The sequence below is a fragment of the Paenibacillus sp. NPDC058174 genome, assembly GCF_042883865.1.
Taxonomy (GTDB): domain Bacteria; phylum Bacillota; class Bacilli; order Paenibacillales; family Paenibacillaceae; genus Pristimantibacillus.
Genome location: NZ_JBHVUY010000001.1, coordinates 2,320,381 through 2,435,723, shown reverse-complemented (window position 1 = coordinate 2,435,723; position 115,343 = coordinate 2,320,381). Strand labels below are relative to the sequence as shown.

Genomic DNA, 115,343 nt, shown 5'->3' with positions numbered 1-115,343 from the left:
GACGCTCCAACGGAGCATAGGATTTTTGTAAAAGTTACAGCCCCTGCGGAAAAAAAGCAACCTAAACAACCAGGACGAACAGGTTTGCCTGTTATTAAGCAAAAGCCGCAAGCGGAGAAGGTTATACGTGAAAAAGTAATTGTAGAGCGTGAGCGTATCATATTCCGGGATCTGTCGCGCATTATTCAGGAATCTCGAATGATACGGGAAACAGCTGTTACCCAACAGGTGGAAGCTAACAGGACAACTAGCCAACAGATGAAAGACACTGTGGTAGTTTCTAAGGGGAAAGCGGAACTAGATGAGATACAGCAATCGTCAGCTCCGTCACAAGGCTTTCGTGTAAAAAGATCAACGACGATTCAGGAACCGGTTACGCTAGCAAGACCAATGATTGTGAAAATAAATCATCCTATGCAGAAAACAGATGAGCAGTCTGGTTTTTCTTCTAGCAATAGGGATTTCTATAGATGGAAGACGAATGAGGAGCTTCAAGCTTTAGTAGAAAAAGTGAAACGGCTGAGTCACCCCAACAAGGAAAATAGCAGAGCTAAGCTGGAGCATCTCGTTAAGCAAGAACAGATGTTAGGCTTGCAGGAAGCTGCGAGTGGACAGAAAGCCGATGCATCAAGCCTTCGATCTGAGCATGGTGTACGGAAGGCAGCCGTGACTGGGGATGGTCAAAGAAAGGCTCCTGAGCTTTCTATTGTAGGGCAAGCTAGGCCAGGCGAGAACGAACGATTGGAAGGAATGCAATCGAAGCCGGTTGAACGCTCGAATAAATTAGAGCGTGGGAATAAGGCAGAGAATGGAGATGCAGTTGAACCATTTAGTGCCAAGAAAAGTATGCGGGCTAGAGCTGTAATAACTCAAGCTATGCAGCCGCAAAAGGCAGCGGAGCAAGTGCATACCAAGCCGGGTAGAGCAGAGCAAGCGGGAAAAGAAAAAGAAAGAGAAAGAGAAAGAGAAAGAGAAAGAGAAAGAGATACTAACGGTTCAAGCAAACAGGCATCAGTGGTACAAGCGAGAGCTGAACAAATAATTGCCGGTGAGCGGGGAAGAGGAAGCTCTCAGTCAAGCTCAGTACAACCAGCAGAAACAGCCGATGGGATAAATGGCAAGGAACCGAAAAAGGCCAGGGCAGTTATGAGGGCTAATGTTACGGGGCCTAATGCTGCGGAGCAAGTACATATAAAGCCAAGCACATTAGGGCAAACGGAATCCGCAGGAAGCGGGCAGGGAATTGCGGATTCAAAAAGCTCGGGTGAGCGTGAGCAAGGAAAAGCAAAGCAACTGGGTGTGATTAAGCAAGTTAATCCAACAACTCTATCAACCCTACCGAAAAATGCTCAATTATCTCAAAGTTCTGTTCAGCCTGGTGCGGCAGGAAAAGTGAGGAACGGCGCAACGGTGCGAATGGATGCAGCACAGCCGCAGAAGACGGTGGAGCAGGTCCATGTAAAGCCGAGTGAAGCGTGGCAAGCAGAGGCTTTTGAGAGCAAGCAGGCGAAAGCCGGGCAAGCGGAGCCGGGCTTGAATGAAGGGATCAAACCGGGATCAGCGAGCAGGGAAGAGCGAACCCGTTCAGAGCTCCAAGCAGGTGCATCGAAAATAACAGGAGTACCGGAACAGCCGGGTACTGAAGCTAAGCGGAGTATGCAGGTTAGAGCGATAGTGCGGGCAAATGCAGCGCAGCCTCAACAGGCGGTGGAGCAGGTGCATGCGAAATCCGGTGAGGTTGAGTTAGCGCCGACGGTTGGGGGCGGACAGACGAATGCAATACCAGCGAATACAGCGCAATTGAAATCGGCTGAGCAATCGGAAGAGAGTATTCGAGGAAATGCAGTCCAGTCACCTAGTGTAAAAGAGGAGCAGACGAATACAAGGGAAAGCATGCAAGTTAGAGCAACGGTGCAGTCGAATGAGGCCGTCGGTCAACGGGCGGCAGAGCAGGTGTATGCGAAGCCGAGCGGAGTGAGGCAAGCGGAAGCTCTTGAAAGCGAACGAGCGAAATCCGGGCAAGCGAAGGTAGTAGATGGCGAGCAGGTGCCGGTCATGCAAGCGAGGGCAGTTGAAGGCAAGCAGGCGCAAGCCATGCAAGCGAAGGTGGTTGATAGCGAGCGGGCGCAAGCAACGCAAGCGGGCACGAGTGAGCGAGCAGGTGCGTTAGCGCGAGCGAATTCAGCGGAGCCGCAGAAGGCGGCGGAGCAGGTACATGCGATGCCGAGCGGAGTGAGGCAAGCGGAGTCAGTTGAGAGTGAGCGGGCGAAAGCTGGTCAAGCGAAGGCAGTTGAAGGCGAGCAGGTGCGGGTCATGCAAGCGAAGGTTGTTGAAGGCGAGCGGGCGCAAGCAACGCAAGCGGGCACGAATGAGCGAGCCGGCGCGACAGCGCGAGCGAATGTAGCGGAGCCGCAGAAGGCGGCGGAGCAGGTACATGCGATGCCGAGCGGAGTGAGGCAAGCGGAGTCAGTTGAGAGTGAGCGGGCGAAAGCAACGCAAGCGAAGGAAGTTGAAGGCAAGCAGGCGCAAGTCATGCGAGCCAAGGTGGCTGAAAGCGAGCGGACGCAAGCAACGCAAGCGGGTACGAATGAGCGAGCCGGCGCGACAGCGCGAGCGAATACAGCAACGGAGCCGCAGAAGGCGGCGGAGCAAGTACATGCGAAGCCGAACGGAGTGAGGCAAGCAGAGTCAGTTGAGAGTGAGCGGGGGATAGCTGGTCAAGCGAGCGCGGGTGAGCGAGCCGGCGCGATAGCGCGAGCGAATACAGCAGCGGAGCCGCGGAAGGCGGCGGAGCAGGTACATGCGCAGCCGAGCGGAGTGAGGCAAGCGAAGGCAGTAGAAGGCAAGCAGGCGCAAGCCATGCAAGCGAAGGCGGTTGAAAGCGAGCGGGCGAACGCCTCGCAAGCGGGTGCGAGTGAGCGAGCCGGCGCGATAGCGCGAGCGAATACAGCAGCGGAGCCGCAGAAGGCGGCGGAGCAGGTTCATGCGCAGCCGAGCGGAGTGAGGCAAGCGAAGGCAGTAGAAGGCGAGCGGGCGAACTCCTCGCAAGCGAGCACAGGTGAGCGAGCAGGCGCGACAGCGCGAGCGAATACAGCAGCGGAGCCGCAGAAGGCAGCGGAGCAGGTACATGCGCAGCCGAGCGGAGTGAGGCAAGCGAAGGCACTAAAGGGCGAGCGGGCGAAAGCCGCGCAGCCGCTGCATACCTTCGTGCTTAAACGTCACAAAGTGAGTGGTAACTCAACGGAGACTCCGACGAGTGGACCAGCAGGGCAAGACAACAACCAGCAAGCCAATCCCATGCTGAGCTACGCTGGTGCCGGTTCGTCCGCAGCGCAAGCGGGAGCGCCGATGCCAGCGCTGGCTCACCCGAAAGCGAAGACGACGCCGAGGGAGCCGGAGCGAATCGTACAAGTCGATGCGCCGAAGGAGCTGGATCCGGAAAAGCTGCAAAAGATCATCATGCAGATGCCGCAGCTTAATCCGGAGGCCATTGCAGACAAGGTGTATCAGGCACTGGAACGTAAAATGAAGCTGGAGCAACGAAGACGCGGCATCTGATGAACCGGACGCAGCAGGGAGGCGTAGACAATGGCATTAAGCAAAGCGAAAATCATTATTTATCGGAGCAAGGGGCAAGAGACGATAGAGGTGATGTTCAACCCGACGGAATACGAGCTGGAGATGAGCAATCAGTTTGCCGATTCGGAAATCCCGGGCTTGCAGACGCCTCTCGCCCATTATACGGGCGGCAGCGAATCCAAGCTTACGATGGATCTGTTCTTCGATACATATGAGAGCGGCGAAGACGTTCGCAAGCACACGCTGAAAATTTTGACCGCTATGGAAATCGATTCGGATCTTCATGCTCCGCCGGAAGTCCGCTTTATATGGGGATCGCTTGATTTCAAAGGCAATCTGGAATCGGCATCCCAACGGTATACGATGTTTCTGGAATCGGGTGTACCCGTAAGGGCGACGCTTGGCGTAACGTTTACAAGCACGCAGACGATGATGGAGCAATTTCAGGAAATCCCGCGGCAATCTGCCGACCGGACGAAACAAAAAACGGTAAAGCAAGGCGATCAATTATGGATGCTTGCGGCTGACGAGTATGAGGATCCTTCCGCATGGAGGCATATTGCCGAAGCAAATGGCATCGATAATCCGCGGGATTTAACGCCTGGACGAAAATTGACGATACCGAGATTGGAGTAAACGCTAATGGCACCATCCCAAACGAGCGGCTTCGCATCATTGGAAACAAAATACAAGCATTTTGTCGCTCCAGAGATGGAGCTGCTTATTGACGGGGAGTCGGATAAGCTCGCTCAGATGGCGGTGGAATGGGTGGAGGTGGATCTGTCGACAGAAACTCACGCCGATATAGCGAAGTTCTCCATCGTGAACGGCTTCAGTATCAGCGAAACGAAGTTCAATTGGGTTGGCGGCACGATCCAGGTCGGCAAGACTCTCCAGGTTAAGATGGGCTATGCCGATAAAAAAGGGCTGCTGTTTGACGGGCTTATTACCGGCTATACACTGGATTACTCAACGAACAGCGCGCCGAAAATTATCGTAACGGGAATGGACCGGTCTTTTCTGCTGATGCGCTCCTCCCATTCCAAGGGCTGGTCGAAAATGAAGGACAGCGATGTCGTCAGGCAGATTGCCGGCGACTATGGGCTGACGGCTGAAATCGACGATACGGCGAATACCCGCGAACGGATCGAACAAGCAGGCGTTAGCGACTATCATTTTATCCGCTCGCTTGCAGTCGACAATGACCGGCAGTTTTATGTAGAGGGCTCTAAGCTCTACTTTGTTAAGCCAAAGCTTGGGCAGCCTGTCGTACAGTTGAAATATGGACAAAGTCTGCTGGGCTTTGCGCTTCAGGTTGATGCATCGGGCCAGATGGCGGAAGTCAAGGTCCGGGGTTATGACGTGGACAAAAAAACGCATGTAGAAGCGACGGCCAAGTCGGTGACGGCCATGCCTTCGAAATCAACGACCGGCCCAAGTCTTGCCAACAAGCTTTCCTCGAAAAAGGTGGAGATCGTCTACTCGCAGGCTGCCTCTCAAGCGGAAGCGCAGCTTCTAGCCACCTCGATGCTGGAGCGGAAGGCAAGGGAGCTTGTGACGGGATACGGGTCAAGCATCGGACTGCCGGAGATCAAGCCGGGCAAAATGATTCAGATCGACGGTCTCGGCACTGGGTTAGATCAAACGCTCCGGATCACGAGGGCGACGCATCGTCTGGATGCGGACAGCGGTTATACGACATCATTTGAAGCGGAGGGGAATGCGATATGAGCATGATGTTCTCGGGCTTGTTCGATCAGCATGGGCAGCATGCCCGCTCGATGGTTCCCGATCAGCTGTCCGGCGTCTGGAACGCGATTGTTACGGCAAACAACGATCCTGATAAACTTGGCAGAGTTAAGGTTAAATTTCCGTTGCGTGAAGGGGAGCTGCAGACCGACTGGATACGGGTCGCTACGATGATGGGCGGATCGTCGCGGGGCACGCTTTTTATCCCCGAGGTCAATGATGAGGTGCTTGTCGCTTTCCTGATGGGCAGAATTGATTCACCAATCGTCATCGGGTCGCTATGGAATAAGGTGGATAAGCCTCCAGCCCCGCATGAGAAGAACGACATCCGGCAAATCAAAACCCGAAGCGGGCATGAAATTACGTTTCAAGATACGGACAATGATGGGAAAATTACGATCAAAACGAATAAAGGTCACAAAATCGAGCTGGAGGAGCAGTCAAATTCCATCACAGTGGAGACGAAGGATAAGGCACAGTCAATTGTGATGACGGGCGGCTCCTCAGGAACTGTCACTGTGAAGGCGGGCGGCACAGCCAAAATCGTCATGAGCAATCAGGGTGACGTAACCATCGAAGGCACAAAATCCGCAACGATAAAAGGGCCAAAAATCGAGGTCGACGCACAAGCGTCGCTGACGCTACAATCCGGCGGCATGCTGGAAATGAAAGCGAACGGGATGGTATCGATCAAAGGCTCGATCGTGAAAATCAACTAATGAGGGAAGAAGGCGGTCGGGCATGTCGGCTTCGTTTTTAGGAAAAGGATGGAAATTCCCCGTGCAGGTCGATGCGACGACTGGCCGTATTCGAATGGCGGAGGGCGAAGAGGATATCGCAGAGTCGATTCGCATTATTTTACGCACCTCCAAGGGGGAGAGGCTGATGCGGCCTAATTTTGGCAGCGGGCTAAAGGAGTTCGTTTTTGGCACGACAGACGATACGTCGATGAGATTGCTGGCTACGGATGTGGAGGCATCAATCCGCGGCTGGGAGCCTCGCGTGAAGGATGTTGAGGTGGAGGCAAGCCTGGACCCCTCGCATTCCGGCAGAGTACTGCTGAAGGTCTCGTATGTGGTGCGGTCAACGAACAATTTATTTAATCAGGTGTATCCTTTTTATTTAGAGGAAGGCAGTAACTGACGGGAGCGAATGTGGCGATGAAGCATGGGGGAAAATCGGGTGATTACAATCGTCCGCCCAAAATAAATCCAAATAGCAGTTCCACCTTCATTTCTCGGCTGAAGGAGATGGTTCCGCATTATACGCCGGAATGGCGGTTTTCCGAGGATGATCCGGATCCCGGAACGGGTCTGGCCTTTTTGGCCGGCGAAATGCTTCAGGACACGGTGCAGCGGCTTAATCAGGCGCCGATCAATCATTTTCTGTCCTTTCTGGACTTCATTCAAGTCAAGCTGCAGCCGCCCCGTCCTGCTCGTGCGAATGTCGTGTTTGCGCTGAGCGAAGGAGCGGTTGACCCGGTTCATTTGCCGGCTGGCATTTCGCTGACAGCTGCCCATCCGGATGGCGGCGAGCCGCTCATCTTCGAGACGGAGCGTGCACTGGCGGCAACCCCGGCCAAAATCATGGAATGGATCAACGTTCATCCGGAACGGGACCGGATTGCTGTTGCTGCTTCTCATTATGCAGAGCTGTTATCTTCCGGAAATGGGGATCCGGTCAGGCTGTTTGATACGGACTACTACCGGAATGAGCAGGAGCATGTCCTCTACATTCGCCATGATGAGCTGCTGCTGGCCGACCGGCCAAGCCGCATTTATTTGCATGTTGAGCACAGCGCCAAACGCTATACGGAGCCGGAGCTGGCAGCCTCGTTAGCCTCAAATGCCGTAGAGTGGACCTACCCGGTAAATGGCGGATGGAAAGCGTTCGATTCGGTCACTGCTGCCGGAAATATGATCATTTTACATAAAGCGCAGCCGGGTATGATCGAGCTGACCGAGCATCAGCACATCATCGGCCGGTGGATTCGCTGTACGCTCAAGCCGCTGCCGAACACCGCTTCGCCCCTTTTAAGCGACAATCTGGAGCTGGATCGCGTGCGGATGCGCGCAGCTCATGATGCGCAGGGCGATTCGCAAGGCATTTTGCCAACTTCGCTGTACTACAACGATATGGAATTGCTTCCGGACGGCTTCTTTCCGTTTGGCGAGCATTTCATTCCTTATTCTGTTTTTTATATGGCCAGTGAGGAGACGTTTACGAAAAAAGCAGGACGAATGCGGCTAAGCTTCCATGCCAAAGCGATTCCTAGCGTGCTTAGGACGGCTCCCGATCCGGAAGTGAAATGGAAGATGGTCATGCGGACCTCCGAGTTTGAGGAAAAGGATCCGCCCCGTGTTCATATCCGCAAGGTGCAGTGGGAGTACTGGGATGGCGGCAATTGGGCGATGCTGCCTGGAAGCGAACGCTACAGCCAGTTGTTCGAAGAGCTTCCCGAAGAGCAGGCTCGCGTTTTTACGCTGGAATTTATTTGTCCGGAAAATATGACGCAAACGTTCGTCAACGGTAAATTCGACTACTGGGTGCGTGCCCGTGTTCTGCAGGTCGATCCGATAATCGCCGCGGTTGTGGAGTATATGCCGCCATGGCTGTCCGGACCGTCACTCTCCTATGCGCAGGGCTCGCAGACACTGCTGCTGCCTGATCAGGCTTATACGAGAAGCAATGCCGACGACCGGGACCGCACTGCGTCCGTACGGCAAGGCGGCGCGCCGTTTCGGCTGTTCGAGCCGATTCCATGCCCGCAGCCGGCTGTTTATGTATCCTTTGACCTTGCTCCGGTGAAAGGCCCGCTGGGCATGTACGTCGGATTGGAGCGGCGTTTTGCGGCAGGCGGCGAGCCTCCTTGGATTGAATGGGAAGCGCTGTGCTATGAACACGGCAGGCAAATATGGGTGCCGTTAAAGCTTAGCGACGGAACGAATGCTTTTACGATCAGCGGTCATCTGAATTGGGCGGGTCCATCGAATATGGCGAAGGCTCGCCTGTTCGGCAAAGAGCGTTATTGGCTGCGGGCTGTAAACAGGGATCGTCAAATCGGAAATGCAACCGATGGACATCCAATCGCAGGCAGCATTCATCTCAACGCAGTTGCGGTTCGCCAGCAGGTAAGTCAGGAGCGGGAGCTGACCATTGCAGCAAACGGCTTTGCGCAGCTGACACCGGGTGCTTTTATCGAAGAGGAAGTATGGGTGGACGAACAGGAACGGTTTACCGAATACGAACGGGAAGCATTACTGCAGCAGCCGGAACTGTATACCGCCAAGCGTGACGGCGAAGGCAAGCTGCAGCGGTTTTGGGCAAAATGGTCGCAGGTGGCCTCGTTGGCGGAATCGGGACCGGATGACCGGCACTATACGGTTGATTATGCGGGCGGCTCGATTCAATTCGGAGACGGCGTTCACGGCATGCTGCCTTCGCTCGACAATACCGATCTGGTGCGCATCCGTTTTAAAACGACAGAGGGTGTCCGGGGGAATGTTCCTGCCGGACATATAACGGGAATGCAGCTTCCGTTTGCTTTCATTAGCGCGGTATCGAATCCTGAGCCTTCCATGGGTGGCGGAGATACGGAGCGGGTTGAGCAGGCAATGGCTAGAGGACCGCAGCGTCTCAAGCATCGCGGCAGAGCGGTCACCTCTAAGGATGTGGAATGGCTGGCCAGGGAAGCTTTCCCGCAAATCGCTAAAGTCAAATGCTTGTCTAACCGGAATGGCCTGTTGGAACGTTCTCCAGGTTCCTTGGCAGTCGTTGCCTTTCCGGCGGGCGGCTTGAAAGACGCAGCTCAGTTCCCTGAGCTTAGACAGACGGTGGAGCAGGAATTAAGGCGTCAGGCGTCAAGCCTCGTCTCGCTAGGCGGTGCGATTCGCGTTGTCGAACCTGCTTATATGGAGATTTCCGTCCATGCAACGATTGCTGTGCAGACGATTGACGAGATTTTGCCTGCGGAGGCGGAATGTGTAGCGAAGCTAAACGCCTTTTTAGATCCGATTAACGGCAATGCCGGCGGCAACGGGTGGAATATCGGGGAGCTGCTTCATGCATCGGTCCTCCATTCCCTGCTTCATTCTGTTCGCTCTTTACTGTATATCGAGCGGCTTTACATTCATGTGATGAGAATTGAAAACGGCAGCCGGATCGAATGGGACCCGGGAAAAATGAGCGAGGTTGCGCACGGTATCGTAGTGAACGGCGTTCATTCCATAACAGCAGTTCCAGCGCCGAACTAATGACCGGAAGGAGGAAATCGCATGCTGCCTAAGCTGCCCTTGGACGATCGTACCTATGCGGATATCGTAGACCAGTCGCGTCGGATGATTCCGAAACGCGTACCGGAATGGACGGATGAGAACGCTCATGATCCGGGCATTACGTTTCTGGAGCTGTTCGCATGGCTTACCGAAATGCAGCGCTACTATATTAGCAGAGTGCCGGACAAAAGCCGCATTAAGTTTTTGGATTTGCTTGGCGTTTCTCCCCGTGATGCAGCCGCTGCTGCAGCTGAGATTTGTTTTGACGGCATTTCGCGTAAAACGGTTATTCCGCGCGGCACCAAGCTGCTGGCTGAGGATCAAATATTTGAGACCGCCGCGACTTTAAGACTCGTACCGCTCAAGCTGGATCGGATCATTAGCCGTACGGAGCTTGAAGCCAATGACGTGACTGCCTCCAACGAACAGCGGAATGTAGCGTTTTATCCGTTCGGCAAGGAGGCCGTCGAAGGCTCAAGAATGTATGTTTCGTTTGACCGGGATTTGGAGCCGTCTGAGCTCGTTACATTCAGCGTCAAGCTAAGCGGAAGCAAGACCGCCCGTATTGAGGACGAAGAGTCTTTGGCCTCTCACATGAAGATGGAACCGCTGGACTTAGCAGGAATAACGCCGTCGGCGAGGCTCTCCTGGAAAGCTTACGTGCTTGATGAACAAAGCGGTACAGCTAGCTGGCTGCCGCTGGAGGTTGTCGAGGATGGAACGCTGCATTTGACGGTAAGCGGTCAAATTACGTTCCGCAATAAAGCGAGAATGCTGCCGATTACCGTCCATCCGGCCAATGACCGGTTCCGGTACTGGATCTGCTGCACGATCGAAGAAGGCGGCTATGAGCTGCCGCCGCGAATTGCCGGCTTAAGGCTGCATACCGTAAATGCGGTGCAAAAGGATACGCTCTGCGAAAGCATGGTGTACCGGATTTCGGCGGCATCCGAAGCGGAAATCCGGGTGTCCAGCTATTTAGCGCTGCATGGTCATATTCATCTGCAAGTGCAGCAGACGAGCGGCGGTTGGATTGATGTTGATCCCGTCCATGTATCTCCTAATGATCCGCTCACCTATAATGTCATCAAAGATTTGGAGGCTGGTGAAACGGTCATACGTCTCTTCTCTGGTGAGAGCGTGCAGCATTTGGAATCGGAAGCGTCCTTCCGTGTAATTGCAAGCGCACCGGACTTCGAAGCGCAACGGTATATCGGACGGAGCAACGGCTTGCCCAGCCAGCAGTTTGAACTGTATGAGCTTCCGTGCGTTCGGAAGGATGCGATTGCCCTCCAGGTTGCTGTGGTAGACGAGAACGGCATGACGGTCTGGCAGGATTGGACAAGAGTGGACGATTTCGACCGCTCTAAGCCGGAAGACCGCCATTTTCTGTACGATCCGGTGAAGAGGCTCATCACCTTCGGCAACAATGAGCAAGGTGCGATTCCTCCGCTCAGTTTGGAAGACAATATTGCGCTGATCGGCTGTGAGCTTGGCGGAGGAGAGCGCGGCAATGTGAAGCCTGGGCTTATCTCAGAATGGGTTCATGAGGAGCACAGGCCGGCTGGCGTATTCGTCTCGAATCCCGATTATGCGTCTGGCGGCCGCGAGGCAGAGCTGCTTCCAGAGACGCTTCAGCGGGCGCAGTCCGAGCTGAAGAAGACGTTTCGCGCCGTTACAGACGAAGACTACGAGACGATTGTAAAGGCTGCGCCGGGCGTTGACGTGGCGAGGGTGCATGCCATTCCGCTGTTCAAGCCCGGTCTGGCCGATTATCCGCGCGAGAAGGCACCGGGGCAGGTGTCGGTAGTAGTAGTTCCGAATAGCTTCAGCCGGACGCCACAGCCCAGCAGCGGTTTTTTGCAAACGGTGAAGCGGCATCTGGACAGCCGGAGGCTTGTTACGGCGGAGGTGCATGTGATTCCGCCAGTATATATCAAAGTGACGGTGCATGCCGTTGTTGTCGTTGAGCCGCAATTTATAGACGAGGGCAGGGCAATCACTGCAGCGCTTCGAGAGCTGCTGCGGCCGCTGGATGGAACCGGCGAGGGAGCCGGGAAGGGCTGGGCGTTTGGCAGGCCGGTCTACAAAGGGGATATTTACAATGCCCTGAGCGGACGGAATGGCGTCGTCTTTATTCAGGATTTATGGCTGGATGCTGACGGGGCGCATGTGAAGAAAAGCAAAGGCGGGGACATCATTTTACCGCCGCATGGCTTGATTTATTCCGGCGAGCATGAGATTGAGCTCGTAAGCCGGCTGCATTTATAGACAAGGGCTGGAGAATAAGGCATAAGCCGGCCAGGTAAGGGAGGGGAATAGCCTGAACGGAGAACGATTTTTCTCGCTCAATCGCGAAGAGGACTGGCAGCGCGCCACCGCCTTCAATCTAGAGTGGAACCGGTCCGGATTCGGTATATGCCGCGACAATAAGTATGGGATTCACGCTGTGCTGCAGTTGGAGGAATTGAACGGTACCGCACGCGTGAAGGAGCTGGCTCTCGGTCAGCATGACCGCTTATATATGCTGGATGAGCGGGCTGATCTATGGATTTACGATCGCCGCAATCTGGAGCATAAGCGATTGTTCTCGCAAGGCCACGGCCTGTTCACGGCGAATGCCCGAATTGCCGCGGCCGGCGAGCTGCTCTTCATAGCGGATTCAGACAGTGAACGAACATTGTCATGCTACAACGTCGGGAACGGCCAGACACTATGGTCCCGGACAGGCACGGTTGACGGCATGCCGTTAATACCGCTCGCTGTCATTGCGGATGACAGCAGCCTCTATGTGCTGACCCCGCTAGAAGTGGATGAGGGTAGTGATGAGCCTGCTGTTCCGGAAGGCGGCAAGCTGGGCATTATGCAGTTCTCGCTGTCCGGCGCGCTGATGGCTGCATGGAGCGACCCTGCGTTTAATCAGCGAATTCGCGCGAAGCTGCGGCATTTGCATCGTACTTATTTTTTATCCGTATCACCGTATCAGGGCTTATACATATTCGATACGCTTTTTGCCAAGCTGTTTTCATTCCGGCATGACGGGAAGCTTGATGTTAGGTTGGAGTTTCCGCGAATGCCCTATGCGGGGCTTTGCTTGGATACGAGAGACGTACTCTATATCGGCGATTCTCGTGAAATCGACCGCGAGAGCGAGGATGACCGCTTTATTATTCAAGCGAAGTCTGACGGCGATCTCATCGGGCGGATTACGGGCTTTCGCGGCAAGGCGGATCAATTGCTGACTGACAGCAAAGACCGGATGTATATTTTGAACAGCGAGGATTCTACCGTCACGATTCTGAATTTACAGCCGCAGACGCTCGTTATGGAACAGACCGGGGTGCCTGAAGGCGTGTGGTTCTCTCGTGCTTTCGACAGTACGGAGGTCGATACGGTCTGGCATAAAATGACGCTTGATGCATTCATTCCCGAAGGCACGCAGCTTCGCGTCTCCTACTTCAGCTTGAACGAGGATAGCTGTATTCTAAACGGGACTTACTGTAACGTTGATGACTGGATCTCGGATTCCAGCCGATCTTACCGGGAAAGGCTGAACGGTCTGGCGCACCTATGGTCGCGGCCCGTCATTAATCCGAAGGATGCGTTGTTCTTTGGTGCAAAGGGCCGTTATCTCTGGCTCAAAATCGAGTGGCTGGGCACGGAGCGGCATACGCCGTCGCTTCAGCGGCTGCGGGTTCATTTTCCCCGCGAAACGTATTTATCCTATTTGCCTGCCGTCTACCAGGAGGATGAGGCGAGCAAAGATTTTCTGGAACGTTTTTTATCGCTGTTCGGCACGTTGTTCACGGAGATCGAGGATGATATCGCAGGACTTCCGCAATATTTCGATGCGGAGCTGTCCAGCGGAGAGCATTTGCGCTGGCTTGCCTCCTGGATCGGACTGGAGACGGACGATTACTGGACCGACGAGCAAGTGCTCGGCTTTTTGAAAGAAGCTCCTGAGCTGTATAAGTATAGAGGCACGAGGCTTGGCATCGAGAAATCAATCGAGACCTATACGGGGCAAAAGCCGCTGCTGATCGAGCATTTTCAGACGAGGCCAATGCGGGACAACGCAGAGCTGAGGGAGCTGACGGACCGGCTGTACAGCAATGATCCGTATACGTTTACGGTGCTGCTGCGTCCTGAGCAAGCGCCTACGGAGAAGCAGCGGGTCGTGATCGAGCAACTGCTCGAAGAACAAAAGCCGGCGTATACGGAAGCGAAGCTTGTGCTGCTGCAGCCGTGGATGTATCTGGATTTGCACACGTATCTGGGCATCAATACCGTGTTGACCGAGCCGTCCTTGCTCACGCTTGGACCGGATCGGGCCATGCCGAACGATACGCTTATCGTCGATGTGGGCATGGAACGGAGAATGGACGTATATACCCGTCTGGAAATGGATTCGGAGCTGGAATAAACGGGGTTGGCTAGTCAATAGGCAAAAAAGAGGAGAGTGGCGGTAGTGAAGAAATCGAGGTTATATCCGTTTGAGCGAAACCGGTACTTCTACGGCAAGCTGCTGACAGTGCGCGATTTTGAGTCGGAGCAGAAATATGTCAATGACAAAAGAAGGCTGCTTAATCGCCTGCTGTATGGGAGCGGTGTTGTATCCGGGATGCAGGTTGTACCGGTAGACGACAAAACCATTTCCGTTGAAATGGGCGTAGCGATCGATTATATCGGCCGCGAGATCGTTATTCCAGCTCCGGTTACGCTGAAGCTTTCGATGATTGAAGGATTTACGAACAATGAATACAAGAAGAACGTCTACCTCTGCGTCAACTACGATGAGAAGGGGAAAGAGCCGGTTCATTCCGTCGGCAACTCGGCTGTCCGTTCGGATGAAGTGAGCGAATACAACCGGGTGCTGGAATCGTACCGACTGTCGATCGTAGAGGAGGCGCCGGCGCCTTCATCCTTCGAATTTGTCCGTTTGATGGAAAATGTAGCGACGGTCTACCAGGACGACAACGTCCGCATTACGCAGCGGATGCCGAAGTATGTCAATGCGGGTGAAGTGGCAGAAGTGCGGCTCGTTGTGGAGAAAACGCTGCAAACACCGAGAATCGCCTTTGACTTCGAATATGAAGCTAAAGGGTTCATTCCGCTTGGACCGGAAGGAAATAAGGTATCTTTTACAGAAGCCGGAGATGCCAATGAGACGGAATTTGTGCTTGTGTACAATGTAAAAGCGCCGGAGGAAACCGGTGTTGCCGCGCTGCTGCGTATTCCGAGCCAAAAGGCGAAGCTGACGATCGGCGATGAAATCATACCAATTGATGCGAATGCTTCGCATTCCATTGACGTGGTGAAGGAGCCGGTGGCGGAGCGGATTTTGAAGGACTGGCATGAACGGAGTCTGGAGCAGGCGGTAGAAGGCTCGGCGGATCAAAGCATTTGCTTGGCGAAAATCAGTCTCCTCCAAATGGGACCGACCTACATGATTGAGAAGGTCGACCGTGTACCATTCGGAGAGTATATCGAGAACGGTTCGCTGCTGCAGCGGTTGGGCCAGTCCTCGCGCGGCACTGCCTTGCATAAGTTTTTCGCAAGCGCCGAGGCTCATGATTTGGAGTATGATGCGAAGCCGGCGCTGGATGTTACTTATCATCCGGACCGCAATGCATTTGACTTTAAGCTCGGAATTCCCCGTCCGCAGCCGCTTTATGACGAGATCGCAACCGGCACGATGGAAGTGGCGCTGGAGTCGATCGGCAAAACCGGAGGCTTCTTTTTCTCCCGCGGGAAGAAAAACTTTATCTCCGATGAGATGGGCCACGGCTTGGGCGAAGGCCAGGTGACAGTTGTTGTCGGTCTGGAGGAAAATGAATCCTCCCTTGCCGCTGAACGCAGCGGATCGGGCAAACGCGTCTATTACGGGCAAAGCGATGTGTTTAAAGGGACGGAGTTCGAGCCGGATATTCCGAACGTATCGCTGGGTACGATCGTCTACCCGGAAAAGGGAACCTTCCGCATCGGCATGAAGCTGCAAGGCGAAACGGAGTCGACCGCTTCTGTCATTGCGGTTCGCTGGTGGGCGTTCAAAAGCCTGTCCGGTGCTGCGCCAGCTATTGACAGCAGACTGGCCGAAGCAATCGCGCAAGCAGCTGCTGGCCGGGAGTAGTTTTAGGCGAGAACTCTTGGTGGTGAAAGATTGTACCCGTGTTTTGAATTTTCTAAAGCAGCTAAAGGTAGTAGAGTATCATTAATTTCATCTCTTAATCTTTTACAGAAGTATGATGGTAGTCTATTATTAGCTTATACCTTTAGCTTCTACAAAAGTAAGGTGACAGGATTTTATTGGATTCCATCTATTGGATAGTTGGATGTCATTAGCTCCCACCTCATTAGTTGAGAGTGAGTGCCGCTTGAGAATTCCCATGTTTTTGATATGCATCGTACCGTACCAGTTTGTTTATATAGTGAAGTTGAAATGTGTAGACGAAGAACGTCTTCTTGCCAGATGGCAGGGAGGCGTTTTTTGTTTTTGAATGTTGAAAGGTTATAAGCTGTTCGGGTCTTTGACGCAAGTTCCGTTGGAAGGCTCTTTCTCGAATCTTCCCGTTTTAAGAGGCGTCGCACTGTCAACGTTTGATTGAGCACCGGATGCCGAGATGGCACCCTGCGAGGGGAGACACGCGCTTGATAGAAATCGACGACAAATTAATAGAATGTCAAGGAAAGAGAGGTTTTTATGGATGAAGGCTGGAAATCGGAGTTTAAAGTGGGAAACAGCAAAGGTATCCTTATTACCATCGTTTGAACAGGCACATGAGGCATTTGTGAAGGAGCATACGAATCGCAGGCAGGGAGAACGGAAGGGGAGGCTCGTGAGAGGCCATCAATATGCGGAGAAGCTGCTGCTGCAAAATGTATGGTGGCCGGTATTTGGAAGTTTTGACAACCTTCATCCGGAGTATGAGGTGCTGGACTGGAACCGGAAATCGCAGTTTCTTGATTTCGCGTACATAACGCCGTTTGGCCAATTTGGACTGGAGTGCGACGGTTATCAAAGTCACATTAAAGATATGGATCGAGAACGATTCAGCTATTCGTTGAACAGAGATACTTTTCTTACCGGACTGGGCTGGAGGATGCTTCATTTCTCATTCGATGATGTGCAGAAACGTCCTGAAGTTTGCCGGATGCTGCTGCAGCATGCTATTGGACCTGCTTTCTTCTATAAAGAAAATGCTGCGAGCATATCGGCAACATCGATTTCATCGCTGCGTATCGAAAGAGAACTGTTGCAGGCCGCTTGGAGACTCGGAGGGGCGATCCGTCCGAAGGAAGCACGGGAGTACCTGGATGTTGATTTTCGCACAGTCCGTAAACATTTACAGACAATGGTGGAGAAAGGCTTGCTTCAACCGGTATCAGAAGGCAAGCAAATTCGGAGCTATGAGGTAATTCCAGGAGCACTAGAACAATTGTTGTTGCAGAGATAGTCGATCGTCGTAAGTGGGGGCTCTACGTTGGACAACGTAGAAGAGAGAAATGGAGCGGAAGTGGACTCTACGTTGGAAAAATCCAATGTAGGAGAGAGAAATAGAGCGGAAATGGACTCTACGTTGGAAAAATCCAACGTAGGAGAGAGAAATGGACCGGAATGAGACTCTACGTTGAAAATATCCAACGTAGGAGAGAGAAATGGAGCGGATTGGGGTTCTACGTTGGAAAAATCCAACGTAGAAGAGAGAAATGGAGTGGAAATGGACTCTACGTTGGAAATATCCAATGTAGGTGAGGGAAATGATGCGGAAATGGACTCTACGTTGGAAAAATCCAACGTAGAAGAGAGAAATGGAGAGGAAATGGGCTCTACGTTGGAAAAATCCAACGTAGGAGAGAGAAATAGAGCGGAAATGGACTCTACGTTGGAAAAATCCAATGTAGGTGAGGGAAATGATGCGAAAATGGACTCTACGTTGGAAAAATCCAACGTGGTGAACAGTGTGGCCTTGTTTAAGAAAACGACATATTACTTTTACAGCAAAAAGATGGGGGTTGATGAATGGTAACTATATTAATAGGTAAATTAGTGATGGCTGCGGTGGAGCTTATAGTGGCTGGTAACAGTAAATGTGAAGATGAGGTGGGGCTGAAGATATATGATGATAAGTGAAGGTGATGGTGGACGGAGATGTAAATAGTAGATGTTTAAAAGCAATGATGATGAGTAGTAGGTATAGCAATAGAAGATAGTAGATAGTAGATAGTAGATAGTAGATAGTAGATAGTAGATAGTAGATAGTTAGGTTAGTTTAATAACTGGTGATGTCAGGTGAACGTTTAGAGTTGGGGCGTGATGGGGGCGTAGGGGATGAGTTAAGTAACTAAATAAAAGCAAACGAACTCCTGCAAGTGCATGATGGCGGGAGTTCGTTTGCTCTATTGCTATTTCGGTGTGATATAGCTGATATTGAGCCGAACTGGTTTTTTGTTGCTGTAGGTGAAAGTTAGGAGAGCATTGCCCGATTTGTAAATGATATTTGACTTGCCGTTATCCAACTTCTCGGTAATGGAAGCTGCTTTGGCTGTTTGCAGCCGTTGAAGCGTCTGTTGGATAATGGTACTGTTCCATGTATTTAATTCACTCACATAGTATGCTTCCGGATTATCCGGATCTGCTTCAAGCAGGAACGATAACTGACTGCTCGCGTAAGTTAGATTTAATGGCTTGGGTGGAAGGCCTTCAAGTTCAAGCTCCTCGCCAGAAACTCCACTTCCGGAGTTTCCGCCATTGCCGCTGGCTTTTGGGCTATTGCTACCGTTAGTGCCATTGCCGCTGATATTCGAGCTGCTGCTTCCGCCAGCGCCATTACCGCTGGTATTTGTGCTATTGTTGCCGCCAGCGCCATTACCGCTGGTATTTGTGCTACTGCTGCTACCAGCGCCATTACCGCTGGTATTTGTGCTATTGTTGCCGCCAGCGCCATTACCGCTGGTATTCGAGCTATTGCTTCCGCCCGTGCCATTAGCGCTGATATTCGAGCTATTGCTTCCGCCAGCGCCATTGCCGTTGGTATTCGAGCTATTGCTGCTGCCAGCGCCGTTGCCGCTAGCATTTGCGCTACTGCTGCCGTTAGCTCCGTTACCACTTGCATTAACACTGCTACTGCTACTAGCCCCGTTGCCGCTGGCACTGGTGCTATTCCCACCAGCACTGCTGCCATTAGCGGCCGCTGTACCTTCGGCTGCTGATGCGCCACTGCCGTCACCACCGCCGCCTGCAGCGCTGCCCTCGCCACTGCCCGCGGCACCGTCCTCGCCGCTCGTGCTGGCGCCGCCATCGGCGCTGCCGCTGCCTGCGCCAGCATCCTCGCCTCCCCCGGCAGCCGCGCCCCCGTCTGGGGCTGGCGCTTCAGGAACAACAGGCGCATCCGGCGCGCCTAGCATTTCTTGCAGCTTCGCGAGAGGCAAGTTGACGAAGCCTTCTATGAAGGAGAAGCCGCCCTTGAAAAAGCCTTTATATAGAGTGACGCCATCCGCGTCAAACAAAACTCCGATGCCTTCGTACTTGCCGTTAACAAATTTGCCGGCATAGACGGGTGCGCCGTTTGCGCCAAAAGCTTGTCCATCGCCGTTCATTTGCCCGGCCGCGAATGCGCCGGTGTAGACAAGGCTGCCGCTTTCGTTAAACAAGCTGCCGGCCCCATGGTACTGACCTTGCAAAAACGCGCCTTCGTACTGGACAACGCCGGAAGCGAAATATTGCTTGCCCGCCCCGCCCAGCTTGCCGTCTTGAAAAACGCCCTCGTACAGCAGCTTGCCGCTATCGCCGTAGAGCTTACCTGCCCCCGCATAACGGCCTTCGCTGAACGTGCCTTCGTAAACTAGGCCGCCGCTGCCGTTGTAGAGCTTCCCCTCGCCAGTCCGCTGTCCTTTCACGAACGCTCCGGCGTAAACGATACTGCCATCCTGCCGGTATTCTGTCCCGGCCCCTTCGTATAGACCGTAGGCAAACTGGCCTACATATTTCGGCTTACCGTCCGGATCGAACAGCGTCCCTGCACCTGCGTATTGATCAGCGGCAAATTCGCCGCGGTACAGCAGCTTGCCGTTCTCGTCATAATGCTCGCCGGAGCCGGCTCTCAATCCCTTCGCGAAATCCCCTTGATACAGCAGCTTCCCGTCCGGATAAAAGAGCTTGCCTGCGCCTTCGTACAGGCCGTTCACCAACTGTCCGTCATATATGACGTTGCCATCGGCATCCTTAACGGCGGCTGTGCCGGTGAAGCCTTTTGCTGCCGCAGCAGATGCCGACAACTCTGGCGTGCGGCCAAACCATTTGTTAATGAATGCAGGCGGGTTAATAAATCCGAAGTAGGTTATGATGAGCGCGATAACGATGATAAGCGCCACCATTTTTTTGGCAATGTAATAGCTGCCGAGCTTTAAATAATTATCCAAAGAGCGAAGTGGTCCGAATAAGGCGGTAACAAGGAATCTCCGCAGCCACCCCAGCAGTCTCTTGGGCAATGTTTTTGCGCGCTTGAGAGGGGTGATGATCATCCGTTTAATTGGTTTGAATATTGGCTTTAGCAGTTGTTCGACCATTTAGGGCACCTGTATCGTAACTTGGCCAGGATTAACGATCTGTATGACGCCGCCCCAGTTGCACATGCATTTGGAGCTGTTGTTAAGAGCGGGCATATTGGCGACAAGAACCGTCGGCGTGCCCGGCACCCAAGGTGCGGCTGTCACAGGCACGCAGGGCTGAGGAGTCAGTGCGCCCAAAGCGGCAGCTGTTGCGGCAGCCACCATAGGGTTGGCCATGGAAGTACACATTCCGAATGGGAGAATGTTGACCATCGGTTTGTTGTCCATAATGTTGGCAATCGGCGTAGTCGTTATGACGCCATTGGCCGGTAGAACGTTCAAAGTGCCGGGGGCAGCGCCAAACGAACATTGCAAAGAGGCTCCGCCGCATACTAGTTGACCCATAGTTAACCCTTTCCGTGCGAAGCGGCAACGAGCCTGCTTCTACCATTTTCTTCTACTATTCATACTACTATATGGGAGGAAGCGCTTCAACAAAAACCTACGTAATTCGACCCTATTCTATGGAAAAGAAACAAGGAAATTGATGCCAAATCACGGCACTTGTAGTACTATGGAATTAATTGATAGTCCGGTAAAAGCAAATAGGGAAAAATGAAAGTGATGGTGTCCATGAGAAGGTCAACGTGGAGTATAGCATTGCTGCTTGTTGCTGCCATAGGTTTGGGATTATGGCTTTATCCGAATGCGAATCGGCTGATGTCGCTGCCCACGGATAATAAGAAGGCGCTTACGTATTTATCCCGGCTGGCTCCCGGTCCGGAAGGCGGACTAGTGACCATTGGCGACTCCCGCCAGGAAATCATTCGGATGGATGAGAACGGCATGCTGGAGGAACGGATCCGGCAGCATCCCAATGACGGCGGCAGGCATGATTTCACGGATGTTGCCGCAGCGCCGGACGGGACCATCTTTGCGCTGGATACCGTCTTGGACAAGTACGGGCTGTACGTTCAAGAGGAAAGAATTGTCCGCTATGCTCCGGATAATCAGGAGGGTCAGATTCTGTACACCTTGAAGGGTGACGGCACGAATAAAAGGGTCGGTCAAATTCAAGGATTTCAGCTTCAGGATCAATCGCTCTATTTCTATTTTGACAAAGAGCAAGAAATTGTACTCAATCGCTTGAACCTGCAGGAGAGCGGCGGCCAGCCTGTAGAAGCATTCCGGTTTAAAGTGCCTGATGACCGGTACCTTTCAGAGATTGTAGGCTATGAACCCGGCAGAATCTTCTATGCGACGAAACGCGGTGCGATTTTCCGGGTGGGAGCAGACGGCGCCAGCACGATGGCCTATCCGCTGGAAGGGATGAACCGCACGCGAACCAACTTTCCCGAAGCACTGCAATTGCACTCTGACGGCAGATTGTACTTCATCGACAGGCTTGTTAACTCCGTTACCAGTATGAAAGCCGATGATTCGAGCGGTCTGCGTGTCGATCTTAGCGAAAAGCTGCTACAAAGCCAGGCGGCCGGAGCTGAGAGTATCGAAATTATGGATTTTTCGGTTGGCTCAGGCGGAAAGCTCCATATTGCCCTGGACGACCGCGTGCTGAATTTGAATATGAAGGAAGCGGGCAATTCCGCCATTATCAGTGTCTCATACGACCGGGAGACGGTGCTGCTGGGCTGGCTGGCCTGGCTTGCTGCAGCGGCTTTGCTGGCCGTTGTCATTACGATGCTGCGGCTCGTCTATGTTCATTTGCTGAACCGCAGAATATCGCTTTTCGTCAAGCAGGTCGTGATGCTGGTTCCGATCGTGACAATCTCGATGGTGCTGTTGTGCAACTTCGTCTATAACAGCTTTTCCAGCCGGATGGAGGATGAAATGCAGCGTCAGCTGTCCCTTCTTGCACGCAACGGACAAAACATCATCAATGGAGATCAGTTGAACAAGCTGACTTCCCCTAGAGATTACAGAAGCCCGAACTACACTGACATTTATAATAAAATGACCTTTCTGTTTGAGAGCGAGGACGATGCCAACCGGAAAGGGCTGTACAGCACCCTCTATAAATATGAGAACGGCGGGCTCTTCATCATGATGGACGACGACGACGGCGTCAATATGTACAAGCCTTTCCCGCTCAGCGAGGACAATAAGCGGGTGATTGACAAGGGCGAGGTACTGACCGGGAAATGGGAGGACGCTACCGGCAAGTGGCTGTATGCGATTGGTCCCATCTATGATTCATCGGGAAAAGTAGTGGGCATCTACGAGACCGGCCGTGATCTGAATGTGCTCTATCAGTCCAATCAAACCATTTATTCAAGCATCGTTATCAATATCGGTATTATCAGCCTTGTGCTTATTGCATTTGTTACAGGCACTACCTATTTTATGCTCTCGTCGCTGCGCAAGCTGCGCAGAAGCGTTATGGATATGGCTAATGGCAATTGGAATGTTGAGGTTCATATCCGGTCCAAAGACGAGGTAGGCGACCTTGGCGAACAATTCAATCTGATGGCCAAGCATATCCGCAATTATATTAAAGATGTAACTTCGTTCAGCGAAGCGTCGCACCGGTTCGTACCGCAGCAGTTTTTCAAATATTTGGGCAAAAAAGGGATACTCGACATTCACCTTGGCGACCAGGTTCAGCAGAATATGACCGTCATGGTTGCGAATATCCGTTCGTTCCACGAGTTGTCCAAACAGCTGTCGCCGAAGCAAAACTTTGACTTCATGAATACGTTCCTGAAACGGTTCAGTCCGTTCGTCCGCAAGGAGGAAGGGCTGATCAGCAAATATTTGGGAGCGGGCTTTATGGCGCTGTTTCCAGCGCATTCGGATGATGCCCTTCGTGCAGCTGTTGCAATCCGCAGGGATCTCGCCGCATATAACGAGCAGCTGCGCCAATCCGGCTACAAGGCTGTTGATCTGGGCATGGCGCTGCATAAGGGGCCGCTCATGCTCGGCATCGTCGGAGAAGAGCAGCGGATGGAAGGCAATATTATCTCTGATGACGTCAATATGACCGCAACGCTTGAAAAAATCTCGGATACGATGGGCTCGCCGATCCTAGCGACTAGAACGTTTTTCGGGCAGCTGCGTTCGCCGGAGCGGTTCCGGCATCGTTCGCTGGGCCGTATCCGGATTGACGGCAAGGACGAGCCGATCGAATTGATAGACGTTTATGAAGGCGATTCCGATGCGATCAGGCTGTTGAAAGACCGTACGAAGCCGCTATTCGAGAAAGGCATCCTGCTTTGTCAGGAAGGGCGGTTTTTGGACGCACGGGAGACGTTTATTGAAGTGATCAAGCAGAACCGGTCCGATAAGGCGGCCAAGCTGTATTTCTATCTTTGCGACGAATATTACCAGAAAGGCTCGACAGAGGGCTGGAATGGCACGCTTGCCGTATAAGACGAATGTATTCGTATGTTCTGGAAAGCTGTGAAGGAGTGGGGATTATGCTGGTAGGGCAATTTCGGATTGAGAAGCTGGCAAGGGCAGAGGATGCAGAGCGGCTTATTCATTTTCTGCTTTCGGATCAGTCGTTCGACGACACACGCTATACGCCGGGGGAATTAACCCATTTCCAGCAGCTCCCTTCCCGCGCTTTAGCCGAGGAAATTGTGCTCTGGTACGCCGTCGATGAAGCAGGGCAAATTATTGCGATCAACAGTATTGCGGAAAATGAGCAGCAAACAGGCGGCTACAGCTGGGACTATATTGTTGTTCACCGTGAGTACCGCAAAACGGGCGTAGCTTCAGCGCTGATTGCCGAAATGTTCGCTTATCTGCAGCTCATTCACTCTCGTTATATCATCACTTATACTTGCGATTTGCCGGAATACCTGCCGATAAGAAGATTGTTCGAACGAAACGGCTTCAGCCTGGTAGGCCGCTGCCCGGATTATTATTTTGACGGCGAGGACCGGTTAATCTACTATCGGAAACTACTATACAGCGCTTAGCCGTTCAGCCGCAGATACGGGCTTAATGAGTGTGCGAAACGGATGGATAGCCTATGAATATGGAACGAATGTTAGGCGCAATAGGCGCCCGTGCCGAGGATCAGCGCAAGCTGATCTTGATGGCACCTGTTTTTTTTATATGCGGCATTGCCGAAATGCTCAATTACAACGGCTTCATGACGCTGTTCAATCAACGGCTTGGCAGCGAGTATTTGCCTTACGTTTATGCAGCGGAAGCGGTTATTTTACCGCTTGAGGCCTGGCTGTTGTCCTGGCTTGCGGGAAGGCTGCCAAAGCCGCAGCTGATGCGGGTCATGTATGGAATAATGCTGGGCATCGTGGCGTTCAATGCGCTCGTGCTGCTGACGCTGAAGCTTGCCGGTGTAGAGCTGTTATGGTACTACCCTGTGCTGTTCATCTTCTCTAACTTTGTCGTCAGGCAGCAGACGATTTTATTGTGGAGCCTCGCTGTTGATACTTGCCAGACGCAGCAGGCCAAACGGCTGATGCCGATATTTGTCGGGGCTGCAACGTTAGGCGGCGTGGCGGCCGGCTTGCTAGCCCAAGCGATCAGCATCGGCTTTGGTCCGGAGACGATCTATGCGGTCGGTGCTGTTCTTCTTCTGCTCGCTTGGCGTAATTATAATCAGGTGGTTGGAAAATATCTGGTGCCGCTGTCGTTAAAAGCGGAAGCTTTCCGTGAGGAGGCTCCGGCGCTTACGACAGGAGCTGTGTTCCGTCATGCGCTCCGGTCGCCGTTTTTGCTTACGGTCATTTTGCTGATGACGTTCATGCCGGCGCTTTATTTTTTAATGGAATATCAGTTCCTGAACGTAACGAGAATTTCTTATCCTAGCGAACAAGAGTTTAGCCGTTATTTCGGGATGATTACAATGGTGCTGTTCATACTTGCTTTCCTGTTGCAGACTGTATCGGGCAAACTGATGGCGAAGCTTGGCGCAAGCCAAATGCTGACAGCAATTTCCGCAATTTATGTACTGTCATTTGCTGGTGCGGTTATGCTTATTGGCTCATCTGCTGCACTGCCTATCATTTCTGCGGGCTATATGCTGCTCTATCTGTTGCTCTATTATTCGGCGGAGCCGTCCTATCAGATTTTCTTCAAAACCTTCCCGCTGGCTCAGCGGGACAGCTACCGCTACGCGGCTCAGGGCATCGCCGCATCAGCCGGTATTATGGCGGGCGCTGCTCTGCAATTTCTTCATTCCGGGCTGGGAATGTCATGGACGCTGCTCTCGCTTGTCGGCTTATGCGGCTCGGTACTGCTGCTTGCCTTGGCCTGGATCGGACGCAAATATTATATGCGCGAGCTGGTAAGCAGCGTACAGTCGGCTGGTGAGCTTGATCTGACGGAGCAGTTCGAGGAACTTGTTCGCAATCCGGCTGCAATGGCGAGAATAGGCGGCATGCTGAAGGAAGAGAATGATCCGGCCAAGGAAATTGCCCTTCAAATTATAGGCCGTCTGCAAAATCCGAAAGATCTGCCCGAACTGCTGAAGCTGATTGAAGATCCGAGTCCCCGGATTCGGGTGGCGGCGGTGCGTGCGATGAATTTGGAGCAGGCTGATTTAACAGCTATGGTGAAGATCGCGGCTTTTCTGGAGGACCCTGACGATGAATTGCGTGCGGAGGGCGTCCGGCAGATCGGCCGGATGAAGCATATGGAGCATCAGGCTTTATACTTTTTGCGGCAGAAGCTGCTTGACCGTCATCCCGCCGTTGTGGCGGAAGCGGTGAAGGCGATGTATTCCTTCAATAACGCGCCAAGCTTTGAGGCATGCGCTGAAGTGATTCACCGTATTTTGCAGGAAGGCGGACAAGCTTCTGTCTATATTTGCCGGGTTGTCGCGGAGCTGAAGCTCAAGTCTTTCATCCCTGAGGTTGAAAAGCTCGTACATGATCAGCATCCCGCCGCCCGCGTTGCGGCCATTGCTTGCCTCGGCGAGCTGGGCGAGGACGGTTTGCTGCCGGAACTGCTTCAGGGCTTGCCAACAATGGACCAGGAAATGACCCGGACGGTATTCCATTACTTCGTTCAGATTGGAGAGAGGGCAGCTGCTCCGCTGCTTGACAGCCTGGATGGCGCACATCCGAAGCGCTGGACGATTGCGATTCAGGCACTGGCAAAGCTGCTTCCTGAGGACGAAATTCGCTCCCGGCTTATTGAATCCGCATTATTGCGGCTCGCTCACTTGGAAGATGCCGCTGGATATGGCGCTGCATTTGCTGCCATGGGACGGGAGGATATGGCTGAGTTGGCGGGCCTGAGGCTGCAAGAAGTTCGTCATTTTTACATCGACGGGGTATGGTCGGTGCTTGGCGCCTTGGCAGATGATCAGGTGGTGGATGCTGTCCGCAAAGCGGCTGGCGACCCCGATGAGGAAATTCGCAGCAACGGCTGGGAAGTGCTTGCCGAAGGTGTCGGCGATCGCAGATTGTCACAGCGGCTGCTCCTTGTACTGGAGCGGGAGGATTCTCCCGGACTGAAAGATCGTCTGCCTGAGGCTGGTGCCGAGAGTGTAATGGAGCAGGCGCTCGCGGAATCGGATGACTGGTGGCGGGAGATGGCTATTGTAGCCCAACAAGGGAAGGGTGAGGACATGTCGCAGGAACAGGCAATGGGACGACTAAATAAAGTGGTGTTTTTGCGGCAGGTCCGTTATTTTGCCGATTTATCGCTGGAGGAGCTCGGGTTAATCGCAACCATTGCGAAAGAGAGCGTCTGGGCGGATGATGCCAAGCTGCTGGAGCGGGGAACGCCAAATACGGCAATGTATGTCATCGTCGAAGGCAATGTTGAATTGACCAGCATTTCCGCTGCCGGCTGGGAAGGCACGATTGGCGTGCTTGGCTCCGGCGATGTATGCGGGGAAACATCGGCTCTCGATGGTACGCCGTCGTCGGTATCCGCGCAGTCTCTGCTTGGCGAAGTGCGTGTATTGGAGCTTGATGGCGACGATATGGCGCGTCTGATCCGCCTGTATCCGGAGATTGGAATGGGGCTGCTGCGGGCGTCCTTTGCCAGAATTCGCCTGTTGGAAGAGATGATGATGCGAATTGATTCCTAGCAGCCTTTCGAAGTTGCAACCGTTGCAGAAATTGCATATAATAGAGACTAATGTTTGATAACTGATCCATAAGCTTGAAAGCCGAGATGGAGACAAGTAAGCAGCGCTGCCGCACAGGGAGAAGACGCCGTAGATTGAGAGCGTCTTTACGAGATCAGACTGACGAAATTCACTCCGGAGCAGACGCCTGAACCGCATGCATCATACACATGCGCGAGTAGGGAATGTCCGGTTCCCGCCGTTATGGGAATGAGGGATTGCAGCAAGGCGGCCGTATTGCGCCGGCAGCAGTCCAAATTAGGGTGGTACCACGGTTCTTTCGTCCCTTGCGGGGAGAAAGGGCCTTTTTTTGTTTGTCCCAAACGAGAGATGGTAAAAACGGAGGCGAATGTTGATGAAAGAGAAATTGGAAGCTTTGCGCGTCGAGGCGCTGCAGGAGCTGCAGCAGGTTGACAGCCCGCAGCTGCTGAATGATTTGCGAGTGAAATATTTGGGCAAAAAGGGCGCTTTAACGGAAATTCTCCGCGGCATGGGCGGTTTGAGCGCCGAAGAACGTCCGGTCATCGGCCAAGTCGGCAATGAAGTCCGGGCAGCGATTGAAGCTGTTATCGAAGAGAAACAAACGGCATTCCTCCAGGCGGAGACGGAAAATCGTCTGCGTGCAGAGACGATCGATGTGACGCTGCCGGGTAAGGCGCTGCCAACTGGCTCGGTTCACCCTTTGAACAAAGTGGCACAGGAGATCGAGGATATTTTCGTAGGCCTCGGTTATACGATTGCGGAAGGTCCTGAGGTAGAAACTGATTATTTCAACTTCGAGGCGCTTAACCTGCCGAAAAACCATCCGGCCCGCGATATGCAGGATTCGTTCTACATTACAGACGATATCCTGATGCGTACGCATACGTCTCCGGTACAAGTGAGAACGATGCAGCAAATGAACGGCAAACCGGTTAAAGTTATTTGCCCTGGCAAAGTGTATCGCAGAGATGACGACGACGCGACGCATTCCTTCCAGTTCAATCAAATTGAAGGGCTCGTAATCGGCGAAAACATCCGGATGAGCGATTTGAAAGGCACGCTGCTGCAATTCGTACAGCAAATGTACGGCTCGCAGGCGGAAATCCGTCTTCGTCCGAGCTTCTTCCCGTTCACAGAGCCTAGCGCTGAGGTTGACGTGACTTGCGTACAATGCGGCGGACATGGCTGCCGGATGTGCAAGCACACGGGCTGGCTGGAAATCTTGGGCAGCGGCATGGTGCATCCGCGCGTGCTGGAAATGGGCGGCTATGATCCGGCCAAATACAGCGGCTTTGCATTCGGTATGGGCGTAGAACGGATTGCATTGCTCAAATACGGCATTGACGATATCCGTCATTTCTACACGAACGATATGCGCTTCTTAAGTCAATTTGCGAAAATGTAACGGAAGGAAGGGGAGATCAAGCGATGAAAGTATCCTATAAATGGTTGAATGAATATGTCGATCTGTCCGGCTTCACGGCTGAGGAGCTGGCTGAGAAAATGACGCGCGGAGGCATCGAAATTGATAGCGTGGAGTCCCGTGACAAAGGAGTAACCGGTGTCGTAGTCGGTTATGTGACATCCCGCGAGAAGCATCCGGATGCAGATAAGCTGAACGTTTGTAAAGTGGACGTAGGCACCGGCGAAGAGCTGCAAATCGTCTGCGGAGCGAAAAATGTTGAGGCTGGCCAGCGCGTTCCGGTAGCGACAATCGGCGCTGTGCTTCCTGGCGATTTCCGCATCAAACGTGCGAAGCTGCGCGGCGTGGAGTCGCAGGGCATGATCTGCTCCGCGAAGGAGCTCGGCCTGAATGACAAGCTGCTGCCGAAGGAGCAGCAGGAGGGCATTCTCGTGCTGCCTGAATCGACGCCGATCGGAACGCCGATCGCCGACGTGCTTGGCATTCATGATGAAGTGCTTGAGCTTGACCTGACGCCAAACCGCTCGGATTGCTTGAGCATGCTGGGCGTTGCTTACGAAATCGGCGCACTGACAGGACGTCCTGTCAAGCTGCCTGAAAATACGATTAACCATACGCCGGAGCGTACGGACAGCCATGTTTCCGTAGCGGTCAGCGCGCCTGACTACTGCTCACATTACAGCGCCCGTTATATTAAGGGAGTGAAGATCGGTCCTTCGCCGCTTTGGCTGCAAAACCGCCTGATCGCAGCCGGCATTCGCCCGATCAGCAACGTCGTTGACGTGACGAACTTCGTTATGCTGGAATATGGACAACCGCTTCATGCCTTTGATGCGGATGCCGTGCAAAGCGGGAAAATCGAAGTGCGTTTTGCCAAAGAAGGCGAAACGCTTGTAACGCTTGACGATCAGGAGCGCAAGCTGGAGCCGCATATGCTGGTCATTACTGATGGAGTGAAGCCGATCGGCCTTGCAGGCGTAATGGGCGGAGCGAATTCGGAAGTGAACGAGAGCACCGTTAATATTTTGCTGGAGTCGGCTAAATTCGACGGCGGCACAATTCGCAAAACGTCGCGCCAATTAGGGCTGCGTTCGGAGTCGAGCATCCGCTTTGAGAAGGAAGTGGATCCTGCCCGCGTCATTCCTGCATTGGACCGCGCAGCGGCGCTGATCGCTGAGCTTGCTGACGGCCTTGTAACAGAGGGCATTGTCGAGGTTGCAGCGGCTAAAGCTGAACCGGCACAAATCGGCATTTCGCTGGGCAAAATTAACGGCTATCTGGGAACGGAGCTTTCGAAGCTGGAGGTTCAGACGATTTTCGAGCGTTTGAATTTCGGTTACAGCCTGGGCGATGAAGGCAAGTTTAACGTTCAGGTGCCTACGCGCCGCGGCGACATTACGCGCGACGTTGATTTGATTGAAGAAGTTGCCCGTCTGTACGGCTATGAAAATATCCCGACGACGCCGATTCATGGCGATGTAACGCCGGGAGCCTTGACGAAGCCGCAGGCAATCCGCCGTGATTTGCGCCGGAGATTAACTGACGCTGGCCTCCATGAAGTGATCAGCTATTCATTCACTTCTCCAGAGCGCACAGCGCTGTTCCCTGCTTTGTCGGGCGAAGGACAGAAGCCGGTGAAGCTGGCGATGCCGATGAGCGAGGACCTCAGCGTGCTGCGCACGACGCTGGTTGCCCAGCTTCTTGAGACGGCCGTCTACAACCGCAACCGGAAAAACGAATCGGTATCGGTATTCGAAATCGGCAGCGTGTTCCACACCGATGAAGAAGTATTGACGCGCTTGCCGCAAGAGAAGCACCGTTTCGCTGCCCTGCTGACGGGCAGCCGGACAGAGGCGCAGTGGAACCGCAAAGCGGAGCCGGTTGATTTCTATGATGCCAAGGGCGTCCTCGAGACGTTGTTCCAAGTGCTCGGACTGACCTCGAAAGTGCGTTACGAGGCTGCACAGCCGGAGCACTTCCATCCGGGCCGCACAGCAGCAGTCGTGCTGGAAACAGCAAGAGGCGCACAAACGATCGGCTACGTTGGTCAACTGCACCCTGCACTTCAGCATGATAGCGACCTGGCTGACACCTATGTGCTGGAAATCGGGCTTGATGAGCTTTATGAGCAGGCTGAGTTCGATATCGAATACAAAGCGCTGCCGCGTTATCCGGCTATGCAGCGGGACATTGCGGTCGTGCTGGACCGTTCCGTTCCGGCGGCTGATCTGACCGCTTCGGCATGGGCGACGGCAGGCGAGCTGCTGGAGTCGGTTCGCGTGTTCGACGTATTTACCGGCGAGAAGCTGGGCACGGATAAGAAGAGCGTTGCGCTGTCGCTTGTCTACCGTCACGCTGACCGCACATTGACCGATGAAGAGGTTACGGAGCTTCACGGGAAGGTAGTTGCGGAGCTTGAACAATCTTTTGCCGCAGAATTGAGAAAGTAGGCAGGAAACCTCCAAAGTCGCATCGAAATAGTTCCTTGTGAGCTTTCGATGCGGCTTTTTTCTATAAGTTCGGGCAGGTTTATTACGGGCTGTCCGGCTTTCATCTATGACAAGCGATCAAGAGATAGACTATAGGAGGATTCCTTTATGATGGATGCTGATCAAACCGTCGTAACCGTTGATATATACGGAAACCAATATAAGCTTAAGGGCCATTCCAATATTGAATATATGAGAAGAGTTGCCAGCACCATTGACGATACGATGAAAAAGCTGGCAATAGGCTATCCTCGTCTGGATATGCCGAAGCTGGCCGTGCTGACGGCTGTGCAAATGACTGAGGAGGTGTTCCGGCTTCGCCGCGAGAACGATACGCTTCATGATTCCGAAGCGAAACGTCTTGTTCTGGCTGAGCAGCTGGAGCTTGCGAATCAGCGGACGTCGGGCTTGCAGGAGGAGCTTGCCGCCTTGCGTGAACAAGCGAAGGCAGACCTTGAGGCGCATGAAGCCGAGCATGAAGCGAAGCTGGCTGCCGCTGTTGCAGAAGCGGCGGAAGAGCTCGCGGCAAAGCTGGAGGAAGCTGCGCGCAAGCTGTCTGAACAGCAGGCAGAAGCTGAGGAGCTGCTTGCCGTTCAGGAGGCGCAAGCTGCCGAGACGCTGAAGCGTGAGCAGGCCAAAGCGGCTGAGCTGCTGGCGGCGCAGGAGGCGAAGTCTGCCGCGGCGCTGGAGCAGGAACGGGCAAGAGCAGCGGCTGCATTGGCGAAGGAGCAGTCGGCTGCGGCTGAGCTGCTGGCAGAGCAGGAAGCGAAGTTGGCAGGGAAGCTGGAGCAAGAGCTGGCGAAAGCGGCAGCTGCACTGGCGGAAGAGCAGCTGGCTGCAGCGGAGCTGCTTGCCGAGCAGGAAGCGAAGTCGGCAGAGAAGCTGGAGCAAGAGCTGGCGAAAGCGGCAGCTGCTTTGGCGGAGGAGCAGACGGCTGCAGCTGAGCTGCTTGCCGAGCAGGAAGCGAAGTCGGCAGAGACGCTTGCAGCGCTGGAAGCAAAGTCGGCAGAGAAGCTGGAGCAAGAGCTGGCGAAAGCAGCGGCGGCACTGGAGGAAGAGAAGTCGGCCGCAGCCGCACTGCTTGCCGAGCAGGAAGCGAGGTTAGCAGAGAAGCTGGAGCAAGAGCTGGCGAAAGCTGCCGCGGCATTGGCGGAGGAGCAGACGGCTGCAGCTGAGCTGCTTGCCGAGCAGGAAGCGAAGTCGGCAGAGACGCTTGCAGCGCAGGAAGCAAAGCTGGCAGAGATGGTGAAGCAAGAGCAGACGAAATCGGCGGCGGTACTGGCAGAAGCGAAGTTGGCCGCAGCCGCACTGCTCGCAGAGCAGGAAGCGAAGTCAGCAGAGAAGCTGGAGCAAGAGCTGGCGAAGGCCGCCGCGGCACTGGCGGAGGAGCAGGCTGCTGCTGCGGAGCTGCTTGAGACGCAGGAGGCGGAAGCAAAGGCAGCGCTGGAGCAGGAAAGGTCGGCCGCAGCGGAACTGCTTGCGGAGAAGACTGCGGCAGCAGCGAAGCAGCTTGAGGATGAGCGGGCTAGCGCAGCTGCACGGCTGAAGGCGAGTGCGGAGGAAGCCGAGCAGCAATTGGCTGAGCAGCGGGCTGACGCAGAAGCGCGTTTGGCCGAGCAGCAGACTGCGGCAGAAGAGCTGCTGAATATTCAGCAGAAGGAAGCGGAAGATCGTCTGGCGCAATTGCAATCGGAGCTGGCGTCCTTGCAATCCAATTCGGACGGACGATTAGTTGAAGCAGAACGGCGTCTGGCCGAGCAGCGCAACGAAGCAGAGGAGCAGCTGCTTACTCTGCAATTGCAACTGGAAGAAGAATTGAGTTCGCAACGGGCATCTGCAGAAGAGCAGCTGGCAGCTTTGCGCACCGAGATGGAACAACGTCTTACAGCTCAGCAGGAAGAGTCGCAAGCGCTTCTAGCGGCACGTCAAGCGGAGGCGGAAGCTCAATTGGCCCGCGAGAAAGACGAGCTGTCGGAGCTGCTTGCACTGCAAGAAGCGGAAATGGCTGATCTTCGCGCTAAAGCGAGCGAAGCGGAACAGGCAGCCGCTGCGAAGCTGATTGAGCTGGAGCAAGACTGGAAAAACGATGCCGCTCGTATTGAGGAGCGATACATAGCCGAAGCTGAAGCCAAAGCTGCGGAGCATGCGCAGCTGCTGGAAGAAAGCCGGCTGCAGCTGCAAAGTGAATTTGAACAAAGCAAAGCCAGCTGGCTGGAAGAGAAGTCGCGCTTGCAAGCCTTGGCGGATGAGCTCCAGCAGAGCTGGAGCGCGGAGAAGGCATCATTCGAGCAGCGCATTCAGGCTGCGGACGATCATTTGATGCAGGCGATGGAACAGGAAGAAGCGCTGCGTTCATCCCTGCAGTCACAAGAGCAGCTCGGCTCCGAGCAGGAAAGCATGCTGACAGAGGCGCTTGGCGAAGTGGAAACGCTGACGGAACAGGCAGCTCTTGCGGCAGAACGAGTCCGTCAGCTGGAGCAGCAATTGCAGGAGAAGCAGGAGCTGGAGCTGTCTGCTGCTCAGCAGCAAGAGCAGCTGCAATCGGAGCTTCATGCGCTCAAAGAGCAGTTGGCTGAAGCGGAGATTCAAGCGGAGGAAAGCTTGCGTCAATTCGAGGCGGAACGGAGCGAGCTTGGACGCAGCAATGAAGTGAAGCTTGAAGAGCTCCAAGAACGGTTCGAGGCTGAGGTCAGGAAGCAGTCGGAACGCCGCGAGGAGCTGGAGCTTGAGCAAGCGGAGCAGCTGGTCCAATTGGAGCAGCTGAAGGAACGGCAGCAAGCCGAGCGCCAGCGGTTCGAAGAGCAGACTGGGGAGCTGTCCGCAAGCCATCAGGCCGAGGTTGCAGAACTGGAGCGGCAATTTGCAGAGCTGGGCAAGAAAAGGGAGCTGGAGTTCCAAGAATCGCTTGAGGAACATCTGCTTCAGCATCTGGAGCAATATGATTCGCTTGAACAGCGCCATAAAGAGCTGGAGCGCGAGCTTCAAGCGGAGCTGGACGCCAGCGAGCTGTATGCCGCGCGGCAGCAGCAGCTTGAGAAACAGCTTGTAACGCGTACTCGTGAGACTGAGAGCGTTCTGGAGGAGCAGCAGCTGAGACATACGGAGCAATTGCAAGCACTGCAAGCCGAATTGAAGGAGCTGAAGGCTTCGATCGAGCATGCAGAATCTCGTGAGCTCGAACAGCTGGATGAGCTGGAAGCTTACAAAACCCGTGAGCGTGAGCTGACGGAGCAATTCGAGTTTATCGCAGCCCGGGAGCGGATTGCTGCCCAGCAAATAGAGGCGGCCATTGCGAGGGAGAAGGAATTGGATGACCGGCTTCAGGCCGGAAGACAAGAGCTGGAGCAAGTGAAGCAGACGGCGGAGAAGCTGCAGGCTGCCGAGCAGCAGCGGCTGGAATCTGAGGAGACGCTTCGCAGACAGCTGGAGCAGGCGCTTGCTGAAGCATCCGCTGCATCGCAGCAGCGGGGCACGCAGGACGAGCGTATGGAACTGCTTGAGATCGAGCGTAACGAGGCGCAGGCTGCAGTAGAGCGGCTGCAAGAGGAGCATGACCGGATAGCAGTGCAATTCGACAAGCTGTCGAATGAATATCGAAAGCTTCAAACGGAATACAATGAATGGATTGAACTAATCGAGCAGAGCTGATTGGCATTCATTATTCATTGGGGAAGAGAAGGGGCTGACCGCCGGATCGATACGACCCGGGGCCAGCCCCTTTATCCTTATTAATGCGATCTATCCGTAACTGACGATCGTACCTGTCGGGCCGCCGAGCGGAAGGCTGGCTAATCGAATGAGATCAGGCGTGACGACAGCAGGATCTTTGCCCGTGGCGTGCATTTCGGTACGCAGCGTCCCGGGATTGTACAAGTTGACCAGAATGCCGTATTCATATTCTTCGTCGGCAAGCGTCCGAGTGAGCGATTCCAGCCCGGCTTGGGCAGCGCTGTAAGCGGCAAAGCCGCCGGAGCCGTTCCGCGAATGCGCAGAAGTAATATTGATAATACGTCCGTATTTCGCCGACCGCATCGCCGGGAGAACAGCTTTCGTCAACAGGAAGGGTCCAGTTAAATTGGTAGCGACCTGTGATTGCCATTCTTCTGTCGTTAATTCCAGTACAGTGCCTTGTTCCATGACCGCCGCATTGTTTAGCAGGACATGAACAGCACCCCACTGCCCGATTGTTTGTTGAACGGCCGAATCGATCTGTCTTTCATCGGTGATGTCGGTAGGAATAATTAATGTTTCTTGTCCGGTTTGCTGGAGAATAAGGCCGGCGGTTTCTTCCAGCTTGCTGCGCCTGCGTCCAAGCAAAGCGACGCGTGCTCCTTCTCTTGCAAATGCGAGCGAGGCTGCTCTTCCAAGTCCGCTGCCCGCACCGCTAACGATCGCAACCCGTTTATCGAGTAAGCTCATTAGCCATCCCTCCTGATCTGCTCCAATCGGCAACAATCATACAACTATATCCAGTATATGAAATGATAGCAGAGCGATGAATGCAGGGGAAGAGGAAGGGCCATCAGTCTTTTTTTGGGAAAAGCAAACTTTCGATTATAATTAGCGCATCCTATCCCCTATCCAGTTCATAAAAAAACCTTCTGATATCCGAATACAGAATCGGTTATCAGAAGGCTGTTAGGCACTGGCCTTATTATTCAACGATCAGCTTGGCTGTCATTCTCGCATGCCCGTTGCCGCATGGCACGTTGCAGACGATATTGTATTCACCGGCTTCAAGCGTTACCGCTTTCGTCTTTTTGTTGGCGATCTTTATATTGGTTTTGGCAATATCGATGCCGTGAACGCCGCCATTGGATTCAAGCGTCAAATTAACAGGCTCGCCTGCTTTAATTTTGTATTCCGCTTTATCGAATTCCCAGTTTTTTGCTTTGATAACGACTTCAGGCGCTGCCGTGTTTGGCTCTGATACGCCGCTTGTTGTTGGTTCACTGTTTCCTTTATTGCTTCCGCAAGCTGCAATTACGGCAACCAAGCAAAGCACTGCCGCGAATAAAATCCATTTTTTCAAAACGAGCTCCTCCTTGAAACGGAAATAATTGTTTTTCAAGCTCTATTGTAACCGATTATAAGCTGCTTTGCAGTGACAGCCCGGTGACAATCTTGCCCGGAAAAGAAAAGCCCTCAATCTCCAACAAACGAGATCAAGGGCTGATCTTCTGTGGTACGTGATTCGTTGCAGGTCTAATCGTGATCGCGGCTGCTTCGGCCAGCTTCATACGGCGTACTGACCGGAATGAACAAGTCGATGATCCCGATGACGAGCGCGGCGAGTATGGCGCCAAGCCACGTAACGGTAACGCCGCCGACGATGAATTGTGCGACCCAGATCACGACGGCACTGGCAATAAAGCCAACGATACCGCGGCCAAAAGGGGTAACCTTTTTACCGAAAATTCCTTCGATGATCCAGCCCAGGGCTGCAATAACCAAAGCAAGGAAAAAAGCGCTCCAGAAGCCGCCGACGCTAAACTGGGGAACAATCCACCCGACAACCATCAGTACAAGCGCTGAAACGATAAATCTGACAACATGGCCTAAAAAATTCATGTCCACAACCTCCCAATAATTTGCGCTTGAGGCTTCCGGTCATCTTCCGTCCGGGGCCAGCCCGCGCACTGGTGAAATGGCATTTCGAATTCTTTTGTAGTATGACCATAAATCATTTATCCATGTATGATTCGTGCATCCGCGCCTAGGTTCGGATATAATAAAGTGGCGAGAGGAGTGTTACTTTGGACAGCAAAATTTTATCCACACTTGAATTTCATAAAATTACACATAAATTGGAGCAGCATGCTGCAACTTCGCTTGGCAAAGGTGTCGTCGAACGTCTGCAGCCAAGCTCTGATCTGGAGCTCGTGAAGCTGTCGCTTCAAGCGACGGATGAAGCTTATAAAGCCGACCGTTTGAAAGGGAATGCTCCCTTTGGCGGCATTGTCGACATTAGCGGTCCGCTTCACCGTGCTCGCATTGGCGGAACGCTCAATCCGGAAGAGCTGCTCGATATCGCCTTGACCGCTCGCGGATCCAGACGGGTCAAGAAGCATATTGAAGTGCTTCACGAGGATGACCCGATTCCGCTGCTGCATCAAACCTCGGATGAGCTGACGGAGCACAAGCCGCTTGAGGATGCGATTTTCGACTGTATCGATGATCAGGGCGAAGTGCTGGACAGCGCGAGTACAGAGCTTGCTTCCGTACGCCGCGAGCTGCGCAGCGGAGAGTCGCGGGTTCGAGAGAAGCTGGAGCAGATGATTCGTTCAAGCTCTGTGCAAAAAATGCTGCAGGATGCGATCGTTACGATCCGCAATGACCGTTACGTAATCCCGGTCAAGGCGGAATACCGTTCAAATTTCGGCGGCATCGTCCATGATCAGTCCGGTTCGGGAGCCACACTCTTCATTGAGCCGGAAACGATCGTTGCGATGAACAACAAGCTTAGAGAGCTCAAAGCGAAGGAGCTGCGCGAGATCGAGAAGATTTTGCAAAAGCTTACGGCGCTGGCATCCGACCATGTCGATGATCTGCTGTACAATCTTGAGCTGATCGGCCGTTTGGATTTCGCTTATGCGAAAGCGCGTATGGCGCATGAGATGAAGGCCACGCTGCCTCGAATGAATGACCGCGGCTTCCTGAAGCTGAAGCGCGGCCGTCACCCGCTCATTGCAGCGGATCGTGTCGTTCCGCTGGATGTTGAACTGGGCAACCAGTACACGGCGATTATCGTCACTGGTCCCAATACAGGCGGTAAGACCGTATCCCTGAAGACAATCGGCTTGCTCAGCTTAATGGCAATGTCGGGTCTGTTCGTACCGGCTGAGGACGGAAGCCAGCTTTGCGTGTTTGATGCGATTTATGCCGATATCGGCGATGAGCAAAGCATTGAGCAAAGTCTGAGTACGTTCTCCAGCCATTTAACGAACATTATTCGCATTTTGCAGTCCATGACATCGAAAAGTCTTGTCCTGCTTGATGAGCTTGGCGCGGGTACCGACCCTGCAGAAGGCTCAGCGCTTGCTATCGCTATACTAGAGCATGTGCACCGCAAAGACAGCCGAATTATTGCCACCACGCACTATAGCGAGTTGAAAGCGTATGCCTATAACCGCAAAGGTGTTATTAATGCGAGCATGGAGTTTGACGTTGCGACGTTAAGTCCGACATACCGCTTGCTCGTTGGCGTTCCGGGACGAAGCAATGCATTTGCGATTGCCGAGAGACTGGGGCTGGATAAAAAGATTATCGACCACGCCCGCGGAGAAGTCAGCGAAGAGGATCAGCGGGTTGAGAATATGATCGCATCCCTTGAGGAAAATCGCTTGAGCGCGGAATCCGAGAGGCTGACAGCAGAATCGCTGCGTCAAGAAATGGAGCGCCAGCGCGCCCGTCACGAAGCCGATATGACGAGGTTCGAAGAACAGCGTGACAAGCTGCTGCTGAAAGCACAAGAGGAAGCAGCGGCGGCTGTTGCGAAGGCTAAGAAAGAGGCCGAGCAGATTATTGCCGATTTGCGCAAGCTGGCGCTGGAGGAAGGCGCTTCCGTTAAAGAGCATAAGCTGATCGAGGCCCGCCGCAAGCTGGATGAAGCTGCGCCGGAGCTAGCCAGGAAGAAGAAAGCGGCCGGCGCGGGAACAGGAGGCAAGCCTGCCAAAATCGAGCCGGGCGACGAGGTTACAGTCTACAGCCTGAACCAAAAAGGAACAGTTGTCGATATAAGCGGCTCAGAGGCGACGGTTCAGCTCGGCATTATGAAGATGAAGGTTGCGCTGGACGATTTGGAGCTCATTAAGCAATCCGCCGCAGTCAAGCAGCAGCAGCCGAAGCAAGCCGCCAGCCTGAAGCGGTCCAAGGAGGATCAGGTCCGGATGGAGCTGGACCTGCGGGGCGAAAATTTGGAGGAAGCGATTATCGAGGTTGATCGTTTCCTGGATGAATCGTACTTGGCCGGTATGGGTCAGGTATACATTATTCACGGCAAAGGCACAGGCGTGTTGCGAACAGGCATCCAGCAGTATTTGCGGAGGCATAGCCTGGTCAAATCATACCGGATTGGCAATTATGGAGAAGGCGGTACGGGCGTAACGGTGGCGGAGCTCAAGTAGCTCCGCCCGCCTATCGTAATCAACAAGCTGCCGGCTTAGGTCGAAGCTTGCATTATCAACCGCAGCGAGGTGAAGAAGAATGGAAAACGAAGTCGACCGTTTGCTTAGCAATTCCTATGCGGCATCGCTCGTATATGTATCGCTTGTCGTCCTGTCGCTTATCGTCTTTCTGTTTGTGTTTGAGCTGGTTACCAAATACAACTGCTGGAGCGAAATTAAGAAAGGCAATCTTGCAGTAGCGATGGCGACCGGGGGCAAAATTTTCGGCATCTGCAATATTTTCCGGTTTTCAATAGAAGCTAACGATTCAATCTACCAAAGCTTAATCTGGGGCGCATTCGGCTTCATTATATTGCTGGCGGCTTATTTCTTGTTTGAGTTTTTGACGCCGGTATTCCGCATTGACGATGAGATTGCCAAAGACAACCGCGCTGTCGGTTTTATTGCGATGATGATCTCGATCGCCCTTTCCTATGTCATTGGGGCGACTGTTACCTTATAGCTGGGGGAATCTATGAAATATTTATGGGGCATTTTATTGGTCGTTGCCATTTTATTTTTTGTTTTTGGCGTTATTTATTTAATGAACAATTAAACGGGGTGTGAACAATGGAGCAAGAACAACAAACCATCTGTCCATGGTGTATGACCGAGATCGTATGGGATGAGGAAATCGGACCGGAGAAGCATTGTCCGCATTGCGACAATGAGCTGAGCGGCTATCGTACGCTGCAAATCGGCTTGGATCAAGGGGATGACACGGAAGACGAAGAAGATGCTGAAGATGAGCCGGAGTGGGATGCCGGGGATGAAGATGAATCCTATGGCGGCGGTTCAGCATGGAAGGATACGGATCAAGGCTTCCGCCAGACGAACCGGGCTTGGATGGCTGTAGAGGAAACGCTTCGCCGGGTTGTAGACGAGCAGGAGGAAGCGCCTGAGTGCCCGTCATGCCGGGAGTATATGATTGAAGCGGGCAAGCAGAAGCTGAACGTCGAGCCAACAATACATGGTGCGGTTGGACGTGCTCTCGTGCAATCGCCGATCGAGACGACGCTTTATGTATGCCCTTCCTGCTTTAACACGTCCTCCATACTGAGTGACAAGGACCGGGAACGGATGCTTAAAGCGCTAACTCCGCAGGACTGATTTCCCTCTGGAAAATGAAAGCCGCATGCAGGCCGGCCATTTAGGGCAACTTACAAAACGTAATTCCACCATTGCATCCATCAATGGAAAAGGGGGAACTCGTTTTGATCAAGCAACCTGCATCGGCCGTCTCTCGCGGACATGGCGCCGCCCGTAATAGCGCGTTGGGCTCGCAGGCAGCTTTGCTGCTTGCCGTCCAATGGCTGTTCGGTATCGCAAGCGCGTTATCCGGCACTTTTGTGCCGGTCTACTTATGGAAGGCCAGCCAGTCGTATATGCTGATCGGCTGGTTTGCATTGGGGCAGTATGCGCTCGGCGGCATTACGTTCTATATCGCCGGCAAGTGGGTTAAGGAACATAACAAAATGAACAGCCTCCGTCTTGGCATCGTGCTGTCGGGGGTCTTTTATTTCACCGTACTTATGCTGGGCAAACAAGCCCGGTTTTATGGCATCCCGCTTGGCATGCTTAGCGGCATGGCGCTTGGCTTTTACTGGCTGGCGTATAACGTCGTTTACTTTGAAATTACGGAGCCGGGCAACCGGGACCGGTTTAATGGAATTGCAGGGCTGCTCGGCTCAACGGCGGGAATGATCGCGCCGTGGATTTCCGGCCTGCTTATAACCACACTGAGCGGCGACCGCGGATACCAGCTTATTTTTACACTGTCGCTAGTCGTTTTTGGCATTGCCTTTATATTAAGCTTCTGGCTGGAAAAGCGGAAGCATGTCGCGGGACCATATGAGTGGACCTATGGATTTAGACAACTGGCGGAGCGGGGCAATCCGTGGAGGAAAATGTTCGCAGCGATCGTTGCGCAAGGCGTACGCGAAGGGGTGTTTATGTTTCTTGTCGGTCTCGTCGTCTATATTGCAACGAAAGATGAGAGCAAGCTTGGCAGCTACACGCTTATCACTTCGCTGGTCGCTTTAATCAGCTTCTGGCTTGTCGGCAAGAAATTGAACCCCCGCAACCGCAATCAGGCGATGCTCGCAGGAACGATCATGCTTGGACTGGTTATACTGCCGCTGTTTTGGAAGGTTAATTATGCTACGCTGCTGATGTTCGGCATCGGAACCGCTTTGTTTCTGCCGCTTTACATCATACCGATTACGTCGCGTGTATTCGATCTGATTGGCCAGTCGGAAGCCAGCGTCAAAATGCGGGAGGAGCTCATAGTCCTTCGTGAAGCCGGACTTATTGCAGGCCGTTTAATCGGCTTAAGCGCATATCTCATCATGCTGCCCTTGAATCATTCGCCTTCGGCAATCGTCTGGCTGATGTTCGGGGTAGGCGTTGTGCCGATTGCCGGATGGTGGTTCCTTCGTTCTTTCTTGAAGGAAGAAGAGCCGGCCGGAAGCAGGTCTTAAAGTCTTAAATAAATGGGAAATTGTATGGGAGAAGGGGAAGAGGATGCAGGGAAAGAGACGTGTCGTAGATTCTGTTATCGACCTTATTGGAGATACGCCTGCGGTTAAGTTGAACAGGCTGGCTGAGGAAGGAAGCGCAGATATCTATGTAAAGCTGGAGCTGTTCAATCCAAGCGGAAGCGTGAAGGATCGCGCTGCTTCGTCGCTCATTATGGCAGCTGAGTTGAAGGGGCTGATCAAGCCGGGCAGCACCATTATTGAGCCCACAAGCGGCAACACCGGCATTGGACTGGCAATGAATGCTGCAGCGAAAGGGTATAAGCTCATTCTTGTCATGCCGGACAACATGTCTGAGGAACGCATCCAACTGGTTCGTGCGTATGGCGCGGAGGTTGTATTGACGCCAGCGGCCGAGCGTATGCCCGGTTCGATCCGTAAAGCGCTGGAGCTCCAGCAGGCGAACCCGGGCAGCTTTATTCCGAACCAGTTCGAGAATGAAGCCAATCCGAACATTCATCGCATAACGACGGCGGTTGAAATTTTGGAGCAGATGGAAGGCAGGCTTGACGCCTTTGTAGCGACGGCAGGCACTGGAGGAACGATTACAGGAACAGGAGAAACGCTCAAAAAAGAGCTGCCTGATTTGTACATAGCCGTCGTTGAGCCGCAGGGCTCTCCTGTACTTTCGGGCGGGCAGCCAGGGCCGCATAAGCTTGTAGGCACCAGTCCCGGATTTGTGCCGGCAATTCTGAATACATCCGTCTATGACGAGATTATTCAAGTCGCCGATGACGATGCGCTGAATACGATGCGGAGCCTTGCACGCAAGGAAGGCTTGCTGCTGGGACCGTCCTCCGGAGCTTCCGTCTGGGCCGCAATGCAAATTGCCAGAAGGCTGGGACCGGGGAAACGGGTGCTATGCATTGCTCCTGATACAGGAGAGCGTTACTTAAGCATGGATATCTTTTGAAAACTGAAATATTGAAGAAGCAGCAGCCCTTCAGGCCTTCCAAGCCTTAAGGGCTGCTTTGATGATGGCGCGTCTTTCCCGGACGTATTCCAATATAAAGGAAGGTTCATTTAGAAAGGTATCGTAGCTGCTTTTTCTCGTGAAATCATGCCGGATAGCCGGCGAAATTTGCTTGTAATAACGGGTAATAACAGAATCAATTCGTTCGACCGTAAACTGATTGACCAGCAGATTGTTCATAATCGATCTGTAGATTTTTCGGCAAGCCGCATACTGAAACAGCTTTTCGGTCAATTTATTGTAGCCCTGAAACCGAACCAGGTCGCTTCCGCAGGGACGGCCATAGCAGTTTCTTCCCCAGGTTCCCTCGTAGTCCCAAGGAATGATCCGGTATTTCCCCGTTTTTCGATGCTCATAAAGCGCGTAGTTCTGATCAAACCCGTCATAGTTGCCAGTTAATACGGCACCGGCGAGCCATAGCAAATATTGCTTGATGTCCAGCTTTTTTGCTGTAAAAGCGACAAATTCTTTCCCGGAATACCGATTAATGCCCCTGACGAAGCGCATGAGCTTCGGTTTTGTGACCTTATCGCTGCCGTATTTCAGCTCATAGCCGTCGAAAAGCGAGCTTTTATCTCCTTTATGGATGGGATCGATCAGGCTGAAATCGGCGCTGTCATTGCTTGCATACAGGATGGACCGAAAGCCGATCCCTCTTTTTTTGAAAAAGGTTGCGTCCACGGATTCAATCTCGAGATAGACGCCCTGAGGACGATCATTGATTTCGACTTCGATATGCTGCGTTAGAGGGGACGGTACCCCGATTTCGTTAAAAAAATGGAAAGACAGCGCATTACGGATGAGCGAGGGATCGTCAAACTCCGCGTTCCAGTGCAGGGTCGGGCCTCCCTCAATAATGACCTCATACGATTTTTTGCTATAGTGCAGCGTATGTCCGCCGCGGAATCCGAATTGTGCCTTATATTGTTTTCCATTCATGATGATGTCAACGGTTTTGTATCTTTCCCGTTTTGCGGTTTCCAGCAAATCATTCCAATCATCGAAGTCGATTGTTATTTTACGAACCGGAAGCTCTTCCATGGGTCCACCCCTTGGGCAAAAGATAAAGCCTATCGTAGCCGATAGGCTTTTGTGCTTATTTACCGTATTCGGATGATTCCCGGATTGACACTACCTTTCATAACTTAAACGGTTCAGCCCGGACGGTTGCCGCGGGAACGGTTGCCTTGCGAACGTCCTCCTTGAGGCCCGCCGGAGCGGTTGCCTTGCGAACGTCCTTCTTGAGCGCCGCCAGTATGGTTGCCTTGAGAGCGTCCTCCTTGAGCGCCGCCGGTACGGTTGCCTTGCGAACGTCCTCCTTGAGGCCCGCCGGAGCGGTTGCCTTGCGAACGTCCTCCTTGAGCGCCGCCAGTATGGTTGCCTTGAGAGCGTCCTCCTTGAGCGCCGCCAGTATGGTTGCCTTGCGAACGTCCTCCTTGAGGTCCGCCGGAGCGGTTGCCTTGCGAACGTCCTCCTTGAGCGCCGCCGCTTCGCTTACCTTGATTATTCACTTTTTTATGAGACACATAATCTCCTCCTTTTCTCGTTGCTATAATCTATGTTCGAACTCTATTAATCGCATGGGTCATTCACTTAATCTCAAATAAATAGATAGTAATCTAGTACCCCGAATATCAGAGATACATATAGATATATTACATATCGTCTCCCATGACAGATGAACCCAATCAAGTACTGGAGGGATGCATGCGTAGGAAGAGTAGAGGCATTGGTAGACTTCTATCGTTCTGAATGCTAGATAGGCCGATCAAACGAATATAAAAGATTACCGGAGGGATTTACTAATGAGAAGTTACTATCAACCGTTTGCAGGACAGTTCAAAATTCAAAACACCCAGCACCAAAGCAATCAGCACCATACTGGCAATCAAAACGCCGGCACAGATCGTGATTGTCTGCAAGAATTGGAAGGGAAAAATGTAAAGATCAACCGCGGAGGGCCTGAATCCTTTGAAGGCAAGCTGCTCTCCATTCAATCCGATTACCTCGTTGTGCGCACGAAGCAAGGTATCGTTTATGCGGCTACGGCTCATATCAAAAGCATCGCGGAAGAAGGAAATTGTCACAGCAGCGGCGGACGCGCCAGCAATTTCATTAAAGCGGCAAACTTTAGAGGTGTTATCCGCGCATTGAACCAAGAATTTGTTCAAGTGAACATGGGCGGACCGGAGAAACAAGAGGGCTTCCTGGCTGAAGTTTGCAAAGATTCGATCAAGCTGGTGAATGGCAGACAAGTGGTACAGGTATTGTTATATCACATTAAAACGATCAAAAAAGAAAGCAAGTCTTGCGGCGGTTCCCAAGGAAATCGGACGGGCGGAGCAAGCGAAAATAACAACAATAACAATAACAATAACAATAACAACAACAAAAGCAGCAAAAGCGGTGGAAGCAAAAACAAAAACGAGAACAAAAACGAGAACAAGAACGAAAATAAAAACAAAAGCGGAAATAAAAATAAAAACCGCAGCAGCAGCGGCGGCAATAACCGTACGGGAGGCGCTCGTACTGGAGGGAACAACGGCTCGGGCGGCAAAGGCAAATCTAACGGCAAAAAATCGGGCAAATAAAAATTGGCATGCAAAGTGGGTCCGGGCTCGGCATTAGCCGCTGCCCGGCTCTCCTATCTTTGCAATTCAGGCTGAATGATACGGATGAAAGGAGGTTGATCGCATGAAAAACCGGCATCCGCTGCTCGACCGGCAGGTTGAACTTGAAATTTCCGGAAAAATGACGCCGATACGCGGCAAGCTTATTGAATGTGGCCCAGACATTCTAGTTCTTCATAACGGAGTTCAGTTTCTTTATGTGCCATTGATCCATTTGCAGCAATTAAGACTTTCTTCTCAAGAGGAAGGAAGGTTTGAAATTCCCGAGAATCCATTCGAACCGATAAATGATCCAATCTCTTACCGGAAAATATTAATGAATGCTAAAGGGATGTTCTCCGAAATTTATATAAGCGGCAATCAGTCTATTCATGGATACGTAACGACAGTTATGAATGATTTTTTTGTTTTCTACTCCCCTGTATACCATACCGTCGTTATTTCGCTTCACCATTTGAAATATTTGATTCCGTACAATCCTAACTCAACGCCCTACACTTTGACTGCGGAGCAATTTCCATTAAAGCCTTCGCCGCTGACGCTTGCACGCACGTTCGATCAACAGCTTAGAAAATTAATTGGCGAGTTCGTTGTGCTCGATCTTGGAGAAAATCCGAATAAAACGGGTGTACTCAAAAATGTGGATCAAAGCATGATTGAATTGGCTAATGCCAGCGGGAACAGTGTTTACCTTCATTTTGACCATGTCAAAACCGTCCATGTTCCTTAACAAAAAGCGTCCTTTCCACTTGCCCCAAGGCATGGTGAAGGACGCTTTTGTTTGTCATTTTTCCGTGCATGACTTTTCTAATCCAGGGGAAAACTGGGGCGAAAGGATGTGACTGCTATGAAGCCAACTGTCCTCAAACCCTTTTCTTTATGGCCAGTCGTTATGATGACACTGCTGTCAGTCGGACTCGTCAATCATGTAATTGTTGTTCCTTTGCTCCTTAATGTTGCGAAACGCGATGCCTGGCTGTGCGTTCCGGTTGCTTTAATTATCGTGCTGCCTATCGTTGCTTTGCCGTTGCACCGTGTTCTGCTCAAGCTTAACGGAGAACGGATTGACGATTGGATGAAAAAGCGGATGCCGCGTTTTATTGCATGGCTGTTTATTGTTTTTTTCGTTGTGATATCTTTGCTCGTCGCTTTTGGCACCATGGTGGATGTCGTTCGCTGGACGTCGGCGACCTATTTGCCGGAGACGCCCCAAATTGTTGTCTGCTGTATTTTTGGCGGGCTTTGTCTGTATGCCGCCATCTCCGGCCTGCGGACGATCGCCTATATTTCCTGTATTTTGCTTCCCGTCGTTGTGCTGCTTGGTGACTTTGTCATGTCTGCGAATATGCCGGCCAAAGATTATCATTATTTGCTGCCCATGCTGGAGAACGGATTTTCTCCGGTGCTCAGGGGTGCACTCAACAGCTTATCCTCCTTCTTAGAAATTACATTTCTTCTGCTCATTCAGCATCATTTCAAAAGCCCGTTCAAAGCGTGGCATTTGATGCTGTTGACGGTTTTACTCGGCCTTCTTACACTGGGTCCGACCGTCGGGGCCATTACGGAATTTGGACCGGAAGAGGCATCCAATATGCGCTATCCTGCTTATTCGCAATGGCGCATGGTCAAAATCGGCGATTACTTTGAGCACGTCGACTTTTTTGCCGTCTTTCAGTGGCTGTCCGGCGCATTTATCCGCATCGCCGTTCCTATTTACATAGCTAATGAATTGGGGCCGTTCAAGCGTTTGAAGCGGCAATGGATCGGGATGTCCGCTGCTGCAATTGTTATTGTGGCTGCTACCTATGTGATGCTGAGCCATATGCGATACTACCGGATGCTGCTGGGGTACTATTATTCCTATGCATGGATCCTATTGTTTGCCGTGCTGCTCATCCTTTGGGCTATATCCGCCAAGGCGGGCAGGACGAAAGCCATTTCGACAGGAGGCCGGAGAAGATGAGCGAAAGCTGGGCTAGAAAAGGGACAAAGCTGTACGACATCATGCTCACTTTGCAGGATTCCGAGGATGTTCTTATTCAGGATTTCATGACGGATGGAGAGCGGAGGCACCGGTTCAAAATTATTAGCTGCGGCGGTATGGTAGACATGCAGACGCTGTTTATTGCTTTGCCGCCTAATTTAGACAGGCTTGCGAAATGGATTGAAGAAGGGAGACATAGCGGGGAAGGCCATTCGGAAGATTTCAAATGGTCAGCCGGTATTATAGGTGTGCGTATACCGCTGGACAGTGAGAAGGATGTTCACGGCTTATATACTTCTTTATTTTCCGGCAGTGTCATTACGGTTCACGTTGATAGCGCAATGGTATTCGCATTTGATTTATCCGACCAGCCGGGCAGACAGCCTGAAGAGTCGACGATGGAGCTGTCGCTGAAAGGACCAAGGGATGGTTTTATTGAGAAAATCGGTACGAATATTGCCCTGGTTAGAAAAAGACTGCGGACGCCCGATCTGAATTGCCAATATTGGTCGCTCGGCAGAGAGACGCATACGGAAGTGGCTCTTCTATATATTAAGGGAAAAGCGGAGCCGGGACTTGTCGAGGAAGCCAGGAGGCGATTGCGCAATATCGATATAGAAGCGCTGAACAGCGCTTCACAGCTGGAAGATTTAATTTCCGACCGTCCGTATTCGCTGTTTCCGCTGGTCGAATATATCGGGAGGCCTGATTATGTCGTGCATTCGCTTATGAAAGGGAAAGTCGCCTTACTCGTGGACGGTTCGCCTTCCGCGATTATCGCTCCTGCAAATTTGCTGCTGCTGACCAAATCGCCTGAAGATTTTCATTTGCCTTATTACTTTGTGTCGCTGGAGCGGCTGCTGCGCATTGCAGGCTTGATTCTGGCATTATGCCTGCCGGGATTTTGGGTGTCGCTGTCTGCCTTCAACATTGATCAGGTTCCTTTTACGCTGCTGGCAACCGTTACGATTTCCCGAATCGGACTGCCGATATCGGCAACGATGGAAATGTTTTTTATGCTGACTATATTCGAGCTGTTCAGGGAGGCTGGTGTTCGTCTTCCGAGAGCAGTAGGGCAGACCGTGTCGGTTGTCGGAGGTCTGATTGTCGGGGATGCGGCGATTAGTGCCGGGCTGACATCTCCGACGATGCTAGTTGCTGCAGCAATAACGGCGGTGGCGACTTTTACGCTCGTTAATCAGTCGCTAAGCGGAACGGTCAGCATATTAAGGTTCGCCATTCTTGTTTTGTCTTCGATTTTTGGCATATTCGGTTTTTTTGTAGCCGTATTTGCCACTTTGACTTACCTGTGCTCCTTGGAGTCCTTCGGAAGACCCTATATGGCGCCTGTTGCGCCGATTAGCTGGAGATCGCTAATTCCTGCGATTTTGATCAGGCCGTTTAAGGCCCAGGCAAAGGAGGAGTAGAATGGCTGCAACCAGCCTTACCCTTTGGCGGCAAGTACTTGGAAGTTCAGCGCTGCTGAAGCTTTTTTTGTCAATGACAATTCTTCTTACCGCTACAGGCTGCTGGGATGAGGTTGACCTGCAAAAGGTCAGCTATGCGGCTGCGCTCGGCATCGATTATGTTGACGATAACTACGTGGTGTATACGCAGCTGCTTTCATTTGATTCGATCGCCAAACGGGAATCAGCGGCAGCCAGTGAGAAGCCTATCTATATTGGGAATAAGAAAGGCGATACGCCGCTAAGCGCCTTGTTTAATTTGATGAATAGCTCCCAATACAATCTGAGCATGGATCATTTAAAAACAATTGTCATTCATGAACGGGCTTTCGGACATATGAAGCCGATTCTGGACGGGGTTAACCGGATGAGGGCAACGCGTTATACCACTTATATTTTCGGTACAAAGGAAGACTTGGAGAAGCTGTTCGACATCGACAATTTTTTCTCCTCTTCACCGCTGAACAGTACGCTGTTCAGCCCGCAAATTACGTATCAGGAAAACAGCCTGGTTAAGCCGATGAGAATGCAGGATATCGTGAGGCAAGGGCTAGAGCCAGCTTTGACGACTCTTTTGCCAAGTATAAAAACGACCAATCAGGATTGGAAAAATGATGCCCGCAAAATGGAGCTGGACATCATCGACGGGGTATTTGCCTTCAAAAACTCGCGCTTTGCCGGATTTCTGCCGCGGAAGGATATTCAGGGTCTCGCCTGGGGAACTGAAGGTTTCGATCGTACGATCGTATCTTTAGAGCCAAAAGAAAACCAGGAAGCGACAGTCATTATCGACAATAGCAATATGGATATAAAATGGGATCCGCAGTCATCCGCTTTCCATCTGCAGATTGATATTCAAGGACATGTCGTCGAGTGGGATACCGATCTGGACCGGGTTCAGTTCGTAAAGCTTGTAGAGGAGAAGGTAAAGAAAGAGACTAAGGCAACTTTCCTGAAGGGGCAGGAGATCGGCGTTGACTTGTACCCGCTTGAGCATACTTTGTACCGTTACCATCTCCAGAAATGGAAGGAGCTCCGGAAAAAAGGCGAATGGAAGCCGAATATTGATGAATTGAACATCGATGTGAACTTTACACTGAAATATTCCGGCGAAGTGGAGGTTTTCAAATAAACCGGGTCTGTACATAAATGTAGCAGATAGCGCGGATAATACGTAATGGCTTGACATTACATAAAGAAGGAGGAGAGGAAATTGCTACAACCCATTACAGCGAAAGAGCTGGAGTATATTGCAGATTCCTTGTCCAATGAGGATTTGCTGATGAAGCAGAATGCGCTGCTTGCGTCCTCGGCCAGCAATCAGTCGTTGCGCCAAATCGGCCAGCAAATGCTTCATACGCATCAGCAGCACTACCAGACGCTGATGCAATCGTTCCAGCAGCATCAATCGATGGCACCAACTCAGCCGCAGCAATAATAAAGGAGGATGACGAGCATGTATCAGCAGCAACAACAGCAGCAAGCATTGCCGGACGAGGATCTGGCTTATACGGTACTGTCTGACTTAAAGCGTGTTGTACGTGAATATGCGACTGCGGCGACGGAGTCGACATGTCCGACGGTGCGTCAAATGTTCACAAATCTGCTCAACAGCACGTTAAAAATGCAAGGTGATCTGTTCCAGGCGATGCAGTCGCAAAATATGTACAGCACCGCTTCTCCTGCTTTGCGCCAGGAGCTGGACAAGCAGATCAAGGAATACTCGCAGACGCAGCAAAAAACGTCGCAATGGCTGCAGCAGCGCCTGAGCGGTTCGCAGCAGGGCTTCGGCTCGTTCGCGCCGTACCAGCAGCAGTCGCATCAGCATCAATCGAACCAGCATCAGCCTTATTATAGCTAACACTTTAGGCCCTGTGGGGCTGAAGGCTGTCGAGAATGATTCGGCAGCCTTCTTTTATTTTGCGGGGGATAGGGCTGGGCTCGCTGCATGCTTATAGTTCCGGGCTCGCTGCGCGATTCGGTTCGTGCTGCCATTCTTGATTCTTGATTTTTCATTGTTTTCCCAATGAGAAATGAGTCGAATCTTCAAAAAGTCATCCCGAACTCGAACCGCTTCGCTCGCCCCCTTTATATCGCAAAATGCGTAATACAAACCTTTCACAGTACAAACCTTACATAGTACAAACCTTACACAATACAGGAAGCGTCAGGACCGCCTTCAGCTTGCGGCCGTATAACGAAGCGGCTTCGCTATTTAGCGAAGACCGCTTCGCAAATTGTACTTGTAACAGGCGAATCTAAGCTGTGCTTCAGCATTAACGAAGAGAATTTCGCTAATGGAGAAGGAAGGTTCACCAGTTGCGAAGTTTGGTTCGCTCCAGCTCATTCCGACGGCATTTAGCCCTCTTGTAGCGAACTTTGCTTCGCTGTTTAGCGAGTCTGGTTCGCTATATCTTTGCTCCGATGACAGTCCGGGGCTCGCTGCGCGATTCGGTTCGTGCTGCCATTCTTGATTCTTGATTTTTCATTTTGTTTTCCCAATGAGAACTGAGTCGAATCTTCAAAAAGTCATCCCGAACTCGACCCGCTCCGCTCGTCCCCTTAATATCGCAAAAATGAGTAATACAAACCTTACACAGTACAAACCTTACACAGTACAAACCTTACACAATACAGGAAGCGTCAGGACCGCCTTCAGCTTGCGGCCGTATAGCGAAGCGGCTTCGTTATTTAGCGAAGACCGCTTCGCAAATTTTACTTGAAACAGGCGGATCTAAGCTGTGCTTCAGCATTAACGAAGAGAATTTCGCTAATGGAGAAGCAAAGTTCACCAGTTGCGAAGTTTAGTTCGCTCCAGCTCATTCCGACGGCATTTAGCCCTCTTGTAGCGAACTTTGCTTCGCTGTTTAGCGAGTCTGGTTCGTTATATCTTTGCTGCGATGACAGTCCGGGTCTCGCTGCGCGATTCGGTTCGTGCTGCCATTCTTGATTCTAATTCTTCATTGTTTTCCCAATGAGAAATGAATGAATCTTCAAAAAGTCATCCCGAACTCGACCCGCTCCGCTCGCCCCCTTAATATCGCAAAAATGCGTAATACATACCTAACGCAATACAGGAAGCGTCAGGACCGCCTTCAGTTGCGGCCGCAGAACGAAGCAGCTTCGCTATTTAGCGAAGACTGCTTCGCAAATTTTACTTGAAACAGACGGATTTAAGTTGCTCTCCAGCATTTAACGAAGAGAATTTCGCTAATGGAGAAGCAAGGTTCACCAGTTGCGAAGTTTAGTTCGCTCCAGCTCATTCCGACGGCATTTAGCCTTCTTGTAGCGAACTTTGCTTCGCTGTTTAGCGAGTCTGGTTCGCTATAGGAGAGAAATAGTTTGGTGCAGAAGAGCGACAATGGTTTGGTGCAGAAGAGCGACAATGGTTTGGTGCAGAAGAGCGACAATGGTTTGGTGCGGAAGAGCGACAATGGTTTGGTGCAGAAGAGCGACAATGGTTTGGTGCAGAAGAGCGATAATGGTTTGGTTCAGGAGAGTGGCAATGGTTTGGTTCAGGAGAGCGGCAATGGTTTGGTTCAGAAGAGCGGCAACGGTTTGGTGCAGAAGACGACAATGGTTTGGTGCAGAAGAGCGACAATGGTTTGGTGCAGAAGAGCGACAATGGTTTGGTGCAGAAGAGCGATAATGGTTTGGTGCAGAAGAGCGACAATGGTTTGGTGCAGGAGAGAGGCAATGGTTTGGTGCAGGAGAGAGGCAATGGTTTGGTGCAGGAGAGCGACAATGGTTTGGTGCAGGAGAGCAGCAATGGTTGGTACCAGCGGAGTGGCAAGGGTGCGATATAGAATGCGACAATCGAGGGCTACAGGAACTGCAATCCGAGCCACTTTGGGAGCTTTTGTTTTTTTCTTTGCAGGAAGTTTCAATTCGTTGTAAAATATTTTTTATAACTACAGGCGCGTTGGAAGGAGTAGGGCGATGAACGAACTGCAATTGAAAGTGCTTGAACTGCTTAAGGAAGACGCTAGACGGGACGCGGAGCTGATCGCGACGATGCTGGACCGTTCGATTGAAGAGATCAAGCAAGTGATCGCTGAGCTTGAGAACGACCATATCATCGTGAAATATGCGACAGTTGTTAACTGGAGCAAGGTTGACGATGAAAAGGTGACTGCGCTGATCGAGGTACAGATTACGCCGGAACGCGGACGCGGATTCGAAGGCATAGCCGAGCGTATTTATTTATATCCGGAAGTGAAATCGGTTTATTTGATGTCAGGCGCATATGATCTATTAGTGGAGATCGAGGGCAAAAACCTGAAAGAGGTTGCCTCGTTCGTATCGAATAAATTGTCTCCGATTGACAAAGTACTGTCGACGAAGACGAACTTTATTTTGAAAAAATACAAACAAGACGGCATTATCTTCGAGGAGCATGAAGATGACCATCGTTTGATTATTTCGCCGTAAGAGGGTGATGGCTATGATAAAAGATAAAGAAACAGTGACCCCTCGCAAAGAGATGGCCGATTATTTGTCACCGATGGCCAGAGGCATCAAGCCTTCTGGAATCCGGCGCTTCTTCGATCTGGTCAGCGCGCGCAAAGACGTCATTACGCTGGGCGTGGGCGAACCTGATTTTACGACGCCTTGGCATGTTCGTGAGGCGGCGGTCTATTCGCTGGAAACCGGCAAGACGCAATACACGTCCAATGCCGGGATGCCGGAGCTTCGCGGTGCGATCGGCCAATATTTGAATGATCAATTTGCGGTGGAATATAATCCGGCCGACGAGATTCTCGTAACGGTGGGGGGCAGCGAGGCGATTGACCTTGCGCTTCGGGCGCTTATTACGCCTGGAGATGAAATTCTAATTCCAGAGCCTTGCTATATTTCCTACTCCCCGATTACAACGTTAAGCGGCGGAGTTGCGGTGGGCATTGAAACCTTCGCGAAGGATAATTTCAAGCTGAAAGCGGAGTCGCTGCAAGCAGCGCTTACGCCACGCTCCAAAGTACTTATTCTTTGTTACCCGAGCAATCCGACAGGCGGTATCATGACGTATGAGGATTGGCTGCCTATTGCAAAAATCGTAGAGGAAAACGATTTGATCGTTATTTCCGATGAAATATATGCCGAGCTTACTTATGGCTCCAAGCATGTCAGCTTTGCCTCTATACCGGGGATGAAAGACCGGACGATTCTCGTCAGCGGTTTTTCGAAAGCTTTTGCGATGACCGGCTGGCGTATGGGCTACGCATGCGGACATACCGATCTTATTGCCGCAATGCTTAAGATCCATCAATATACGGTTATGTGCGCCCCGGTTATGGGACAATACGCTGCGCTTGAAGCGCTGTCGCCTCATGGCCTGGAAGAGAAAGACCGGATGATGGAATCGTACAATCAGCGCAGAAGGCTTGTCGTTAAAGGCTTCCGTGAAATTGGCCTCGAATGCCATGAGCCGGAAGGAGCTTTCTATGCGTTCCCGTCCATTCAGTCGACAGGCCTGACATCGGAGCAATTCGCGCAGCGCCTGCTGGAGGAAGCGAATGTTGCAGCTGTTCCCGGAGGCGTATTCGGCTTAGGCGGCGAAGGACATCTTCGTTGTTCGTACGCGACATCTGTCGCACAGCTGACTGAAGCGCTGGACCGGATTGGCAGCTTCGTAGCGAAAGTGAAGCAAGGCTCGTAATCGCAAGGAACTGTGGAATGAAGGCGGCGCCATCGGGGCGCTGCCTTTTTTTATGCCTGAACTGCATAGAGCAGTTATAGGAAAATAGAGCCGGAATGCCGAGAGGACGGCATTTTATGATATAGTAGAGTCAATGAATACCGAAGCGGCCAGTCGTTGGCCGAGGACAGAGAGGGCGGCAGAAGCCAATGAATTTATATACGAAAACCGGCGATAAAGGCGAGACTTCGTTGATCGGAGGCCGGGTTCGAAAGGATGATATTCGCGTAGAGGCCTACGGTACGCTTGACGAGCTGAATGCTTTCGTCGGTCAAGCAGCAGCCGAGATGGAGAAGCATGAGCCGCTTCACGAATTAGTGGAGGAGCTGATTGTCATTCAACATGAGCTGTTTGACTGCGGCGCGGATCTCGCTTACGCGCGGCCTGGTGCTCCGCTTAAAGTAAATGCAGAGCCGGCGGCAAGGCTGGAGACACAGATTGACCGCTATAGTGCGGAAGCTCCTGAGCTTACCCGTTTTATTTTGCCAGGAGGAAGCTCTGCGGCTGCGCTGCTCCATGTATGCCGTACTGTGTGCCGCCGCGCGGAAAGGCTCGTCGTTACGCTGGCCTCCGAGCATCCGGCCAATCCTGAGGTGCAAATCTATTTGAACCGGTTATCGGATTATTTCTTCGCTGCGTCCCGGGTTGCCAATGCGCGGCTTGGCGTATCCGATATTGAATATGTCCGGAGCGCGGAAGTGTTCCGCAAGCGGGATTCCAAATGAGCCTGAACATTGAAGATTACTATAAGCCGCTGACTGTTATTGCGGGCCCTAGCGATGAAGGCAAACCTGTGCGCACAGTAATGGAGCGCAGACTTGGCGTTTCCCGCAAGCTTCAGTCCCGGATTAAGCTGACTGAGCATGGCATCGCATTGAACGGGAAGCGGGTCTATACGTCCGATATCGTGCATGAGGGCGATGAATTGACGATTCGGATGGAGAAGGAAACATCAGATGATATTTTGCCGGAGCCGATTCCTCTCGATATCGTCTTTGAAGACGATGACCTGTTGATCGTCAACAAGCCTGCCGGGATTGTCGTACATCCCACTCACGGGCACTATACCGGCACGCTGGCGAACGGCGTCGTTCATCACTGGCTGATGAAGGGGGAACGGGTCCGCTTCCGTCCGGTTCACCGGCTGGATGAGGATACCTCTGGACTTGTGGCCATAGCAAAAACGCCATACATTCATCAACAGCTGTCTGAGCAGCTTCAGGCAAACGGGGTAATGAAGCTTTATCGTGCTTATGTCTACGGCCATCCTCCGGAAGCGAAAGGGGCAGTTAATGCTCCGATTGACCGCAATCCGGATGCGCCGCATATTCGCATCGTTACCCCTGACGGTTATCCTTCGGTGACCCATTATGAGACAGGGGCTGTCTTCGGCGGCGGAGCGGCGTCAAGCGTCCGCTTGAAGCTGGAAACCGGAAGAACGCATCAAATCCGCGTTCATATGCGGCATCTCGGCTGCCCATTAATTGGCGACGGCATGTACGGCCCTGACAACGGAGGGCATGCGGAATGGGAAGCTGCCGCAGGCCGGCAAGCGCTGCATGCTGAGACGCTTGGACTTACGCATCCGATTACGAAGCAATGGATGGAATGGACAGCAGAATTGCCGCCAGAACTTGTCCGGCTGGAAGAGGTATTGGAGAAGCCCAGCCGGGATGAACTTAATATTTAGAAGGAGCTTAACCTATACATGGCTAAATTAACAATCTATCAATATCCGAAATGCGGCACTTGCCGCATGGCTGTCAAATCGCTTCAGGCTAAAGGCAATGAGCTGGAGCTTAAGCATATCGTTGAGGAAACGCCAACGGCTGCTGAGCTGAAGAGCATCTTGGCGAACAGCGGACTAGAGCTTAAGAAGTTTTTCAATACTTCGGGCGAAGTATATAAGGCTCTTGGGCTGAAGGACAAGCTTGGCGCGATGACTGAGGATGAGCAGCTTGCGCTGCTCGCATCCAACGGCATGCTTATTAAACGGCCGATTGTGACCGATGGCAGCAAAGTAACAGTCGGCTTTAAAGAAGAGCAATACGAGCAAATATGGAACGGATAACGGGTGGGAAGCAGATGACGAACAGACGATGGAGATCGGAACGGTTGGAGCAGCTTGGTTCCTCCATTTTTGCCGAGGTAGCCGAATGGAAGCAATCGGCGATAAAAGCGGGCCGCGATGTGATTGACCTTGGCATCGGAAGTCCCGATAAGCCTCCAACGGCTGCGGTCCGGCAAGCGTTGAGCGAAGCTGCGTTGAGAACGGATATGTACGCCTATCCGGGGACACATGGCAGCGAAGCATTCCGGCAGGAAGCGGCGAAGTGGATGGAGCATCGCTTTGGCGTGAAGCTCGATGCCGATGCTGAACTCGTTTCCTTAATGGGCTCGCAGGATGGGCTATCGCACTTGGCGATGGCGATTTGCAGTCCCGGCGACTTAGCGCTTGTACCGGATCCCGGTTATCCGATTTATACGGCGGCATTGGCGCTTGCCGGTGTGGAGCCCGTTCTGATGCCGCTAAGAGAAGAGAACGGCTTTCTGCCCGATTTGGAGGCAATCCCAGAAGAAATATGGGATCGTGCAGCCTTCATCTTACTGAACTATCCAAGCAACCCGGTATCTGCTGTTGCCGATCTTGCTTTCTTCGAGCGGGTATTGACGAAAGCGGGGCAGCATGGCGTGCTGGTCGTGCATGACGCCGCCTATTCGGAAATGGCTTTCGACGGCTTCGAGCCGCCGAGCATCCTGCAGGCGGAGGGAGCTTTGGACGGAGCGGTCGAGTTTCATTCCTTATCCAAAAGCTTTAACATGGCGGGCTGCCGGATTGGGTTTCTGGCGGGCAACCGCGAAGCGGTTGGTGCCTTGCGTGAGCTGAAGGGCAATATCGATTACGGTGTATTCAGCGCCGTACAGGAAGCGGGTGTCGTTGCGCTGCGCGAAGCGATGTCGGATCAGGCTCCGCCTAAGGCGGGAGTGTTGTATGAGCAGCGGCGGGACGCGTTTGTTGCCGCTTTGCAGGCGGAGGGCTGGAATATTGAGAAGCCGAAGGGGACGATGTTCCTATGGGCGCCGCTGCCGAGCATGCAGTGGTCCTTGACGGAAGCGTGGAATTCACGTCGAATTTCCCGGGAAATGCTCGAAAGGACGGGCGTTGTTGTCATTCCGGGCGAAGCTTTCGGGGCTGAAGGCGAAGGCTATGTCCGGATTGCCCTCGTCGAAGAGGAATCGCGGCTGATCGAAGCGGCCAGCCGGATCGGGAAGTTTATCCGGGGCGAATTTTAGCTGGTATTTTTTACTGCGCAACTATTAAGCCATAGGCTAGTCAATAGAATAGGGCCGATAGCTAATGAATTGATCATGTCAGATAGAATCGAAACTGCAAGGAGGGAAAGCGATGAAAGAAAATAAAGTGCTGATCGTCGATGGCATGGCGGTGCTGTTCCGCGCCTTTTACGCAACATCCTATAGCGGATATATCCGCAAGACAAAAGCGGGGCTGCCGACCAATGCGATTTATGGCTTTATCCAATACTTTTTTGATGCGATTACGACGTTTCAGCCTACGCACGTTATATGCTGCTGGGATATGGGAAGCAAAACGTTCCGTACAGAGCAGTTTGCCGACTATAAAGGAAACCGGGGGGAGCCGCCGCTGGAGCTGATTCCCCAGTTTGATCTGGTTAAAGAGGTCGTAGCTGAGATGGGAATTCCGAACATCGGCATTGCCGGCTTTGAGGCGGATGACTGCATCGGCACCTTGTCCCGCCAGCTGCGCGATGAGGCGGAGGTTTATATTTTAACCGGCGATCATGACATGCTGCAGCTTGTCTCAGACAAGGTAAAGGTCGTTATTATGAAAAAAGGCAAGCTGAATTACGCGATTTACGATTTGGCGTATTTGCTGGAAGACAAGCAGCTGGCTCCGCATCAGATTATTGATATTAAAGGCTTTATGGGCGATACGAGCGACAACTATCCCGGCGTCAAAGGTATTGGAGAGAAGACGGCGCTGAAGCTGCTTCTGGACTATGATACGGTAGAAGGTGTCCTTGAAAATCTGGACAAGCTGCCAAAAGGCGTCCGGACCAAAATCGAAGCCAATCTCGATATGCTGCATCTATCGCGGGAGCTTGCAACAATTCGGCTGGATACGCCGGTAGCCTGCGGCTTGACGGAATGTGTATGGGAATTGCAGCTGGAAGCATCCGTCCGGAAGTTCGAGGAACTGGAATTCGGCGGGCTGGTTAAGCTGCTGGAGTCTCATGCGCGAGCAACAGAGGTCGATTTGTTTACGATTTAGAGCCGCTTATATCATGGCCAAGCTGTCGAATGGTTTCGACAGCTTTTATTTTGTTCATCTTCGCTAACAGAGAGACAATATCCGTTCGCATTAATCAATATTTCCCAATTAACCGATATAGTTAGTTATTATCGACTTCAAGGAGGAAACGAAAGAAATGAGTAAGGCTTGGAATCAGCTTTTGAAAAAAACAGCAATTGGCACGACAGCAGCTGCGCTTCTGTTGTCCGCAGCGTTGACGGGAACGGAAGGCGGATGGAACAGGGAGGCGGCCGCAGCAGCCGCTGTAACGGCCGATAAGCAGGTTGCGATAACCTATCCCGCTGCTTCGGCATCGGTAACGTTAGACAAGCGTCTGCCGCTCAAGAAGCAGCTTAAACTCTCAGATGACGTATCTGTGCGCTATGAATCGGGGAACAATGCGGTTGCTCGTGTCAACAGCAGCGGCGTGGTGATTCCTGTCGCGCCCGGAACGACAAATATACGAATATATGTAATCTCTCCCGGTTATTCAGGGGGCTTGACGCTGCCCGTGACAGTCAAAGCGGGGTCGGCATCCTATAAAGCAGTTACAGCTGTGAAAAAAGTATCGGTTGGAGGCAAAGCCTTTTCCGTACAAACGGTTACGATTCCAAAAGGCATGCCGGTAACGGCGGCTCTTGCAGGAAGAAGAGTAGGGGCGCTCCAGCAGTTGCAGGAGATCGCTCAGTCCTACCGGGCCGACGCAGCGATCAATGGCACTTATTTCGAGGCATATGGCGGCGTGCCAGATCCTTACGGCACTGTCATTACTGACGGCATTGTCGAGCATATCGGCAATACAGGCACCAGCGTCGGCTTCAAATGGGACGGAAGCGCGGTTATGGATACGCTGCGAGTTAAAGTAACGGGCGCTACTGACGGCTCATATAAGTTTCCGAACAACTGGTATGTTTACTTCGTGAACCGGACTCCAACACAAGGGATCGCATCTGCGGTTATGTTCACGCCAAAGAGGGGCAGCAAAGTCGGCTTCAGCTACGGCAAAGCGGTTACCGTCCGCAAAGGGATCGTGACGAAGACCGGCAGCAACCAGAATGCAGACATTCCAAGCGATGGCTATGTACTCGTATTTAACGGCTCTGAGGCAAAGCTGGCTGACCGGTTTAAAGTAGGAACGAAGGTGGAATATAAAGTATCGTACACGAATGCGGCGGGACAAGAGATCGATTGGAGCGATGTACATACAGCACTCGGGGCAGGCCCGCGGCTCGTGAAGGACGGCAAGCTCGCTGTCGATCCGGCGAAGGAAGGCTTCAGCAGTCCGAAGATTTTGACCGACGGCGGCGCCCGCAGCGGCATTGCGATTAAAAAGGATGGAACGGTCATTCTGGCGACCGTACCGGGGGCAACAATCAAACAATGGGGCAATATCATGCTCAGCCTTGGCGCTTATCAAGCGATGAATCTGGATGGCGGCGCATCATCCGGCTTGTATGCAGCTGGCAAAATTGTGACGAATCCAGGCCGGCAAATTAGCAACTCGCTTCTGTTCGGCAATAAAATAAAGTGGTAACAGCTGAGCCTTCGACAGATTCGGTTCAGTGACAAAAATCCCCTTGTGCCTGCTCGATACCGAGTCAGGCGCAAGGGGATTTGCATGTTCAGGTTCCGCTCGCTATTAAGGCTCATCCATTGCATCGGGGATGGAAAGATCCTCATCATCACCCGGATAGTGCCTTCCATTCCCATCGTGCAGGGATTTGTTCTCATAAGAAAAGGGGCCGTTTTGCCACTGTCCGCTGCGCCAAGGCGTGCTTTTGCCAAGCGACTCCGACTCGATCGACGCGCCGAGCGGCCCTTCGGGAAACTCTTCGCGGGCCAGATCATTCCGCTGTGATTGTACTGTCGACAGCTCCGAGTAATCGGCGCTGTCCTCGTCTATAAACCGACTCAACTCCTATCGCCTCCTGATTAGGGTAGCCTGCAATCAGCTTGCCTTCTCAGTTTGCCCGCTTTAATCGGTAAAATTCACCGTGCCTACCACAAAATATAAAAATTGTGCCAGCTCGGCGGCTTCCTCTTCCTCCAGCTTGAAGACATGCTCCAAATAGCCTTCTTCCTCGAGATCATCGGCTCCGATGATGGCCGTCTTTCCGGCCTGCAAGTCGGTAATGAGCTTTTTCCCGTAGAAGCGGTTCGTGTTGGTGATGGCCAGATCAAAACGCTTCAAGCTCGGGGAGATGAAGGTTACGAATCGGGTTGATGTTTCTTCCGTCGTATCGGACATGAAATCAAAATCAGGCAGTTGCATGCGGTGTAGCCTCCACTCCGTTAGTTTCGACCATTATACACCAACAAAACGCTTGTAATAAAGAGACGGTTATGCTAGATTTAAGCTAATCGAATGATCGAACGTAGAGGAAGCACCTCTCTTGCCAGCCGGCAGGAGGGGTGCTTTTTTGCGTTTACGGCCATTCGTCCAAATTTCGGAGTATGGGAGGAGTCAGCAGCATGCATATCGTTTTTTTGAATACGTTCGAGAGACCGGCGGAAGGGGGCGGAATCGTCAGCGCCAAGCTGTCCATTTGCGAACGGGAGGGCGTCTGGTCGGTGCTATGGGTGGAAGGAGAAGGGCAGCCTGCTGTTTTGTTCGAGGGCACCTCATGGGAGGAGATGATCGTCGCTTTCCGGCATGGTGTAGCGGTAAGGATGGGCGAAGGCTTCACGCCGGTTATCGACGGCATGCTGGATGAGAAGCGGGGCGGCGCCGGCAGTCTGTTGTCGATGCTGCAATGCTACGGCGAGTTGCATGCCAATGCCGAGCTGTTCGAGGCGCTGCGCGATTGGCGGAGAACGAGGGCGGGGCAGGACAGAAAGTCGGCTTACCTGATTGCAACGAACCGGATGCTGTGGATGATCAGCGCTTACGTTCCGCAGACGCCGGAAGAGCTGCTGCAAATTCCCGGCTGGGGCGAGAGCAAGCATAACGCCTATGGCGAGGAAGTACTGGAAGTAACGGGTAAAGCGTCACGGTCGACCGGGTTCCCTTTGCAGTGGGTAGCGGACGAGCTTGATCCGTCTGCTTTCACGCAATGGCTCTACAAGCAGAAGGAAAATAAATATAAAAACGATATGGTGCGCCAGCATCAGAAGAAGAAGATATTGCACTTCGTCATGGAAGGCGGCTCGCTCGAGCAGCTGCAGACGGAGCTTGAGCTGCCGCGCAGGGAAGTGATGGACCGTATCGAGCAATTGGAGACGGAAGGGTATGACTTTGAACCGCTGATCGACCGGGAGCTGTCCGATATGCCGGAAGAGGAGCGCGAGCTGATCTGGAAGGCATTCCAGCAATCGGGCGACCGTTACTTGAAGCCGGTGCTGCAGCAAGTCTATGGAGCCGAAGGAGCCAAGGACAGGCAAGCCGATGTGCTTTATGAACGGCTGCGGCTCGTTCGCCTCCGTTACCGCAAGGACAACAAACGGGAAATCTCGTAATAATGGCCTCTTCGCAGCGCTCTGGACATGTAGTTCCAGAGCGCTGTTCCATGCCAAGCCGGCCTTACAGTTTCCTCCTGTTTATGACAAAGTTGGCGGGTAAATCACGACTAACAACATAGGTCTAAAGTTTCAATAATGACATAAATAGTATACTTGTCCTACGGAATTAAGTATAATAGCAATTAAACAAGACCATGCGCGAATTTTGTCGAAAAGGAGCGTTTCCTCTTTATGAAGGCAGAATATATTAATCCGTTTCTTGAATCCGCAAAAATCGTGATCGAACAAGTGATCCAGATCCGCCCGTCAACGGGCCAGCTAGGCTTGAAAGATATTAAATTTGTCGAAAACTATATTTGGATCCAAATTGGATTGAACGGGCAAATGAACGGTGACATTGTATTTGGCCTCAGTGAGGAGGTCGCGCTCAAGATGGTATCGGCGATGATGGGCGGATTCGTAATCTCCGAGATTGATGAGATCGGACGGAGCGCGATATCCGAGCTGGGCAACATGATTAGCGGAAATGCCAGCACGATGCTGTTCAATCAGGGTGTACGCGTCGATATTACACCGCCGAAAGTGATCCACTCCGCGAATGCAGCCGGATTTGCTGCGACGCAAGCTTTAACGGTTCCGCTTATTATGGATGGAATCGGAGTTTTGGACATTCAGGTACTAGTCGCATCATAGCACAAGTACAGGGCTCCTTCGGGAGCTTTTTCTTTTGCTTAAAGAGGCTCAATCAAGTACACTAGACTGGGTGATATGGATGTTGAAAGATAAGGTTGTGCTCCTGTCGGGAGCTTCAAGCGGGATCGGAGCCGTGACTGCCAAATATTTGGCTGAACGGGGAGCCATTCCAGTGCTGACCGGCCGCAATTTGAATAAGCTTCGCGAAAGCGCTGAGGCGGTCGCAGGTCCATGCTCGGTGTTTCCGATGGATGTGACGGATATGGATCAAGTGACAGAAACGGTCGAAGCGATCATTGCCAAGCATGGCAGAATCGATATTTTGCTGAACAACGCGGGCTTCGGCAAGTTTGAGACCTTTATTGATGCGCCGATCGGCAGCTTTGAATCGATGATGGACACGAACTATATGGGAATCGTCCGCTGTACAAAAGCGGTATTGCCTTATATGCTGGAACAGGGCAGCGGCCATATCGTCAACATCGCATCGATGGCTGGCAAGATTGGCTCTTCCAAATCGACTGGTTATTCGGCATCTAAGCATGCGGTGCTTGGATTCACCAATTCGCTGCGAATGGAATTGAAGCCGCACGGTATTCGGGTATCCGCCGTAAATCCGGGTCCGATTGATACTTCTTTTTTTGAGCTTGCTGACCCTTCCGGCTCTTATGTGAAAAATGTAAGCTGGTTTATGATGAAGCCTGAATATGTCGCCAAATCGATTGTGCGCGTGATGGAGCGCGGAACGGCAGAAGTGGATTTGCCGAAATCGGCCGCGGCGGGCATCAAGCTGTATCAGCTGTTTCCCCGTGTTGTAGACCGGTTTTTCGGCAGCCTGTTCAATCGAAAATAGCGTTATTATAAGTGAGGAATCGACAATGAGTACGTTGAAGTGGAATGAAATGGGATTATTAAAGCCGCTCTTGGATAAGCTGGCGGCAAGCGACATTAAGGAACCGACGGTTATTCAAGCGGATGCCATTCCGGTACTGCTCGAAGGCAAGGATGTATCGGCGCGTTCGCAGACCGGCACGGGCAAAACGCTGGCTTATTTGCTGCCGATGCTGCAGCGGCTGAAGCCCTCCTCCAAAGCGGTACAGGGCGTTATTCTCGCGCCTACGCAAGAGCTGGCGATGCAAATCGTTCGCGTAGCGGAAAGCTATGCGGAGCCGCTGGGACTGCGTGTGCAGCAATTGATTGGCGGAGCGGCGCTCAAGCGGCAGGTGGAGAAGCTAAAGCTGCATCCGCAGCTCGTTATTGGAACGCCAGGCCGTATTCACGAGCTGCTGAAGCTGCGCAAGCTGAAGCTGCATGATGTGCGCAGCGTCGTAATCGACGAGGCGGATCAGGTGTTCGAGCTGGGCTCGACGCGCGAGGTCGAAGCGATATTGTTTGCCATGGGCAGCGAACGGCAAATTGCCTTCTTCTCAGCAACCTATCCGGATCAAATGGCGAGGTTTGAAGGACGCTGGATGAAGGAACCGGTAAGAATTCAAATTGCGCCGCAGCACCGGGTATCTGAGACGATTGACAATTATTATCTGGTAAGCGACAAGCGGGACAAGACGGATACGGCCCGCCGGCTTATCCGGCTGCTGAACCCGAAATCAGCGCTGCTGTTTCTGAATGCAACCGATAATATCGCCAACTGGGAATCGAAGCTCAGCTATGAAGGCTTTACCGTGGAGACGTTATATGGCGATGCGGACAAGCAGCGCCGTTCGGCTACGCTGGCGCGCTTCCGTGACGGGCGCTGCCAGCTGCTGCTTGCTACGGATGTTGCTGCAAGGGGGCTCGATATTGAAGGGCTGCCGCTCGTTATTCAACTGGACCCTGCAGTCGATGCTGACCACTATGTGCATCGCGCGGGCCGGACTGGGCGCATGGGCAAACCGGGTACGGTCGTCTCGATCGTAACGCCGCAGGAGCTGTTCATCATGGACAAGTTCCGCAAGCAGCTTGGCATTGAGCTGCCGGAGAAGGCGATGTACCGCGGCAAGCTGATGACGCCGGAAGAGGCGCGCAGCGCTTCAGCATCGAGCAGAAGCAGTAAGCCCGACAAGTCCGATAATGCGCCAGCTGCGAAAAAACCGGTTAGCCGGCCGCAGTCCGCTCCAATTGAGCGGGACAGTGTCCGTAATGAGCCCAAAGCACGTATTGGAGTCGCGGATACGCAGAAAGCGGCTGTTAGCCGTGCGCCGAAGCAGCCTTCTGCAGCTAAGCAAAAGCAGGAGAAGCAGCGCGATAAGAAGGATAAGGGCGCGCCGAAATGGCTGAAAGCGAAGCGTGAAGGAAATGAGAAGCAAGACTAGGACGTTTTACCTGTTTTCCGAAAGATAGAGAAGCCACCCTCCCAAAGCGATTTGCCTTCGCCGAAACGTATTAGCGAAGGTCAAGCGGAAGCAATTCCGTACAATCGCGATAAGGAGAGTGGCTTTTTTAATGAATACTCCAGTTTGGAAAAAGACGATTATTACTTCCATGGCATTGCTGATGCTCGCAGGAGGCGGAACGTCGGCTTTCGCACATGGCAATAACAATGGCGGAAAAAATGGCAGCCAGCACCAGAATCAAGGCAAGGATGATAAAAAGAAAGAGAAAGAGAAAGAGAAAGAGAAGGAAAAAGAAAAAGAGAAAGAGAAGGACAAAAATAAGGATAAAAATAAAATAACCTGGAAGTTTGAAGACGAGGATGAGCTGAAGTGGGCTCTGGAATACATTATGCGCCTTGCCTCCAAGGGCGTGTTCACGGGCTATGAAGACGGAACCTTTAAGCCGAATCTAAAAATTTCCCGTATCGAGACGCTGGTTGCAGCCGTTCGCTTAATGGGACTCCGCGAGCAAGCGGAATCGCCGGACAAAATGAAAACGAACCTGAACTTCAAGGATGCTGATAAGCTGACGAAAAAATATCCTTGGGCAGTTGGTTACGTAGCCGTCGCACTGGAAAATGACCTGTTCACAGAAACAGAGTCGGAGATCAATCCGGAGCAGAATGCATCCCGCTTGTGGGCGACGACGATTCTGATCAAAGCGTTGAAGCTGGAGGATGAAGCGAAAGCGCTGAACAACACGAAGCTGGACTTTAAAGACGCGAAGAACATTCCGGCCGGTTCTGTCGGCTATGTCGCTCTTGCGATTAAGAAAGGCATTATTACCGGGTACAATGATCAGACCTTCCGTCCGAACCAGCCAGTATCGAGAGCGGAGCTTGCTGCGCTGCTCGACCGTACGGATTCGGAAATGCCGGACCACGACGCGCTGGCAATTACGGGCAAGCTGAAGGCAGCCGCATCGGGCAGCAAAATTACGGTCATTAAACCGGATAACAAAGAGCTGACGCTTGATCTGGACGCTAACGTATTTATTTTCCGCGAGGATAAAAAAGCGGCTGTCAGCGCGCTTCAGGCCGGCGATGAGGTGCTCGTTCGCACGTATCAGAACCGTGTCGTCTTCATTGAAGTAACGAAAGCCGCAACGCCTCCTGTGTCGACAGCTTTCACGGAGCTGGGCAACGTAAATACTGTAACGCTGAATGCGCAGGGCAGACTTGCGACAATCTCCGTTACAAAATTTACGAACAATCAGACTTACACGACAATCTACAACATTGATCCTAATGTTGTAATCGCAGGCAATGCCTCCTTGCTCACCCAAGGCCAGCTTGTTGAAGTGAAAGGCGAGAACGGAACGGTAAAAACGATTACGATCAAGTAATAGTTAAAAACATAATAAACAGCCGGTATGCTTCTTGGGAAGGGCGCATATCGGCTGTTTTTTTGAGTTTTGAGGAAATTTTAGGTATGCTGATAGAAGAAGCATTTCATTTATGGAATTTGAAGGTGAGAAGATGACCGAACCTATATTGAAGGTAGAGAGTTTAACAGGCGGCTACAGCCCGAGGCGGCCGGTGCTTCACAACGTCTCATTCGATATCCGGCCGGGAGAGATGGTTGGCTTGATAGGACTAAACGGTGCGGGCAAAAGCACGACGATCAAGCATATTCTAGGCTTAATGAAGCCGCATGACGGCGGCGTTCAAGTGAATGGAGTGGCGCTGGAGCAAAATCAGGAGCGATATCGCTCGGCTTTTGCCTATGTACCGGAAACGCCTGTGTTGTTCGACGAATTGACCGTTGAGGAGCATTTGAAGCTCACCGGAATGGCTTACAATGTGGACGGCAGCGTCTTTGAGGACAGAAAGAACCAGCTGCTGGAGGAGTTTCAGATGACGGCAAAGCGGGGAGCGTTCGCCTCTCATTTGTCCAAAGGGATGAAGCAGAAGGTCATGATTATGAACGCGCTTCTGTCCGAGCCGCCGCTTTATATTATTGACGAGCCTTTTCTCGGCCTGGATCCGCTCGGTATCCGCTCCTTGCTGGAGCGTCTTGTTGAGGTGAAGCAGAAAGGCTCGGCGATTCTGATGAGCTCTCATATCCTTGCGACAGTGGAAGCCTATTGCGACCGCTTTATCGTTATGCATCATGGCGTCATTGCCGCGCAAGGCAACCTGGAGGAAGTATCCGCCGCAGCCGGAACCGAGATGCGCAGCGGCAGTCTGGAGGATGCCTTCTACAAGCTTGTAACCGGTGATCGGCCATGAAGTCTCCGCTTCAAGCTTTGGAAGCGATGTGGGCAAAGCGGGCTGCCGATTACCGCAAGGAAATACTGCCCTACCTCGGATATATGGGTCAAAGCGGTTTTTTGCTGGTCTTGTCCTTTATTGCGATTACATCGGGATTCGGTTATATCAAGCTGCTTCGCGATGTGCCGACTGATTTTCCGTTTACGCTCGTTGGCGTCATCGCTTTAGTTCCGGTATTATGCTGGAGTCCGCTGCGGACATGGCTTGTACCGGCGGACATCGTCTTTCATCTGCCGCTGGAAGCGAGAATGGGGCGTTACTTGTTCCGTTCCTTTCGCCGCAGTCTGCTGCTGACGGTTGTCATTGCCGGTCTTGTGCTGCTCTTGTACTGGCCGCTATACCGTCATGGAGACGGATTGGCAGGCGGCTGGTGGCTGCTGCTGTTCGCGGCGGGGCTTCGTGCCGTTAATACGTGGGGAGCCTGGCGGGAGCGGCTGCTGGCCTGGCCAGGCATGCGTGTACTGCTCCGGGTGCTGCGCTGGCTGGCAACTGCTGCAGCTTGGGCAGCAATGCTCTCGCGCGAGCCGTGGATGGCTGCGGTATTTGGCGTTCTGATCTTTGCACTGTTAGCTGTTGTGTATCGGATTCCGGCCAGTCATGCCTTCCCTTGGGAACGATTAATAGAAGAAGAGGCGAGGACGCGAAGAACGATTTATTTGTTTTTCGGCTTGTTTATCGACGTTCCGTCTATGGCATCCCGTTCGACGCCGCGGCGCTATCTTAGCTGGGCGTTAAGCTGGATCCGTTACCGGCATGCCAATACGTTCGTATATTTGTACGCTGCTTCCTTGATCCGAACGGAGCTTGGCGGCATTATCGTCAGACTAGGAGTTCTCAGCGCGCTCATCGTCTATTGGTTTGCCGAAGCGGTATGGCTGGAAGGCTGGGGTGCTGCTGCCGCATATGCGGTTATGATGCTGATCATAGCGGTTCAGCTTGGCGGATTGCGCCGTGTTCATAGCTTCACGGTCTGGAGACATGTCTATCCGCTGCCGGATGCGAAGAGAACGGAAAGTATTGTACGTGTCGATTCTCGGGTATTGGCTATCGTTGCCTTTCTCGTATGGCTGCCAGCCGGCATCACACTGCTGATACTCGGCTATCTGCTTCCGGCCGTTGCTGCACCGGTTATAATGATTGCTTATGCGCTGCTTCTTCGTCCGGGGCGGATGACACGAAAAATCGTCCGCGAGGATGATGAGGAATAAAAATAAGGCTTGGCAGCGGAAGCTGCCAAGCCTTTTTCAATTGCGGGATTAACGGCTGCCGGAAATTTCCGTTACCGCTTTGTAGATCGTGTCGAACAGCTCTTCCAGATCTGTTTCTTCAATGCAGGAGAATGCCACACGAAGATCGGTTTCACCAAGGGCGATGGTACCAACGCCGTATTGGTCAAGCAGTTTTGTGCGCACTTCCTCTGCCGATACGCCGTTCAGCTTCAGACACATGAAGTAGCCGGAGTTGAATGGATAGTAGCCCCATACATCGCCATAGCGTCCGCTGTCGAGCAGCGACTTCACTTTGTTGGCGCGTTTTTTCATAATGTCGTATTTCTCTGCCTTCTGTGCTTCGAACTCTGGCGATTGCAGCGCGCGAAGAACGAAGGTTTGCGACGGATGCGGGCCGCTTGAAATCGTGGCGCGGATAATGCCCATCGTTTTTTGTTCCAGTGCAGCCAGCGTGTTATCCGATGGCGATGCGTACGTAATAAAGCCTACGCGGAAGCCCCATACATATTCTTCTTTCGTAGCGCCGTCTACTTTAACGGCAAGAACACGCGGATGCAGCTCGGCAAGCTTGCCGAACAGCGATTCATGAACCGAATCCTCAAAGAACAGACCGAAGTAAGCATCGTCGGTAACCGCAACAACGTTGATACCGGCCTCAGCTGCTTCACGGATGACTGCAACGATTTCATCGCCTTCCTCCGGTCCAGGCGTGTAGCCTGTCGGATTGTTCGGGAAGTTCAGAATAACGATCGCTTTGCCTTTATCCTTTTGCGCAAGCAGCGCTTCACGAAGGCCAGCCGCATTAAAGCGGTTGTTCTCGTTATAGAGCGGATATTCTACGATTTCTGCACCGCGGCGGATGCCGAAGGTGAGCTCATAGTTTTCCCAGTTTTTGTTCGGGATAATGACAGCGTCACCCGCATCTGCGAACAGATCGGCAACGATGCTCAGGCCGTGTGTCAGTGCGTTCGTCACAACGGGATTGCTAATTTTTTTGCCTTCAACCGAAGGGTTTTCCTTCAGCATTTTGGCACGCCATGCCGCACGGAGCTCCGGCTTGCCGGCAGGAGGCGCATATTCATATATATCTTTCGGATCATAGGCACTCAGCGTATCTTGAATGACCTTCAAATGCATCGGCTTTCCGTCTTCGATTGCGATACCGATCGTAGCGTTATATTTCTTGGCTTTTGCCTTCGCTTCTGCGGATTGGCTCAAGATGCCTTCCTTCGGGAAATAAATCGCCTTTCCTATTCCAGACAACATCGCGTAAACGTCAGGGCTTTCTGCTTGTAAAGTCTCGTTCAACTGCTGAGCAAGTGGGTTCATGGACCTCATTCCATCCTTCCGATAATTCAGTTCATTATAGTATTATTTCCTATAGGGATTGCTTATCGGGAGCTATTATAACATTTTTTGCACGGTTCAAACCATGCGAAATTAAATAAATTTAACAAACGAACAGGTCATATGCAGGAAAATGCAAATCGTCCCGTACAGGCTTGCGAAAAAGTTTGGCGCTGTTGTATGATGACGGCAGACGCTTTATTTCCTCACTTTTAATTGATTTTGAAATGAAAACGGACAGCGTTCAGGCTAAGGCAAGCAGACTTATTGAGCAGTCGGTGACTGAAATAATATCGTCAATAACTGCAAAGCTTTGCAGCCTGCAATAAATCGTCCAAGCATAGGAGGACTGCTCGTAGATGCTGCATATCACACCGGACTCGCTTATTTTGCTGCCCCCGCTCGCCAAAATCGTATGTGAACCTGGCTGGAGATGGGCACCGCGAGAGAAGCCGATGCCGAATTTCGATTTATTTTACGTATGGAGCGGAGAAGGGGAAGTCGAAGTAAACGGGGCCAGGTATCCGGTCGGCAAAGGAAGCTGCTTTCTGTTCCGCCCCGGCGATTTCACCAGTGCAACCCATAATCCTCAAAAGCCGCTCGTATTAACTTATATTCACTTTGATACGAAGGTGCCGGTAGAGCAGGTTCCGGGACGTTACCGGCAATTTACCGACACTGTCGAGTTTGAGCATCTGCTTTCCCGTTACGTGCGCCTGTTCCTCGTTAAAACCTTCGCGGCTGAAGAAGAAGCCCAGCTTGTGCTCAAGCAGCTCATTATTCATCTGCTGCGCGAGGATCTGGATCTGCAGGTGCCGCTGGAGAGGAAGGCGAGCAATCAGCTGACGGAGGCTATTCATGAAATCGCCAATTATGTGCGGCAAAATCCGGGCGTTCCGCACCGGGTAGAGGATTTAGCGCATCGCGCTCAGCTGTCTCCCCGCTATTTTTCGATGAAATTCAAAGAAATGATCGGAACGTCGGTACAGTCGTATATGATACAGACACGTATAGAACGCGCTCAGCACCTGCTCATGCATGAAGGCATGAATGTGACGGAGGTTGCGGATGCTCTCGGCTACCGGGACATCTTTTTCTTCAGCCGCCAGTTCAAGCAGTATACGGGAAGAAGCCCTTCGGAAATCCGGTAAACGAATAGTGTGAAAAAAGAACCTCCTAGTCAATCTCGCTGCTGAAGCGGGCTTGGCCGGAGGTTTCTTGCTTTTATTGGCTGCTCCCGTTGTGACGGGGACAATATTTACGCATCAGCTCAATCGTTTCGTGATCCAGCTCGCCGCCGCGCTCCCGGAGTCCTTCTATAATCGGCGCTCTATCCTCCAGGCTTTCATTTTGTCCGAATTTGAACTTGGCGCTCATATGCTCTACATCGATGCGAACGACTGCAACCCCTCTAACATTGCCGCGGTAAGCCGGGTCATCAGCCGCAATCGGTTTATGGCCGCCCTCCGGTTGAAGCTTGACCATCAGTGCCTGCAAGGCGGAAGCCTTCTCGGGCAAATCTTCGACAAGTGCTGCTCGTCCAGCGATAACGACCGATTTGAAAAAAGCGGTTGCGGGACATGCCAGTTCGGGATCGGTGTAGTAGGAAGGGATAATGGCATATTCCTTGGCTATGCAAAAGGTGACGTTTGGCCGCGCGGAAAGGTTGGCGATTTTCTCTCCTGCTCTTGCTCCGTGAAAGTAGATGCTGCCGTTCGTATATACGTAGTTCAGCGGCGTTGCAGCCGGAAATCCGTCAGCGGATACCGTTGCTAATACGCCGAAGGTCATTTCACCCAGAAACTGCTCAATATCTTCTTTATTTTCAACTGCAAGCTCTTTTCTTCGCATTCTGCAAAGCCTCCTTCGTCTTCCCATGTGGAATACAGCTATGGTAGACTGAAATTTGATCATTAAAAAGATCCAATTTCATTGATTTTTAATAGACCAGTTAACAGTCTGAACGGCAGGGGGATGACGTTAATGGAACATTCCATTATAGCCGCCTATGAAAGGATAGCGTCCCGCGAGGGGAAGAAGACGGCCGCTTTGTTCCAAGCATTGCGGGAATTAATCGTAACGGGAACGCTGCGTGCAGGGGAACGACTGCCCTCGAGCCGGCTTCTCGCGGATCAATTGGCGCTCTCTCGCGGCCTTGTGAATCAGGTGTACGACATGCTCGTAGCGGAGGGCTTCGTGCGAACCGGAAGGGGCAGCGGTACCTTTGTCGCCTATGACAGGCCAGCCCTTCAAGCCTCCGAAGCGGTGGAGCGGGCGAAGATTCCGCTGTCGACGTGGGCTAAGCGGCTGAATTCCGGCCGCCAAGAGCTTGAAGCTGAAGCTCTTCCAGACATGGAGAACGGGGAGAAAGCCATCGACTTCTCCATTAGCCGCACGGACGCCACGCTATTTCCATGGGATGATTGGCGCACCTTAATGTTCGAGCAGGTTCGCCGCCTTTTTGAGCAGGAACGCGATGAATCCTTAGAGACAGCGGGCAGCCGCTCATTGCGTGAGGCTATTGCGCATGAATTGCGGCGGGAGAGAGGAATCGTCGCGTCCGCTGATGACATTGTCATTACGAATGGGTCCATGTATGCCATCGCGCTGCTGTCCATGCTCTTAATCGAACCCGGAAATAAAGTTGTCGTGGAAAATCCTTCTTATGACGGGATCCGCCGGGCTGTAGAGGCAGCGGGCGGCTGCCCTGTATACGCAGCTGTCGACGATCACGGAATCATACCTGAGCCATGGGATGCCAGATTGCTGTTCGTCACCCCAAGCCGCCAGTTTCCGACCGGCGTGGCACTTGATCCTCAGCGCCGGAGACAGCTGCTTGAATGGGCATCTATTCATGAGGCTGTCATTATTGAAGACGATTACGACAGTGAATTCCGCTGGGGCGGCCGTCCTTCGGAGCCGCTCAAGGCGCTCGATTATGAAGGCAGAGTCGTATACGTCGGAACCTTCTCCAAAACGATGTTCCGGGAGCTTCGGCTCGGTTATGCTGTCGTGCCGGAATCGCTGAGAGAGCCGATGCGTCTGGCTAAGTATTGGCTGGAGCCGCATTCGAGCGGCGTTGCCGAGCAGCGGGCATTAGCCGCCTTTATGGCAAGCGGCCTGTACTCCCGTCATTTGCGGCGTCAACGGCGGCTGTACGGCAGGCGGCTGTTGAAGTTCCGGGAAGAGGCAGAGCGTCATCTAAGCGGGATGTTCCGCTTCAAGCCCTCTGATGCCGGGCTTCACCGGTATGCAGAGTGGATAGGCGATCCGGCAGACTTTGAACGGCTGAGGATTCAATGTCTTAAGGCGGGCATTAAGTGGAGCAGCTCCAAGCCTTATTGGATAGCAGACTACACAGGCGGGGCGATTCCAGAGGCGGGGCCGGCCGGCGCATTGTTTGCCTTTGCCCATCTGAATGAAGAAGACATTGCGGAAGGCCTCAGACGAATCGCGGACTGCTGGAGAGGGCTGACTCGCTAATACTGGGAATTAGACATAGGCTGAATCAAAATAAAAGGACCGCAATTCGAATAGAGAATTTGCGGTCCTTGCTTATTGTTATGTTATCAGTTGTGGTTAACCAGTTGTCCCAGACGCTCGCCCATACGAACCTTGAGGCCGACCTTTAAATCAGCGCGGGGTTCAAACGTATTATCCTCGAGCAGCATTACAACGGTCGAGCCGAATTCGAAATAAGCGAGCTCGCCGCCTCTTTCCGCCGCAGGCTTAATCGGTTCTACATAGCGGATGCTGCTTACGTTCATCGCTCCGACCTTTACAACGGCGGCTTCGCCCCCGTCATGCTGAATATAAGTAATCAGACGCTCATTGCGGCTGAGCACTCTGCGCATGCGGGTCAGGCCAAATTCGTTAACCGGATATACTTTGCCGGGCACATGTTCACGCTCAACAATACGTCCGCTTACCGGAGAATGAATGCGGTGATAGTCGGTTGGACTTAAGTAGAGCACGATGTAATAGCCATGTTTGTAATTTTCCATGCGGGGGGAGCGGTTCAGCAGCTCTTCAACGGTATAGTCCTGTCCTTTTACATTGACGATCGTCCCGCTTGTAATGGCGCCTGCTCCGGTTATAAGAGCATCAACCGGGCTGATTAGCGCAGTCGTATCCGGATCCAGTAAGCGGGCTCCAGGCTTCAGCCGGCGTGTGAAAAATTCATTTAACGTTTTGTATTCTTGAAGCGGCTTCTCAGCCTCTTCAGCCTTTATGCCGTACATGCTGGCGAATTTAGCGATAAACAATCGGCTTCCTCTGGATTGTGCGAACCTTCCGGTCACTTTGGAAATCCATTTGCGCGAGCTTAATTCCGTCATGGCACGAAAAAATCGGTCTTTCATGACTCGTACCGCACGTCCTTTCATGCTTCTTAAGTTGTTGCTTTTCTCGAACAGTGTGCCATAAGAAGCAGTACAAAGCAATAGAAACTAAAGCACAGTGTGCCATCATTGGCCTATGGCAACCACGGAAAAGAACGCGTATGCTAGTAAATCAACGCTTCTGACAGGAGGTTTTCATAGACAAATGGCATCACCAAGGGTCGCATTCGTTACTCCGGGTTCCTTCCCTATCCCGTCTGGAAAAAGCAGCTCCGTTGAGCGTGTCGTCGAGAAATTCGTTCCGCTTCTAAAACCGTATGCTGAGCCGCGTATTTATGGAAAAAGCATGCGCGGGCTGGCTAAAACCGGCTATGTCAACGGTGTCCTTTGTGAAAGATTTAACGCGGTGAACAAAGCAGCTTACATTGCAGCAGCAGGTAGGGCGATCGCACGCTTTGCGCCCTCTCATATCCAAGTAGAGAACCGTCCCTTATATGTATTGGCCTTAAGGAGAAGGTATCCGCGTAAACAGATTTGGCTCAGTCTGCATTCTTCTACTTTTATAGGCGGCAAATATTTGACCCGGTCCAAACTGCGGCAATGCTTGCGTGCGGCGGACAAGATTATCGTGAACAGCGAATTTCTGCTGCGGACAGTCGCTTCACGAGTCCCTGAGGCAAGATCGAAGCTAAAGGTTGTTTATCCGGGCGTCGAGCCTGAACGGTTTCCGTCCCGGTTTTCGGATGAGGGGATGTCTATGCGGTCTTTGATCCGGGAACAAAAAGGGCTAAGCGGGCGAAGGGTCGTTATCTTCCTCGGCCGTTTAATTCCGCTTAAGGGCGTGCATCATTTGCTCCACGCAGCACCAGTGCTTGCCCAAATCGATCCTGAGCTGCTGATCGTTATCGTGGGCAGCCCCTTTTACGGCTCGCATCGGACAACAGCCTACTCCCGGAGTCTGCATAAGCTTGCCCGTAATTGTCCCCGCAACGTACGCTTTGTTCCCTATGTGCCGTATACGGAAGTGCCGAAATGGTTCATTGCCTCGGATATTGCCGTCGTTCCTTCCGGCCAGCGGGAAGCGTTTGGCCTCGTTAATGTCGAAGCGATGGCTTGCGGCCTGCCGGTTGTTGCTACGAACGCAGGAGGAATGAAGGAGATTATACGCGACGGGGAAACCGGGTTTCTCATTAATTCCGGGAGGGTGGAGAGTGAGCTGGTCGATAAACTGAGAATGCTGCTGCTCGATAAAGAACTCCGCGACCGGATGGGAGCGGCGAGCCGGAAGCGGGTGGAGCAGATGTTTACCTGGCAGCATACGGCTAACCGCTGGCTGAAGCTGCTTCGGGGAGGCGCAGCAGTGGCTGCAGGAATAGCGGATGAAGAATTGGGATTAGAATTAGAATTATAGAAGGAATTGCTGTTTAAGCTGACAGCAAAATACGAATAGAAGGCTGTTCGCGGAGCTGGCATGACCCCGCCCGGGACGGCCTTCTTTTATGTTGCATCCGTTAGAAAAAACAAAGCGCATATTTAGAATTGAATTTGGAATCAAATTTTGATATATTTGAAAACGAGAATCGTTATCAAGTGAATTCATAAGTTACATACAGAAAGGTAGTTGCATCAATGGCACTCAATAATGAAACGGGAGCAAAGCCTTCCGTCAAGCTGCACGCCAGACCGGTCGTTGCGACGATCATCCTCATAGGCGGCACTGCAGCGCTCTTGCTTTCCATGGCGCTGGCAATATCGGTCGGAGCAGCCAACATCAGTCTCGAAACGGTGTGGGAAGCCGTATTTAAGTTTAATCCTGATTTAACAAGCCATCAGATTATTCGAGAGCTTCGTATGCCTCGTGCAATAGCTTGTGCGGTTGTTGGAGCAGCCTTTGCCGTGTCCGGGGCAATTATGCAAGGGATGACGCGGAATCCGCTTGCCGATCCCAGCCTGCTTGGTCTGAATGCGGGAGCAGGGTTTGTACTGGCTATTTGTTTTGCCTTTTTCCCTAGTCTTTCATATATGAGCATTATGCTCTTCTGTTTCGTAGGCGCGGCGCTTGGCGTTGCAATCGTATACGGTGTTACCTCCCTGTCTAAAGGCGGCTTGACGCCGGTCCGGCTGACTCTTGCGGGCGCTGCAGTCAGTGCACTGTTCGTGGCACTCAGCTCAGGCATTCAAATTCATTATAAAGTTGGTCAAAATATGGCCTTCTGGTATCATGGCGGCGTTGCCGGCATCAACTGGCAGCAGATTTCGATTATTACACCTTGGATCGGCGGCGGACTAATTGGTGCCATTATTATTTCCCGCGCTATTTCTTTGCTGAGCTTGGGTGAAGATATTGCAGTCTCGCTGGGAACAAGAACCGGCTTAATTAAAGTTTTAGGCTTAGTCTTTACGTTAGTGCTTGCGGGTGCAGGGGTATCGGTCGCGGGTGCTGTAGGCTTTATCGGACTTATCATTCCGCATTTTGCCCGTTATTTGGTTGGCGTCAATTATCGCTGGATTATACCGTGCTCGGCGGTGCTTGGCGGATTGCTTGTTGTACTCGCTGATATCGTAGCCAGAACGATGAATCCTCCATCTGAGTTTCCAATCGGCGCTTTGATTGCACTGATCGGCGTACCGTTCTTCCTCTACCTTGCAGTGAAACAGAGGGGAGAACTGTAATGAATACACCAAATCTATCCGTAACAGAAAGCAGAAGAAGAACCCGTGCCATTATCGTGATGCTGACTTTAACGATCCTGGTTATTGCAGCTTTTATTGTTAGTATGAATACCGGCCACATCCGGCTCTCCCCAATTGATGTCGTGAAGACGCTGTTTGGCTGGGGAACCGACAAGCAGCATCTGATTTTATTCGAATTCCGGCTGCCGAGGATCATTATTTCCGTTCTTATCGGTGCAGGCTTTGCCGTGTCTGGTGCAATTCTGCAAGGACTTTTCCGCAACCCGCTTGCTGATCCGGGCCTCCTAGGCATTAATGCGGGCGCGGGCTTAATGGTGACGCTGTACATTGCTTTCCTGCGGGACAATTCATCGGCTAATTTATTCCTCCTGCCGTTATTGGCGCTTGGAGGAGCGGCAAGCGCAGCTGTTCTAATCTTCATGCTGGCCTACAAGCGTCATAAAGGATTGCTGCCAACGCGGATGATACTGATTGGGGTAGCGGTTCAAGCCGGCATTAACGCGGCTATGGTCGTCCTGACACTTGCGCTTGATCCGGAAGATTATCAGTACGTATCGATCTGGCTTGCAGGCAGCATTGCAGGATCGAACTGGAAGTACGTTATCGCTTTGCTTCCATGGATTTTTACACTTATTCCGTTTGCCATGATCAAATCCCGTTCGCTGAACATTCTGAATCTGGGCGATCAGATGGCGAAGGGCCTGGGTACGCCAATCAATCGCGACCGGATTTGGCTGCTGGCAGCAGCGGTAGGCCTCGCCGGCTCCTGCGTTGCGATTGGCGGCGGCATTAGCTTTGTAGGTCTCGTTGGACCGCATTTGGCCCGGCGTCTGGTTGGTCCTCAGCATCAGCTGAATATCCCGACCTCAGCGCTGCTTGGCGCATTGCTCGTTATTGTGGCGGACACAATTGCGAGGTCCTTCTCCTCGTTGCCAACAGGCATTATTGTAGCCATTATCGGAGCACCATATTTCCTGTACCTGCTTTCCAAAACGAAATAAAAGACCGGAATACCCGTTCATGCGCCGAAACGCGTGAACGGGTATTTTTTATGCGCTGTGTTTGCAGTGAACCTTCCTGCCTGAGTAACGAGCCTATGGGTAGATGCATATATTACGTATGACATTTCAGGTGGAAGAAGGAGAGGACAATGGCTAAAAGCAAAAAACCGAGAAGCGCCAAAGGGCGAAGACCGCTCTTCTATGTCGACAATCCGAATGCTTCCGAGTTAAAGTGGCTGGACGATTTGAATAAAAGAAAAGCCCCGCAGCCGTCAAGTCAGGCAAACATTACGCCTGCCCCTGCACCAGCGCCTCAACAAACGCAGTCAGCACAACCGGCACAGCAGGTGCAGGAAACTAGAGACGTAAGCATAAACGCAATTGGAGCGCCGTTTGTACCGGAGCCTGTCGATGCAATCGAAGATGAAACGCCGCCCGCATCAGCCGTACCAGCGGCTTCACTTCCGGTTGCTGAGTCTCCTGAGGGAACAACGGAAACGAAAAGCAGCACAGCTGAGCCAAGCTATGATCAGAAATTAGAGCGGCTGGCGGAGAAGCAGGACTTGTATGAGCCCGTTCCGTTCATCTATACCGATGATTTGGTCGATGGTGCCATTACAGGCGACAAAATCGCTACAGGGGCTGTGGAGGGCGAGCATTTGCGAGCCGGCAGCATCGATTCGAAGGCGATAGCCGATTTTGCCGTAGACAGCATACACATCGTCAATGGCGCGGTGAACGGAGCGAAAATTAAGCCCGATTCGATTCATAACGCCCATTTGATGAATAATGCCATTACCGGGGATAAAATATTGGATCAGTCGATTTCCGGCAGCAAGCTGGCAGATGACAGCATTACGTCTGATAAGCTAGCCGACCGGACGATCAGCTCCGATAAAATCGCTGAGGGTTCTATTGAAGCGAAGCATCTGAAGCAAATGATCATAACAGAGAAATTGCTGGACAATCAATCCGTGACGTCTGACAAAATTAAAAGCGGGGCTGTTCGTCCTGAAAACATTGCGAACGGGTCCATCAATAGCTCCAAACTTGCTGATGGTGCAGTTACCCGCTCCAAGCTGCGGGACGGCACGGTAGGCGGCGATAAAATCGCAGTAGAAGCTGTCGATTCCGTACATTTGAAGCCGGGGCTGATATTAGCCGAGCATGTAGCGGTAGGTATCATACAGGGAAAGCATTTGGCCCCGGGCGCAATCGCAGCAGAACATCTGGCCGAAGGAGCAATAGGGGCAAGGGAGCTGCAGACCGGGGCGGTAACATCCGGGCATCTGGCGCAAAGCGCAGTAGACGCGTCACATCTTCAGCCGTCGGCCGTCCTTGGTACCCACATCGGCCAAAGGCAAATCGAAAGCGGCCATCTCGCTGAGCAGGCTGTCACGTCGGCTAAGCTGCTTGATCAATCGGTATCCACCATCAAGCTGGTTGATCATGCCGTAACGGTATCTAAGCTTGCGGAGCAAAGCGTGACTGCTGTAAAGCTGGCGGATGATGCGGTGCAAAGCCGGCATTTGAATCGCGGCAGCATCGTAGCGGATAAAATCGCTGACGGACAAATTCAGCAGCGCCATTTGGCTGAAGGTTCCGTATCCGGAGAGCAGCTTCAGTCTGAATCGGTCGGCAATGAACATTTGCTCGATGGTGCGGTGGATGGCACGAAGCTTGCAGCAGCAGCTGTCCAGATGCAGCATATTGCAGGCGCCTCGGTGGGAGGCGAGCAGCTTGCAGAGCAATCGGTGTCCGAGGGGAAGCTGGCTGAAGGTGCTATAAGCGAATCAAAAATTGCTAGCGGAGCTATTTCCACCCGGCATCTGCAGGACGAGGCCGTTACATTCGAAAAAATCGGACTGGAGGCTGTCCGATCCTATCATTTGTCGGCCGGATCAGTAACGGAGGAAACAATTGCTCCTGAAGCAGTTAATGGACAGCATTTGCAGCAGGCAATCGTGGAGCAGCAGCATTTAGCACGCCAATCGGTTGGTACGGAAGCGCTGCAGGATGGTGCAGTAACGAGCGCCAAGCTGGCAATCGGTGTAGTGACAGAACGTTATTTGGCTCCGGGCGTTGTATTCTCGCATCATTTGGCCGACTATGTTGTCAATTCCTTGAAGTTGTCTCCCGAGGCTGTATCGACGGATAAAATGGCAGACAGCAGTGTAACGGCTTCGAAACTGGCCGACGGCAGCGTTGGCAGGTCAAAGCTGCAACCGGGAATCGTAGATGCCTCATTGCTTGCAGACGGCTCGGTTGGTGTGCAGCATTTGCAGCCGAACTCATTCGGAGGCGAGCATCTGAAGGAGGGAACCATCGGGAGCCAGCATCTGAAAAAAGCTGCGGTTGGCAGTGAAGAGCTGGCTGACGGATCAGTTGATTCTGCAAAACTGGCTTCCGGTACAGTGCTGGCAAAGCATATTGAGGACGAAGCGATTCAAAGCCGTCATATTATGAATGCCTCGGTGCTCGGCATTCACATTGGCGAGAGCAGCATTCGTGACGGACACATTGCCGATGGGGCGGTTAATTCGGTAAAGCTTGCGGCAAATAGCGTCGGATCAGGACATCTGCGCGAAGGATCGGTCGACAGCTTTCATCTGCAGCCAGACTCTGTTGGAACCGCACATATTTCCGATTCTTCTGTAACGGAGAGCAAGCTCGCGGAGCTTTCGGTAGGTTCTAGCCAATTGCAGCCGTTGTCGGTAAAAGGCGAGCATCTAACATTTAGCAGTGTGTCCGAGGACATCTTGCAGGATGAATCCGTAACGTCCGCCAAATTATCGCCAGCAGCGGTGTCCGGCGAGCATATTCAACTGGAGACGATCGCGGGCAAACATTTGAAGGCGGAGACGGTGCAAGGCTACCATATCCGTAAAGGTGCTATTACATCGGCTCACTTAAGCGGAGAAGTATGGCGTTCGGATAAGGTTGCGGATGAGAGCATTGGCGGAAGCAAACTGGTGGAGGGCTCAGTAGGTCAACGTCAGCTGGCTGATGCGAGCGTGACGGCAGCGAAGCTGGATGCTGGAAGCGTGACGGAGTCGAAGCTAGGCGATGCGAGCGTAACGGAGTCGAAGCTGAGCGATGCAAGCGTGACGGAGTCGAAGCTTGGCGAGGCGAGTGTGACGGAAGAGAAGCTAGGCGAGGCGAGTGTGACGGAGTCGAAGCTGGTCGATGCGAGTGTGACAGAAGCGAAGCTTGGTGATGCAAGTGTGACGGAAGCGAAGCTTGGTGATGCGAGTGTGACGGAAGCGAAGCTTGGTTATGCGAGCGTGACGGAGTCGAAGCTAGGCGATGCAAGCGTAACGGAAGCGAAGCTGGGTGCTTCGAGCGTGACGGAGTCGAAGCTGAGTGATGCGAGCGTGACGGAAGCGAAGCTTGGTGATGCGAGCGTGACGGAGTCGAAGCTGAGCGATGCAAGCGTGACTGAAGCGAAGCTGAGTGATGCGAGTGTGACGGAAGCGAAGCTTGGTTATGCGAGCGTGACGGAAGCGAAGCTGGGCGATGCGAGTGTCACGGAAGTGAAGCTGGTCGATGCGAGTGTAACAGAGTCGAAGCTGAGCGATGGAAGTGTGACGGAAGCGAAGCTGGGTGCTTCGAGCGTGACGGAGTCGAAGCTGAGCAATGGAAGCGTGACGGAAGTGAAGCTTGGTTATGCGAGCGTGACGGAGTCGAAGCTTGGTAATGCGAGTGTAACGGAGTCGAAGCTGGGCGATGCGAGTGTAACGGAAGCGAAGCTGAGTGATGCGAGCGTGACGGAGTCGAAGCTGAGGGCTGCGAGTGTGACCGAATCAAAGCTGAGCAATGCGAGCGTGACGGAAACAAAGCTGGGTGACGCAAGCGTGACGGAGTCGAAGCTTGGTAATGCGAGCGTAACGGAAGCGAAGCTGGGCGATGCGAGTGTGACGGAACCGAAGCTGAGTGATGGAAGCGTGACGGAGTCGAAGCTGAGCGATGAAAGCGTAACGGAAGCGAAGCTGGTCGATGCGAGCGTGACGGAGTCGAAGCTGAGCGATGGAAGCGTGACGGAGTCGAAGCTGGGCGAAGCGAGCGTAACGGAAGCGAAGCTGGGCAATGCAAGCGTAACGGAAGCGAAGCTGGGCGAAGCGAGCGTGACGGAGTCGAAGCTGAGTGATGCGAGCGTGACAGAAGCGAAGCTGGTCGACGGAAGCGTGACGGAGTCGAAGCTTGGTGATGCAAGCGTAACGGAAGCGAAGCTGGTCGACGGAAGCGTGACGGAGTCGAAGCTGAGTGATGCAAGCGTGACAGAAGCGAAGCTGGTCGACGGAAGCGTGACGGAGTCGAAGCTGGTCGACGCGAGCGTGACAGAAGTGAAGCTGGACGATGGAAGCGTGACGGAAGCGAAGCTCGGCGACGGAAGCGTAACGGAAGCAAAGTTGAGTGAAGCTAGTGTAACCGAGTCAAAGCTGGGTGACGGCAGCGTAACGGAAGAGAAGCTGAGCGCTGGAAGCGTGACGGAGTCGAAGCTAAGCGAAGCTAGTGTGACGAAGACGAAGCTGAGCGATGGAAGCGTAACGGAGTCGAAGCTGGGCAATGCGAGCGTAACAGAGTCGAAGCTAAGCGCTGCGAGCGTGACGGAGTTGAAGCTGAGCACTGGAAGCGTGACGGAGTCGAAGCTGAGCGCTGCGAGCGTGACGGAGTCGAAGCTGAGAGATGGAAGCGTGACGGAGTCGAAGCTTGGCGAAGCGAGCGTGACGGAAGCGAAGCTGGGCAATGGAAGCGTGACGGAAGCGAAACTAGGCGAAGCGAGCGTAACGGAAGCGAAGCTGAGTGATGCGAGTGTGACGGAAGCGAAGCTGAGTGATGCAAGTGTGACAGAGTCGAAGCTTAGCGATGGAAGCGTGACGGAGTCGAAGCTGGGCGATGGAATCGTGACCGAGTCAAAGCTGAGCGACGGAAGCGTGACGGAGTCGAAGCTGGGCGATGGAAGCGTGACGGAGTCGAAGCTGAACGCTGCAAGCGTAACGGAGTCGAAGCTGAGCGATGGAAGCGTGACGGAGTCGAAGCTGAGTGATGGAAGCGTAACGGAGTCGAAGCTTGCTGATGCGAGTGTAACGGGGTCGAAGCTGCGTGATGCGAGCGTGACGGAGTCGAAGCTTGCTGATGCGAGTGTGACGAAGTTGAAGCTGAGTGATGGAAGCGTGACAGAGTCGAAGCTGGACGATGGAAGTGTGACGGAGTCAAAGCTGGGCTACGCGAGCGTGACGGAGTCGAAGATAAGTCCAGCAAGCGTGACGGAGCTGAAGCTTGGCGCAGCAAGCGTAACGGAGTCGAAGCTAGGCGCCGGCAGCGTGACAGAGTCGAAGCTGGGCGCTAGCAGCGTAACGGAAACGAAGCTAGGTGATGCCAGTGTAACGGAAGCAAAGCTTGGCAATGCGAGCGTGACGAAATCGAAGCTGAGCGATGGAAGCGTGACGGAAGCAAAGCTGGGTAATGCGAGTGTGACGGAATCGAAGCTGGCTGATGTGAGTGTGACGGAAGTGAAGCTGGCTGATGGAAGTGTGACGGGGTCGAAGCTAGGCGTCGCGAGCGTGACGGAAACGAAGCTGAGCGATGAAAGCGTGACAGAGTCGAAGCTAGGCGATGCAAGCGTGACGGAAACGAAGCTGGGCGATGGAAGCGTAACGGAGTCGAAGCTTGGTGATGCAAGCGTAACGGAAGAGAAGCTTAGTGCTGGAAGCGTAACGGAGTCGAAGCTAGGCGTTGCGAGCGTGACGGAAACGAAGCTGGGCGATGGAAGCGTAACAGAAGCGAAGCTGTCTGATGCGAGCGTGACGGCAGCGAAGCTGGCTGACGCGAGCATAACGGAATCGAAGCTACGCGATGGAAGCGTAACAGGATTGAAGCTGTCTGATGCGAGCGTGCCGGGGTCGAAGCTGTCTGATGCGAGTGTAACGGAGTTAAAGCTAGCCGCTGCGAGCGTGACGGAGTCGAAGCTTGGTGATGCGAGTGTGACGGAGTCAAAGCTAGCCGCTGCGAGCGTGACGGAGTCGAAGCTGTCTGATGCAAGCGTGACGGAGCCGAAGCTAACCGCTGCGAGCGTGACGGAGTCGAAGCTAGCGGCTGCAAGTGTGACGGAGTCGAAGCTAGCCGACGGAAGTGTGACGGAATCGAAGCTAGCCGTTGCGAGCGTGACAGAATCGAAGCTGTCTGATGCGAGCGTAACAGAGTCGAAGTTGAGTGATGGAAATGTAACGGAGTCGAAGCTAGCGGCTGCAAGCGTGACGGAGTCGAAGTTAGGCGCTGCAAGTGTGACGGAATCGAAGCTAGGCGCAGCGAGCGTGACAGAGTCGAAGCTGAGTGATGCAAGCGTGACGGAAGCTAAGCTTAGTTATGCGAGTGTGACGGAATCGAAGCTAGGTTATGCGAGCGTGACGGAGTCGAAGCTAGCCGCTGCAAGCGTGACGGAGTCGAAGTTAGGCGCTGCAAGTGTGACGGAATCGAAGCTAGGCGAAGCTAGCGTGACAGAGTCGAGGCTGAGTGATGCGAGCGTGACGGAAGCTAAGCTTAGTTATGCGAGTGTGACAGAATCGAAGCTAGGTTATGCGAGCGTGACGGAGTCGAAGTTAGCCGCCGCAAGCGTGACAGAGTCGAAGCTAGGCTCTGCGAGCGTGACGGAGCCGAAGTTAGCCGCTGCGAGCGTGACAGAATCGAAGCTGTCTGATGCGAGCGTGACAGAAACGAAGCTGAGCGACGGAAGTGTGACGGAGTCGAAGCTGGGCGACGGAAGTGTGACGGAGTCGAAGCTGGGCGATGGAAGCGTGACGGAGTCGAAGCTGGCTGATGAAAGCGTGACGGAGTTAAAGCTATGCGATGAAAGCGTAACGGAATCAAAGTTGAGTGATGGAAGCGTAACGAAGTGGAAGTTAGGCGAAGGAAGTGTAACGGAATCCAAGCTAGCTGCAGACAGCGTCACAGAACCAAAGCTGAGCGATGGAAGTGTTACGAAGCGGAAGCTAGGTGAAGGAAGTGTAACGGAATCGAAGCTAGCCGAAGCCAGCGTGACCGAGTCGAAGCTGAGCAATGGAAGCGTGACGGAGTCGAAACTGGCTGATGAAAGTATAACCGAGTCGAAGTTATGTGATGAAAGCGTAACGGAATCGAAGCTGAGTGACGGAAGCGTAACAAAGTGGAAGTTAAGTGAAGGAAGCGTAACGGAGTCGAAGCTAGGCGATGCAAGCGTAACGGAAACGAAGTTAGCAGCAGCCAGTGTAACCGAGTCGAAGCTAGGCGCTGCAAGCGTAACGGAAACGAAGCTAGCAGCAGCCAGCGTGACGGAGTCGAAGCTAGGCGCTGGAAGCGTAACGGAAACGAAGTTAGCAGCAGCCAGTGTAACAGAGTCGAAGCTAGGCGCTGGAAGCGTAACGGAAACGAAGCTGGCCGAAGCCAGCGTGACCGAGTCGAAGCTGGGCGCTGGAAGCGTAACGGAAACGAAGCTAGCCGAAGCCAGCGTGACCGAGTCGAAGCTAGGGGCTGGAAGCGTAACGGAAACGAAGCTGGCCGAAGCCAGCGTGACCGAGTCGAAGCTAGGAGCTGGAAGCGTAACGGAAACGAAGCTAGCCGAAGCCAGCGTGACGGAGTCGAAGCTAGGCGCTGGAAGTGTAACGGAAACAAAGCTAGCAGCAGCGAGTGTGACCGAGTCGAAGCTAGAGGCTGGAAGTGTAACGGAAACAAAGCTAGCAGCAGCTAGCGTGACGGAGTTGAAGCTAGGCGCTGGAAGCGTAACGGAAACGAAGCTAGGCGTTGAAAGCGTAACGGAAACAAAGTTAGCAGCAGCGAGCGTGACGGAGTCGAAGCTAGGCGCTGAAAGTGTAACGGAAACAAAGCTAGCAGCAGCGAGCGTGACGGAGTCGAAGCTAGGCGTTGAAAGCGTAACGGAAACAAAGTTAGCAGCAGCCAGTGTAACCGAGTCGAAGCTAGGCGCTGGAAGTGTAACGGAAACGAAGCTAGCAGCAGCGAGCGTGACGGAGTCGAAGCTAGGCGATGCAAGCGTAACGGAGTCGAAGCTAGGCGATGCAAGCGTAACGGGAACGAAGCTAGCAGCAGCCAGCGTGACGGAGTCGAAGCTAGGCGATGCAAGCGTAACGGGAACGAAGCTAGCAGCAGCCAGCGTGACGGAGTCGAAGCTAGGCGATGGAAGTGTAACGGAAACGAAGCTAGCTTCAGCCAGCGTAACAGAATCGAAGCTAGCGAGAGCGAGCGTAACGACGGATGCAGTGGCGGACGGAGCTATTACGCTGGAGAAGCTGGCACCGGGCATTTTTCCTAGCTTCTCGGAGACAGACTTCAATGAGGAATATGTCGGACTTTCGATGCTCACTTTCAATCCCGTTATTGCGCCGGCAAGCGCAGGAACTGTGAAGCAGCAATTTGGCTTAAGTCCGTACAGCTTTACCTCACAGCGGGATCAGCTCGACATTATAATTAAATTCGACGAGTCCTTCGAGAATGATGCGTATGTCGTAACGGCGACAAGCGATCATCCTGCGTGTTATGCAGTTGTCCGTTCCAAAACAGTCAACAGCGTCGTCATCGGTTTAATCCGTACGCGCATTAGTGATGAGCCGAATGGCTTCATCAACTGGATTGCCATCGGCCGATAATGACCGGAGGCAAATCAAATACCAGGCTTTCCTGAAGGTCCCCAGCGATCTTAAGGAAAGCCTTTTTTGCTGTGAAATTACAAAAACCAATAGAATAATCCAACGAATCGCACCTGCCAATAGATCCAATAATAGAGATGCACATTCGCGGCCGGAGAATTATCCAAGAAGACATAACTGCCTGCATGTAGATTGCCGGAAGGCTGAAATATAATGTTGCTATAAGAAATAGAGAGGAGAAACGCCAGCATGACATCGCTTACAGTCAGTCAATCGCAGCCGGTCAAAAAGAAAAAGGTCAGCAGGGATGGCAAGCTGTTGTTCCTGTTATCCATTCCGTTCATCATCGGCATGCTCGTATTCAACTACTTCCCCGTATATGGCTGGGTTTACGCCTTTTTTGACTATAAGCCGGGTATTCCGCTGTCAGCCTCGCCATTTGTCGGATTGGAGCATTTCAAAGAAATATTTACTTCCTCGTCCGATCTGGTCAACGCTTTCATCAATACGCTGGCTATGAATCTGCTGAACCTGCTGTTCTCGCCCCTCGCCATCATATTTGCAATCATGGTGAACGAGGTTTCGTCGGGCAAGTACAAAAAATTTGTCCAAACCTTCTCCACGCTGCCCAACTTCATTAGCTGGGTGCTCGTTTACTCGCTGGCATTTGCTTTCTTTTCCAGCGAAGGTCTGATCAATATGGCATTCAGCAAGCTTGGTCTGGATTTTACCGTTCAGCCGATGGCTAATGAAAGCTCAACCTGGATGTTCCAAACGTTCTTGACTATTTGGAAAACGCTGGGCTGGAACGCCATCATCTATATTGCGGCCATTGCAGGGATTGATTCCGAGCTGTATGATGCAGCGAGAGTTGACGGAGCCAGCCGGATGCGAACGATATGGCATATTACGATTCCGGGCGTTTTGCCAACGTTCCTCGTACTGACACTGCTCAATATTAGCAACATGCTGTCCAGCTCGTTCGACCAGTATTTCGTATTTTATAATCCATTAATAGCTGGAAAAATAGAAGTGCTGGACTACTACGCTTACCGGATGGGCGTCATTGTCGGCGATTATCCGTACGCTACAGCAGTTGGCATCTTCAAGACCGCAATCAGCATTATTCTGCTGTTCTCGGTTAATAAGCTTTCGAAAAAATTACGCGGCGACAGCCTCATTTAAAGGTTCTAAGGAAAGGAGCTGCCCCGGCATGCTAATCGCAAAAAATCGGACATTCGATATCATCAACTATGCTTTATTGGCGTTATGTGTCATTATTTGCATCTATCCTTTTTATTACGTCTTTATTTATTCCATAAGCGATCCGGGGAAAGTGGCGCAGGGCATATTCCTGAAGCCAGCCGGTCTGGATTTCACAACGTATGAGAGCATTTTGAAATTGCCTTATATGACGAACTCCTTTTTCGTCTCCGTTGCACGGACGGTGATTGGCACCGCGCTTACCGTGATCTGCTGCAGCTTCTTCTCTTATTTGCTCAGCAAACGGGAAATGATGCTGCGCAAGGTCGTATACCGGCTCCTCGTCGTTACTCTCTACATTAATGCGGGACTTATTCCTTGGTATATTACGATGAAGATGCTTCATCTCAACAACAATTTTCTGTTGTACGTGCTGCCTACGGCGATTTCGGGATATTTTGTTATCCTGATAAAAACCTATATCGAGCAGCTGCCGGCTGCGCTTGAAGAGTCGGCAATGATGGATGGCGCTGGCTTCCTTACCGTGTTCTGGTCTATCGTATTTCCGCTCTGTAAGCCGATTGTTGCCACTGTAGCGATTTTTGCAGCGGTGAATCAATGGAATACCTGGATGGACAATTACTTTCTGGTGCAAAATCAAAGCTTAAAGACGCTGCAGCTCATTTTGTACGAATACTTGAATTCGGCGAATGCGCTGGCAACGATGGATGCTTCCAGCATTACGAAAAACGCGCAAAATATCGTATTGACACCGGAATCGATCAAAATGTCGACTACGATGCTCGTCGCGCTGCCGATTCTGCTTGTGTATCCGTTTATGCAGCGCTACTTCGTAAAAGGAATTATGCTGGGCGCAATCAAAGGATAGCTTTCCACACTGTGATATGCCGCCTTGCAAAGGGCTGTATATAAGAAACGAATATAAAGAGGGGATGACAGGCATGAAAAAAAGAAAGTTTACGTTTGCCGCGCTGCTGGCAACAACGCTTAGCTTGACGGTGCTGCTATCGGCATGCAGCGGCGGCGCGTCCGGTACGAATCAGCCGGGCAATCAAAATCCGGCGACAGCTGATCCGGCATCGACGGGCGGCAAGGCGCCGATTACGCTGAAGATCAGCACGGACCAATTGTTCTCGTCCGGAGCGCCGGGCATTCAGAACAATCCTGTAGCCGACGAAATTAAGAAAAAGCTTGGCGTAACGATGGACATTGTCAGCAGCGATCCTGAGAAGATTAACGTTATGCTGGCCGGCGGAGATCTTCCTGACATTATGATCGTTCCGCCTGAGCAAGGAAGAGCGGCGATGAATGGCAAGCTGGCAATGCCTCTGAAAGAGCTGCTGAAAAGCAACGGGCCTGATATTATGAATTATCAATCCGCTCTGGACGTCATTAACAAGCGTCTTGGAAATACAGATGGCGAATATTATTTTATCCCGTACAACGTAGTGGCTGACGCCAAAGAATATATCAACTATTCACCGTGGATTGGCTGGTTCACCCGCTGGGATTATTACAAGGAAGCCGGATACCCGGAGCTGAAATCCTATGACGATATGATTCCGATGCTTGCCGAGGAATTGAAGAAGCATCCGAAGACGGACGAGGGCAAGAAAGTGTACGGCTTGTCCGGCTGGACCGATTGGGGTCTGTGGATGTATCACGTTCCATTCATCTATGCAGAAGGCTGGACGGAAAATACGAAAAACACCGTTACGAAGCCGGACGGCTCGTATGTACACCGTTTTGCGGCAGACGGTCCGCTTTGGAGAGGCGTGGAGTTCTACAACAAAGCGTTCCGGGCAGGAATTCTGGATATGGACGCTTTCACGCAAAAGTACAGCGACTATCAAGCCAAACTGAAATCCGGACAACTGCTGACGCTTCACATGGGCTGGGAGCTGGACGGAGCGAATGCGTACTTTAAGGCCAAGGGACAAGAAGACAAAGGCTTTGTCGCTCAAGTCGTTGACGGAGCTACATCCCAGGCTTACGCTCTGCAATCCATCGTTGGCGATAACGATCCGTGGGTTATTATTACGAAAAGCTGCAAAGATCCGGCTCGTGCAATGGAGTTCCTGAATTACTTCCGTACGTACGAAGGTGCAAGACTGTTGACCAGCGGTGTTGAAGGCGTGCACTGGGATCTGCAAGACGGCAAGCCAGAGCTGAAAGACGAAGTCATTAAAGAAATGACGACGGATACGAACTTTGCTGCCAAAACAGGCATCGGCCTGTACGGCAAATTGAGTGGTCTTGGCGGCAGTGCAATCGATCCGAAGGATGGCGGTTATGTCGACCTGAGAAGATCGGATAAATTTATTACAACGAAGCTGACGCCTCTGGATAAGGAATACAGCGAATACTACGGCGGCACGTATCCGGGCGACGCATGGGATAAGCTGGTTCAGCAAGGCAAAGCGAAAAAGCTGAGTGAATCCTATATCCCGGCAATGCCTGCACTTCAGCCGCAAGGCGACGAGGAGCTGGCGAAGAAGGAGAGCAATATCGAGCAAATTCTAATCCGCGAAATTCCAAAAGCGGTTATGACGAAAGACGATGAAGCATTCCAGAAGCAAAAGGACCGCATTATGGAGATGATCAACAAAGCAGGCTTCGAGGAAGTTGACGCTTTCTGGAAGCAATCGTACGAGCAAGGTCTCCAAACGTACAAAGAGCTTACCGCAAACGCAAAATAATGGTTATCCGCTGTGCGAAACTGCCGGCCTGTTCCTATGGAGCAGGCTGGTATTTTCGTTCATTTTTACGATCGGGCATGGTACGATATTGGGGACATCAACGAGGCGGTGAATCTCTTGTATAAAGTAATGATAGTAGAGGATGAGCTGCTCGTAAGAGTAGGGCTGAAAAATTCAATCCCTTGGCACCAATATGAGATGGAGGTTGTGGCTGACGTCTCCAACGGACAAGAAGCGCTGGAGCTGTTTCGAAGCCATGAGCTGGATTTAATTATTACGGACTTGAAGATGCCGGTGATGGACGGCTTGGAGCTGATCTCCACCGTACGTGCCGTTAATTCGGATATTAAAATATTGATCTTGTCTTGCATAGAGGAATTTGAGTATGCGCGCAGAGCCGCAGGGCTTAATGTTTCCGGCTATATGCTGAAATTAACGATGTCGCTGGAGGAAATGGGCAAGGTGCTGGAGACGGTGCGCCAGGAGCTGGCCGCCCGCAAGCCGGTCCTTCCCGGTCCTTTGAATCATCCGCTGACGATGAAGATGCTTAAAGGCAAGCTTATTAAAGATAACATTTTTTATGGCGTCCATTCCTCGGGAGGTTTTGAAGCGGCTTTAAAGCAGCTGGACGGCCGTATTCAACCAGGGAAGGCTGGACTCGCGCTGTTGGAGACCAACCAATACTCCCGCCTGCTAAAGCGGTTTAACGATGAACGGGGCGAGCTCATTCATTTTACGATATCCAACATTTTGGACGAAATATTAAATAATCATCATGCGGGAGAAGCGTGGCATGACAGCGATAACCGGTATTTGATCATGTTCTCCTACCCGGCAGAGCTGGCGGACGAGCAAATTTACGATAAGATTAGCGAAGTGTTCGCTCATATTCAACGCGCAATGAACGCCTATCTTGATATTCCTGTTTTTATGGGCGTAAGTACAGTGAACGAGAACTGGTACTCCATGCGGGGCATGTACGAGGAATGTAAAAGCATGCTGGAAAACCGATTTTTCTCCGATTCCTTCATCCAGTTTGCTTCAGAGCGGGAGCAGTGGAATCCGGAGCCCTATTGGAAGCGAAAGCTGCTGTCCACCTGCGACGTATGGAGAAGCTTGGGGCAGCCGTATTACAAGGATTTGCAAGCAGAGATGAGCCGAAGGCTGGAGCAGCCGATCCGCAATGAACCGGAATGGCGCCGCTTTTTCATCGATATGCTGAACTGGATGTTCGCTTATCTCGGCATTCCGAAGGAGCATGCAGAATTGCTGGAGCTGTCGGGACTCGAGCGGATCAACGCGGGCTATACGATGGAAGCTTGTGTGGAGGCTTGGGAGCAGGAGCTTGCCGAGACCGCTAAAATGAAGGATATGATCAAGACGGTCAGCCAGGAAGTCGAGAAGGCCGTTCACTATATTCATCAGCATTATGATGAGGATATTTCGCTGAAGGATATTTCGGAATATGTACAGCTCAGCCCGAACTACTTGAGTTTGCTGTTCAAAAAAAGTATGGGCCGCAACCTGACGGAATATTTAACGGATTACCGGATCGAGAAAGCGAAGGATCTTCTGCTGAATACGACGCTGAAAACGTATGAGGTGGCCGAAAATGTCGGCGTGCCGGACAGCGCGTATTTCAGCCGCATTTTCAAAAAGATGACAGGCATTTCCCCGCTTGAATTCCGTAAGAAAAAGGTGCTGTACCGGAGAGTGGATTCCAATGAAGATCATTAAAATTTTTACCGACCGGAACTTCAATCTCAAGCTGAAGACGCAGCTGACCGCTTCTTTTCTCATTATGATTCTGTGTATCATCACCGTATTCTCCCTCGTCATCTACAGCAGCGTGCTGGCGATTCTTAAAAATCAGTCGGAGGAACTGGTCATCCGGCAATTCCGCCAAGCGGAGTACAACATTCATAATGTTCGCGACCAAATGGAGAAGGTAGCAGAGCTGCTTACGACGAACAAGGACATGCAGAGCTTTCTGGATTACCCCAGCAGCCCTAGCAGCCCGAGCAGTGCGGAGCGAGTAATATTAGCCAATGAGGTTATCAAAACGTTCGACAGCATTCTCGGCACCTATCCCTATGCGTACTCGCTGTCGTTATATTGCCTGAGCGGAGAAGCGCTCTCCACAACAGGCAGCAGCAGCTGGTACACGACGAGGAAAGAGGATGTGCCCTTTTTCGCTTCCGGATTGTACGACAGCATAACGGCTAAGCGCTCCGGATTTACATGGAACGGAGATTATGATTTCTCTCTGTTCAATACGGCGGACCGGACCTATGCCTTTACGAAGCAGGAGCCTCTTATGACGATGGCCCGCAATTTGAATCTGTTCGGGAGCAGCAGCAAGTCGGCGGTGCTAGTCATTAACATGAAACAGTCGGATTTCGGCACGATCTATACCGGTGACTGGAACAATAAAGGCTCGCAATATTTAATTAATGACGAGGGCAGCATCGTATCAAGTCTGGATGCCGGCTCGATCGGCTCCACAGTCGAGTATGCGTCTTCTATCGATCATGACCGGCAATACGGCAGCTTTGCAGCGAGCAGCGGCGGCCAGACGAAGCAAATTACCTATTACCGGATACAAGGAACAGGCTGGCTCTTGATCAATGAAACGCTGGAGACAGAGTTCATCCGCAATACGTCCATTCTGAAAAAAAATATAAGTCTCTTGATGGGAATCAGCATCGTCCTCGCTTTCTTATTATCGGTCTATTGGATATACCGGATTACGAGGCCATTCTCACATCTCGTACATGCGATGCGAGAGATGGAGATGGGCAAGATGGGCGTTGTGCTGGACGAGACGCCAAGCACGGAGCTGGGCATTATCGGCAGACGGTTCAACAAGATGTCACTAAGCCTGGAAGATTTGATGGAGGAGAACAAGAAGATTGAAGCCGAAAAACGGCAGCTCGAGATGGAAGCGCTTCAGTTCCAGATTAATCCACATTTTTTGTACAACGCGCTTAATACGATCAAATGGATCGCCATGGTGCGCAAAGAGCCAGGCATTGTGGATGCAATCACGACGCTTGGCAATATGCTCCGGTCTATTTATAAAGAAAATTCACTGTTTACGACGCTTCAGGAAGAGCTGGCCTACCTGGAAAACTATCTAAAAATTATGAACATCCGCTACGGGGAAGGCGTTGACGTCAAATTCGACGTTCCGGAGGGGCTTCAGGCCTACAAGATCATACGTTTCATCCTGCAGCCAATCGTGGAGAATGCGTTCGTGCACGGCATGAGCTCCATCAGCTATAAGGGCAGCATTACGGTATCGGTGGAGAAGCTGGAGGAAGACTTGTATATTTCCGTAGCTGATAACGGGAAAGGGATGAAGCCGGAGAAGGCGGAGGAGCTCCGGGCGTTTCTGAAAATGAATTTGCCGGTCAATGCTGCCCATCAGGGCAGCGTTGGGCTCGCCAACGTCAACCGGAGAATTAAAACGCAATACGATGTCAGCTACGGCATGTCGATTTATAGCGAGCCGGAAAAAGGAACGACCGTCATGATTCGTGTTCCTGCTGTCAGGTAAGAACTGTACTGCGCATGGTACGGATAAAGCGAACAACGAGAGGCATCCATGGGGGTGCCTCTTGTTTTTTTATGCGGAGCGTGGAAAAGTGCATAAAGTCATAGATATATCCATAGGTTTTCAGACTGCGCTTATCTATACTATTTTTAGCTTTGCGATATTTATGGAATAGAAGCGACAGGGGGAGACGTAATGAGAAAGCTGCATTTGCTCAGCAACGCGCATTTGGACCCGGTGTGGCAGTGGGAATGGGAAGAGGGCGCTGCGGCGGCCGTATCCACTTTCCGCGCAGCCGCCGATTTCTGCGAGGAATATGACGGTTATATATTCAATCATAACGAAGTTATTTTGTATAAATGGGTGGAAGAGTACGAGCCGTCGTTATTCCGGAGAATTCAGGAACTCGTCAAGCTCGGCAAATGGCATATCATGGGCGGCTGGTATTTGCAGCCGGATTGCAATATGCCGTCAGGAGAGTCCTTTGTCCGGCAAATGCTGCTCGGGCGCTCTTATTTCTATGAGAAATTCGGCGTGAGACCAACGACAGCAATCAACTTTGATTCCTTTGGCCATACGCGCGGTCTTGTGCAAATTATGCAGCAGGCCGGCTACGATTCTTATGTATTCTATCGTCCGGAAAATTTGCCGCAGCTTCCGGCCCGGGACTTCATCTGGAGCGGCTTCAACGATTCCAAGGTAATGGGGCATAAAGTGGCCGACAGCTATTCTTCGCTGCTGGGAAAGGCGCATGAGAAAATTAGCAAATGGCTGGAGGAAAATCCGCAAACGGATATCGGCCTTCTGTTATGGGGAGTCGGCAATCACGGCGGTGGTCCTTCCCGGATCGATCTGAATGCGATCGGCGAGCTGATGAAAGAGACATCTGACGTTGAAATTTCGCATTCGACGCCGGAGCAGTATTTCGCCGAGTTGAAGGAGCAGAAGACACTTCCGGAATTTGCCGGCGATCTGAACCCGCGGTTTGTCGGCTGCTATACGTCGATGATCCGGGTGAAGCAGAAGCACCGTCAGCTGGAGAACGAACTGTTCATGACAGAGAAGATGCTGACGGCAGCAGAAGCCCAAGGGCTGCTGACTTATCCGAAGGCTGAGCTGCATGAAGCGCTTTGCGATTTAATGACAGCCCAGTTCCATGATATTTTGCCAGGTACGTCGATACAGCCTGCTGAGGAAGCCTCTCTGCGCCAGCTGGAGCATGGATTGGAGATTGCTGCGCGGCTTCGGACGCGTGCGTTCTTCGCGCTGTCGGCTGGTCAGCCGAAGGCGGCTTTGAAGGAGTATCCGGTGCTGGTCTACAATCCGCATCCGTATCCGGTGAAGCATACGGTAGAATGCGAATTCATGCTGGAGGATCAGAACTGGGCGGCGGAGTTTTCGCTTCCGGTCGCCTACCGCAACGGCGTGCGTCTCGCTTCCCAGCCGGAGAAGGAGCTTAGCAACCTTAATCTCGACTGGCGCAAGCGTGTCGTCTTTGAAGCGGTGCTAGAGCCGTCTTCAATGAATCGCTTCGACTGCCGCATTGAAATGCTGGGCAGCAAGCCGGCTCCGCAGCTCAAGGAAGAGGGAGGACGCTATACGTTTGACAATTCCCGGCTGCGCGTCGTTATTAACAGCAGCACCGGATTGATGGACGAATATGCGGTAGACGGCGTTTCCCTGCTGCAGAAGAATGCCTTCCTTCCACTCGTTATTGCGGATAACGAAGATCCTTGGCGTATGGATACCAATTCATTTAATGGAGTTATCGGCTCGTTCTCGCTGCTTGATACCGGCCGGGGAACGGATTTCTCGGGCGTGAAGGGCGCGCTGCTGCCGTCCGTACGGGTGATTGAGGATGGAGAAGTGCGGACGGTTATTGAAGCTGTATTCGGCTACAAGGACTCCTTCATTTGCCAGACCTACAAGCTGCCGAAGAACGGTACGGAAATTGAAGTGCAGCTCAGAGTATACTGGAATGAGAAGGACAAGATGCTGAAGCTGTCGGTGCCAACTGCTCTTACAAACGGCGTGTACCGCGGGCAAACGGCGTTCGGCATTAATGAGCTTGCAGCGGATGGCACGGAGACGGTCGCTCAGCGCTGGGTATCGGCTGAAGAGGCTGCGGCTGAAGCAGGCGGCGGACTTGCAGTTACCTGCATTAACGATGGCATTTACGGCTCCGATTTCCGCGATGGAGAAATGCGCTTCTCCTTGCTTCGCGGAGCAGGCTACTGCGCGCATCCGATCGGAGATTTGCCGATCATGGTGCAGGACCGTTTCCTTCCTCGGATCGATCAGGGTGAGAGACGCTATACGTTCTGGCTGAACGGCGGAGAGTGGAACGAGCGGCTGGAGAATGTGGACCGTGAGGCAATGGTCAAAAACGAACGTCCGTATGCGCTGTCCTTCTTCCCTTCGGGCGACGGGGAGCTGCCAGGCTCCTTCGTTCAGTTGAAGGATGACGTCATCCAGATGAGCGCTTTGAAGAAAGAGGAGCAAGGAGACGATTATGTGATCCGGTTGTTCGAGCCAACGGGTTCGGCACGCTCGACCGTGATCGGGATTCCTTCACTGAATATCGTTAAGGAAGTTCGGCTGAACGGCTTCGAGATCAAAACCTTCGTGCTTCGCCAAGCATCGCAGACGCTTGAAGAAGCAGCTCTCTGCGAAGGACTCTAGCAGCCAGGGATAAATGTATAGATGCATTGGTTCTTTATAGGAGAACATGGTTGAAAGAATGAAGAGGCTGTCCCGCAAGTCAGAGATGACGGAGGGACGCCTTTTTTTTGCTGTCAAGACAATCCGAGCAAATCTATCATTATCCGGCGGAATAAAAGGTTGGGCAAGCATCATGGGAGTTGTACATTTGCCGTTGCGCTAGTTTGAGAGGCACATACAATGTCATGTAATTCTTTATAGAACTATACCCTTTCAGGGAAAATTTCGAGGTGATTGAAGCGGATGAAACGGGCAAGTCGCAAAAAGAATGCCGCACCAATCCCGGCAGCAGACGCGCAACCGCTCGTATCGGTCATTATTCCGGTTATGAATGAACGGGCGACGATCCGGCGCGTTATCCGGGAAGCCGCTCGCGTCCATCCTCGTACGGAAATAATTGTCGTGGCCAATGGCTCGACAGACGGCTCGGCAGCGATTGCATCGCGGATGGGAGCCAAGGTGCTGCAGTTCGCAAAGCCGCTCGGGCACGATGTGGGAAGAAGCGTAGGCGCCGTGGCGGCGAAGGGAGATATTTTGCTTTTCATAGACGGCGATATGGTCATTCCGGCTGCCAAGCTTCGCCCATTCATACGTTCGGTGATGGGGGGCGTTGATGCCGCATTGAACGATTATTCCGGTCCTGTTCGCAAGCAAGTCGTTCATAGCGTCGTATTGGCGAAGCATGCCTTGAATGCGGTTCTCCAGAGGCGTGACTTAAAAGGCGTATCGTTTACGGCAGTGCCTCATGCGATCAGCCGCCGCTGCTTGGAGACGATAGGCGCAGAAGCTCTATCCGTACCTCCGCTCGCGCAGGCTAAGGCCGTCAAGCTAGGACTAAATGTGGCGGCCGTGTATCCCGTCAATGTCGGTAAAATGAATAAGCCGCGGCGGCAGAGGGAGAGGCGTAATCCGCTGGAGCGGCTAATCGTAGGCGATCATCTGGAGGCGGTGCATTGGCTAATCTCCCAGACGGATGAGCGGGGCGGATATAAAGATCTTTATCGCAATCGCGAAATGGTTTTTTGACCGGTATCCGTATGCCGAATCTGCTTCGATTTTACCGTGGAACGGAGGCATTTCATCAGTGAAGGCAGTTATTTTGGCCGGGGGGACGGGGACGCGGTTAATGCCGCTAACCTCGCTTATGAACAAACATATGCTCCCGGTGGGCAAGCATCCTATGATTTATTATGGCATCAACAGCTTGAAGAAGGCAGGCATCGTTGATATTTTACTCGTCACTGGGAGACATGCTCTAGGCATGTTCGCACAATATTTGGGCAGCGGTTCTTTATTTGGCGTATCCATTACGTACCGCATTCAGGAGGAGGCGGGCGGTATTGCCGATGCGCTGCAGCTGGCCCGGCCTTTCATTGCAGAAGGCGAGAAATTCGTCGTGCTGCTTGGCGACAATTTATTCGAAGAAGAGCTGCGTCCCTACGTTGAAAGCTATGCGCTTCAGCCGGGCGGAGCGATGGTGCTGCTGAAGCAAGTGGGTGATCCTGAACGTTACGGTATACCGGTGTTTCATTCCTCCGGCATCATTGAGCGAATCGACGAGAAGCCGAAAGATCCGCAAAGCGATCTATGCGTGACGGGCATCTATATGTACGACTCGCATGTATTTAAACTTATCGAACAAATAACGCCATCCGGCAGGGGCGAATTGGAAATTACCGATTTGAATAACATTTACGCGAAAGCCGGTCTGTTGACCTACCGCAAGCTGACGGGCTGGTGGACGGATGCAGGCACGTTTGAGTCCTTGCATGAGGCCGCCTCTCAGCTTATGGGGAAATATGAGTAGACAGGAGAGATCAGCACGATGAGACGAAAGCTGCGGCGCGTCCGCCGTCTCAAATCCAGAGCATCACGTTCGGCGGCAAAAACGATAAGGCAGGCTGCCGGCAGTTATCAGGCTGGAATGGAAGCGGGATATAATCAAGGACTGCAAAGCGGATACAGCTGCTACGAGTCGCTATTTGAGGGCACAAGCATCATTATCCCGAGCTACAATCAAGTTGGTTATTTAAAGTCCTGCCTGGAAAGCATTGCTGACAATACAGAGCTTCCCTATGAAATTATCGTCGTAGACAATGCTTCGACCGATGAGTCGGCAGCTTATCTGAGCAGTCTGGGCGGGCAGGTGCGCTATCGCATTTTATCGGAAAATTACGGGTTTGCTGGCGCAGTTAATAGAGGATTGATGATGGCCAAAGGGACGACGATGCTAGTCTTGAATAATGATACGCTCGTGACTGAAAACTGGCTGGAAAATTTGATGGCTTGCTTGAACAGCGATCCGCATATTGGAATGGTAGGGCCGGTTACCAACTATATTAGCGGCGATCAGCAGATTAGCGTTCCCTATCAGGATGTAGCTGACATGCCGGAGTTTGCTAGAATGAACAACGTTTCCGATCCGAAGAAATGGCAGCCTACCGATCGTCTTCCGGGTTTTTGCCTATTGTTCCGCAGGGAGCTGTGGGAAAAGATCGGCTATTTGGATGAAGGCTTTGAAATCGGCAACTTCGAGGACGATGATTATAACGTGCGGGTCCGTATGCAAGGCTACTCATTGGTTATTGCCCGTGACTGCTTTATTCACCATTTCGGGAGCGTCAGCATGAAGGCGCTTGGTGATCAGCTGTCGGAAGTGAATAATCGCAACATGGTCTATTATATGGATAAGTGGAGCAATCCGTACGAGTGGATTCATCATCTGCGCAGCGGAACGCTGCAAGGCGGTACGCAGCATCCGGAGCGGGGCGAGGCGTCCTTCTATCCGGAAGGCGTTGCAGTGCAGGGGACTGGCGAGACCGTGTATTGGATCGAAAATGGGTTCCGCAGGCCGGTTGAAGGGGAGTGGCACGGTCCTGTCATCCGTCTGTCACAGGTGAACATGAAGCGATGGGCAATCGGTGAAACGTTGAACGAGCAGGAAGCAGGCGCGAGATGGCTGGGAGTTCATGAGTCGGTGCAAGGCCTTGATCAGCACGGCAAAGTGGCAAGCGGTCTTGACGGTTTTCTCTATTATATTGAACATGGCTCGAAAAGGCGCATCGTTACCGACACAGCTGCCAAAGCATGGGCGCTCAATGAGCGGCCGATAGCTGCAATTACACGGGAGCAGCTGGCCGATATGCCGGAAGGACTGCCCTTGATTTCGCCTGTGAAGCTTCGTCAGCGGTTGTAAACGGTAGTATCAGCTTTCTGAACAGCGCATATGCTGTTACGAAGGGCTCAGGCAGAACGGAGGGAAGGCCATGCAGCATCTCGTAACGGAGATCATGGCGCATTTATCGCATTCGCACAGCCAGATGGCAAGAATTATAGAGTCAAAGCGCGACGTCACGGTACGCATGGCTGAGGTAGTCAAAGCCATTCCCGATGAGCAGCCTAATTTTGGAGGCACGGAAGGACTGCTGACGAATTCGCAAGCCGTTCTCGGAAGCGTGGTTTCTTATTTGAATAGCATTGCTGATTTGGAAGAAACGCTGGCCTCTCAGCTGACGTTCATGATTCGTGAACTGAACTCTGAAGAGGAAGAGTAATTTAGAAGCGGCGAAGGAGGCGGAACGCGATGGATCGTGAGCAGGCTTATATGCGCATGCTTGGCGCAACCGCCAACATGCAGTGGAACGTCGCGATTATGCTGGAAGCAAAAGCAGAAGAAGCGGAGAAAGCCCGCAATTGGATCTGCAATCATATATCAGCCGATTCCTTCAACGGCGATCATTTGCAGTTGAAGCAGTCGATTCTGATGCATGACCAAATTATCGAAGTGCTGGATGGGGTCAACAAAATGAGCCAAGGCATCGTCTCGATACTCCGTGCCGTATTGCCCCAAGATTCAGATGATGATTCTATGGATTACGGCGGATACGGGGGTTCCGATTGAGCCGCCTCGACATTGCGGAGCGAGAGGTGAAGCTGGAGCTTATTGCTTCAATAGCGAAGAGCCAGCATGCTCTGTCCCGTATTCTCAGTACAGTTGCAGACCTTACCGACTGGTCGCCTGAGGCGGCTAAGCATATCGGAGAAAACGTGAGGCTGCTGACTCAATTGCAGGAGTCGATGGCGGGGTCGGTTGCCGGATGGCCGCTGCGGCGAAGCGCAAGAAGAACCGGCAAGCCGGCTCGCCCTTGGCTGAACACGCAATTGCATTCGGATGCGAATAGACACGAATGAGAAGGTCATCAATGACGGGAGGCGAACAAGATGAAGAAGAAGAAGAGTTCTGTCATCCGCAAACGCCGGACGAAACGGACGGCACGTACCCGTAAAGGAGGGCGCCCGCCGCTGCGGAAGCGCGTAACTGGCAGGAAAAAGATATCCAGACGGAAAGCGTCCAGCCGGAAGAGGGTTCCGGTGCCGTCCGGGACCTATCTGGAGGGCTTCAACCAGACTTACAATGACGGCTATCACGCCGGGTTTGCGAAAGGGTTTGAGGACGGCCATCAGCTGGCCTACGAGCAAGCGCCTTAAGGTAAAGAACAGAGTCCAGTTTCTGATCCGTGTTCGATGAACATGCGGATTGGGAACTGGACTCTTTTTTTGCATCGGTTTGCGCCGCTGAGAGGGCCAAAGCCAATTTTTATGAACCGTGACAAGTGACGATGTGCGGCTGACAGGCCAGGCATATACTGATAGCAATGATAAGCATCTGAACAAGCGGCAAATGGCCGGGATAACGAAGGAGCTGTCGATTGTGGCAAAAAAAACGCCTTCGCCAACGAGAAGGATAACGATGAATTCATTAGAAGTCGGGCAGACGGACGGTTTCCGCACCGGCTATGATCACGGCTATTGGTATGGGCAATGCGAAGCGGTACGGGGCAGCATTCCGCCGGTTTCGGCTGTTTGGCCGGTACATGCCATGTTTGTCGAGACAGGAAAAGGCTTTCCCTATTCGCCTCTTGATGAGGCAGTCGGAGCTACACTATCGCGCATGGTTGCGAGCTTGAGCATCGTCAACGCGGAGCAGCCGGTTGCTGAAATCGCCTCGCAAGTCAGACCGGATATCGTCATCGTTCTGGACGGCTTGCAGTTTGACATCAAGCAAGTCATTGCGATGAAAGAAGCGGGCATAAGGACAGCGATCTGGATGACGGATGATCCTTATTACACCGATATGAGCGTGACACTGGTGCCTCATTATGATGTCGTCTTTACGTTAGAGCGAAACTGTGTGGAGCTGTACCGGCAGATCGGCTGTCCATCGGTTCATTATTTGCCGTTCTGCGCTTCGCCCGAGCAATATCATCCGGTGAATCCGGAGATGTCCAGCCGGAAGGAGATCAGCTTTATCGGTTCGGCCTATATGAACCGGGTTCGTTTCTTTAACGGAGCGGCTCAATACTTGGCGACCCGGAACACGCTCATCTCCGGCATATGGTGGGACCGGCTGGATAAATTTGATTTGCTTCGGGATAAAATCAAGCTGGGCAATTGGATGGACCCGCAAGGAACCGCCCTTGCTTACAACGCCTCCAAAATCGTAATCAATATGCATCGTGCGCATGATGACCCTGATTTCAACCGGAACAAGCTGGCAGTTACGGCGGCATCGCCTAATCCCCGCACCTTCGAGATTGCCGCTTGCGCTGTCCTGCAGCTATGTGACGTCAGGGATGACCTTGCTTCCTTCTACACGCCTGGCTCCGAGATCGTCACATATACATCGCCTCAGGATCTTGTGGAGAAGCTGGATTATTATTTGCATCATGAGCAGGAGCGGCGGGATATCGCGATCCGGGGCATGTGGCGCACATTGCGTGAGCATACGTATGCGAACCGGATTCATACCATGTTATCTATATTGTTTCCTCATTTGATCCCGGTCAATTAAAATTACAGCGACCAGCGAAGGATAACGCCTGCCTGCGTTAAACCGCCGCCAAAGCCGTACAACAGCATCGTATCGCCCGTGTTTATTTTATCTTCACGTACAGCATCGTCAAGCGCCAGCGGTATTGAAGCAGCCGATGTGTTGCCGTATTTGGCGATACTGCTAAGCGCTTTTTCAGGGGAGATGCCGGTTTTATCGCATAATGCGTCAATAATACGCTGGTTGGCGTTATGTGGCACGAACCAGTCGATTTGAGCGGCCGAGAGGCCGCTTTTGTCAATTAAGCCGATTACGCCAGCAGCAACCTGACTAATCGCCCAACGATAAACCTCCCGCCCGTTCTGTACCAGATTGCTCGTTGCAATAATTTCTTGGTTGTTAATGACAGGGGACAAGCTGCTGCGGTACAGCAAATGGCCGCCCGATCCTTCTGTACTCGAGCTTGCGGCAATAAGACTGCCGCCTCCATCCGTATTTGCATCGACCGCTTCCATCAAGAAAGCGCCGGCGCCGTCGCCGAATAAGATGCAGGTCGTGCGGTCGGTGTAATCCGTTACTTTGGACAAGGTCTCTGCGCCCAAAACAATGATTTTCCGGTAAACGCCGGATAACAGCAGGCCATTGGCGAGCTGGATTGCGGCAGTAAAGCCTGCGCAGGCAGCTTGAATATCGACAGTGCCGCAATTTTCGATGCCAAAGGCATCTTGTACGCGTGATGCAACACTTGGCACGATGGAATCAGGAGTGGAGGTTGCGACGATAATATAATCAACACTGGATAGATCAACCGCATAGCGGCTGGCCATGTTGCGAACCGCTTCAATGCACAAATCGCTAGTGAACTGCAGCTCAGCGGAAATTCGGCGCTCACTGATGCCCGTACGCTGAACGATCCATTCATCAGACGTTTCCACCATTTTTTCTAAATCAGCATTATTAAGTATACGATCGGGAATATAAGTTCCAATTGCAGTAATTGCCGCATTTGAGTGAAGCGTTGGCGTATGGCTGAGGCTTTGTGTCATCGATAATACACTCCCATATTTTCAAATTTACGATATGATTAGTACCTGATACTAAGACTTGATAATAAAATACTCCTCTTCATATAAGTTGTCAAGGCCTCATCGCATAGCTGAACCTTCATTCGAGAAGGCTATTAGAGGGTAGCTGACCAAATATGAATGTGGAGGAATGCGAAAATTATGCGTAAACCCTTTATTTTATTGTCGGCGGCAAGTATTGCAGTAACGGCTATGCTGGCTGGCTGTGCAGCAAACCAAGGTGATTTGGGCAACCGCAACATTCGGCCAAACAGCGTCCGTTACGATGCAAATGGCAATATTATTCGCAACACTGGAATAAACGGCAATTATACGGCTAAACGATTTGCTAACGATCAGATGAATGAAATGAACCGGGTGGATGGTCGCCGGCTGAACAGCAACAATATCGTTGGCAGTCATAAAAATTATAAAATGGAAATGAGCCAAGATATTGCGGACCGCATTACAGCTCTTGGTACAGTGAAATCTTCGTATGTGTTGTTGACGGATAACAATGCCTATGTTGCGGTATCGTTCGAGGATCATTTCAACAAAACAAGTCCAAAGGCGCTGAGCCGCACGCATATGGGTTACACTTCAAATAATCCTGTGGCTGAAACGCATAAAAAATACAGCGCGATGTCGACCGGTGAATCGGCTCTGACAGCGAAAGTGAAGCAGGAAATTGCTGATGAAGTGAAAAAATTGCATCCGAACGTTAAAAACGTCTACGTATCTGCTAATCCGGATTTTGTAACCCGAATGAACAGCTACACGAACGATGTGAAGCTTGGTCATCCGATTCAAGGCTTTGTAGCCGAGTTTAACGCGATGGCAGAACGGTTATTCCCGGCTAATGCCGCTCGAATGAATACAACGAACCACTATCTCAACAATGCGTATAAAGGCATGCAAAGCAAGACTTATCACAATGACAATCTGATTTACGACGATAACCGTTAATCAAATTGTATTACCGGCTGCATCTGCTGCAGCCGGTTTTTTAATGATTGTGTATTATTTTCCAGTTAGTGATTGACCCTTCATGACGATTGCTTTAAAGTGTATATGGATAGATGGTCATGGGAAGGCGGGTCGAAATAGATGAGAAAATTATCCTATTTATTAATTATAGTTGGCATACTTGTGTTAGCTTACCCTAAAGGAAGCGAGTGGTATGCAAATTGGCAGCAGGACAGGCTCATGGAGCAATGGGAGCAGCAAACCTTGGATGAAACTGCGGAAGACAGCGTCATTGACCGTTATGCTCAGCTTACCGATTTGTTCAATGAAGCCAATACAGAGACCAATGCAGAGCCCGCCGCCAGCGAAGCGCCAAAGCAAGAAGAGCCTGAACTGGAGACAATCGGAACGATCTCTATTCCTTCGATTAAGGTTAAGCTTCCGATACTGGAAGGGGCTACGCAGCATAATATGAAGTACGGCGCCGCTCACTTGAAGGAGACGGCAGCTATCGGTGAGGTTGGCAACGCAGCAATTGCGGCGCACCGGGCCAAAACAAAGGGAAGATTGTTCAATCGGTTGAACGAGGTTAAAGTCGGGGATAAAATAACGATTACGCAGCAAAACAAGACGTTTACATATAAGGTGTATCAGACCTCCGTCGTGAATCCAACGGACGTATCTGTCCTCAACTATAACAACAAGGATAAGCTGCTGACGCTTATTACTTGTACGCCGCTTGGGAAGTCGACGCACCGGCTCATTATACATGCGAAGCTTCAGGAATAAATAAAAAAGCAAAACGGGAAAGAGGCAGCATGGACGACTATGCTGTCTCTTTCCCGTTATAGTCAGGTGCTTTGAAATGGTTACACAACAAGAATGGAGAGGCTTTTATATATGTTAGATTTGTAACTCCCCAAGCTTGATCAGCTCGACAACCGCTTGCGAACGACCTTTTACGTTCAATTTCTGCATGACATTCGAAATATGGTTGCGAACGGTTTTCTCGCTGATGAACAATTGCTGTGCAATGTCTCTCGTTGTTTTGTCCTGCACCAGCAGCTCGAATACCTCGCGTTCACGATGAGTCAATAAAAACTTGCTCTTATGGTCGCTACCCTTCAAAGTTTGTCACCCCTCCTTGCTCGGGTTTTTATGGTTTAACAAGGTTAAGGGATACAGTCAACTTATAGTATGAAGGGGCTGTTGCAATGGTGCTGTATGCGGGGAAAATGGGCGCTGCGCGATGATGTTAAGGGCATGTTTCCAATAATTTGACAAGGAAGCGTTTCCGGTAGCGAATGAGGGGATTGTTGCCTTCACGGTTTAGTCATGGTTTCGACAAGCATTCGACAAATACATTTAATATTGAATTAAGGTTTGCTGTTTAAAATAAAGCTATCAACCCCACAGTTGATACCATTCTAGGACAGACCCGCAGCCATGCGGGTCATAGACGGTCTGTCAGGTCGCCACCGGCCTGACAGACCGTCCTTTTTTTAACATCATTTATCGGTAATTACCCATATTGAAATAAACATTATGTTAAAATAAAAACATAATATCAGTGGGGGGCTAACGATGAAATGGCAGCAAGTCAGAGAATTGTTTCCCGATCAATTTGTATTGCTTTCTATCCTTGATTACAACGTGCTGGATGACCAAAAAATTATAACGGAAGTTGCTCCGATAAGGGCGATTCCACAGCAAGAAGCGAATAAGGCATTCTTTAACGCTGATCCAGGAAGCATTGTCTATCATACTTCCAATGAGAATTGTGTAATTCATTTGCGTAAGGATTCGTTTTTGAGGGTGAGGCGTCAATTATGAAGATAAATGATGACGGACAGCTATTGACTACGGCAATCACTCTTTGTTTTCGCGGCAAAACAGTACAAATTCCACATATTATTATCGATACCGGCTCTTCGCATACTGTTTTCAGCCCTGATGCTTTGGAAGCTATAGGAGTTACATACGAAAATGGAGATTCTGTTTACGAAGCATATGGCGTAGGCGGAACCGTTTCTTTTTATACGAAAGTAATGGACTATATTCAAATTGGTCATTTTAAGGCTGAGCAAGTAGAGGTAGATATCGGTATACTCCCAAAGTCACATCTGGGACTGCTAGGGCTTGATGTTCTAAAGCCAAATGGATTTATTGTGGATATGGACAAGCTTCAGCTTTACAATTCCAGTTCCGGCTAACAGTTAAAGCTCCTTATATAGTCATCATAATGCGAAAGACAGCCTGAACGTTCAGGCTGTCTTGTTTATTAGCTTATTATCTACCGTTCCTTATCCGTCAAATTCTCGACCTTTACAAGGAGCGAGCCAATAGCGGCAATAGCTGCATCTGCTTGGTCACCGTCCGCTATAACCGTAATGGTGTCGCCAAATTTGGCCCCTATGGAGAGAATGTGTACGAGGCTTCTGGCGTTGAAGCTTCGCCCCTCTTTCACAAGTGTAATGGAGCAGGGGTAGCCTTTTGCCGCTTCAACGATTCTGCGGGCCGGTCTTGCATGGATGCCCAGCGGATTTCGGATCATGTAGTCATGTTGCATGGTTTCCGCTCCTTTTCTTAAAGCTGGCTCATCGCTTATCGCTATAGCAGCTTCATAATATCATCTTTTATCGTCTCCGAGCGGGTCCCGAACACAATTTGAACAGCGCCTCCGCCAAGCCGGATAACACCTGCTGCTCCAAGAGATTTTAACTGTTTGTCATCGACGGCTTTTTCATTCGTAACGACGAGACGCAGCCGGGTGATGCAAGCATCGATACCCGTTATGTTAGAGGCTCCGCCCAAGGCGGCCATAATTCGGTCAAGCTCGATCTCTGCTGAAAGGACGGCTCCATCGGCAGAGACGCTCTCCACAATGTCGTCATCCTCGCGGCCCGGCGTCCGGAGATTGAATTTAATAATTGCGAATCGAAACAAGAAATAGTAAACGACGGCAAAAGCCAGCCCTACAGGAATGATTAGCAGCGGTTTCGTCGCCAACTGAAAGTTGATGACATAATCGATGAAGCCTGCAGAGAAGCCAAAGCCATGCTTGACGCCAAGCTCCATCATAATATAACCGGATAGCCCCATCATAAGGGCGTGAAGGCCGTACAGGACAGGAGCGGTGAACATAAAAGCAAATTCAAGCGGCTCGGTAATGCCGGTCAGAAAGGATGCGAAGGCCGTCCCGATAAAGACGGATGCGATCAATTTCCGCTTGGCGGGCTTCGCGGTATGGATGATGGCGAGCGCTCCTGCGGGAAGAGCAAACATCATAATGGGGAAAAAGCCGGTCATAAACATGCCGGCCGTCTTGTCTCCGGCAAAGAAACGCCACAGATCACCGTTGACGATACGGCCTGTCTCATCGGTAAAGCTGCCGATCTGGAACCAGGCGATCGAATTGAGCACATGATGAAGTCCAAACGGAATCAGCAGCCGATTCGCTACGCCAAATATAAAGGCGCCGATACCGTTGAGAGCAACGACATGATTGCCCATGGCGTCAAAGCCGTTTTGCACCGGTCCCCACACGAGGCCAAGCGCAATCGCGACTACAACCATGACGAGAGAAGTAATGATGGGAACGAATCGTTTACCGCTGAAAAAACCAAGCCAGTCCGGCAGCCGGATGCGATGAAAGCGGTTGTATAAATAAGAAGCGATAAAGCCGGCGATAATGCCGCCCATCACTCCCATATTGAGCTCAGTATCGGCATCGACAATTCCGCTGAACACAAGAGGCACTTTAGCCTGTACAGTGATCATTACCTGGTAGGCGATGACGGCAGCCAGAGCTGCAACGGCATCGCCTGCCAAGCCGATTGCTATGCCGACAGCAAATATAAGCGGCAAATGATCGAAAATAGCAGACCCGCCGGCTTCAAGGAAAGGCGCTACATATTGATTCAGCCATCTGCCGGTATCGGCCATTCCAAAGTCCTTCACATAGTCGATTTTGCCAAAGCGCTGAAGCAGAGCCGCAGCGGGAAGAGCGGCAACAGGCAGCATTAAAGATTTGCCGATCTTTTGCAAAAAAGCGAGCATCATAATCCTCTCCTCGAGCCGCTCGTTTTTACTCCGTCTATATGTTCATTACGGCGCTTAGAAGGCTGTCCCTGCCCGCCGTTACATAATCCTGGGATTCTACTACGATGTCGAGCTGCTTGACTTCCTCTTCATTCGCAATAACGATTGGACATACGATCGAGAAGCCTGCCGCAGAGATCGCTGCGGAATCGAATTCGATGAGCGTCTGCCCCTCGAGGAAAGCATCGCCAGTCTCCACGTGAACGCTGAAGCATTCCCCATTCAAGGCAACGGTGTTAATTCCTAAGTGAATTAGAAGCTGCAGCCCGGACGGATGCTCAATGACGATCGCATGATGCGTATAGATCAAATGAGCAACCGTACCGTCAAATGGAGCAATAAGCTTGCCGTCGGCAGGCATAATCGCAATTCCTGCTCCCATGTGCATCCCTGCAAAAGCTTCATCAGGAACATTTGCGAGCGGAATGACAGACCCTGTCAGCGGCGAGCGGATATCGACGGCATCTGTGTCCGCTCCTCTTTTTCTAAAAAACTTGGTTAGCATGCCCAGTGGTTCCTCCTTGCTCCCCGGATGTCGATTCTATGTTGGTACCGCTCTCATGAATTTTGCTCGGTCTGCTTAACCAGCTGTCCGACAGGAACGTTGTAAATGGCGGAATAGATATGAAAGGTTAAAAAGCCGATTTCGTCTTCCGGAATATCTACTTGAAACTGTTCATTAATCCATTCAGCTAACTGGCTGGCGATATCAAATTCAATAGGAAAGCTTCTTTTTGTTTCATTTAACAGGGGATTAACGATGTCCATACCGTTTCGCAATCGAAACACGGCGAATTGGATATGACTTGGCAGGGCGAAATACACTTTAGGACTGACGGCCGCTCCGGTCCGCTGTTTAATTTGCTGGACGGTCTGCTCCGTAATCCGGATAATGGCGGGATCGATATCCTCCAGCAAGGATTGAAAATGCTGAACCTGCTCGGTATCGTCAAGACGGAATTTTTTCTCTATTTTCGGATCTTTACCATCGATAAGCGTACCGCTTTTAGCTGTAAATCCGAGACCTTTGCCGACGAGTACATATTCTCTCTCTGTCTGACTGTCAATCGTCAATAGAACATTGTTGCCAATGACGCGTTCTATCCGAAAAGCACCTGCCATGATGCGATCCCCCCGTTCAGTAATAGAATACCAAATTCCGACAAAAAGAGCCAAGAAAAGAGAACCGCACCGGCAGTGCCGGCCGGCCGCTCTGTTCTTGGCTCATGCCTTCAAGTTCACATTGAAGTAACACGCCGTTATCATAGGCTGGATACCTTCAATGATAGTAACGTAAGGCTGCTTCGTCAAGGAAAAGGTTAGTAGCCGTCCGTTCTTTGGCCTAACTCCTCGGACAGCTCCATCCCTTCCCGGGCTGCTGGCGTGCCTTCATGACTGGCGAGTGCTTCCGCTTGCTTGATCGCCTCTGCAACCAGCCGTCCATATTCGGAATCGGCTTTCGTGCAATTGGCAATCATCGCTTGCTGAATGACCGGGCTGCAGGTAGCCAGTGCCTCGCCCAAATTGCGGATCAGCTCCTCGCGCTCCCACGGCTCAAATTTCCGGAAGGTATCGCCGGCCTGGCCGAAATCATTCGTTCTTTCGATTTGCTGCTTCACAAGGCTGGCGTTGTAGGAGGGCTGATGGGGTTTGCCGCCCGGTTCAGCCTCCCGCAAGCCATTCAACGACGATGGCTCATAGTTGATATGCGGATTTTGGCCCGGCGCAATATCGACGTAGAAAGCCATTTGGCCGTCGCGCTGATTGGTGGCTACGTTTTTCTTCGGCGCATTGATCGGCAGCTGCAAGTAGTTGCTGCCTACGCGGTAGCGCTGCGTATCCGAATAGGAGAGGGTGCGCCCCTGCAGCATTTTATCATCGGAAAAATCCAGACCGTCGACAAGCACGCCTGTCCCGAATGCGGCTTGCTCCACTTCGGCGAAGTAATTCGTCGGATTTTGATCCAGAACCATTTTACCGACTGGCACCATGGGGAACTTGTCCGGGTCCCATAGCTTTGTATCGTCCAGCGGATCGAAATCAAGCTCGGGGTGCTCTCCGTCCTCCATGATCTGAACGGTTAGCTCCCAGGCGGGGAAGTCGCCGCGCTCAATCGCTTCGTACAAATCCTGTGTGGCATGGTTGAAGTTTTTAGCTTGAATTTGTTCGGCCTCATGCTGCGTCAGATTGCGAATGCCTTGCAGCGGCTCCCAGTGGTATTTGACAAGCACCGCCTGGCCTTCGGAATTCACCCACTTGTATGTATTGACGCCAGAGCCCTGCATTTGCCGGTAATTAGCAGGAATCCCCCATGGGGAGAACAGAAAGGTAATCATATGGGTCGCTTCCGGCGTATTGGATACGAAGTCGAAGAAGCGCTCCATGTCCTGTACGTTCGTTACCGGATCTGGCTTGAACGCATGGATCATGTCGGGAAATTTAATAGCATCCCGGATGAAAAATATTTTCAGATTGTTGCCGACGAGATCCCAGTTGCCATCCTCGGTGTAAAATTTGGTAGCGAAGCCGCGAGGATCGCGCAGCGTTTCTGGGGAGTGCCCGCCATGAATAACACTGGAAAAGCGGACGAAAACAGGCGTTCGCTGCCCTTTTTGCTGAAACAGCTTGGCTCTTGTGTACTTGCTGATCGGCTCGTCCCCGTAGGTGCCATAGGCTTCGAAATAACCGTGAGCGCCGGCTCCTCTGGCATGAACGACTCGCTCCGGTACACGTTCCCGGTCGAAATGCGTAATTTTTTCAATGAAATGATAATTTTCCAGCGTTGCGGGTCCGCGGCTGCCAACTGTTCGCATGTTCTGATTGTCAGATACCGGGTGGCCTTGACGGTTCGTCAGCGTTTGTTCTTCATCATCGTGGCGATTCGTTGACATTATCGAGAAGTTCCTCCTCAATTTTCAAATTCAGGCTGAAATACTTCCGTAATATTCCACGAAACCATTTATTTTATGAGCTGGAGGGAGCATTCATTATTCTCACAAACGTGCCGGTATGCTATTATTAATTAAGATTTACATAGGATTTACAGGCTTCCTTATCCAAGTAGGGGGAATACCGATCGATGTCTAAAGTACTGCTTTTCGTTTTTTTAACCTGGCTGACAGGGAATCCATTCATAGCCATTATCGTGCTGCTCGTTATTTTGTATGCGCTTGACCGCCGGTTCGTGGGGCTGACTCCAAGCTTTATGAAGCCGCTGCGCCGATCAAGCCAATTGAGGAAGCTGAAGCGCCATATTGCACTAGCTCCGAATGACACTTCCTCGAAGCAGGAAGCAGCACGCATACTAATAGAGAAGAAGAAATACCGTGAAGCGCTGGAGCTGCTTGAGCCTATGGAAAGAATGCTGGAGGATTCCGCAGAGTACTGGGATGATCTTGGCTTATGCTGCTTGGAGCTTGGACAACATGAACGCGGCGAAGCTGCTGTTCATAAGGCGTTAGAGTTGAACCCGAGAGTGAAATATGGAGCCCCTTATTTGCGGCTTGCTGCTTACTATTCCAGAACAAATACGGAAAAAGCGCTATCTTATATTGCTTCGTTTCAGGACATTCAGTCCTCTTCGTGCGAAGCTTTCGAACGGCTGGCTACGCTTTATAAGCTGATGAACCGGAAGCAGGATGCGGCTCAGGCAATTAAGGAAGGGTTGCGCTTATACCGTGCTTTGCCGCGTTATAAGAAACGGACCGAGAGAAAATGGGCAATTCGGTTGCTCATCAAACGGATGGCTGGCTGAGGGGAAAATATATACAGTAGAGAAGGAGCTCTTCATGCAGCGCAATATATGGTTTATGGCGATTAGCATCATTGTAGTTATCATTCTATTAAATAATACAGCCTATTATTTTCTGACGAAGCGGTCGCTTGAAACGGCGATGAATCATGAGATGCAGGCTGTAGCCAAACAAATCGAGCTGTCCGTAGAGCAATCTCGTTTGGGAGCGGAGAAGTTTCAGGAGCAAATCGGCCGTGAGCTGCGGTCCGTTGCAATCGCCGCCCAATATGCGCTGGATCCCGATGTGGAGAAAGTGACGAACGAGGAGCTCCGCGAGTTGAGCAAAAAACTGGCAGTCGAGCATATTACGCTGCTGAAGCGAACCGAAGACAACATTATTATGTATAAATCGTCCGATCCGAATGAGCAGCTGGGAAAAGGAACCAAGACATGGGACCCGTGGTATATCGCTTTCAACCAGTTGTTTGACGATAAGAACGTAAGCATTAAATGGCTCGGGCAGACGCTGCCGAATTTCTGGAGCGGACCGTATGAGGTAGCCTCCTCCGATCCAAGCAGTATTTATAAATGGGGCTATTACCATGACGGATCGACCAACTATATTATCGATCCGTATGTCAGCTATACGATGCTTGCGGATTATGAGAATCTAACCGGTGTCAATTCGATGATCGAAAAATCGCTTGCAAACAGCGAATCGCTGCTGGAAGTAGCGGTTATCAACCCGAGTACGTTCAGCAAAGGTCCGTTCGAGACTGTCAATGAAGACGGCGAATTGCAGGAGCATATTTTGCAGAAGCCGATTATGTACGGAACCTACGAATACAAGCTAAGTAAGGACGACGCTAACGTTGCCATAGCCTATAAGTCGGGTAAAATCGTAACGGCAAACGAGCACATTGGCGGGCAGCATGTAATGAAGATGTTTATCCCTGTTTTTACAGAAGACAAGGGTATTAACATCGTAGATGAGAACGGAAATCCGATTAACAGCTATGTGTTGACATTGGTGTCTGATTATCAAATCATTCAGAATAAGCTTGATTCGCAATTCATTAATATTGGCCTTATTATTATCATTGTAACGGGATTAAGTCTGGCAATCGCAGCCATTGCAATGAACTACTACCGTCAATCGCGGGAAAAAGCGGTACAGGTGGCGCAGCAAACTTACGTCGATGAGATCAATTCGATGTTCCAGGCGATTCGGGCACAGCGCCATGATTTTCTGAATCACGTTCAGACGATTCATTCGCTGGCGGAGCTAAACAAATCGAAAGAGCTCATTGCATATACGAAGGAGCTTACCGGCGAGATCCGGCTGATGAACGATATTATCAATATCGGCAATCCGGCAATCGCAGCGTTGATCCGCTCCAAAATTTCGCAGGCCGAAAGCTACCGTATTGAGTTTGCTTGTACCTTTAACGGCTTGAACAGGCTGGAGATGGGCATCAAGACGCTCGATATGAACCGGATGCTGGGCAACCTCATTGATAATGCGTTTGACGAGGTGCTGAGCTATGCGGAGCAACGCCGGGAGGTGGAGCTGATTGCCAATCAAGCCGACGGGCATCTGGAGTTCAAGATCAGCAACACATGCAAGGATGCTTCGACCGTATCCGAAAGTCCGCTGTTCGAAGCCGGGTTCTCGACGAAAGATGATGACCATCATCAGGGCCTTGGCTTATACATTGTAAAATCGATCGTAGACAAGTACAAAGGAACGATTCAGGTGTACGCGACCGAGATGGAGCGCATCACATTCGTCATTCGTATTCCACTATAGTGTTGATAGGAGACCTGCCGCAGATGAGCGGCAGGTTTTTTCGTTGTTTGTTGTTGGCGATGAGCTGGGGGGAGTGCTTGGATTATGGCGGCTGCGGTTCGCTAGCCGGCGATTGAGCTTCCTTGTGACGGGGGATCCGCTGATCCGAACGCGGGCGCTGTGTTAGCGAAGCAGGTTCGCAAAAGAGTGAACCAAATTTCGCTAACAGTGAGGTTAGCAACTTTGCCTTGGGCAACAGCGAAGCAGGTTCGCAAAAGAGTGAACCTAATTTCGCAAAAAGTGAGGTTAGCGGCTACGCCTTGGACTACAGCGAAGCGATTTTCGCTATCCGAGAACCAAGGTTCACGAGTAGCGAAGTTAGGTTCGCTGCACGCGAGTCAGTGCTCGAAAAGGCAAGCTACAGCGAAGCTGGCTTCACAAAATAGCGAAGTTGCTTCGTTGGGGACGAATAGTTGGAGGTGGAACGTTGGGATGATGGGCAATTGCGAAGAGAACTTAACTAAATAGCGAAATTGCTTCCTTGTGACGGCTGATCCGAACGCAGGCGCCCTGTTAGCGAAGCATGTTCGCAAAAGAGCGAACCTAATTTCGCAAACAGTGCGGTTAGCGGCTACGCCTTGGACTACAGCGAAGCAATTTTCGCTATCCGAGAACCAAGGTTCACGAGTAGCGAAGCTAGCTTCGCTGCACGCGAGTCAG

The 115,343-nt window shown here is 51.9% G+C and carries 89 protein-coding genes and 1 pseudogene (1 of these 90 running past the window's edge); 71 read left to right on the top strand and 19 right to left on the bottom strand.

What is annotated here, in order from left to right:
* From ACFVVF_RS10785 to ACFVVF_RS10735, 11 genes are all read left to right on the top strand, one after another.
* Positions 1 to 3,558: the 3' portion of a hypothetical protein gene (locus ACFVVF_RS10785; RefSeq protein WP_387808241.1), read on the top strand. It extends 159 nt beyond the left edge of the window; only the last 3,558 of its 3,717 coding nucleotides appear in the window; its start codon lies beyond the left edge, outside the window; the stop codon is at positions 3,556 to 3,558.
* 30 nt (positions 3,559 to 3,588) lie between these two features.
* Positions 3,589 to 4,215, top strand: coding sequence for a CIS tube protein (locus tag ACFVVF_RS10780; RefSeq protein ID WP_387808238.1), 627 nt, complete (start codon positions 3,589 to 3,591; stop codon positions 4,213 to 4,215).
* Between the two features lie 6 nt (positions 4,216 to 4,221).
* Positions 4,222 to 5,310, top strand: coding sequence for a phage late control D family protein (locus tag ACFVVF_RS10775; protein WP_387808235.1), 1,089 nt, complete (start codon positions 4,222 to 4,224; stop codon positions 5,308 to 5,310).
* On the top strand, positions 5,307 to 6,047 hold the full coding sequence (locus ACFVVF_RS10770; protein ID WP_387808233.1) for a phage baseplate assembly protein V: 741 nt from the start codon (positions 5,307 to 5,309) through the stop codon (positions 6,045 to 6,047). Before ACFVVF_RS10775 ends, ACFVVF_RS10770 begins: the two co-directional genes overlap by 4 nt.
* Before the next feature lie 22 nt (positions 6,048 to 6,069).
* On the top strand, positions 6,070 to 6,471 hold the full coding sequence (locus ACFVVF_RS10765; protein WP_387808231.1) for a GPW/gp25 family protein: 402 nt from the start codon (positions 6,070 to 6,072) through the stop codon (positions 6,469 to 6,471).
* Between the two features lie 17 nt (positions 6,472 to 6,488).
* Positions 6,489 to 9,581, top strand: coding sequence for a baseplate J/gp47 family protein (locus ACFVVF_RS10760; RefSeq protein ID WP_387808228.1), 3,093 nt, complete (start codon positions 6,489 to 6,491; stop codon positions 9,579 to 9,581).
* Positions 9,582 to 9,602: 21 nt separating this feature from the next.
* Complete coding sequence (locus ACFVVF_RS10755; RefSeq protein WP_387808225.1) at positions 9,603 to 11,873, top strand: putative baseplate assembly protein; 2,271 nt, start codon at positions 9,603 to 9,605, stop codon at positions 11,871 to 11,873.
* A gap of 178 nt (positions 11,874 to 12,051) precedes the next feature.
* Entirely contained in the window at positions 12,052 to 14,025 is a 1,974-nt protein-coding gene (locus tag ACFVVF_RS10750) for a phage tail protein (protein WP_387808222.1), read from the top strand.
* 45 nt (positions 14,026 to 14,070) lie between these two features.
* Entirely contained in the window at positions 14,071 to 15,732 is a 1,662-nt protein-coding gene (locus ACFVVF_RS10745; RefSeq protein WP_387808219.1) for a hypothetical protein, read from the top strand.
* Positions 15,733 to 16,306: 574 nt separating this feature from the next.
* A complete protein-coding gene (locus ACFVVF_RS10740) occupies positions 16,307 to 17,056 on the top strand; it encodes a hypothetical protein (RefSeq protein WP_387808216.1) in 750 nt (249 codons plus the stop codon).
* Positions 17,057 to 17,281: 225 nt separating this feature from the next.
* Positions 17,282 to 17,629 (top strand): hypothetical protein, encoded by a 348-nt coding sequence (locus ACFVVF_RS10735; RefSeq protein WP_387808213.1) that lies wholly within the window; start codon positions 17,282 to 17,284, stop codon positions 17,627 to 17,629.
* Positions 17,630 to 18,005: 376 nt separating this feature from the next.
* Here ACFVVF_RS10735 and ACFVVF_RS10730 read toward each other — a convergent pair whose 3' ends face one another.
* Positions 18,006 to 20,090 (bottom strand): MORN repeat-containing protein, encoded by a 2,085-nt coding sequence (locus ACFVVF_RS10730; RefSeq protein WP_387808210.1) that lies wholly within the window; start codon positions 20,088 to 20,090, stop codon positions 18,006 to 18,008.
* Between the two features lie 78 nt (positions 20,091 to 20,168).
* Positions 20,169 to 20,555: a DUF4280 domain-containing protein gene (locus ACFVVF_RS10725; RefSeq protein WP_387808207.1), complete on the bottom strand. Its 387-nt coding sequence runs from the start codon at positions 20,553 to 20,555 to the stop codon at positions 20,169 to 20,171.
* Between the two features lie 228 nt (positions 20,556 to 20,783).
* Here ACFVVF_RS10725 and ACFVVF_RS10720 point away from each other — a divergent pair, with 228 nt between their 5' ends.
* The 6 genes from ACFVVF_RS10720 (at position 20,784) to ACFVVF_RS10695 (ending at position 34,761) form a co-directional block, all read left to right on the top strand.
* A complete protein-coding gene (locus tag ACFVVF_RS10720) occupies positions 20,784 to 23,537 on the top strand; it encodes an adenylate/guanylate cyclase domain-containing protein (RefSeq protein WP_387808204.1) in 2,754 nt (917 codons plus the stop codon).
* A 47-nt stretch (positions 23,538 to 23,584) separates the two neighbouring features.
* Positions 23,585 to 24,091, top strand: a complete 507-nt coding sequence (locus ACFVVF_RS10715; protein ID WP_387808201.1) for a GNAT family N-acetyltransferase — start codon at positions 23,585 to 23,587, stop codon at positions 24,089 to 24,091.
* A 59-nt stretch (positions 24,092 to 24,150) separates the two neighbouring features.
* A complete protein-coding gene (locus ACFVVF_RS10710) occupies positions 24,151 to 27,180 on the top strand; it encodes an Npt1/Npt2 family nucleotide transporter (RefSeq protein ID WP_387808198.1) in 3,030 nt (1,009 codons plus the stop codon).
* 394 nt (positions 27,181 to 27,574) lie between these two features.
* Positions 27,575 to 28,606 (top strand): phenylalanine--tRNA ligase subunit alpha, encoded by a 1,032-nt coding sequence (pheS, locus tag ACFVVF_RS10705; RefSeq protein ID WP_387808195.1) that lies wholly within the window; start codon positions 27,575 to 27,577, stop codon positions 28,604 to 28,606.
* A gap of 23 nt (positions 28,607 to 28,629) precedes the next feature.
* Positions 28,630 to 31,074 carry a phenylalanine--tRNA ligase subunit beta gene (gene pheT, locus ACFVVF_RS10700; protein ID WP_387808192.1) on the top strand — a complete coding sequence of 815 codons (2,445 nt, stop codon included), beginning with the start codon at positions 28,630 to 28,632 and terminating at the stop codon, positions 31,072 to 31,074.
* 147 nt (positions 31,075 to 31,221) lie between these two features.
* Positions 31,222 to 34,761, top strand: coding sequence for a hypothetical protein (locus tag ACFVVF_RS10695; protein WP_387808190.1), 3,540 nt, complete (start codon positions 31,222 to 31,224; stop codon positions 34,759 to 34,761).
* A gap of 90 nt (positions 34,762 to 34,851) precedes the next feature.
* On the opposite strand, the gene ACFVVF_RS10690 is transcribed toward ACFVVF_RS10695, so the two are convergent.
* The 3 genes from ACFVVF_RS10690 to ACFVVF_RS10680 all read right to left on the bottom strand — a co-directional run bounded on the left by ACFVVF_RS10690 (position 34,852) and on the right by ACFVVF_RS10680 (position 36,684).
* Positions 34,852 to 35,532, bottom strand: coding sequence for an SDR family NAD(P)-dependent oxidoreductase (locus ACFVVF_RS10690; RefSeq protein ID WP_387808188.1), 681 nt, complete (start codon positions 35,530 to 35,532; stop codon positions 34,852 to 34,854).
* 235 nt (positions 35,533 to 35,767) lie between these two features.
* The gene (locus ACFVVF_RS10685; RefSeq protein WP_387808185.1) at positions 35,768 to 36,145 is read right to left on the bottom strand and encodes a cupredoxin domain-containing protein; all 378 of its coding nucleotides are present in this window, start codon (positions 36,143 to 36,145) and stop codon (positions 35,768 to 35,770) included.
* Positions 36,146 to 36,318: 173 nt separating this feature from the next.
* Positions 36,319 to 36,684, bottom strand: coding sequence for a phage holin family protein (locus tag ACFVVF_RS10680; RefSeq protein WP_042163881.1), 366 nt, complete (start codon positions 36,682 to 36,684; stop codon positions 36,319 to 36,321).
* Positions 36,685 to 36,869: 185 nt separating this feature from the next.
* On the opposite strand from ACFVVF_RS10680, the gene ACFVVF_RS10675 reads away from it, so the two are divergent.
* The 5 genes from ACFVVF_RS10675 to cysK all read left to right on the top strand — a co-directional run bounded on the left by ACFVVF_RS10675 (position 36,870) and on the right by cysK (position 42,728).
* Positions 36,870 to 39,239 (top strand): endonuclease MutS2, encoded by a 2,370-nt coding sequence (locus tag ACFVVF_RS10675; protein ID WP_387808183.1) that lies wholly within the window; start codon positions 36,870 to 36,872, stop codon positions 39,237 to 39,239.
* A 79-nt stretch (positions 39,240 to 39,318) separates the two neighbouring features.
* Positions 39,319 to 39,741 carry a DUF350 domain-containing protein gene (locus ACFVVF_RS10670; RefSeq protein WP_387808180.1) on the top strand — a complete coding sequence of 141 codons (423 nt, stop codon included), beginning with the start codon at positions 39,319 to 39,321 and terminating at the stop codon, positions 39,739 to 39,741.
* A 143-nt stretch (positions 39,742 to 39,884) separates the two neighbouring features.
* Positions 39,885 to 40,388: a hypothetical protein gene (locus ACFVVF_RS10665; protein ID WP_387808177.1), complete on the top strand. Its 504-nt coding sequence runs from the start codon at positions 39,885 to 39,887 to the stop codon at positions 40,386 to 40,388.
* A 104-nt stretch (positions 40,389 to 40,492) separates the two neighbouring features.
* Positions 40,493 to 41,758, top strand: a complete 1,266-nt coding sequence (locus tag ACFVVF_RS10660; RefSeq protein ID WP_387808174.1) for an MFS transporter — start codon at positions 40,493 to 40,495, stop codon at positions 41,756 to 41,758.
* Between the two features lie 43 nt (positions 41,759 to 41,801).
* Positions 41,802 to 42,728 (top strand): cysteine synthase A, encoded by a 927-nt coding sequence (gene cysK / locus ACFVVF_RS10655; RefSeq protein WP_387808172.1) that lies wholly within the window; start codon positions 41,802 to 41,804, stop codon positions 42,726 to 42,728.
* A 30-nt stretch (positions 42,729 to 42,758) separates the two neighbouring features.
* Here cysK and ACFVVF_RS10650 read toward each other — a convergent pair whose 3' ends face one another.
* Complete coding sequence (locus ACFVVF_RS10650) at positions 42,759 to 43,829, bottom strand: CotH kinase family protein (protein WP_387808169.1); 1,071 nt, start codon at positions 43,827 to 43,829, stop codon at positions 42,759 to 42,761.
* Between the two features lie 113 nt (positions 43,830 to 43,942).
* On the bottom strand, positions 43,943 to 44,314 hold the full coding sequence (locus tag ACFVVF_RS10645) for a c2 calcium-dependent domain-containing protein 4C-like protein (RefSeq protein ID WP_387808167.1): 372 nt from the start codon (positions 44,312 to 44,314) through the stop codon (positions 43,943 to 43,945).
* 279 nt (positions 44,315 to 44,593) lie between these two features.
* Between ACFVVF_RS10645 and ACFVVF_RS10640 the strand changes: the two genes are divergently transcribed.
* From ACFVVF_RS10640 to ACFVVF_RS10565, 16 genes are all read left to right on the top strand, one after another.
* The gene (locus tag ACFVVF_RS10640) at positions 44,594 to 45,379 is read left to right on the top strand and encodes a hypothetical protein (RefSeq protein WP_387808164.1); all 786 of its coding nucleotides are present in this window, start codon (positions 44,594 to 44,596) and stop codon (positions 45,377 to 45,379) included.
* 103 nt (positions 45,380 to 45,482) lie between these two features.
* Complete coding sequence (locus ACFVVF_RS10635) at positions 45,483 to 46,148, top strand: DUF2642 domain-containing protein (RefSeq protein ID WP_387808162.1); 666 nt, start codon at positions 45,483 to 45,485, stop codon at positions 46,146 to 46,148.
* A gap of 117 nt (positions 46,149 to 46,265) precedes the next feature.
* Positions 46,266 to 47,381 carry an endospore germination permease gene (locus ACFVVF_RS10630; RefSeq protein ID WP_387808159.1) on the top strand — a complete coding sequence of 372 codons (1,116 nt, stop codon included), beginning with the start codon at positions 46,266 to 46,268 and terminating at the stop codon, positions 47,379 to 47,381.
* Positions 47,378 to 48,829, top strand: a complete 1,452-nt coding sequence (locus tag ACFVVF_RS10625; protein WP_387808157.1) for a spore germination protein — start codon at positions 47,378 to 47,380, stop codon at positions 48,827 to 48,829. Before ACFVVF_RS10630 ends, ACFVVF_RS10625 begins: the two co-directional genes overlap by 4 nt.
* A 1-nt stretch (position 48,830) precedes the next feature.
* Positions 48,831 to 50,000, top strand: coding sequence for a Ger(x)C family spore germination protein (locus ACFVVF_RS10620; RefSeq protein ID WP_387808154.1), 1,170 nt, complete (start codon positions 48,831 to 48,833; stop codon positions 49,998 to 50,000).
* 81 nt (positions 50,001 to 50,081) lie between these two features.
* On the top strand, positions 50,082 to 50,306 hold the full coding sequence (locus tag ACFVVF_RS10615) for a hypothetical protein (RefSeq protein ID WP_387808152.1): 225 nt from the start codon (positions 50,082 to 50,084) through the stop codon (positions 50,304 to 50,306).
* Positions 50,307 to 50,324: 18 nt separating this feature from the next.
* Positions 50,325 to 50,729, top strand: coding sequence for a spore coat protein (locus ACFVVF_RS10610; protein WP_387808149.1), 405 nt, complete (start codon positions 50,325 to 50,327; stop codon positions 50,727 to 50,729).
* 1,720 nt (positions 50,730 to 52,449) lie between these two features.
* Positions 52,450 to 52,674 carry a hypothetical protein gene (locus ACFVVF_RS10605; protein ID WP_387808146.1) on the top strand — a complete coding sequence of 75 codons (225 nt, stop codon included), beginning with the start codon at positions 52,450 to 52,452 and terminating at the stop codon, positions 52,672 to 52,674.
* A 133-nt stretch (positions 52,675 to 52,807) separates the two neighbouring features.
* Positions 52,808 to 53,299 carry an Lrp/AsnC family transcriptional regulator gene (locus tag ACFVVF_RS10600; RefSeq protein ID WP_387808143.1) on the top strand — a complete coding sequence of 164 codons (492 nt, stop codon included), beginning with the start codon at positions 52,808 to 52,810 and terminating at the stop codon, positions 53,297 to 53,299.
* A 13-nt stretch (positions 53,300 to 53,312) separates the two neighbouring features.
* Positions 53,313 to 54,524, top strand: a complete 1,212-nt coding sequence (locus ACFVVF_RS10595; protein ID WP_387808140.1) for an aminotransferase class I/II-fold pyridoxal phosphate-dependent enzyme — start codon at positions 53,313 to 53,315, stop codon at positions 54,522 to 54,524.
* 188 nt (positions 54,525 to 54,712) lie between these two features.
* Positions 54,713 to 55,288 (top strand): cob(I)yrinic acid a,c-diamide adenosyltransferase, encoded by a 576-nt coding sequence (locus ACFVVF_RS10590; protein WP_387808138.1) that lies wholly within the window; start codon positions 54,713 to 54,715, stop codon positions 55,286 to 55,288.
* Positions 55,285 to 56,253 carry an RluA family pseudouridine synthase gene (locus ACFVVF_RS10585; RefSeq protein WP_387808135.1) on the top strand — a complete coding sequence of 323 codons (969 nt, stop codon included), beginning with the start codon at positions 55,285 to 55,287 and terminating at the stop codon, positions 56,251 to 56,253. Before ACFVVF_RS10590 ends, ACFVVF_RS10585 begins: the two co-directional genes overlap by 4 nt.
* 18 nt (positions 56,254 to 56,271) lie before the next feature.
* Positions 56,272 to 56,634 (top strand): arsenate reductase family protein, encoded by a 363-nt coding sequence (locus ACFVVF_RS10580; RefSeq protein ID WP_387808132.1) that lies wholly within the window; start codon positions 56,272 to 56,274, stop codon positions 56,632 to 56,634.
* A 14-nt stretch (positions 56,635 to 56,648) separates the two neighbouring features.
* Positions 56,649 to 57,857: an aminotransferase class I/II-fold pyridoxal phosphate-dependent enzyme gene (locus ACFVVF_RS10575; protein WP_387808129.1), complete on the top strand. Its 1,209-nt coding sequence runs from the start codon at positions 56,649 to 56,651 to the stop codon at positions 57,855 to 57,857.
* 112 nt (positions 57,858 to 57,969) lie between these two features.
* The gene (locus tag ACFVVF_RS10570) at positions 57,970 to 58,875 is read left to right on the top strand and encodes a 5'-3' exonuclease (RefSeq protein WP_387808127.1); all 906 of its coding nucleotides are present in this window, start codon (positions 57,970 to 57,972) and stop codon (positions 58,873 to 58,875) included.
* A gap of 157 nt (positions 58,876 to 59,032) precedes the next feature.
* Positions 59,033 to 60,430: a phosphodiester glycosidase family protein gene (locus tag ACFVVF_RS10565; RefSeq protein WP_387808124.1), complete on the top strand. Its 1,398-nt coding sequence runs from the start codon at positions 59,033 to 59,035 to the stop codon at positions 60,428 to 60,430.
* Between the two features lie 105 nt (positions 60,431 to 60,535).
* On the opposite strand, the gene ACFVVF_RS10560 is transcribed toward ACFVVF_RS10565, so the two are convergent.
* Positions 60,536 to 60,811 carry a hypothetical protein gene (locus ACFVVF_RS10560; RefSeq protein ID WP_387808121.1) on the bottom strand — a complete coding sequence of 92 codons (276 nt, stop codon included), beginning with the start codon at positions 60,809 to 60,811 and terminating at the stop codon, positions 60,536 to 60,538.
* A 60-nt stretch (positions 60,812 to 60,871) separates the two neighbouring features.
* Positions 60,872 to 61,168 (bottom strand): DUF3055 domain-containing protein, encoded by a 297-nt coding sequence (locus ACFVVF_RS10555; protein ID WP_202903177.1) that lies wholly within the window; start codon positions 61,166 to 61,168, stop codon positions 60,872 to 60,874.
* A 200-nt stretch (positions 61,169 to 61,368) separates the two neighbouring features.
* Between ACFVVF_RS10555 and ACFVVF_RS10550 the strand changes: the two genes are divergently transcribed.
* The 7 genes from ACFVVF_RS10550 to ACFVVF_RS10520 all read left to right on the top strand — a co-directional run bounded on the left by ACFVVF_RS10550 (position 61,369) and on the right by ACFVVF_RS10520 (position 68,901).
* A complete protein-coding gene (locus ACFVVF_RS10550) occupies positions 61,369 to 62,352 on the top strand; it encodes an HRDC domain-containing protein (protein WP_387808118.1) in 984 nt (327 codons plus the stop codon).
* Between the two features lie 234 nt (positions 62,353 to 62,586).
* On the top strand, positions 62,587 to 63,048 hold the full coding sequence (locus ACFVVF_RS10545) for a chemotaxis protein CheX (protein WP_387808115.1): 462 nt from the start codon (positions 62,587 to 62,589) through the stop codon (positions 63,046 to 63,048).
* Between the two features lie 79 nt (positions 63,049 to 63,127).
* Positions 63,128 to 63,901, top strand: a complete 774-nt coding sequence (locus ACFVVF_RS10540; RefSeq protein WP_387808113.1) for an SDR family NAD(P)-dependent oxidoreductase — start codon at positions 63,128 to 63,130, stop codon at positions 63,899 to 63,901.
* Between the two features lie 25 nt (positions 63,902 to 63,926).
* Entirely contained in the window at positions 63,927 to 65,360 is a 1,434-nt protein-coding gene (locus ACFVVF_RS10535) for a DEAD/DEAH box helicase (RefSeq protein ID WP_387808110.1), read from the top strand.
* Positions 65,361 to 65,490: 130 nt separating this feature from the next.
* Entirely contained in the window at positions 65,491 to 66,765 is a 1,275-nt protein-coding gene (locus ACFVVF_RS10530) for an S-layer homology domain-containing protein (protein WP_387808107.1), read from the top strand.
* Positions 66,766 to 66,877: 112 nt separating this feature from the next.
* Entirely contained in the window at positions 66,878 to 67,651 is a 774-nt protein-coding gene (locus ACFVVF_RS10525; protein WP_387808104.1) for an ABC transporter ATP-binding protein, read from the top strand.
* Positions 67,648 to 68,901, top strand: coding sequence for an ABC transporter permease (locus ACFVVF_RS10520; protein WP_387808101.1), 1,254 nt, complete (start codon positions 67,648 to 67,650; stop codon positions 68,899 to 68,901). Before ACFVVF_RS10525 ends, ACFVVF_RS10520 begins: the two co-directional genes overlap by 4 nt.
* A gap of 48 nt (positions 68,902 to 68,949) precedes the next feature.
* Here the strand turns inward: ACFVVF_RS10520 and ACFVVF_RS10515 are convergent, their stop codons facing one another.
* A complete protein-coding gene (locus ACFVVF_RS10515; protein WP_387808098.1) occupies positions 68,950 to 70,251 on the bottom strand; it encodes an aminotransferase class I/II-fold pyridoxal phosphate-dependent enzyme in 1,302 nt (433 codons plus the stop codon).
* Positions 70,252 to 70,628: 377 nt separating this feature from the next.
* Between ACFVVF_RS10515 and ACFVVF_RS10510 the strand changes: the two genes are divergently transcribed.
* The gene (locus ACFVVF_RS10510) at positions 70,629 to 71,420 is read left to right on the top strand and encodes a helix-turn-helix domain-containing protein (protein ID WP_387808095.1); all 792 of its coding nucleotides are present in this window, start codon (positions 70,629 to 70,631) and stop codon (positions 71,418 to 71,420) included.
* A 73-nt stretch (positions 71,421 to 71,493) separates the two neighbouring features.
* On the opposite strand, the gene ACFVVF_RS10505 is transcribed toward ACFVVF_RS10510, so the two are convergent.
* The gene (locus ACFVVF_RS10505; RefSeq protein WP_387808092.1) at positions 71,494 to 72,120 is read right to left on the bottom strand and encodes a pyridoxamine 5'-phosphate oxidase family protein; all 627 of its coding nucleotides are present in this window, start codon (positions 72,118 to 72,120) and stop codon (positions 71,494 to 71,496) included.
* A gap of 132 nt (positions 72,121 to 72,252) precedes the next feature.
* On the opposite strand from ACFVVF_RS10505, the gene pdxR reads away from it, so the two are divergent.
* On the top strand, positions 72,253 to 73,752 hold the full coding sequence (gene pdxR / locus ACFVVF_RS10500) for a MocR-like pyridoxine biosynthesis transcription factor PdxR (protein ID WP_387808089.1): 1,500 nt from the start codon (positions 72,253 to 72,255) through the stop codon (positions 73,750 to 73,752).
* A gap of 86 nt (positions 73,753 to 73,838) precedes the next feature.
* On the opposite strand, the gene asd is transcribed toward pdxR, so the two are convergent.
* Complete coding sequence (gene asd, locus ACFVVF_RS10495; protein WP_387809011.1) at positions 73,839 to 74,630, bottom strand: archaetidylserine decarboxylase; 792 nt, start codon at positions 74,628 to 74,630, stop codon at positions 73,839 to 73,841.
* Between the two features lie 184 nt (positions 74,631 to 74,814).
* Here asd and ACFVVF_RS10490 point away from each other — a divergent pair, with 184 nt between their 5' ends.
* The 18 genes from ACFVVF_RS10490 (at position 74,815) to ACFVVF_RS10390 (ending at position 102,991) form a co-directional block, all read left to right on the top strand.
* The gene (locus ACFVVF_RS10490; protein ID WP_387808086.1) at positions 74,815 to 76,020 is read left to right on the top strand and encodes a glycosyltransferase family 4 protein; all 1,206 of its coding nucleotides are present in this window, start codon (positions 74,815 to 74,817) and stop codon (positions 76,018 to 76,020) included.
* Between the two features lie 218 nt (positions 76,021 to 76,238).
* A complete protein-coding gene (locus ACFVVF_RS10485; RefSeq protein WP_387808083.1) occupies positions 76,239 to 77,282 on the top strand; it encodes a FecCD family ABC transporter permease in 1,044 nt (347 codons plus the stop codon).
* Complete coding sequence (locus ACFVVF_RS10480) at positions 77,282 to 78,304, top strand: FecCD family ABC transporter permease (protein WP_387808080.1); 1,023 nt, start codon at positions 77,282 to 77,284, stop codon at positions 78,302 to 78,304. Before ACFVVF_RS10485 ends, ACFVVF_RS10480 begins: the two co-directional genes overlap by 1 nt.
* A gap of 149 nt (positions 78,305 to 78,453) precedes the next feature.
* On the top strand, positions 78,454 to 86,940 hold the full coding sequence (locus ACFVVF_RS29205) for a WIAG-tail domain (protein WP_483875024.1): 8,487 nt from the start codon (positions 78,454 to 78,456) through the stop codon (positions 86,938 to 86,940).
* Between the two features lie 249 nt (positions 86,941 to 87,189).
* Positions 87,190 to 88,125 (top strand): ABC transporter permease subunit, encoded by a 936-nt coding sequence (locus ACFVVF_RS10455; protein ID WP_387808077.1) that lies wholly within the window; start codon positions 87,190 to 87,192, stop codon positions 88,123 to 88,125.
* 28 nt (positions 88,126 to 88,153) lie between these two features.
* Entirely contained in the window at positions 88,154 to 89,032 is an 879-nt protein-coding gene (locus ACFVVF_RS10450) for a carbohydrate ABC transporter permease (RefSeq protein WP_387808075.1), read from the top strand.
* Between the two features lie 73 nt (positions 89,033 to 89,105).
* On the top strand, positions 89,106 to 90,863 hold the full coding sequence (locus ACFVVF_RS10445; RefSeq protein ID WP_387808072.1) for a type 2 periplasmic-binding domain-containing protein: 1,758 nt from the start codon (positions 89,106 to 89,108) through the stop codon (positions 90,861 to 90,863).
* Between the two features lie 36 nt (positions 90,864 to 90,899).
* Entirely contained in the window at positions 90,900 to 92,600 is a 1,701-nt protein-coding gene (locus ACFVVF_RS10440) for a response regulator (protein WP_387808069.1), read from the top strand.
* Positions 92,587 to 94,422, top strand: coding sequence for a sensor histidine kinase (locus ACFVVF_RS10435; protein WP_387808066.1), 1,836 nt, complete (start codon positions 92,587 to 92,589; stop codon positions 94,420 to 94,422). The genes ACFVVF_RS10440 and ACFVVF_RS10435 overlap by 14 nt, the downstream gene beginning before the upstream one ends.
* 192 nt (positions 94,423 to 94,614) lie before the next feature.
* Positions 94,615 to 97,101 carry a glycoside hydrolase family 38 N-terminal domain-containing protein gene (locus tag ACFVVF_RS10430; RefSeq protein WP_387808063.1) on the top strand — a complete coding sequence of 829 codons (2,487 nt, stop codon included), beginning with the start codon at positions 94,615 to 94,617 and terminating at the stop codon, positions 97,099 to 97,101.
* A 282-nt stretch (positions 97,102 to 97,383) separates the two neighbouring features.
* Positions 97,384 to 98,166, top strand: a complete 783-nt coding sequence (locus ACFVVF_RS10425; protein WP_387808061.1) for a glycosyltransferase family 2 protein — start codon at positions 97,384 to 97,386, stop codon at positions 98,164 to 98,166.
* 58 nt (positions 98,167 to 98,224) lie between these two features.
* Positions 98,225 to 98,947: a sugar phosphate nucleotidyltransferase gene (locus ACFVVF_RS10420; protein ID WP_387809002.1), complete on the top strand. Its 723-nt coding sequence runs from the start codon at positions 98,225 to 98,227 to the stop codon at positions 98,945 to 98,947.
* 18 nt (positions 98,948 to 98,965) lie between these two features.
* Entirely contained in the window at positions 98,966 to 100,336 is a 1,371-nt protein-coding gene (locus tag ACFVVF_RS10415) for a glycosyltransferase family 2 protein (RefSeq protein WP_387808058.1), read from the top strand.
* A 124-nt stretch (positions 100,337 to 100,460) separates the two neighbouring features.
* Entirely contained in the window at positions 100,461 to 100,694 is a 234-nt protein-coding gene (locus tag ACFVVF_RS10410; protein ID WP_387808056.1) for a nucleoside-diphosphate sugar epimerase, read from the top strand.
* A gap of 29 nt (positions 100,695 to 100,723) precedes the next feature.
* Positions 100,724 to 101,041: an alpha-helical endospore appendage domain-containing protein gene (locus tag ACFVVF_RS10405; protein ID WP_387808053.1), complete on the top strand. Its 318-nt coding sequence runs from the start codon at positions 100,724 to 100,726 to the stop codon at positions 101,039 to 101,041.
* A complete protein-coding gene (locus ACFVVF_RS10400; RefSeq protein ID WP_387808050.1) occupies positions 101,038 to 101,331 on the top strand; it encodes a hypothetical protein in 294 nt (97 codons plus the stop codon). The genes ACFVVF_RS10405 and ACFVVF_RS10400 overlap by 4 nt, the downstream gene beginning before the upstream one ends.
* Positions 101,332 to 101,361: 30 nt before the next feature.
* On the top strand, positions 101,362 to 101,628 hold the full coding sequence (locus tag ACFVVF_RS10395) for a hypothetical protein (RefSeq protein ID WP_387808048.1): 267 nt from the start codon (positions 101,362 to 101,364) through the stop codon (positions 101,626 to 101,628).
* Between the two features lie 262 nt (positions 101,629 to 101,890).
* Complete coding sequence (locus tag ACFVVF_RS10390; RefSeq protein WP_483875028.1) at positions 101,891 to 102,991, top strand: CgeB family protein; 1,101 nt, start codon at positions 101,891 to 101,893, stop codon at positions 102,989 to 102,991.
* Between the two features lie 2 nt (positions 102,992 to 102,993).
* On the opposite strand, the gene ACFVVF_RS10385 is transcribed toward ACFVVF_RS10390, so the two are convergent.
* A complete protein-coding gene (locus tag ACFVVF_RS10385; RefSeq protein ID WP_387808043.1) occupies positions 102,994 to 104,016 on the bottom strand; it encodes a ketoacyl-ACP synthase III in 1,023 nt (340 codons plus the stop codon).
* A 180-nt stretch (positions 104,017 to 104,196) separates the two neighbouring features.
* Between ACFVVF_RS10385 and ACFVVF_RS10380 the strand changes: the two genes are divergently transcribed.
* Positions 104,197 to 105,000, top strand: coding sequence for a YhcN/YlaJ family sporulation lipoprotein (locus tag ACFVVF_RS10380; RefSeq protein WP_387808040.1), 804 nt, complete (start codon positions 104,197 to 104,199; stop codon positions 104,998 to 105,000).
* Between the two features lie 141 nt (positions 105,001 to 105,141).
* Positions 105,142 to 105,789 carry a class D sortase gene (locus ACFVVF_RS10375; RefSeq protein WP_387808037.1) on the top strand — a complete coding sequence of 216 codons (648 nt, stop codon included), beginning with the start codon at positions 105,142 to 105,144 and terminating at the stop codon, positions 105,787 to 105,789.
* Between the two features lie 114 nt (positions 105,790 to 105,903).
* Here ACFVVF_RS10375 and ACFVVF_RS10370 read toward each other — a convergent pair whose 3' ends face one another.
* Positions 105,904 to 106,128, bottom strand: a complete 225-nt coding sequence (locus ACFVVF_RS10370) for a helix-turn-helix domain-containing protein (protein ID WP_006040330.1) — start codon at positions 106,126 to 106,128, stop codon at positions 105,904 to 105,906.
* Positions 106,129 to 106,584: 456 nt separating this feature from the next.
* Here ACFVVF_RS10370 and ACFVVF_RS10365 point away from each other — a divergent pair, with 456 nt between their 5' ends.
* Both ACFVVF_RS10365 and ACFVVF_RS10360 read left to right on the top strand, forming a co-directional pair.
* A complete protein-coding gene (locus ACFVVF_RS10365; protein WP_387808035.1) occupies positions 106,585 to 106,833 on the top strand; it encodes a hypothetical protein in 249 nt (82 codons plus the stop codon).
* On the top strand, positions 106,830 to 107,213 hold the full coding sequence (locus ACFVVF_RS10360) for a retropepsin-like aspartic protease (protein WP_387808033.1): 384 nt from the start codon (positions 106,830 to 106,832) through the stop codon (positions 107,211 to 107,213). Before ACFVVF_RS10365 ends, ACFVVF_RS10360 begins: the two co-directional genes overlap by 4 nt.
* Before the next feature lie 80 nt (positions 107,214 to 107,293).
* Here ACFVVF_RS10360 and ACFVVF_RS10355 read toward each other — a convergent pair whose 3' ends face one another.
* The 5 genes and pseudogenes from ACFVVF_RS10355 to ACFVVF_RS10335 all read right to left on the bottom strand — a co-directional run.
* Positions 107,294 to 107,569 carry an HPr family phosphocarrier protein gene (locus ACFVVF_RS10355; RefSeq protein ID WP_387808030.1) on the bottom strand — a complete coding sequence of 92 codons (276 nt, stop codon included), beginning with the start codon at positions 107,567 to 107,569 and terminating at the stop codon, positions 107,294 to 107,296.
* 41 nt (positions 107,570 to 107,610) lie between these two features.
* On the bottom strand, positions 107,611 to 109,059 hold the full coding sequence (locus ACFVVF_RS10350; protein WP_387808999.1) for a PTS transporter subunit EIIC: 1,449 nt from the start codon (positions 109,057 to 109,059) through the stop codon (positions 107,611 to 107,613).
* Between the two features lie 37 nt (positions 109,060 to 109,096).
* Positions 109,097 to 109,606, bottom strand: coding sequence for a PTS sugar transporter subunit IIA (locus ACFVVF_RS10345; protein WP_387808028.1), 510 nt, complete (start codon positions 109,604 to 109,606; stop codon positions 109,097 to 109,099).
* 53 nt (positions 109,607 to 109,659) lie between these two features.
* Positions 109,660 to 110,223 (bottom strand): PRD domain-containing protein, encoded by a 564-nt coding sequence (locus ACFVVF_RS10340; RefSeq protein WP_387808025.1) that lies wholly within the window; start codon positions 110,221 to 110,223, stop codon positions 109,660 to 109,662.
* A gap of 197 nt (positions 110,224 to 110,420) precedes the next feature.
* Positions 110,421 to 111,965 (bottom strand): annotated as a pseudogene (locus ACFVVF_RS10335) (catalase); the annotation flags it as partial.
* A gap of 215 nt (positions 111,966 to 112,180) precedes the next feature.
* On the opposite strand from ACFVVF_RS10335, the gene ACFVVF_RS10330 reads away from it, so the two are divergent.
* Complete coding sequence (locus ACFVVF_RS10330; protein ID WP_387808022.1) at positions 112,181 to 112,855, top strand: tetratricopeptide repeat protein; 675 nt, start codon at positions 112,181 to 112,183, stop codon at positions 112,853 to 112,855.
* A 34-nt stretch (positions 112,856 to 112,889) separates the two neighbouring features.
* Positions 112,890 to 114,644 (top strand): sensor histidine kinase, encoded by a 1,755-nt coding sequence (locus ACFVVF_RS10325; protein WP_387808020.1) that lies wholly within the window; start codon positions 112,890 to 112,892, stop codon positions 114,642 to 114,644.
* Positions 114,645 to 115,343 lie beyond the last annotated feature (699 nt).

Excerpts from the sequence above, each read along its gene's own strand:
- ACFVVF_RS10535 (WP_387808110.1), top strand. The coding sequence starts at position 63,927 with ATGAGTACGTTGAAGTGGAATGAAATGGGATTATTAAAGCCGCTCTTG.
- asd (WP_387809011.1), bottom strand. The coding sequence starts at position 74,630 with ATGAAAGACCGATTTTTTCGTGCCATGACGGAATTAAGCTCGCGCAAA.
- ACFVVF_RS10775 (WP_387808235.1), top strand. The coding sequence starts at position 4,222 with ATGGCACCATCCCAAACGAGCGGCTTCGCATCATTGGAAACAAAATAC.
- ACFVVF_RS10755 (WP_387808225.1), top strand. The coding sequence starts at position 9,603 with ATGCTGCCTAAGCTGCCCTTGGACGATCGTACCTATGCGGATATCGTA.
- ACFVVF_RS10510 (WP_387808095.1), top strand. The coding sequence starts at position 70,629 with ATGCTGCATATCACACCGGACTCGCTTATTTTGCTGCCCCCGCTCGCC.
- ACFVVF_RS10375 (WP_387808037.1), top strand. The coding sequence starts at position 105,142 with ATGAGAAAATTATCCTATTTATTAATTATAGTTGGCATACTTGTGTTA.
- ACFVVF_RS10405 (WP_387808053.1), top strand. The coding sequence starts at position 100,724 with ATGGATCGTGAGCAGGCTTATATGCGCATGCTTGGCGCAACCGCCAAC.
- ACFVVF_RS10390 (WP_483875028.1), top strand. The coding sequence starts at position 101,891 with ATGAATTCATTAGAAGTCGGGCAGACGGACGGTTTCCGCACCGGCTAT.
- ACFVVF_RS29205 (WP_483875024.1), top strand. The coding sequence starts at position 78,454 with ATGGCTAAAAGCAAAAAACCGAGAAGCGCCAAAGGGCGAAGACCGCTC.
- ACFVVF_RS10620 (WP_387808154.1), top strand. The coding sequence starts at position 48,831 with ATGGCTGCAACCAGCCTTACCCTTTGGCGGCAAGTACTTGGAAGTTCA.
- ACFVVF_RS10630 (WP_387808159.1), top strand. The coding sequence starts at position 46,266 with ATGAAGCCAACTGTCCTCAAACCCTTTTCTTTATGGCCAGTCGTTATG.
- ACFVVF_RS10380 (WP_387808040.1), top strand. The coding sequence starts at position 104,197 with ATGCGTAAACCCTTTATTTTATTGTCGGCGGCAAGTATTGCAGTAACG.
- ACFVVF_RS10345 (WP_387808028.1), bottom strand. The coding sequence starts at position 109,606 with ATGCTAACCAAGTTTTTTAGAAAAAGAGGAGCGGACACAGATGCCGTC.
- ACFVVF_RS10770 (WP_387808233.1), top strand. The coding sequence starts at position 5,307 with ATGAGCATGATGTTCTCGGGCTTGTTCGATCAGCATGGGCAGCATGCC.
- ACFVVF_RS10635 (WP_387808162.1), top strand. The coding sequence starts at position 45,483 with ATGAAAAACCGGCATCCGCTGCTCGACCGGCAGGTTGAACTTGAAATT.
- ACFVVF_RS10725 (WP_387808207.1), bottom strand. The coding sequence starts at position 20,555 with ATGGGTCAACTAGTATGCGGCGGAGCCTCTTTGCAATGTTCGTTTGGC.
- ACFVVF_RS10665 (WP_387808177.1), top strand. The coding sequence starts at position 39,885 with ATGACCGAGATCGTATGGGATGAGGAAATCGGACCGGAGAAGCATTGT.
- ACFVVF_RS10505 (WP_387808092.1), bottom strand. The coding sequence starts at position 72,120 with ATGCGAAGAAAAGAGCTTGCAGTTGAAAATAAAGAAGATATTGAGCAG.
- ACFVVF_RS10610 (WP_387808149.1), top strand. The coding sequence starts at position 50,325 with ATGTATCAGCAGCAACAACAGCAGCAAGCATTGCCGGACGAGGATCTG.
- ACFVVF_RS10715 (WP_387808201.1), top strand. The coding sequence starts at position 23,585 with ATGCTGGTAGGGCAATTTCGGATTGAGAAGCTGGCAAGGGCAGAGGAT.
- ACFVVF_RS10480 (WP_387808080.1), top strand. The coding sequence starts at position 77,282 with ATGAATACACCAAATCTATCCGTAACAGAAAGCAGAAGAAGAACCCGT.
- ACFVVF_RS10530 (WP_387808107.1), top strand. The coding sequence starts at position 65,491 with ATGAATACTCCAGTTTGGAAAAAGACGATTATTACTTCCATGGCATTG.
- ACFVVF_RS10430 (WP_387808063.1), top strand. The coding sequence starts at position 94,615 with ATGAGAAAGCTGCATTTGCTCAGCAACGCGCATTTGGACCCGGTGTGG.
- ACFVVF_RS10585 (WP_387808135.1), top strand. The coding sequence starts at position 55,285 with ATGAGCCTGAACATTGAAGATTACTATAAGCCGCTGACTGTTATTGCG.
- ACFVVF_RS10490 (WP_387808086.1), top strand. The coding sequence starts at position 74,815 with ATGGCATCACCAAGGGTCGCATTCGTTACTCCGGGTTCCTTCCCTATC.
- pdxR (WP_387808089.1), top strand. The coding sequence starts at position 72,253 with ATGGAACATTCCATTATAGCCGCCTATGAAAGGATAGCGTCCCGCGAG.
- ACFVVF_RS10440 (WP_387808069.1), top strand. The coding sequence starts at position 90,900 with ATGGAGCAGGCTGGTATTTTCGTTCATTTTTACGATCGGGCATGGTAC.
- ACFVVF_RS10545 (WP_387808115.1), top strand. The coding sequence starts at position 62,587 with ATGAAGGCAGAATATATTAATCCGTTTCTTGAATCCGCAAAAATCGTG.
- ACFVVF_RS10720 (WP_387808204.1), top strand. The coding sequence starts at position 20,784 with ATGAGAAGGTCAACGTGGAGTATAGCATTGCTGCTTGTTGCTGCCATA.
- ACFVVF_RS10595 (WP_387808140.1), top strand. The coding sequence starts at position 53,313 with ATGATAAAAGATAAAGAAACAGTGACCCCTCGCAAAGAGATGGCCGAT.
- ACFVVF_RS10435 (WP_387808066.1), top strand. The coding sequence starts at position 92,587 with ATGAAGATCATTAAAATTTTTACCGACCGGAACTTCAATCTCAAGCTG.
- ACFVVF_RS10640 (WP_387808164.1), top strand. The coding sequence starts at position 44,594 with ATGAGAAGTTACTATCAACCGTTTGCAGGACAGTTCAAAATTCAAAAC.
- ACFVVF_RS10360 (WP_387808033.1), top strand. The coding sequence starts at position 106,830 with ATGAAGATAAATGATGACGGACAGCTATTGACTACGGCAATCACTCTT.
- ACFVVF_RS10650 (WP_387808169.1), bottom strand. The coding sequence starts at position 43,829 with ATGGAAGAGCTTCCGGTTCGTAAAATAACAATCGACTTCGATGATTGG.
- ACFVVF_RS10445 (WP_387808072.1), top strand. The coding sequence starts at position 89,106 with ATGAAAAAAAGAAAGTTTACGTTTGCCGCGCTGCTGGCAACAACGCTT.
- ACFVVF_RS10450 (WP_387808075.1), top strand. The coding sequence starts at position 88,154 with ATGCTAATCGCAAAAAATCGGACATTCGATATCATCAACTATGCTTTA.
- ACFVVF_RS10710 (WP_387808198.1), top strand. The coding sequence starts at position 24,151 with ATGGAACGAATGTTAGGCGCAATAGGCGCCCGTGCCGAGGATCAGCGC.
- ACFVVF_RS10455 (WP_387808077.1), top strand. The coding sequence starts at position 87,190 with ATGACATCGCTTACAGTCAGTCAATCGCAGCCGGTCAAAAAGAAAAAG.
- ACFVVF_RS10325 (WP_387808020.1), top strand. The coding sequence starts at position 112,890 with ATGCAGCGCAATATATGGTTTATGGCGATTAGCATCATTGTAGTTATC.
- pheT (WP_387808192.1), top strand. The coding sequence starts at position 28,630 with ATGAAAGTATCCTATAAATGGTTGAATGAATATGTCGATCTGTCCGGC.
- ACFVVF_RS10570 (WP_387808127.1), top strand. The coding sequence starts at position 57,970 with ATGAAAGAAAATAAAGTGCTGATCGTCGATGGCATGGCGGTGCTGTTC.
- ACFVVF_RS10600 (WP_387808143.1), top strand. The coding sequence starts at position 52,808 with ATGAACGAACTGCAATTGAAAGTGCTTGAACTGCTTAAGGAAGACGCT.
- ACFVVF_RS10385 (WP_387808043.1), bottom strand. The coding sequence starts at position 104,016 with ATGACACAAAGCCTCAGCCATACGCCAACGCTTCACTCAAATGCGGCA.
- ACFVVF_RS10740 (WP_387808216.1), top strand. The coding sequence starts at position 16,307 with ATGAAGGCTGGAAATCGGAGTTTAAAGTGGGAAACAGCAAAGGTATCC.
- ACFVVF_RS10515 (WP_387808098.1), bottom strand. The coding sequence starts at position 70,251 with ATGAACCCACTTGCTCAGCAGTTGAACGAGACTTTACAAGCAGAAAGC.
- ACFVVF_RS10410 (WP_387808056.1), top strand. The coding sequence starts at position 100,461 with ATGGCAAGAATTATAGAGTCAAAGCGCGACGTCACGGTACGCATGGCT.
- ACFVVF_RS10695 (WP_387808190.1), top strand. The coding sequence starts at position 31,222 with ATGATGGATGCTGATCAAACCGTCGTAACCGTTGATATATACGGAAAC.
- ACFVVF_RS10415 (WP_387808058.1), top strand. The coding sequence starts at position 98,966 with ATGAGACGAAAGCTGCGGCGCGTCCGCCGTCTCAAATCCAGAGCATCA.
- ACFVVF_RS10540 (WP_387808113.1), top strand. The coding sequence starts at position 63,128 with ATGTTGAAAGATAAGGTTGTGCTCCTGTCGGGAGCTTCAAGCGGGATC.
- ACFVVF_RS10520 (WP_387808101.1), top strand. The coding sequence starts at position 67,648 with ATGAAGTCTCCGCTTCAAGCTTTGGAAGCGATGTGGGCAAAGCGGGCT.
- ACFVVF_RS10670 (WP_387808180.1), top strand. The coding sequence starts at position 39,319 with ATGGAAAACGAAGTCGACCGTTTGCTTAGCAATTCCTATGCGGCATCG.
- pheS (WP_387808195.1), top strand. The coding sequence starts at position 27,575 with ATGAAAGAGAAATTGGAAGCTTTGCGCGTCGAGGCGCTGCAGGAGCTG.
- ACFVVF_RS10780 (WP_387808238.1), top strand. The coding sequence starts at position 3,589 with ATGGCATTAAGCAAAGCGAAAATCATTATTTATCGGAGCAAGGGGCAA.
- ACFVVF_RS10425 (WP_387808061.1), top strand. The coding sequence starts at position 97,384 with ATGAAACGGGCAAGTCGCAAAAAGAATGCCGCACCAATCCCGGCAGCA.
- ACFVVF_RS10625 (WP_387808157.1), top strand. The coding sequence starts at position 47,378 with ATGAGCGAAAGCTGGGCTAGAAAAGGGACAAAGCTGTACGACATCATG.
- ACFVVF_RS10350 (WP_387808999.1), bottom strand. The coding sequence starts at position 109,059 with ATGCTCGCTTTTTTGCAAAAGATCGGCAAATCTTTAATGCTGCCTGTT.
- ACFVVF_RS10575 (WP_387808129.1), top strand. The coding sequence starts at position 56,649 with ATGACGAACAGACGATGGAGATCGGAACGGTTGGAGCAGCTTGGTTCC.
- ACFVVF_RS10395 (WP_387808048.1), top strand. The coding sequence starts at position 101,362 with ATGAAGAAGAAGAAGAGTTCTGTCATCCGCAAACGCCGGACGAAACGG.
- ACFVVF_RS10485 (WP_387808083.1), top strand. The coding sequence starts at position 76,239 with ATGGCACTCAATAATGAAACGGGAGCAAAGCCTTCCGTCAAGCTGCAC.
- cysK (WP_387808172.1), top strand. The coding sequence starts at position 41,802 with ATGCAGGGAAAGAGACGTGTCGTAGATTCTGTTATCGACCTTATTGGA.
- ACFVVF_RS10580 (WP_387808132.1), top strand. The coding sequence starts at position 56,272 with ATGGCTAAATTAACAATCTATCAATATCCGAAATGCGGCACTTGCCGC.
- ACFVVF_RS10330 (WP_387808022.1), top strand. The coding sequence starts at position 112,181 with ATGTCTAAAGTACTGCTTTTCGTTTTTTTAACCTGGCTGACAGGGAAT.
- ACFVVF_RS10590 (WP_387808138.1), top strand. The coding sequence starts at position 54,713 with ATGAATTTATATACGAAAACCGGCGATAAAGGCGAGACTTCGTTGATC.
- ACFVVF_RS10365 (WP_387808035.1), top strand. The coding sequence starts at position 106,585 with ATGAAATGGCAGCAAGTCAGAGAATTGTTTCCCGATCAATTTGTATTG.
- ACFVVF_RS10340 (WP_387808025.1), bottom strand. The coding sequence starts at position 110,223 with ATGGCAGGTGCTTTTCGGATAGAACGCGTCATTGGCAACAATGTTCTA.
- ACFVVF_RS10355 (WP_387808030.1), bottom strand. The coding sequence starts at position 107,569 with ATGCAACATGACTACATGATCCGAAATCCGCTGGGCATCCATGCAAGA.
- ACFVVF_RS10765 (WP_387808231.1), top strand. The coding sequence starts at position 6,070 with ATGTCGGCTTCGTTTTTAGGAAAAGGATGGAAATTCCCCGTGCAGGTC.
- ACFVVF_RS10550 (WP_387808118.1), top strand. The coding sequence starts at position 61,369 with ATGCATATCGTTTTTTTGAATACGTTCGAGAGACCGGCGGAAGGGGGC.
- ACFVVF_RS10525 (WP_387808104.1), top strand. The coding sequence starts at position 66,878 with ATGGAATTTGAAGGTGAGAAGATGACCGAACCTATATTGAAGGTAGAG.
- ACFVVF_RS10690 (WP_387808188.1), bottom strand. The coding sequence starts at position 35,532 with ATGAGCTTACTCGATAAACGGGTTGCGATCGTTAGCGGTGCGGGCAGC.
- ACFVVF_RS10555 (WP_202903177.1), bottom strand. The coding sequence starts at position 61,168 with ATGCAACTGCCTGATTTTGATTTCATGTCCGATACGACGGAAGAAACA.
- ACFVVF_RS10565 (WP_387808124.1), top strand. The coding sequence starts at position 59,033 with ATGAGTAAGGCTTGGAATCAGCTTTTGAAAAAAACAGCAATTGGCACG.
- ACFVVF_RS10680 (WP_042163881.1), bottom strand. The coding sequence starts at position 36,684 with ATGAATTTTTTAGGCCATGTTGTCAGATTTATCGTTTCAGCGCTTGTA.
- ACFVVF_RS10760 (WP_387808228.1), top strand. The coding sequence starts at position 6,489 with ATGAAGCATGGGGGAAAATCGGGTGATTACAATCGTCCGCCCAAAATA.